General features: G+C 41.8%; 92 protein-coding genes, 4 tRNA genes and 1 riboswitch (2 of these 97 running past the window's edge). Of the genes, 43 read left to right on the forward strand and 53 right to left on the reverse strand.

The features are described from left to right. Positions 1–766, forward strand: partial view of a ligand-binding sensor domain-containing protein gene (locus tag BY457_RS08975; protein WP_106152997.1) — the 3' end only. The gene continues 2,579 nt to the left of window position 1, outside the view; the window shows 766 of its 3,345 coding nt (coding positions 2,580–3,345); its start codon lies beyond the left edge, outside the window; it ends in the stop codon at positions 764–766. Between the two features lie 47 nt (positions 767–813). Further along, positions 814–885 (forward strand) — tRNA-Gly (locus tag BY457_RS08980). 54 nt (positions 886–939) lie between these two features. Here the strand turns inward: BY457_RS08980 and thrA are convergent. Next, positions 940–3,375: a bifunctional aspartate kinase/homoserine dehydrogenase I gene (gene thrA, locus BY457_RS08985; RefSeq protein ID WP_106152998.1), complete on the reverse strand. Its 2,436-nt coding sequence runs from the start codon at positions 3,373–3,375 to the stop codon at positions 940–942. 124 nt (positions 3,376–3,499) lie between these two features. Then, on the reverse strand, positions 3,500–4,369 hold the full coding sequence (locus BY457_RS08990) for a histidinol-phosphatase (protein WP_106152999.1): 870 nt from the start codon (positions 4,367–4,369) through the stop codon (positions 3,500–3,502). Between the two features lie 287 nt (positions 4,370–4,656). Between BY457_RS08990 and BY457_RS08995 the strand changes: the two genes are divergently transcribed. After that, positions 4,657–6,231 (forward strand): peptide chain release factor 3, encoded by a 1,575-nt coding sequence (locus BY457_RS08995; RefSeq protein ID WP_106153000.1) that lies wholly within the window; start codon positions 4,657–4,659, stop codon positions 6,229–6,231. 8 nt (positions 6,232–6,239) lie between these two features. Then, complete coding sequence (locus BY457_RS09000; protein ID WP_258176679.1) at positions 6,240–6,821, forward strand: DUF2179 domain-containing protein; 582 nt, start codon at positions 6,240–6,242, stop codon at positions 6,819–6,821. A 207-nt stretch (positions 6,822–7,028) separates the two neighbouring features. Here the strand turns inward: BY457_RS09000 and BY457_RS09005 are convergent, their stop codons facing one another. The 3 genes from BY457_RS09005 to BY457_RS09015 all read right to left on the reverse strand — a co-directional run bounded on the left by BY457_RS09005 (position 7,029) and on the right by BY457_RS09015 (position 9,145). Then, on the reverse strand, positions 7,029–8,405 hold the full coding sequence (locus tag BY457_RS09005) for an exonuclease domain-containing protein (protein ID WP_106153002.1): 1,377 nt from the start codon (positions 8,403–8,405) through the stop codon (positions 7,029–7,031). Between the two features lie 521 nt (positions 8,406–8,926). Continuing rightward, positions 8,927–9,010 (reverse strand) — tRNA-Leu (locus tag BY457_RS09010). A 62-nt stretch (positions 9,011–9,072) separates the two neighbouring features. Beyond that, positions 9,073–9,145, reverse strand: a tRNA-Gly gene (locus tag BY457_RS09015). 462 nt (positions 9,146–9,607) lie between these two features. Between BY457_RS09015 and BY457_RS09020 the strand changes: the two genes are divergently transcribed. Beyond that, on the forward strand, positions 9,608–11,059 hold the full coding sequence (locus BY457_RS09020; protein ID WP_106153003.1) for a glycoside hydrolase family 16 protein: 1,452 nt from the start codon (positions 9,608–9,610) through the stop codon (positions 11,057–11,059). A gap of 5 nt (positions 11,060–11,064) precedes the next feature. Here BY457_RS09020 and BY457_RS09025 read toward each other — a convergent pair whose 3' ends face one another. Further along, a complete protein-coding gene (locus BY457_RS09025; protein ID WP_106153004.1) occupies positions 11,065–12,849 on the reverse strand; it encodes an SLC13 family permease in 1,785 nt (594 codons plus the stop codon). A gap of 295 nt (positions 12,850–13,144) precedes the next feature. Here BY457_RS09025 and mazG point away from each other — a divergent pair, with 295 nt between their 5' ends. Beyond that, complete coding sequence (mazG, locus tag BY457_RS09030) at positions 13,145–13,921, forward strand: nucleoside triphosphate pyrophosphohydrolase (protein ID WP_106153005.1); 777 nt, start codon at positions 13,145–13,147, stop codon at positions 13,919–13,921. A gap of 213 nt (positions 13,922–14,134) precedes the next feature. Here mazG and BY457_RS09035 read toward each other — a convergent pair whose 3' ends face one another. From BY457_RS09035 to BY457_RS09045, 3 genes are read right to left on the reverse strand one after another with little or no spacing between them, the layout of a single operon-like run. Beyond that, positions 14,135–14,731, reverse strand: coding sequence for a DNA-3-methyladenine glycosylase I (locus tag BY457_RS09035; RefSeq protein WP_106153006.1), 597 nt, complete (start codon positions 14,729–14,731; stop codon positions 14,135–14,137). A gap of 16 nt (positions 14,732–14,747) precedes the next feature. After that, complete coding sequence (locus BY457_RS09040; RefSeq protein ID WP_106153007.1) at positions 14,748–16,550, reverse strand: TrkH family potassium uptake protein; 1,803 nt, start codon at positions 16,548–16,550, stop codon at positions 14,748–14,750. After that, positions 16,551–17,243: a potassium channel family protein gene (locus BY457_RS09045; RefSeq protein WP_106153008.1), complete on the reverse strand. Its 693-nt coding sequence runs from the start codon at positions 17,241–17,243 to the stop codon at positions 16,551–16,553. A gap of 149 nt (positions 17,244–17,392) precedes the next feature. On the opposite strand from BY457_RS09045, the gene BY457_RS09050 reads away from it, so the two are divergent. Beyond that, on the forward strand, positions 17,393–19,642 hold the full coding sequence (locus BY457_RS09050) for an amino acid permease (protein ID WP_106153009.1): 2,250 nt from the start codon (positions 17,393–17,395) through the stop codon (positions 19,640–19,642). Positions 19,643–19,742: 100 nt separating this feature from the next. Here BY457_RS09050 and BY457_RS09055 read toward each other — a convergent pair whose 3' ends face one another. Together BY457_RS09055 and BY457_RS09060 are read right to left on the reverse strand one after the other, a co-directional pair. Continuing rightward, positions 19,743–20,744, reverse strand: a complete 1,002-nt coding sequence (locus BY457_RS09055; protein ID WP_106153010.1) for an ornithine carbamoyltransferase — start codon at positions 20,742–20,744, stop codon at positions 19,743–19,745. A 91-nt stretch (positions 20,745–20,835) separates the two neighbouring features. Then, entirely contained in the window at positions 20,836–21,813 is a 978-nt protein-coding gene (locus tag BY457_RS09060; protein ID WP_106153011.1) for a carbamate kinase, read from the reverse strand. Between the two features lie 208 nt (positions 21,814–22,021). On the opposite strand from BY457_RS09060, the gene BY457_RS09065 reads away from it, so the two are divergent. The 4 genes from BY457_RS09065 to BY457_RS09080 all read left to right on the forward strand — a co-directional run bounded on the left by BY457_RS09065 (position 22,022) and on the right by BY457_RS09080 (position 26,374). Continuing rightward, positions 22,022–22,738, forward strand: a complete 717-nt coding sequence (locus BY457_RS09065) for a hypothetical protein (RefSeq protein ID WP_258176680.1) — start codon at positions 22,022–22,024, stop codon at positions 22,736–22,738. Positions 22,739–22,869: 131 nt separating this feature from the next. After that, a complete protein-coding gene (locus BY457_RS09070; RefSeq protein ID WP_106153012.1) occupies positions 22,870–25,374 on the forward strand; it encodes a DNA translocase FtsK in 2,505 nt (834 codons plus the stop codon). 44 nt (positions 25,375–25,418) lie between these two features. Then, positions 25,419–26,075 carry a LolA family protein gene (locus BY457_RS09075; protein ID WP_106153013.1) on the forward strand — a complete coding sequence of 219 codons (657 nt, stop codon included), beginning with the start codon at positions 25,419–25,421 and terminating at the stop codon, positions 26,073–26,075. Positions 26,076–26,140: 65 nt separating this feature from the next. Then, entirely contained in the window at positions 26,141–26,374 is a 234-nt protein-coding gene (locus tag BY457_RS09080; protein ID WP_106153014.1) for a (2Fe-2S)-binding protein, read from the forward strand. A 256-nt stretch (positions 26,375–26,630) separates the two neighbouring features. Here BY457_RS09080 and BY457_RS09085 read toward each other — a convergent pair whose 3' ends face one another. The 6 genes from BY457_RS09085 to BY457_RS09110 form a co-directional block, all read right to left on the reverse strand. Next, the gene (locus tag BY457_RS09085) at positions 26,631–27,884 is read right to left on the reverse strand and encodes a sodium ion-translocating decarboxylase subunit beta (RefSeq protein ID WP_106153015.1); all 1,254 of its coding nucleotides are present in this window, start codon (positions 27,882–27,884) and stop codon (positions 26,631–26,633) included. A 66-nt stretch (positions 27,885–27,950) separates the two neighbouring features. Then, positions 27,951–28,376 (reverse strand): biotin/lipoyl-containing protein, encoded by a 426-nt coding sequence (locus tag BY457_RS09090; protein ID WP_106153016.1) that lies wholly within the window; start codon positions 28,374–28,376, stop codon positions 27,951–27,953. A 119-nt stretch (positions 28,377–28,495) separates the two neighbouring features. Beyond that, the gene (locus tag BY457_RS09095) at positions 28,496–28,864 is read right to left on the reverse strand and encodes an OadG family protein (protein ID WP_106153017.1); all 369 of its coding nucleotides are present in this window, start codon (positions 28,862–28,864) and stop codon (positions 28,496–28,498) included. Between the two features lie 12 nt (positions 28,865–28,876). Continuing rightward, positions 28,877–30,436 carry an acyl-CoA carboxylase subunit beta gene (locus BY457_RS09100; RefSeq protein WP_106153018.1) on the reverse strand — a complete coding sequence of 520 codons (1,560 nt, stop codon included), beginning with the start codon at positions 30,434–30,436 and terminating at the stop codon, positions 28,877–28,879. A 53-nt stretch (positions 30,437–30,489) separates the two neighbouring features. Then, a complete protein-coding gene (mce, locus tag BY457_RS09105) occupies positions 30,490–30,897 on the reverse strand; it encodes a methylmalonyl-CoA epimerase (protein WP_106153019.1) in 408 nt (135 codons plus the stop codon). 577 nt (positions 30,898–31,474) lie between these two features. Next, a complete protein-coding gene (locus BY457_RS09110; protein WP_106153020.1) occupies positions 31,475–32,251 on the reverse strand; it encodes a LytR/AlgR family response regulator transcription factor in 777 nt (258 codons plus the stop codon). Positions 32,252–32,525: 274 nt separating this feature from the next. On the opposite strand from BY457_RS09110, the gene BY457_RS09115 reads away from it, so the two are divergent. Then, positions 32,526–33,044 carry a nitroreductase family protein gene (locus tag BY457_RS09115; protein ID WP_106153021.1) on the forward strand — a complete coding sequence of 173 codons (519 nt, stop codon included), beginning with the start codon at positions 32,526–32,528 and terminating at the stop codon, positions 33,042–33,044. A 58-nt stretch (positions 33,045–33,102) separates the two neighbouring features. On the opposite strand, the gene BY457_RS09120 is transcribed toward BY457_RS09115, so the two are convergent. Next, entirely contained in the window at positions 33,103–33,438 is a 336-nt protein-coding gene (locus tag BY457_RS09120) for a hypothetical protein (protein WP_146130965.1), read from the reverse strand. A 568-nt stretch (positions 33,439–34,006) separates the two neighbouring features. On the opposite strand from BY457_RS09120, the gene BY457_RS09125 reads away from it, so the two are divergent. From BY457_RS09125 to thiL, 7 genes are all read left to right on the forward strand, one after another. Then, complete coding sequence (locus tag BY457_RS09125) at positions 34,007–37,258, forward strand: S41 family peptidase (protein WP_106153023.1); 3,252 nt, start codon at positions 34,007–34,009, stop codon at positions 37,256–37,258. Between the two features lie 216 nt (positions 37,259–37,474). Then, positions 37,475–37,548: transfer RNA gene (locus BY457_RS09130), tRNA-Arg, on the forward strand. Positions 37,549–38,240: 692 nt separating this feature from the next. After that, a complete protein-coding gene (locus tag BY457_RS09135; protein ID WP_106153024.1) occupies positions 38,241–39,128 on the forward strand; it encodes a LysR substrate-binding domain-containing protein in 888 nt (295 codons plus the stop codon). Between the two features lie 72 nt (positions 39,129–39,200). Beyond that, a complete protein-coding gene (locus BY457_RS09140) occupies positions 39,201–40,160 on the forward strand; it encodes a YeiH family protein (protein ID WP_106153096.1) in 960 nt (319 codons plus the stop codon). 3 nt (positions 40,161–40,163) lie between these two features. Continuing rightward, positions 40,164–40,886 (forward strand): sulfite exporter TauE/SafE family protein, encoded by a 723-nt coding sequence (locus BY457_RS09145; RefSeq protein WP_106153025.1) that lies wholly within the window; start codon positions 40,164–40,166, stop codon positions 40,884–40,886. 114 nt (positions 40,887–41,000) lie between these two features. Further along, complete coding sequence (locus BY457_RS09150) at positions 41,001–42,668, forward strand: dipeptidase (RefSeq protein WP_181256446.1); 1,668 nt, start codon at positions 41,001–41,003, stop codon at positions 42,666–42,668. Between the two features lie 171 nt (positions 42,669–42,839). Next, entirely contained in the window at positions 42,840–43,847 is a 1,008-nt protein-coding gene (thiL, locus tag BY457_RS09155) for a thiamine-phosphate kinase (RefSeq protein ID WP_106153026.1), read from the forward strand. A 6-nt stretch (positions 43,848–43,853) separates the two neighbouring features. On the opposite strand, the gene BY457_RS09160 is transcribed toward thiL, so the two are convergent. Beyond that, entirely contained in the window at positions 43,854–44,495 is a 642-nt protein-coding gene (locus BY457_RS09160; protein ID WP_106153027.1) for a LysE family translocator, read from the reverse strand. A gap of 254 nt (positions 44,496–44,749) precedes the next feature. Between BY457_RS09160 and BY457_RS09165 the strand changes: the two genes are divergently transcribed. The 3 genes from BY457_RS09165 to BY457_RS09175 all read left to right on the forward strand — a co-directional run bounded on the left by BY457_RS09165 (position 44,750) and on the right by BY457_RS09175 (position 49,614). Continuing rightward, a complete protein-coding gene (locus BY457_RS09165) occupies positions 44,750–47,008 on the forward strand; it encodes an inorganic phosphate transporter (protein WP_106153028.1) in 2,259 nt (752 codons plus the stop codon). A gap of 73 nt (positions 47,009–47,081) precedes the next feature. Next, positions 47,082–48,092, forward strand: coding sequence for a porin (locus BY457_RS09170; RefSeq protein WP_106153029.1), 1,011 nt, complete (start codon positions 47,082–47,084; stop codon positions 48,090–48,092). A gap of 169 nt (positions 48,093–48,261) precedes the next feature. Beyond that, entirely contained in the window at positions 48,262–49,614 is a 1,353-nt protein-coding gene (locus BY457_RS09175; RefSeq protein WP_106153030.1) for a hypothetical protein, read from the forward strand. A 238-nt stretch (positions 49,615–49,852) separates the two neighbouring features. Here BY457_RS09175 and BY457_RS09180 read toward each other — a convergent pair whose 3' ends face one another. The 5 genes from BY457_RS09180 to BY457_RS09200 form a co-directional block, all read right to left on the reverse strand. Beyond that, positions 49,853–50,566, reverse strand: coding sequence for a LytR/AlgR family response regulator transcription factor (locus BY457_RS09180; RefSeq protein ID WP_010662859.1), 714 nt, complete (start codon positions 50,564–50,566; stop codon positions 49,853–49,855). Between the two features lie 90 nt (positions 50,567–50,656). After that, positions 50,657–51,343 (reverse strand): TrmH family RNA methyltransferase, encoded by a 687-nt coding sequence (locus BY457_RS09185; protein ID WP_106153098.1) that lies wholly within the window; start codon positions 51,341–51,343, stop codon positions 50,657–50,659. A gap of 70 nt (positions 51,344–51,413) precedes the next feature. After that, on the reverse strand, positions 51,414–51,686 hold the full coding sequence (locus tag BY457_RS09190; protein ID WP_010662861.1) for an HU family DNA-binding protein: 273 nt from the start codon (positions 51,684–51,686) through the stop codon (positions 51,414–51,416). Positions 51,687–52,169: 483 nt separating this feature from the next. Then, positions 52,170–54,107 carry an LTA synthase family protein gene (locus BY457_RS09195; RefSeq protein WP_106153031.1) on the reverse strand — a complete coding sequence of 646 codons (1,938 nt, stop codon included), beginning with the start codon at positions 54,105–54,107 and terminating at the stop codon, positions 52,170–52,172. A 527-nt stretch (positions 54,108–54,634) separates the two neighbouring features. Continuing rightward, positions 54,635–54,934, reverse strand: a complete 300-nt coding sequence (locus BY457_RS09200; RefSeq protein ID WP_106153032.1) for a hypothetical protein — start codon at positions 54,932–54,934, stop codon at positions 54,635–54,637. A 476-nt stretch (positions 54,935–55,410) separates the two neighbouring features. On the opposite strand from BY457_RS09200, the gene BY457_RS09205 reads away from it, so the two are divergent. Continuing rightward, positions 55,411–56,715 (forward strand): M18 family aminopeptidase, encoded by a 1,305-nt coding sequence (locus BY457_RS09205; RefSeq protein ID WP_106153033.1) that lies wholly within the window; start codon positions 55,411–55,413, stop codon positions 56,713–56,715. Between the two features lie 367 nt (positions 56,716–57,082). Here BY457_RS09205 and BY457_RS09210 read toward each other — a convergent pair whose 3' ends face one another. After that, complete coding sequence (locus BY457_RS09210) at positions 57,083–58,534, reverse strand: MltF family protein (protein WP_106153034.1); 1,452 nt, start codon at positions 58,532–58,534, stop codon at positions 57,083–57,085. A gap of 82 nt (positions 58,535–58,616) precedes the next feature. Continuing rightward, positions 58,617–61,271 carry a serine hydrolase domain-containing protein gene (locus BY457_RS09215; protein WP_106153035.1) on the reverse strand — a complete coding sequence of 885 codons (2,655 nt, stop codon included), beginning with the start codon at positions 61,269–61,271 and terminating at the stop codon, positions 58,617–58,619. A 203-nt stretch (positions 61,272–61,474) separates the two neighbouring features. Between BY457_RS09215 and BY457_RS09220 the strand changes: the two genes are divergently transcribed. Then, the gene (locus tag BY457_RS09220) at positions 61,475–61,879 is read left to right on the forward strand and encodes a response regulator (RefSeq protein ID WP_106153036.1); all 405 of its coding nucleotides are present in this window, start codon (positions 61,475–61,477) and stop codon (positions 61,877–61,879) included. A gap of 64 nt (positions 61,880–61,943) precedes the next feature. On the opposite strand, the gene BY457_RS09225 is transcribed toward BY457_RS09220, so the two are convergent. The 3 genes from BY457_RS09225 to BY457_RS09235 are packed head-to-tail and all read right to left on the reverse strand — an operon-like array spanning position 61,944 to position 65,818. Continuing rightward, on the reverse strand, positions 61,944–62,975 hold the full coding sequence (locus BY457_RS09225; RefSeq protein ID WP_106153037.1) for a sensor histidine kinase: 1,032 nt from the start codon (positions 62,973–62,975) through the stop codon (positions 61,944–61,946). Between the two features lie 37 nt (positions 62,976–63,012). Continuing rightward, positions 63,013–63,645: a tetratricopeptide repeat protein gene (locus BY457_RS09230; protein ID WP_106153038.1), complete on the reverse strand. Its 633-nt coding sequence runs from the start codon at positions 63,643–63,645 to the stop codon at positions 63,013–63,015. A gap of 19 nt (positions 63,646–63,664) precedes the next feature. Next, positions 63,665–65,818, reverse strand: coding sequence for a TonB-dependent receptor (locus BY457_RS09235; protein WP_106153039.1), 2,154 nt, complete (start codon positions 65,816–65,818; stop codon positions 63,665–63,667). 444 nt (positions 65,819–66,262) lie between these two features. Between BY457_RS09235 and BY457_RS09245 the strand changes: the two genes are divergently transcribed. From BY457_RS09245 to BY457_RS09280, 8 genes are all read left to right on the forward strand, one after another. Then, positions 66,263–67,072, forward strand: a complete 810-nt coding sequence (locus tag BY457_RS09245; protein WP_106153040.1) for an SDR family oxidoreductase — start codon at positions 66,263–66,265, stop codon at positions 67,070–67,072. A 5-nt stretch (positions 67,073–67,077) separates the two neighbouring features. Then, the gene (locus BY457_RS09250; protein WP_106153041.1) at positions 67,078–67,482 is read left to right on the forward strand and encodes an acyl-CoA thioesterase; all 405 of its coding nucleotides are present in this window, start codon (positions 67,078–67,080) and stop codon (positions 67,480–67,482) included. A 41-nt stretch (positions 67,483–67,523) separates the two neighbouring features. Further along, a complete protein-coding gene (locus BY457_RS09255) occupies positions 67,524–69,497 on the forward strand; it encodes a dipeptidyl-peptidase 3 family protein (protein WP_106153042.1) in 1,974 nt (657 codons plus the stop codon). A gap of 39 nt (positions 69,498–69,536) precedes the next feature. Continuing rightward, positions 69,537–69,629, forward strand: a riboswitch (TPP riboswitch). Positions 69,630–69,824: 195 nt separating this feature from the next. Next, the gene (thiM, locus tag BY457_RS09260) at positions 69,825–70,619 is read left to right on the forward strand and encodes a hydroxyethylthiazole kinase (RefSeq protein ID WP_106153043.1); all 795 of its coding nucleotides are present in this window, start codon (positions 69,825–69,827) and stop codon (positions 70,617–70,619) included. Then, positions 70,616–71,260 carry a thiamine phosphate synthase gene (gene thiE, locus BY457_RS09265; protein WP_106153044.1) on the forward strand — a complete coding sequence of 215 codons (645 nt, stop codon included), beginning with the start codon at positions 70,616–70,618 and terminating at the stop codon, positions 71,258–71,260. The genes thiM and thiE overlap by 4 nt, the downstream gene beginning before the upstream one ends. A 2-nt stretch (positions 71,261–71,262) precedes the next feature. Next, complete coding sequence (thiD, locus tag BY457_RS09270; protein WP_106153045.1) at positions 71,263–72,072, forward strand: bifunctional hydroxymethylpyrimidine kinase/phosphomethylpyrimidine kinase; 810 nt, start codon at positions 71,263–71,265, stop codon at positions 72,070–72,072. A gap of 36 nt (positions 72,073–72,108) precedes the next feature. Next, positions 72,109–72,816 (forward strand): thiaminase II, encoded by a 708-nt coding sequence (tenA, locus tag BY457_RS09275; protein ID WP_106153046.1) that lies wholly within the window; start codon positions 72,109–72,111, stop codon positions 72,814–72,816. 73 nt (positions 72,817–72,889) lie between these two features. Next, the gene (locus BY457_RS09280) at positions 72,890–73,330 is read left to right on the forward strand and encodes a hypothetical protein (RefSeq protein WP_106153047.1); all 441 of its coding nucleotides are present in this window, start codon (positions 72,890–72,892) and stop codon (positions 73,328–73,330) included. A gap of 160 nt (positions 73,331–73,490) precedes the next feature. Here the strand turns inward: BY457_RS09280 and pyrI are convergent, their stop codons facing one another. Then, positions 73,491–73,955, reverse strand: a complete 465-nt coding sequence (pyrI, locus tag BY457_RS09285; protein ID WP_106153048.1) for an aspartate carbamoyltransferase regulatory subunit — start codon at positions 73,953–73,955, stop codon at positions 73,491–73,493. Positions 73,956–73,986: 31 nt separating this feature from the next. Then, positions 73,987–74,895 carry an aspartate carbamoyltransferase gene (gene pyrB, locus BY457_RS09290; RefSeq protein ID WP_181256447.1) on the reverse strand — a complete coding sequence of 303 codons (909 nt, stop codon included), beginning with the start codon at positions 74,893–74,895 and terminating at the stop codon, positions 73,987–73,989. Between the two features lie 497 nt (positions 74,896–75,392). Between pyrB and BY457_RS09300 the strand changes: the two genes are divergently transcribed. After that, a complete protein-coding gene (locus tag BY457_RS09300; RefSeq protein ID WP_106153051.1) occupies positions 75,393–76,100 on the forward strand; it encodes an SAM-dependent methyltransferase in 708 nt (235 codons plus the stop codon). A 12-nt stretch (positions 76,101–76,112) separates the two neighbouring features. Here BY457_RS09300 and truA read toward each other — a convergent pair whose 3' ends face one another. After that, a complete protein-coding gene (truA, locus tag BY457_RS09305; RefSeq protein WP_106153052.1) occupies positions 76,113–76,871 on the reverse strand; it encodes a tRNA pseudouridine(38-40) synthase TruA in 759 nt (252 codons plus the stop codon). Positions 76,872–77,064: 193 nt separating this feature from the next. Between truA and BY457_RS09310 the strand changes: the two genes are divergently transcribed. From BY457_RS09310 to BY457_RS09325, 4 genes are all read left to right on the forward strand, one after another. Then, positions 77,065–77,499 carry a nuclear transport factor 2 family protein gene (locus tag BY457_RS09310; RefSeq protein ID WP_106153053.1) on the forward strand — a complete coding sequence of 145 codons (435 nt, stop codon included), beginning with the start codon at positions 77,065–77,067 and terminating at the stop codon, positions 77,497–77,499. A gap of 90 nt (positions 77,500–77,589) precedes the next feature. Beyond that, positions 77,590–78,021 (forward strand): hypothetical protein, encoded by a 432-nt coding sequence (locus tag BY457_RS09315; protein ID WP_106153054.1) that lies wholly within the window; start codon positions 77,590–77,592, stop codon positions 78,019–78,021. 16 nt (positions 78,022–78,037) lie between these two features. Next, positions 78,038–78,787 carry a protein-L-isoaspartate(D-aspartate) O-methyltransferase gene (locus BY457_RS09320; RefSeq protein WP_106153099.1) on the forward strand — a complete coding sequence of 250 codons (750 nt, stop codon included), beginning with the start codon at positions 78,038–78,040 and terminating at the stop codon, positions 78,785–78,787. 3 nt (positions 78,788–78,790) lie between these two features. Further along, positions 78,791–79,300 carry a hypothetical protein gene (locus BY457_RS09325; protein WP_106153055.1) on the forward strand — a complete coding sequence of 170 codons (510 nt, stop codon included), beginning with the start codon at positions 78,791–78,793 and terminating at the stop codon, positions 79,298–79,300. Positions 79,301–79,627: 327 nt separating this feature from the next. Here BY457_RS09325 and msrA read toward each other — a convergent pair whose 3' ends face one another. Continuing rightward, positions 79,628–80,221, reverse strand: a complete 594-nt coding sequence (gene msrA / locus BY457_RS09330; protein WP_106153056.1) for a peptide-methionine (S)-S-oxide reductase MsrA — start codon at positions 80,219–80,221, stop codon at positions 79,628–79,630. Positions 80,222–80,704: 483 nt separating this feature from the next. On the opposite strand from msrA, the gene BY457_RS09335 reads away from it, so the two are divergent. Both BY457_RS09335 and BY457_RS09345 read left to right on the forward strand, forming a co-directional pair. Beyond that, a complete protein-coding gene (locus BY457_RS09335; protein ID WP_258176681.1) occupies positions 80,705–82,579 on the forward strand; it encodes a YgiQ family radical SAM protein in 1,875 nt (624 codons plus the stop codon). Between the two features lie 732 nt (positions 82,580–83,311). After that, a complete protein-coding gene (locus BY457_RS09345; protein WP_106153059.1) occupies positions 83,312–84,049 on the forward strand; it encodes a DUF4197 domain-containing protein in 738 nt (245 codons plus the stop codon). A gap of 153 nt (positions 84,050–84,202) precedes the next feature. Here BY457_RS09345 and BY457_RS09350 read toward each other — a convergent pair whose 3' ends face one another. From BY457_RS09350 to sucD, 10 genes are all read right to left on the reverse strand, one after another. After that, a complete protein-coding gene (locus tag BY457_RS09350; protein ID WP_106153060.1) occupies positions 84,203–85,156 on the reverse strand; it encodes a TIGR01212 family radical SAM protein in 954 nt (317 codons plus the stop codon). A 106-nt stretch (positions 85,157–85,262) separates the two neighbouring features. After that, entirely contained in the window at positions 85,263–87,188 is a 1,926-nt protein-coding gene (locus BY457_RS09355) for a hybrid sensor histidine kinase/response regulator (RefSeq protein WP_106153061.1), read from the reverse strand. Between the two features lie 140 nt (positions 87,189–87,328). Next, positions 87,329–88,096, reverse strand: coding sequence for an amidohydrolase (locus BY457_RS09360; protein WP_106153062.1), 768 nt, complete (start codon positions 88,094–88,096; stop codon positions 87,329–87,331). Positions 88,097–88,118: 22 nt separating this feature from the next. Further along, positions 88,119–89,549: a D-alanyl-D-alanine carboxypeptidase/D-alanyl-D-alanine endopeptidase gene (gene dacB / locus BY457_RS09365; RefSeq protein WP_106153063.1), complete on the reverse strand. Its 1,431-nt coding sequence runs from the start codon at positions 89,547–89,549 to the stop codon at positions 88,119–88,121. Then, entirely contained in the window at positions 89,542–90,594 is a 1,053-nt protein-coding gene (locus tag BY457_RS09370; protein ID WP_106153064.1) for a DUF6340 family protein, read from the reverse strand. Before BY457_RS09370 ends, dacB begins: the two co-directional genes overlap by 8 nt. A gap of 12 nt (positions 90,595–90,606) precedes the next feature. Then, positions 90,607–91,770: an iron-containing alcohol dehydrogenase gene (locus tag BY457_RS09375; RefSeq protein WP_106153065.1), complete on the reverse strand. Its 1,164-nt coding sequence runs from the start codon at positions 91,768–91,770 to the stop codon at positions 90,607–90,609. An 88-nt stretch (positions 91,771–91,858) separates the two neighbouring features. Continuing rightward, complete coding sequence (gene fabG / locus BY457_RS09380) at positions 91,859–92,605, reverse strand: 3-oxoacyl-[acyl-carrier-protein] reductase (protein ID WP_106153066.1); 747 nt, start codon at positions 92,603–92,605, stop codon at positions 91,859–91,861. 146 nt (positions 92,606–92,751) lie between these two features. After that, positions 92,752–93,819, reverse strand: a complete 1,068-nt coding sequence (locus BY457_RS09385) for a mechanosensitive ion channel family protein (RefSeq protein WP_106153067.1) — start codon at positions 93,817–93,819, stop codon at positions 92,752–92,754. Positions 93,820–93,832: 13 nt separating this feature from the next. Further along, complete coding sequence (locus BY457_RS09390) at positions 93,833–94,570, reverse strand: SIR2 family NAD-dependent protein deacylase (protein WP_106153068.1); 738 nt, start codon at positions 94,568–94,570, stop codon at positions 93,833–93,835. 5 nt (positions 94,571–94,575) lie between these two features. After that, positions 94,576–95,445: a succinate--CoA ligase subunit alpha gene (sucD, locus tag BY457_RS09395; protein ID WP_106153069.1), complete on the reverse strand. Its 870-nt coding sequence runs from the start codon at positions 95,443–95,445 to the stop codon at positions 94,576–94,578. Between the two features lie 151 nt (positions 95,446–95,596). On the opposite strand from sucD, the gene BY457_RS09400 reads away from it, so the two are divergent. Continuing rightward, positions 95,597–97,564 (forward strand): methyl-accepting chemotaxis protein, encoded by a 1,968-nt coding sequence (locus BY457_RS09400; RefSeq protein WP_106153070.1) that lies wholly within the window; start codon positions 95,597–95,599, stop codon positions 97,562–97,564. A gap of 6 nt (positions 97,565–97,570) precedes the next feature. Here the strand turns inward: BY457_RS09400 and hemH are convergent, their stop codons facing one another. Beyond that, entirely contained in the window at positions 97,571–98,581 is a 1,011-nt protein-coding gene (gene hemH / locus BY457_RS09405) for a ferrochelatase (RefSeq protein ID WP_106153100.1), read from the reverse strand. Positions 98,582–98,882: 301 nt separating this feature from the next. Between hemH and BY457_RS09410 the strand changes: the two genes are divergently transcribed. Next, complete coding sequence (locus BY457_RS09410) at positions 98,883–101,867, forward strand: insulinase family protein (protein WP_106153071.1); 2,985 nt, start codon at positions 98,883–98,885, stop codon at positions 101,865–101,867. A 170-nt stretch (positions 101,868–102,037) separates the two neighbouring features. Here the strand turns inward: BY457_RS09410 and BY457_RS09415 are convergent, their stop codons facing one another. The 4 genes from BY457_RS09415 to BY457_RS09430 form a co-directional block, all read right to left on the reverse strand. Further along, positions 102,038–102,337 carry a helix-turn-helix domain-containing protein gene (locus BY457_RS09415; RefSeq protein WP_106153072.1) on the reverse strand — a complete coding sequence of 100 codons (300 nt, stop codon included), beginning with the start codon at positions 102,335–102,337 and terminating at the stop codon, positions 102,038–102,040. Beyond that, positions 102,306–102,497: a type II toxin-antitoxin system RelE/ParE family toxin gene (locus BY457_RS19355; protein ID WP_219885152.1), complete on the reverse strand. Its 192-nt coding sequence runs from the start codon at positions 102,495–102,497 to the stop codon at positions 102,306–102,308. Before BY457_RS19355 ends, BY457_RS09415 begins: the two co-directional genes overlap by 32 nt. A gap of 369 nt (positions 102,498–102,866) precedes the next feature. Beyond that, positions 102,867–104,102 (reverse strand): M48 family metallopeptidase, encoded by a 1,236-nt coding sequence (locus tag BY457_RS09425; RefSeq protein WP_106153073.1) that lies wholly within the window; start codon positions 104,100–104,102, stop codon positions 102,867–102,869. A 495-nt stretch (positions 104,103–104,597) separates the two neighbouring features. Continuing rightward, positions 104,598–105,869, reverse strand: coding sequence for an LVIVD repeat-containing protein (locus BY457_RS09430; protein ID WP_258176682.1), 1,272 nt, complete (start codon positions 105,867–105,869; stop codon positions 104,598–104,600). A 453-nt stretch (positions 105,870–106,322) separates the two neighbouring features. On the opposite strand from BY457_RS09430, the gene BY457_RS09435 reads away from it, so the two are divergent. Then, positions 106,323–106,892 carry a hypothetical protein gene (locus BY457_RS09435; RefSeq protein ID WP_106153075.1) on the forward strand — a complete coding sequence of 190 codons (570 nt, stop codon included), beginning with the start codon at positions 106,323–106,325 and terminating at the stop codon, positions 106,890–106,892. Between the two features lie 215 nt (positions 106,893–107,107). Here the strand turns inward: BY457_RS09435 and lgt are convergent, their stop codons facing one another. The 5 genes from lgt to trhO all read right to left on the reverse strand — a co-directional run bounded on the left by lgt (position 107,108) and on the right by trhO (position 114,551). Next, entirely contained in the window at positions 107,108–107,923 is an 816-nt protein-coding gene (lgt, locus tag BY457_RS09440; protein ID WP_106153076.1) for a prolipoprotein diacylglyceryl transferase, read from the reverse strand. Between the two features lie 6 nt (positions 107,924–107,929). After that, positions 107,930–111,262 (reverse strand): preprotein translocase subunit SecA, encoded by a 3,333-nt coding sequence (gene secA / locus BY457_RS09445; protein ID WP_106153077.1) that lies wholly within the window; start codon positions 111,260–111,262, stop codon positions 107,930–107,932. Between the two features lie 115 nt (positions 111,263–111,377). Continuing rightward, complete coding sequence (locus BY457_RS09450) at positions 111,378–111,923, reverse strand: hypothetical protein (RefSeq protein WP_258176683.1); 546 nt, start codon at positions 111,921–111,923, stop codon at positions 111,378–111,380. Between the two features lie 402 nt (positions 111,924–112,325). Continuing rightward, entirely contained in the window at positions 112,326–113,339 is a 1,014-nt protein-coding gene (locus BY457_RS09455; RefSeq protein ID WP_106153078.1) for a tRNA dihydrouridine synthase, read from the reverse strand. Positions 113,340–113,537: 198 nt separating this feature from the next. Next, a complete protein-coding gene (gene trhO / locus BY457_RS09460; protein ID WP_106153079.1) occupies positions 113,538–114,551 on the reverse strand; it encodes an oxygen-dependent tRNA uridine(34) hydroxylase TrhO in 1,014 nt (337 codons plus the stop codon). 188 nt (positions 114,552–114,739) lie between these two features. Between trhO and BY457_RS09465 the strand changes: the two genes are divergently transcribed. Further along, positions 114,740–115,343: the 5' portion of a glycoside hydrolase family 43 protein gene (locus tag BY457_RS09465; protein WP_106153080.1), read on the forward strand. 398 nt of this gene lie beyond the right edge of the window; 604 of the gene's 1,002 nt are visible here — the first part of the coding sequence; its start codon is at positions 114,740–114,742; its stop codon lies off the right edge, out of view.

The raw sequence follows: 115,343 nt of genomic DNA on the forward strand, positions 1-115,343 counted from the left end.
ACAAGCTGATGAACTAAAAAAACAAGCGGGAGAATTGCGACAGAGTAATGATAACCTGCAAAAACTGAACAATACAAAAGACCGGCTTTTTTCCGTCATTGCCCACGATGTTCGCTCACCTTTTAACACCATCATTGGTTTTTCCAGTATTTTAAAAGAACTTTCCAATGAAGGGGGTAATAATCTTTCAAGAGAATATGCCGGATATATTTACGATTCGTCCAACCAGGTGCTGGCGCTGATGGAAAATTTGCTCTATTGGGCCCGCTCTCAAACCAATGAAATAAGTCTGAATACCGGGTCTGTATCTATTAGAGATATCTTCGAGGATAATCTCTCCCTTTTAAAGGAGAGTATGATAAAAAAAGGTATTCAACTGGACAGTTCCGGGCTTGATTTCTCCATAAACTTTGAAGCTGACACGGAGATGATGCGGATTGTTGTTCGGAATATTTTATCAAATGCCATTAAGTTTACTCCCTATAAGGGAACAATTACCTTAAAGACAGAAGTAAAAAAAGATCAGCTAATTGTTTCTATATCAGACTCCGGCCAGGGGTTAACACCTGAACAAATTGAAAAAATCAAACAACCGTCTCAAATATTTTCTACTCCCGGAACTCATGGAGAAAAAGGATCAGGCCTGGGGCTAACCGTTTGCAAGGAATTTGTAGAACGGCATAACGGACAGCTAATTGTTGAAGGTTCTCCCGGAAAAGGAAGTCGGTTTGGCTTTATATTTCCACTGGCAAAATATTTTTTTTAATCCATGATCCTTTCAATTCAAATAATTTATATTTTTGTAACCACTATGCGGAAGTAGCTCAGTGGTAGAGCATCAGCTTCCCAAGCTGAGGGTCGCGGGTTCGATCCCCGTTTTCCGCTCACAAATAAGCCCGGTGTCTGCCGGGCTTTTTTGTTTATTTGTTTCTTATGGCGCTATACATTAGCAACTTTGATAATATCAGCAAAGACGCCTGCTGCGGTAACATCTGCTCCTGCCCCATACCCTTTAATTTGCATGGGGTGCTCAAAGTAATGTTCCGACCAGATTAACACGATGTTGTTGCTTCCTTCCAGATCGTAAAACGGATGCGTCCTGTCCACTTCCATTAGTCCTACAACAGCTTTCCCTTCTGACGTAAGTCTGGCACCATAGCGAAGCCTTTTTCCCTCCTTGAGTGCCTTTTGTCTTCTCTCTTCAAAGGGAGCATCCAGTTCTTTTACTTTTCTCATAAACTCCTCAAGCGAAGGCAAATCCAGATACTCCTGCGGGACAAAAGGTTCAACCTGAACATCGGCCTCTTCAAGGTTGTAACCCGACTCACGGGCAAGAATCAATGATTTTCTAACTACATCGGTTCCACTCAGGTCAACACGCGGGTCGGGTTCACTGAACCCCTTTTCTTTGGCTTCTATAATAACCTCTGACAGAGGCTTATCTTCTGAAAGTGTGTTTACGATATAATTCAAAGTACCGGAAAGCACTGCCTCCAATCGTACGATTTTATCCCCACTTCGAACAAGATCATTGATGGGTGCAATGATTGGAAGTCCCGCTCCCACATTGGTTTCGAAAAAGAAGCGTATTCCCTTTTCACGAGCGGTATCTTTTAGTTTTTTATAAGTGGAATAGGAAGATGAACTGGCTATTTTATTGGCGGTAACCACCGAGACGTTGGCATCCAGCAGTGATTGATATATAGCAGCCACCTCTCCGCTGGCGCTGCAATCCACAAATACACTATTGGCCAGGTTCATATCAATAATCCTGTCTCTGAAATCTTCAACAGTTCCCGGAATGCTCTCTTTTTCAAGGTTCTCTATGGCTGTTGAAGCGTCCATGCCTTCATTGTTAAGAAGCATGCCTTTTCTGCCTGCAAGACCGATTAATCTGATCTTTAACCTGTTTTCGTTCATGAGTTTTTCGCTCTGGGCAGCAATTTTATTCAGCAGTTTGCTTCCCACGGTTCCTTTTCCCACCAGGAAGAGGTTCAATCGCGAATAATCAGAAAGGAAAAACGATTCATGGATAACATTCAGGGCTTTCTTTATATCCCGTTCTTTGATAACAAACGAAATATTCAGCTCGGAGGCACCCTGTGCTATTGCATAAACATTTACTCCGTTTTTGCCGACACTATTGAAAAGCAATCCGGACATTCCGGTGGTATGTTTCATATTCTCACCCACAATTGCCACCACCGCCATTTGGTCATCAATGACAATTCCGCTAATGTGCCGATCCTCCAGTTCTCTTTTAAACTCTTTTTCGATGGCTTTCCGGGCCTTTTCAGACTGATCACTTTCAATGACAATACTGATGCTGTTCTCCGAGGAAGCCTGTGAAATTAAAATCACATTTATCTCTTCTGCTGCCAGCGATGCAAATAAACGCATGGAGATACCTGACACACCCACCATGCCCATTCCGTGAACGGTGAGCAATGATACATTTTTAATGGAAGAAATTCCTTTAATCTGCCTGGGCTTAGGGGTTTCTTTTTGTCCGTCAATGAGTGTTCCGGGGGCTTCGGGGTTGAAAGTATTTTTTATGGTGATGGGAATCTTCTTCTGATAGGCCGGCAGGATGGTTGGGGGATATATCACTTTGGCTCCAAAATGCGACAGTTCCATTGCTTCGGCATAGCTCAGGTGTTCAATGCAATAAGCCCTGCTAATCACCTTAGGATCAGCGGTCATAAAACCATTCACATCGGTCCATATCTCCAGCATATCAGCATCAAAGGAAGCAGCCAGCAAAGAAGCGGTGTAATCCGATCCGCCGCGACCCAAAGTGGTGTTATCGCCCTTTTTATTGCTGCTTATAAATCCGGGAAACAAAGATATTTTGTCAAGTTCCGGAACAACTTCCAAAAGCAACTTATTGGTAGCCTCCAGATCAACCTGGCTCCTGCCGTATTCAACATAGGTTTTGATGTATTTACGACTGTCGAACCATTTGGCATTCAAAAAAGAAGCTATAATCTTTGAGGAAAGACGCTCTCCAATTCCTGAAATGCTTTCCAGACTTTTTCTGCTCAGTTCCCTAATCAAAAATACCCCTTTGGTAATGGAGTTGAGTTCATCGAATTCGGGCGCTACCATATCAAAAACTTCCTGCTGCTTTTGTTTATCCGAAAACAAACTTTTGATGGAGTCCTGATGTATCTCTACAATCTGTTTTACTTCCGAAGCATACTGGCCGTCTCCTTCTGCCGCCAGCGTGGCAGCTTTTATGAGCCGGTCGGTTATTCCGCCAAGTGCAGAAACCACTATTACAACCCGGTTGTTCTGGTTTTGGATAATATCTTTTACTCTTCGAATATTGTCGGCAGAACCAACAGATGTGCCGCCAAATTTCAATATCTTCATTCCTGATTTATTTTTCGATTAAAAGTAGTATGGGATTGGCAAATGTAGCAAAAAAGAGAGGAAATATGACAAATGTTATGAATTTCCCCGGTTTGACCAATAAAAAGTGTGTTGATCGCTGTATTTACCATTCAATACCGTCTTTCTCAAAGTTCTTTGGAACAAAATCTCCTGCCTGGTTATTGTACTGCCACAGATGCTTTATATTATTTTCCAGTAGTAACTCAGCCACCTCCATAAATCCTGAAAGCAGGTTTTCGGGCTTATGCGCGTCACTGTTCAGCGTTACCGGAATTTTGTTTTGAGCCATCCATTTAAAATGTGTGGAGGACGGAAAAGTGTATTCGGCTGCCTCGAAATACTTCGTGTTAATCTCCACAATCACCTCTTTTTCGGCGGCAAGTTTCAGGGTGCTTCTGACCTCTTCCAGATACCAATCGGCTGTTTCATCAAAAAAGAACCGGTTTCGGTTGTGCATTCTGATTTTATCCGGATGTCCGAGTATTTTTGGAGGATCTTTTTCCAGCATTTCTTTCTGGAGATCAAAATAGCGCTTAATTATTTTTCGGATGTCACCTCCAAAAATTTCATCCATTCCTTTTACAAACTTAGGTGTGGCATCGTCAATGGAGAATGGCGCGTCATCCTCAAATGCATCAACAAAATGGACAGAGCCCACTGTATAATCCAGGGAGGCATTCGGAATACGAGGATGATGTGGTCCGGCAACAGAAGGAATGTAATCAACTTCCATGGCCGAAAGGAGATTTATCTGATTCTTGTATTTGACTTTAAGATCAGCCAGATCTTTAATATAAACCGGGAGCTTTTCGGAAAGCATATTCCAATCGGTGGTAAATGGTACCGGAGCATGACTGGAAACACCAATGGTATTCATGCCAAGCTCAATGGCTTTCAGTACATAATCTTCCGGAACTCCCTGTCCGTCGCAGTAAAACGAATGTCCGTGGTAATTGGCCCAGCTTTTCTCCATACAAATTTTTTATTTCTGATTGCTATAGAAGTGTCTGTCTATAAACTAAGCAAATTCTGTTTTTAGAACTGTGTCTGTTCAGAAAGTGCCAGTTACAAGCGTAACGCAGTAGATGGTACTTTATGACAAACACTAATTACAAATAAAGGGATAAAAGGCTTAAACCGCAAAAGAAGCTTTCCCCTGCGTAAATACTTCAAGAGGAAATCTATAAAATAAAACACCTTAAAATAGTGGTATGGTTCGATTGCAATGACTAATTTTGCACCCCTAAAATTACATGGACAATGACATTTAAAGAAGAGATAAAACGCCGCCGCACATTTGGCATCGTTAGTCACCCTGATGCAGGAAAAACCACGCTGACCGAAAAGTTTCTGTTATTCGGAGGTGCCATTCACGTAGCCGGGGCGGTGAAATCCAACAAAATAAAAAAAACTGCTACTTCCGACTTCATGGAAATCGAGAAGCAACGGGGAATATCCGTGGCAACCTCGGTTATGGGTTTTGAATACAACGGATATAAAGTTAATATTCTTGATACACCGGGGCACCAGGACTTTGCCGAAGATACCTATCGGACGCTTACTGCAGTGGATAGTGTAATTATTGTTATTGATGCCGCAAAAGGTGTGGAGGCTCAGACCCGCAAACTTATGGAGGTGTGTCGGATGCGTCAAACACCGGTAATTGTCTTTGTTAACAAAATGGATCGTCCCTCCCGGGATCCGTTTGAAGTATTGGACGAGATTGAAGAGGAACTCAAAATAGAGGTCAGGCCATTGAGCTGGCCCATTGGCAACGGAACGGATTTCAAAGGTGTTTACAATCTGTTCGACAAGAGCTTGTATCTTTTTACACCCAATAAGCAAACCCTGGAAGAGGGGCTGAGCCTTGATGTCAACGACAATCAGCTATCGGAAGAGATCGGGCAAACTTCGGCCGATACCCTTCGCGAAGAGTTGGAACTGGTAGAGGGAGTTTATCCTGAATTTGATAAAAATCCGTATCTTGAAGGGAAACTGGCACCTGTTTTTTTCGGAAGTGCCTTAAATAATTTCGGAGTCAGGGAACTGTTGCACTGTTTCCTCGAAATAGCGCCTCCTCCCCGTCCGTCAAAAGCTGAAGAACGGGTTGTAGAACCCGACGAGGAAAAATTCAGTGGCTTTGTTTTTAAGATTCATGCCAATATGGATCCGAATCACCGAAACCGGTTGGCTTTTGTTAAGATTTGCAGTGGTCATTTTCAGCGCAACACAAACTATCAGCATGTACGACTGGGCAAGCAAATGAAGTTTAGCAGTCCGACGGCTTTTATGGCCGAGAAAAAATCCATTGTAGAAGAAGCTTTCCCGGGCGACATCATTGGCATTCCGGATTCAGGCAATTTTAAAATCGGCGACAGTTTGAGTGAGGGGGCTTCGCTTAATTTCAAAGGTTTGCCCAGCTTTTCACCGGAACTTTTCAGATACATTGAAAATGCCGACCCGATGAAATCCAAACAGCTTGCCAAAGGTATCGATCAGCTGATGGATGAGGGTGTAGCACAGCTGTTTGTTAGTCAGTTCAACGGAAGAAAGATCATTGGAACAGTAGGTGCCCTTCAGTTTGAGGTTATTCAGTACCGGTTGTTACACGAATACGGAGCATCCTGTCGTTATGAGCCTATTAATTTGTATAAAGCCTGCTGGCTGGAGGCTGATGATCAGGCAGAACTGCAGGATTTCAAGAAGCGAAAGAACCAGTATATGGCCACCGACAAATTTGGACGTGATGTTTTTCTGGCCGACTCATCCTATATGCTGGATATGGCCAGAGAGAATTTCAAGGGTATAAAGTTTCATTTTACTTCTGAATTTTAAAAGATAAAATGATGATTACAGAAGGCTTTTGGTACACGTGGGTTTTGATTCCGGCACTGATATTCATTGCCCGTGTTGCAGATGTAAGTATCGGGACCATACGTATTGTGTTTGTTTCCAAAGGATTGAAGCTACTGGCTCCATTGCTCGGATTTTTTGAAATTTTCATTTGGCTGTTGGCCATGACCAAGGTATTTGAGAATCTCGACAACTGGCTTTATTTCATTGCCTACTCTGCCGGTTTTGCCACCGGCAATTATATAGGATTGCTCATTGAAGAAAAACTGGCCCTTGGATATGCCAATCTGCAGATCATTACTCAGAAATCCGGTATTGACCTGGCGCGTAAGCTGTCGGATGAAGGGTTTGGTGTAACCTGGAACGATGCCAATGGCTCACGTGGTGAAGTAACCGTTATTTACTGCGTAATCAAACGTTCCAATTTTAAGCGTGTAACCGAAATTATCAAGAAGTATAATCCGCGGGCTTTTTACACAATAGAGGACATTCGCTTTGCCAATCAGGGCGTTTTTCCTATGCGCACCATTCAACGCTCAGTAGGCTATTTCCCCTGGCGAAAGGGAAAATAATATCAGCAAAGGAATCAATAGATTGTTAGATTTTAGAAGTTAGAGATTAGAATAAATCTTAAGATGTTGACATTCTGCATTTTATAAAAAACACTCCTTTGAACTTAAAGTTCTAATTTACAGAGCTTTGAAAAAGCTTAACGGACTATTGAGGAATTGAAGCATCAATAAAACCGGAGTTTTTATTTCTCTCTGATGTTCCTTTTTCTAATATTTCAGAATTTTAGTGCTTCTGTTGGCATTGTTTCGCAACCATGAACGTACAATCTGGCGGCTGTCCCGGTTATCTGTTCCTCCTGCCAGAAAATCTTCCAAATCATCGGGTTCCCGGATGAGATTTTCCTTTTGAATCCATCCATACCCTTTAACCGAGTTTCGGGCAATCCAAACAAATGACTGTTCGCCGGCCTCCCTGCCTGCGTCAAAGATGACAAAATTACGGGAGACAAAATTCAGGTGCTCCATCATTTTTTCAGCCCTTCGATTGTAGGATTCATGTGGCTCCTCTCCCACACAGGCACCCTGGCACAAGTGCACCGAATAATTAAAACATGCTCCCGATGGTTGTTCCAGCCCACAAAGTCTGCGGCATAATCCGAATTCATCAGCCCAACCCGACAAGGCAACTGCTGCTGCATCTTTTGTCGAAAAAGCATCCAGCGGCTGGTTGATGTTATCTTTTATTCTGTCAATAAAGAACCTCTGGTATCCATTGCGATCCTTGATGGAATAGATGCCCCAGTTAAAAAGAGTACGGCGTCCTGCTCTGTTGAAAAGAGGCTTCTGTTGTTTGATTTCATCCGATTCCATAAGCAGGGCCACCAATTCACTTCCGGTGAGTTCAAAGCTGACATCCACCAATTGTTCTTTTATTCTGAGGTTTCTTTTTCCTTTTGCTGAAAGGTGTGAAAGTACCCGTTTACGGATGTTTTTGCTCTTTCCCACATATATCACATCATTTTCGGCATTGTGAAAATAATAGATACCCGGAGCTTCCGGAAGTTGTCGGATTTTGGCCATCTCCAGATCGGGATGAATGCCTTTGATATCAAGGTCTTGCTCAGCAAGGATGTAGTCTCCCTGCTGTTCAATCAATCGATTCAGTAGCAATGCTGTTGCATGTGCATCTCCCCCGGCCCGGTGCCGGTCAGATAGAGGAATTCCCAAATCATGACAAATATTTCCAAGACTGTATGAGCGATGACCGGGAATGATTTTTCGGGATAACCGAACGGTACAGAGTACTTCGCGCTGATAATTGAATCCCAGAGACTCAAACTCCTTCCTGATAAAGTTGTAATCAAAAGGGGCATTGTGGGCAACGAAGATGGCATCGTCGGTTATTTCAACGATTTTCTTTGCGATTTCGAAGAAACGTGGTGCATCTTCGACCATCTGATTGGTGATGCCGGTCAATTGACTGATATAAGGTGGAATGTGGCATTCCGGATTAACCAGCGAGACAAACTCATCGACAATCTTCTTTCCCTGCATTACAAAAATGGCAATTTCCGTAATGCGGCCAATGCCCGCCTTGCCGCCGGTGGTTTCTACATCAATTACTGCATATTTTGGCAAATCCATGACGCAAATTTATGAAAATCCACTGAACCCTATAATCGGTTGTTTTATTATAAAAATCTTTAGTTTTTTTGCAACTGACCATCAGTTACATCCGAAAAATAGTAGGTTCTGAACCGTGAAAAATGCATTGATTGCTTGCATACAACAGCACTTTAGCCTACTTTTGTATAAAGAACATTGACATAAGAAATGCCACACCGGTATTATTGATTGTTAAACTCAACACTACAATTATACCGAGTAAAACTATCTGGGAAAAGGGCAGGCCTCAACCTTCGGGTTGTCTTCGGACACGGAGGATCCCCGCTTTTCAGGTGTACTCAAATCCTGTCGTCAGGAGTTTAAATAATCCAACCGGTGTGGCGCCTGATTATATGAAAGGTAATCCGTTTATTCGGGTTACCTTTTTTTATTTCAGAAATGTTTGTGATTGGAAATTCGGGATCAGTAATACGTATCGTAATACAATGAAAAAAAGGCTGCAATCAACTATCTTGTAGTTAATTACAGCCTTTAATTTGTGCCCAGAACAGGACTCGAACCTGCACGGCCTTAAGGCCACCAGCCCCTCAAGCTGGCGTGTCTACCGATTTCACCATCTGGGCAGCAGACAAAATAAAAACGAGATTTATCAAATTAAATGATACATACCTCGTTAATAATTCAGAGCGAAAAACGGGACTCGAACCCGCGACCCCGACCTTGGCAAGGTCGTGCTCTACCAACTGAGCTATTTTCGCATTTTTTATAATTACTCATTTTATTGAGCCTGCTGAATATTTTCGGAATCCTTTAATTCCAACAGCGAGTGCAAAGGTATAAAATTTTTGTTTCCACAAAATAGTTTTTCAAATAAAAATATGCTCTGAGATCAGGCAAATAGCCTAATAACCTCATTTTCTGACAAAAAAAATATTGAAAAAAATATTGGCGTCCGGTTAAAAAATTGAGAATGCTTTATCCTGCCCATACATACTTAAAAGACAATCGAGTTTTTTACCATAAAGGACTGTTTTTGTTGTTAACTGCAAAAATAACCTGCTTGTTTCGTTTTTTTAAAAGCATCAAAATGCTATATTCGTTGTAATTTTGTATGAAAAAGCTCTATACTCATGACATTGGGATGATTTTTAATCATAAAAATAAGCTCAAATGCTTTTTTTGGCGTAGAAACAAAAACGACTAATTTAATATACAGTAAAATGGCTGGCATATTTGGATCACTTTTTGGCGGAAAATTTCCGGATACAGTAAAGTATGAAACTCAACGAAATCAACTGCAGGACGATTTTCAACGTTTTAATGAAATAGAATCTTCGGCCTTGTTGCAGCGTTACAGGGAACTCGATCAGGAGATTCATTCCGGAGCGTTTGAAAAACGCGTCAATGACTTAAAGAACAAAAGGTTTAAAGATACGGAAGAATTTAAACATTTGACGCGGTATAAGCAGTTGAGCAAAAGCAATGATATCAAGACATATCTGAAGTTTAAAAGCTCCGGAAAAGCAAAGAAAATTGAAGAAATTCTTGCCTCCGAGCGCTACCAAAGGTTTCTTGAGTTGGAAAAGTTTGTCAACTCACCAGAATTCTTTAAAGAAAAATCAAGTCCCGACTTTAAAAAGTCTGATGCTCACCATAAGTATAAAGAGTATAAGCGACTCAAAAATGACAGTTCTGTTAAATGGACCGTTAAAACCGGGAAATCTTCACAATATCAGATTTATAAAAGGCTTCAGGATAGTGACAGAATCAATGAATACTATAACCTGCAAGCAGCTGTTGAATCATCCGAATTCAAGCAATTCAAGGCTGAAATGGAAGATAAACAACGGTTCAAAAAGTCTGATGAAGCTGCCCTTATTAAAGAATTCGAGGAATTAAAGAAACAACCGGATATTGTATGGTATCACAAGATAAAAGATAAAAACTCATTTGAAGAGCTCAAAAAATGGGAGCTTACCTTTGAAGATAACTTTGACAGTGCCTCTCTTGATACCGAAAAATGGATTACAGGTTACTATTGGGGTAAAGCACTAATGAATGACTCGTATGTTCTCGACGGTGAACACCAGATGTTTAAGGATGAAAACATTGATCTTCGGGACTCTTCGTTGCGCATAAGGGTGCAACAGGAAGCTTCCAAAGGTAAAGTTTGGAATCCAACCTGGGGATTCAGAGAAAAGGAATTTGAATACACTTCAGGAATGATTAGCACCGGTCAAAGTTTCAGGCAGCAATATGGTCGTTTTGAGGCCAAGGTGCGCTTTACGAATACCTTTCCCGTGCTGAATGCTTTCTGGATGGTCGGGGAACGAATGACGCCGCACATTGACATCTTTAAAACCATTTATCCGGGAGGACGGATGGTTGAAGCCGGTATTATCTCTGATGTGCAGGGAAAGGGGATTACAGAGTCAACCAAGAAAGTGAATGGTGCCAAATTTGCCAATAAATATTTTATCTACTCGTTCGACTGGTCCGAAAATGAAATGGTATGGAGTATAAATGGTGTTGAGATCTATCGTCAAACACACAATATTCCGCAGGAGCCAATGTATCTGACTTTCTCTTGTACTTTACCGGAAAATCCGGGTGACAAACACCTCCCCTCCGAAATGGAAGTCGATTGGGTAAAATGTTATCAACGGGTTTAACCGGGTTAGAAATACATAAGACTAAGAACCGTGATGGTAACGAGCATATAGATAATGGTCAGCGGGAAACCAATTTTAAAGAAATCTTTAAAGTTATAGTTTCCCGGGCCATAAACCATCAGGTTGGTTTGATAGCCGATGGGCGTAATAAAATTGGCCGCTGCAGCAAATGAAACCACCAAAGCAAATGGTTCCGGTTCCAGTCCGAGTGTTTTGGCAGCTGTCAGTGAAATTGGAAAAACAATGGCAACTGCTGCTTTATTTGTGATGTAAGCTGCCAGGACTGTAGTCATCAGATAAATTCCAAAAAGCAAGGTAACACGGCCAAATGGCAGAAAAACACTAATAATCAGGTCAGCTACCATATCGGCCACCCCGGTTTTGATCATGGCAGTACCCAAAGCCAGAGACATAGCAATAATAACGGCAAGGTTGTAATCAATACTTTTGGGCATGTCTTTGGGGCTTACAATCTTGAGTGTGGATACCACAATCAGCACCACAAACAAACCGATAAACAAGGGAACGAGCTTTATTGCGGCCAACAGAATGGCAAGCAATGTTCCTCCCAATAAAGTATAGATTTTATATTTTTCGGTACGATTAAACTCCCTGATTTTTGAGATCAGATAAAAATCCTGCTCACTCTCGGCCCGACTGATAAAAGCCTCACCTACCAGGAGCATCAATACGTCGCCGGCCTTAAGTTTGGCTTCATCTATTTTTCCGACTACACGTTCACCATTTCTATGCAGGGCAAGCAGGGCCGAGTCGAAACGTCCTCTGAAATTGACCTCCTTAACTGTTTTTGTAATAAGCGAAGAGTTATGCGAAACAACGACTTCCACCACCTGTGTTTTCTTCAGCTTGGACATCATCCCGACTGATGGCAGAGTCAATCCGCAATTTTCGGATAGCAAACGCACCACATTTTTGTTTTCTCCGGCAAAACGTAATAAATCTCCTTCCTGAAGTCTGAAATTATCCGAAAGCAGTTGGTATATCCTGTTTCCCCTGATGATTTCTATCAGCACCAACCCCTCCATATCGCGGATTTCTGAATCCTCCAGCGTCTTTCCAACCAAGTGACTGTTGCGGCGGACCTCGGCCTCAACCAGGTATTTTCTTTCTGCACTGGAATATTCTTCCATTACACTCTTTCTGTCGGGCAGCAACTTGTACGAATAGAAATAGAGATAAGCCATTCCAATAATCAACATGGGAAAACCAACCCAGAAGAAATCAAACATCCCCAGTGAGGGCATATCCGGAAAAATCTTCTGATCCACAACCATACCATTGACTATGAGGTTTGTGGATGTTCCAATCAGCGTAACACAGCCACCCAAAATTGCGGCATAAGAAAGCGGCATTAGCAATTTGGAGGGGGCGATGTTGTTTCGACGGCTCCATTGGTGCACGTATGGCATCATTACCGCCACCAAAGGTGTATTATTCAAAAAAGCAGAGAACCCTCCCACCCAGATCATCATCCTGGCGAGAAAACCTTTGTATTTCATGGATCGGGGAAATGCTTTTTCAAAAATGGCTTCGATAACAGATGTCTGCCGGATGGTATCGCCCAAAAGCAACAGCATAATTATTACTGCAATTTGTTCGTTGGCAAAACCGGCAAGAATTTCGGATGGTGTCAGGATTTTGAAAATCCCCAGCACCATAATGGCTATAAAGAAGGTAAAAGCTGCCCCCATCAGTTCCCGGTAGAGGGAAATCAGTATAAATGCAAGTACCAGAAATACAAGTATTACATCAAATGTGGGGACACTCATAAAGTCTTGTTTTCTCAGTTTTCAGGGGGTGCAAGTTAAAACTATTTTCGTAAAAATTAACAAATATGTTTTGAAAACCCTCCTCTTTCATGGTTTTGGTTATTAACAAAAACTCTACAACCGAAAAATTTCACATCACGTTCATAATTGCTACTTTTGGTCATTGAATGGTGATGGCAAGCATCACAGATTGAGTTTTTATTTGTTTTGAGCAACGTCCGGCAAAAGGAAACAGAATGTTTTAATAGCTTGTTTGTCATGATTTTACCGGACAACATCTAAATGTAAGGAACCAATGCAGGAAAAGAAAGAAGCCTTTGGCCGATTGCTTGAAGTAATGGACGAATTGCGTGAAAAATGTCCATGGGATAGAAAACAGACCAACGAATCGTTGCGGACACTGACTATTGAGGAGACTTATGAATTGGCAGACGCCTTATTGGATGGCTCTCAGGATGCCATACGCAAAGAACTTGGTGATTTGTTGCTTCATATAGTTTTTTATTCAAAAATTGGTGAGGAAAAGGAGGCCTTTTCAATCAAAGAGGTGATTGATTCACTTATTGAAAAATTGATTTACCGCCATCCGCACATTTTCGGAGAAACAAAGGTAAAAGATGCCCGTGAAGTTGAACAAAACTGGGAGGCACTTAAGCTAAAGGAAAAAGACGGGAATCGTTCCGTATTGGCAGGAGTACCCAAATCGTTGCCTGCCATGGTAAAAGCCAACCGCATTCAGGATAAAGCCAGAGGCATGGGGTTTGACTGGGAAAAACGTGAACAGGTATGGGAGAAAGTCCAGGAAGAACTGGAGGAACTGAAGGTCGAAATGCTTAAAAACGATCAGGATGCCATAGAGGATGAGTTTGGAGATCTGTTCTTTTCATTGATCAATGCCGCCAGGCTCTACGGAGTGAATCCAGAAAACGCACTTGAACGCACCAATCAGAAATTTATTAAACGTTTTAATTATCTGGAACGAAAAACCATAAAACAGGGCATTGACCTGAAAGGACTTTCGCTGGCCGAAATGGATGAAATCTGGAACGAGGCGAAGCGGGAAGAGTTTTGAGGTTTGGGTTCTGAGCTTTGAGACTTATAACAGACTAATGGTAAGCGATGGTTTGTCAAACACTTTCTTACACCCAAATAAGTTACTGAAAGTCAACTTTTATACCCTCTAACCAGGAGGACTTATTTCGTGAAAAGAGTTAATTCAAGTTGCTGCCATTGACAATTGAATACAAAAATTTTGTGTCAGGCTTTCCCTGCTTTGATCATGACGTCAGCAGCGTCTTGCCCCATGCTCAAGGCTCTCTGCTCTAACAAAACACCCTGTCACATGGTCATTTACCATTCCAGTGGCTTGCATATGGGCATATACAATGGTACTTCCAACAAATTTAAAACCTCTTCTTTTAAGATCTTTACTAATCTTATCTGATAGCGGTGTTGAAGCAGGAATCTCCTCCATGGCTTTAAAATGGTTTACAACAGGTGTACCATCAACAAATCCCCAAATATACTTGCTGAAGGAGCCGAACTCTTCCCGCACTCGCAGAAATGCCTGTGCATTGGTCACGGCTGCTCTTATTTTTAACCGATTACGAATAATTCCTTCATTCTCCATGAGCCGGTTAAAATCATCTTCATTGTATCGGGCAATTTTATGAAAATCAAACTGATCAAAAGCTCTTCTGAAATTTTCGCGTTTGCGAAGTATGGTAATCCAACTCAATCCGGCCTGAAACCCTTCCAAAATAAGAAACTCAAAAAGTGTTTCATCATCAAACACCGGCCTGCCCCATTCTTCATCATGGTATTTCACATAAAGCGGATCGTCTCCGCACCATTGACAACGTTTAAGATTTTTTTCAGACATACTACTAAATTGTTATTTATCCTATCATCAATCGGGCATTGGGATATCGGTAGGCTCCGGAAACAATTCTCCGGCTAAAAATCACCACCATGGTCAATGAGCCTATTCGACCGACAAACATAGACGTAACCAGAATAATTTTGCCTGCCACAGATAATTCTCCCGTAATTCCCAGTGAAAGCCCAACTGTCCCCATTGCCGATATCTGTTCAAATAGAAGTGCCCGAAATGAGAACTCCGGATTGGTAATTGCCAGTAAAATGGTAAAGATAAAAAGAAAGGTAAGAGCAACTGCAATAATTGCGTACGTTTTATTGACCGAGGCCCACTGAATGTTTCTTTTATAGACTTCAACATGCTCACGGCCTCTGATATTGGCCCATGCAGCTTTCAGAGCTACTGCAAATGTGGTGGTTTTTATGCCGCCCCCTGTGGAACCAGGGCTGGCGCCAACAAACATAAAAAGCATGAAAAACAGAAGTGTCGGAGTTGTCAGAAGAGAGGTATCAACCGTATTAAAACCAGCAGTTCGCGTAGTGGCTGACTGAAAAAAAGAGGCTACAACCTTACCCGCAAATGAATGATCTTTTAATGTGTTGTCGTATTCAAAGATAAAGAACAATGCTGCTCCCAAAGCCAGCATCCAGCAGGTAATGGTTAAGACAACCCGGGAGTTAACCGTTAGTTTTCGCCAATATCCTTTGGGGCTTCTGCGATGAGTGGGATTTGTAAATACATCCTGAAGTACAATAAATCCAAGTCCTCCAACCACAATTAAAATCATAATTACAAGTTGTGCACCGTACTGAAAGCGAATGGGCGCCTCAAATAAACCGTTGGTAAAAAGTGAGAATCCCGCATTGTTAAAGGCAGAGACGGAATGGAAAACAGAATAAAAAATGCGATCAACAGTATCCTGGAAACCAAATTGATTGCCCCATAAGAAGTACAACAAAACTGCTCCTGCAATTTCAAAACTTAAACTGTAAAATATTACCTTTCGCAAAATTCCCGTCAAACTTCCAATATGTTCTGTATCCAGTACATCCTTCAGCAAGCTTGATGTGTATAAGCTACCGCTTTTTCGGTAAAAAGAACCAATAAAAGTGGCAATGGTAAGCATATTGAGACCGCCAAGTTGAAAAAGCAGCATAATAATTAACTGTCCCCTGAAAGTAAAAAAAGTAGCAGTATCCTGAACAATCAGACCGGTAACACAGCTAGCGCTGGCAGAGGTAAACAGTGCATCAACCCAGGATATGGTTCCGTATGTCATTTCAGGCATTTTGAGTAACACAGTTCCCAACAGAATAAGTATGAGAAAAGAGAGTGCCAGAAATGCCCCGGGACTAATATGAAGTTTGCGCATATTGATTGATGCACGACCTGTTTCGCGGAGAACTACAATCCAGAAAACACCCTGAACCAGTATGAAATACCCGTGAGGCGACAACCCGGCCAACAGGGATAAGTGAAACAACCAGGCTTTGCCAAAAATAAAGAATACCAATGATTCACTAAGAATCAGAAGCATAATAAAGCTTTCCCATATGTTTTTTTTCAAAAACTTTTGGGGATTAAAATCAAAAAATACCCGAAAGCAGAACTGTAAAAGAAAGAAATCCAGAACTCTGTGAAGTTGAAATATAAGATCTTCAGTAATTGTATCGTCGGGCGAAAATCCAAAGAAGCGAATGATGAAATAAAGGCCTGTCAAAGCGGCAATTACAGACAAGACATTCATGACGCGGAAAAAATTTGTCCTGATATCGAACAGGAAAATATTTATTCGCTCGCGCAGATTTCTTAACTGCCCCATTTACTTATTTATTTCAATGAATCGTTCCACATGAACTCTTTTGCCAAAAAGAACCAGAGAATCGTTTTCCCTTATCAGACTTTCTCCTCTAGGTATCCCATAAATGTGTTGTTCACGCACCATTTCGCCATCTCTTTCCACTTCCACGCTTCTTTTCATGGTAATGAGATTGAGATGATAGCGCCGTCGAAGCGCAATGTCTATGAGTGATCGCCCAATTACATCGGGTGGCGCAGCCACTTCCATGATGCAAAATTCGTCCGGCAGATCCAAATATGAAACAATAGAGGGATTTATAAGTCTTTCTGCAACGTTTATTCCAACTTCATCTTCGGGTGAAAGAATCTCTTTAACACCGATTTTTTCGAGAATAACCCTCTGATTCTTTCCTCTGGCGCGAGCCATTATTCTTTTTACACCGATGTCCATCAATAGTGTAGTGCAGAGCAATAGTTGTTCAAAGTCCTCGCCAATGGCTACAACCACCGCATCAAAATCAAGAATACCTTGTGATAGTAAGGTTCTTTTATCTGTGGCATCCATTGCCACCGCGAGCGCTACACGATTGCTCATTTCTTCAATAATATGCTCACTGCGATCGATGGCCATAACTTCGGCCCCTTTTTTTGTCAGTGACTTAGCAATGGCCATCCCAAACTGGCCCATTCCTATAACGGCTATTTTCTGCGCCATATATGATTTAGATTAGAGGAACGAAAGTATCAAAAAATACTACAAAGTGCAATTGGGAATCTATCTTGAAGAATGATTTTTCTTCCTTGTTGTAACTAAAATTGAAGATTTGTTCTATATTTCCGAAATAAACCTCAATTAAAAAACTTATGGGATCGGACATTACCACCAATACTGCCCGGCGCTTTGGAACCGCCCCGGTTTTCATCACTGCCATATCAACTATTTTAGGGGCCATATTATTTCTTCGTTTTGGTTATGCCGTTGGAACCATCGGTTTTACCGGCAGTTTGTTATTGGTCATTCTCGGACATTTAATAACCATTCCTACTGCTTTGGCGATTTCTGAGTTATCGACCAATACCCGGGTGGAAGGAGGTGGAGAATATTATATTATTTCCCGTTCCTTCGGACTTAACATTGGGGCAACCATCGGCATCGCGCTGTTTTTGTCGCAGGCAATCAGTATTGCTTTCTATATTATTGCGTTTACCGAAACTTTTGAAATGCTTTTTCAGTGGTGGGCTACACAGTATGGCTGGGAATTGCCACGTCAGGTAATTAGTCTTCCTGTATTACTGATTCTTGCCATTCTGATCATCCGCAAAGGCGCCAATATGGGGATTGGACTTTTGTATGGAGTGGCAGGCATATTGTTTTTGTCACTCATAATGTTTTTTCTGGGAGCCGGAGAACCGGAGCTTGTAACCGGGGATCATTTCAGTTCCAATTTCAGTTTTTCAAACAGTCAGGAGTTTTTCACGGTGTTTGCCATTTGTTTTCCTGCTTTTACAGGGATGACCGCCGGTGTTGGTCTCAGCGGAGATCTTAAAAATCCCGGGAAATCGCTCCCTATAGGTACGATGACGGCAACCATTTCAGGAATGTTGGTTTATATACTGGTAATATGGAAAATGTCTGCCTCGGTATCCACGGAAGCATTACTTTCCAATCAGTTAATCATGTCACAAATCGCGGTTGGAGGAAGTATTTTTGTACTCATGGGGCTTGCAGCTTCTACCCTTTCATCGGCATTAGGTTCAGTATTGGTAGCTCCCCGTACTTTGCAGGCTCTGGCAGGTGATAAAAGTTTCCCGCTGCCTGGAATCAATAGAAAACTGGCAAAAGGGAAAGGTGTTACCAATGAGCCCCGCAATGCTTCAGTGGTGGCATTTCTCATTGCATTTGTGTTTGTGGGAATGGGAAATGTAGATGCTGTTGCAGAAGTGATATCCATGTTTTTTCTTATTACCTACGGATCGCTCTGTCTCATCAGCTTTCTGAACCATTGGGGCTCTAGTCCTTCTTACCGACCCAGATTCAGATCGAAATGGTATTTTTCATTGATTGGCTTTCTTTTATCAGTGTGGGTCATGTTTATGATTAATCCGCTCTATACAATTGTTGCTTACTCCCTGATTACCTTAATCTACCTGCTTATTGAGCATTACAATAAAGACAGAAAAGGACTTGTTAATCTGTTTAAAGGAGCTTTATTTCAGTTAAACCGCAAACTTCAGGTTTATATGCAGAAAAATCAAAGTCCTGTTGAAAGTGAAGAGTGGCGTCCGGCAGCAGTATGTATCTCCGCAAATTCATTTGAGCGCGAAAAGATTTTCGACTTGATGAACTGGATCTCTTATCGCCATGGTTTTGGGACTTACTTTCATTTTATAGAAGATTATTTCAGTCGTCAGAGCTTTTTGGCCTCCAGAGAAATCATGCATCAGTTGGTTGAAATACAAAAGGAAGAAGAAAGCACCTTATACATCGACACCATGATTTCTCCATCTTATACTTCAGCCATCGCCCAGATTATTCAGGCTCCCAGCATTTCGGGAATGGAAAACAATATGGTTGTATTTGAGTATGATAAAAACGAACCTGAAGAGGTGGAACGCATCATCACCAATATAGCCCTTACCAAAGCTGGTAATTTCGATGTCTGCGTCTATGGAATGGGACAATCGGCAACCCGGTTCCGAAATGGCATTCATGTGTGGATTAGACCGGTGGACTATCTCAACGCCAACCTGATGATTCTGCTTGGTTACATTATACTTGCACATCCCGACTGGCAGAAAAGTAAAATAAAGATTTTCAGTATTTGTGCACCGGAGCAGGTAGAGCAAACCAGAGCACAGCTGAATCACCTTGTTGAAGAAGGACGCTTACCTATTACTCTCTCAAATATTGAGATAGTACCGGCTACAGAAAACAGAGCAGTTCACGAAATTGTGGAAGAGAAATCAAAACGAGCGGGCCTGACAATAATCGGATTTAGAGAAGAACACATTAAACGCCGGGGAGCAGAATATTTCAACGATTTTTCCAATTTGGATGATGTATTATTTGTAAATGCCTCACAGGCCAGGACTATTGTGGAAAAAGAGGATTAAAAGGGCCGATATCTAATTAACAAAGGATTACCCCCCCCGGGTATAGCACCCGGGGGGGTAAACTCCCTCCTGCTGGGAGGCTCAAATTGCTATATCCGCATCAGGCTCCAAGCGTTGCCACCATCACGGCCTTGATGGTATGCATGCGATTTTCAGCCTGATCAAAGACAATAGATGCCGGAGATTCAAAAACTTCTTCGGTTACTTCCAGTCCGTCCAGTCCGAATTTCTGGAAGATCTCCTCTCCTACCTTTGTTTCCCGGTTGTGAAATGCCGGAAGACAATGCAAAAACCTGCAGGAAGGATTACCTGTTAGTTCCATTGTTTTGGCGTTGATCTGATAAGGTTTCAACAGATCTATCCGTTCTTTCCAGGCATCATCGCCCTCTCCCATTGACACCCAGACATCCGTATAGAGAAAATCACATCCTGAAACTCCTTCTTCCACTTTATCGGTAATGGTAATTTGGGCTCCGGTTTCTTCAGCAATCTGCCGGCATTGAGCCACCAGTTCTGCATCGGGCTGCAGAGATTCAGGGCCTACAATACGTACATCCATGCCCATTTTAGCTCCTCCAACAAGGAGCGAGTTGGCCATATTATTACGCGCATCTCCCAGATAAGCAAAGGAAACCTGATTTAAGGGTACATTCGAATGCTCTTTCATGGTCAAAAAATCCGCAAGAATCTGAGTTGGATGGAATTCATCGGTAAGACCATTCCAGACAGGCACACCGGAATATTCAGCCAGTTCTTCCACTATTTGTTGTCCAAATCCGCGGTATTCGATACCATCATACATTCGTCCAAGAACACGAGCAGTATCTTTCATGGATTCCTTATGCCCGATCTGCGAACCGGAAGGTCCGAGATAAGTAACATGGGCTCCCTGGTCATGTGCTGCCACTTCAAAAGCACAGCGGGTCCGCGTGGAGGATTTTTCGAAAATCAGAGCGATATTTTTTCCTGAAAGCCGTTGCTGTTCGGTGCCGGAATATTTGGCAGCCTTGAGTTGTTCAGCCAAATCAAGCAAAAAATGTATCTCCTTTGGTGAAAAATCCAGTAATTTTAAAAATGATCGGTTTTTTAAATTAAAAGCCATTGTATTTATTTTAAGTGTTCATTTTTCCGTTATCCCCTACCCCTCTACCTTAATCTTAACCTCTACCTTAGTCTTAACCTCAGCCTTAGCCTCAATCATACTTATGTAAATCCTTCACATCGTATTCCATGGTAATTTTAGTACCAAAGGATTTGTCTTCCAATTTTTTTGACTCTGTAATAATACTTTGACGCCCTCCTTTTTCAATAAAAGACAAAGCAGCCCTGATTTTAGGAGCCATATTACCTTCACCGAAGGTTCCTGCCTCAAGATATTTCAACGTATCCGTATGATTCAAAAATTCCAGTTTTTGTTCATTGGTTTCTCCATAATTAAGATAGACAAACGGTACATCCGTAAGAACATAAAATTCATCCGCTTTAATTTGTGTAGCCAGGATAGAACTTGCCAAATCTTTATCCACAACAGCTTCGGATGGGCGTACAAGTCCTTCGTCATCGGTATAAACGGGGATTCCGCCTCCCCCAACTGCAATAACAATAGTCCCCGCGCGGGCGTTACTCTCCACCACTTCACAATTCATTATGGATTTGGGTTCTGGAGAAGGAACAACTCTGCGATACCCGTCCTTGTTCTTCTTTTCCTCTTTAAAGATCCACCCTTTCTCTTTATTAAGCCGGTCTGCTTCTTCCTTTGTCATCATCTTTCCAATCCGTTTGGTCGGATTGTTAAATGCTGAATCGTTCGGATCCACCTCCGTCAGGGTCATTAATGTTAAAACATTTCTTTTAAGATTGTGTTTACGCAAAACATTCATCAGGCAACGTTCAATCATATACCCAATCCCTCCCTGACTGTCAGCAACACATATATCCAGGGGCATTTGCGGAACTCCGTACTGATTTTCTCCTGCATCGTTGCGCAACAGAATATTTCCCACCTGGGGGCCGTTTCCATGAGTAAAAACCAGATTATATCCCTCTTTAACAAGAAAAATAAGATTCTCAAGTGTTTCGGTGGTGTTGGCTTCCTGCTCTTCAATCGTCCCGGACTGATTGTTTCTCAGCAGTGCATTGCCACCCAGGGCAATTACAGCAAGTTTGGTCATAGTTTAGATTTTGTCTTATTTAGAACACTATTTTCGCTAAAAAAAGAAGGTTTAACAATGACCTTTATCAATAAATCCGGATAGTTCTATGCCTGCTCCTTTTTGACGAGTTACCGGAATGGAAAGACAAGCGCTTGTTGATTTTCTGATTTTTGCGTTATTTTTGAAAAGTACTAGCTATTTATACCATACATAGATAATCCATTTTATGAAGCAACGTCCACGTTTTATTTTAGAATCCCTTTCTCTCTGTGCTCTGTTCGTGTTTCTGATTATTGCAGGATGTAAGCAACAACCAAAACAAAAAACACCTGTGGTTTCACAAGGTGTGGTAAATTATTCCATTTCTTATTCGCCCGAAATAAAAGCAAAGAGCTATTCTTTTTTGCTCCCCGAAGAGATGCAATATTTTTTCCGAACCGGGCAGGAACGGATTTCATTTGCCGGAGATTTAGGGATTTACACATTGGACTTTATATCCAATCATCAAACCGACAGCAGTGCAACCCTGTTAAAGATCATCAACAAAAAAATGTATGTCCCGGCATCTGAGAGCAATGAACTTTTCATTTTTCAGCAGCTAAAAGAAGGGAAAGTGGTGTTTGAAAAAGATACCACTCGTAATATCTTAGGTTATCGGGCACAAAAAGCTATAATTAAATTACCCAAAGAAAACAACGAAATCATTGTTTGGTACACACCTGAAATAGCCACCCCTACCACCAATAAAAACACTCCTTTTGCAAAAATTCCGGGTGTTATGCTTGAATATGCCATTTATTTTAATGATGTGTTATTTACACTGACCCCCATTTCTGTGATCGGTGATACACTTCCTGAGTCTATATTTGAAGTTCCGGGAGATTATCAGACATCAACAATTCAGGAAATTGAACAAACCATCTCAACAATAATCAAAAAATAAAACAATTAATAATGCTTTTAGCCGTTGAATTTTCGCCCACCTTTATGCATCAGGTTAAACTTTATTTCTCGTAATAGCTTAAAAGGCCCGTTCAATTATTATTTTTGCAGGAGGAAAACCAATTTTACATCATGAGTAACGGCAAAAAGACAACAAAAAGGAAAAGAAGTCAAAAATCAGGTCTCTCCAAATGGGAAACCAATCTGAAGAATTTCAAATTTAGATTTATCTCAGGTCTGTTGCTGGTAGCACTTTCGTTTTACCTGGCCCTGGCCTTTATGTCGTTCTTCTTTACCGGTTTTGCAGACAGAAGTAAATTTGATATTGCCTTTTGGGATTTCATTAAAAACGCTGAAATAACTGTAGAGAACTGGACCGGTAAATTCGGAGCCTGGCTGGCAGACACTTTTATTAACGACTGGTTTGGGGTTGCTTCCACATCGGTAGTTGTTTTGTTGTTTATGACAGGTATCAAACTGGTGGGAGCAAAAATCATGAAACTCTCCACTGCTTTTGCTAATGCAGCACTTATTACCATTTGGATTTCACTGACCCTCGGTTTCTTTTTCATCGATTCGGTAAATGACCGATATTTGCTGCTGGGGGGTGCACATGGATATTTCCTGAGCACCTGGTTACAGGCCGCAATCGGATGGGCAGGAACCTTTATTCTTATTGTGGTTTCTCTTTTTGCTTATTTATCATTTAGTTTCGATTGGTTTATTGGCTTTGTCTCCCGCCCCTTTCACAAAAAGGAAGCAACCAAGGAGACCCAGATGGAACCTGAGAATCAAAAAGATGAGGAGATACCTAAAGACTCAGTTTCGGCTGCAGAGACAGAAAAACATCAATCCGACAAACCTTTGGATGAAGATTTATCTCTCGAGCGGGCGGTTAGTGGTCTTTCAGATGTTTCAACCCCGGTGAAACAAAATCCGGAAGCAACCGGCAATGCCTCTGATCATCAGGCTAAAGAAGTTCATGATGAGGAAATACTGGAAATGGACTTTAAGCCCGAGAATACCGATAAATCACTGGAACATGACGGAGATGAAGATCTGGAGCTGAAAATTGAAAAAGCGGCCCGGGAAGAGATGATGGAGCACAATGAAGATCAGCCATTGGGTGATTATGATCCGACGCTGGATTTGTCCTCTTATAAACTGCCCACTTTTGATTTGCTGGATGACCATGAAGCCGGTTCTGGCCAGGTGGGTGAAGAGGAGCTGATCTCTAATAAAAACAAGATTGTTAAAACACTGGAAGATTACAAAATACAAATTAAGAGTATTAAAGCAACAGTCGGTCCGACTATTACCTTATATGAAATAGTTCCTGCACCCGGAGTTCGCATTTCAAAAATAAAAAACCTGGAGGACGACATCGCACTTTCACTCGCAGCACTCGGAATCCGGATTATTGCCCCAATTCCCGGACGGGGAACCATCGGTATTGAAGTGCCTAATTCAGAACCGGAGATCGTATCCATGCGGTCAATAATTACCTCCCGTAAATTCCAGAACAGTAAGTTTGAACTACCCATTGCCTTTGGTAAGACCATCAGCAACGAGACTTACATGATTGACCTGACCAAAGCTCCCCACATGTTGGTGGCCGGAGCAACAGGTCAGGGTAAATCGGTGGGGCTAAATGCGATTATCACCTCCTTGCTGTACAAGAAACATCCTTCGCAGCTTAAATTTGTATTGGTTGACCCCAAAAAGGTGGAATTGAACATCTACAGTAAAATTGAGAAACATTTCCTGGCCAAGTTGCCCGATGAGGAGGAATCGATTATTACCGATGTGCAACGCGTTGTAGCAACCCTTCACTCCCTTACCATAGAGATGGATCAACGCTATGACCTGCTGAAAAAGGCTCATGCCCGAAATATGAAAGAGTACAACCACAAATTTGTGAAACGTCAGCTCAATCCTGAAAAAGGGCATCGTTTCCTCCCCTATATTGTGGTAATTATTGATGAGTTTGCAGATCTGATTATGACAGCCGGTAAGGATGTAGAGATGCCTATCGCCCGTATAGCCCAGCTTGCCAGAGCTGTGGGGATACATATGATTATTGCCACGCAGCGTCCTTCCACCAATATTATTACCGGGGTTATTAAGGCCAACTTCCCTACCCGGGTAGCCTTTAAGGTAGCTTCGATGATCGATAGTCGCACAATTCTGGATTCTCCGGGAGCCAATCAGCTGATTGGTCGCGGAGATATGCTCATTACCCAGGGAAGTGACCTGATTCGTGTGCAATGTGCCTTTGTGGACACCCCTGAGGTGGAGAAAATTAATGATTATGTAGGTGCTCAACAAGGATATCCTTCTGCCATGATATTACCCGAATACACCGGTGGAGACAGCGAAGGAGCCGAGCCCGGAGAGGTTGATTTATCCAAGCGTGATTCGATGTTTGAAGAGGCTGCAAAAGTAGTGGTAGCCAATCAATCCGGTTCCACCTCTCTTATCCAGCGACGATTTTCCATTGGATACAACCGGGCAGGACGTATCATTGATCAGTTGGAGGCTGCCGGTGTGGTCGGTCCTTTCGAAGGAAGCAAGGCCCGCCAGGTTCTGATTCCCGATGAATACCAATTGGAGAAACTTTTTGATAATATAAAGTAGTTTGGAACGGAAATTGAATGTCAGACAGAAAAAGACAATATACAATGAAGAAGTTTATTAAATTGCTAAGCATTACCCTGTTATTTACGAGTGCAACCCTCCAGGCGCAAAGCCCTGAGGTATTGAAAGCCAAAGAGATTCTGGACAAGGTCTCGGAAGTGACCAAATCTTACAGTTCCATCAAAGCTGATTTTACTTTTACACTTGAGAACAAACAAGCCGACATAGAGGATAGTTACGATGGAACTATTTTGATTTCGGGAAATAAGTATAAGGCCGATGTCATGAATGCCGAAAGTTATTTTGACGGGGAAACACTTTGGACCTATCTTACCGAAGTTGGAGAAGTGAATATATCAACTCCTGATCCCAACGATGAAATGTCTTTAAGTCCTTCCAATATTTTCAGTATTCATGAGGATGGTTTCAGGTATATTTTTGCAGGAGAAGAGGTAAGTGACGGAAAACAAATTCAGATTGTGGATCTGTTTCCTGAAGACAGAAACAAGCCTTTTTCGCGCATCAAATTGTATGTAAACAAGGCCAACAATCACATATCCAAAATCATGCAGATTGGCAAGGACGGAAACAATTATATTATTGAAATAAACAAAATGGAAACCAATGTTCCGGCTGAGGAGTCACAATTTGTTTTCAATACTGAAGAGCACCCAGATGTGGATGTAATAGATCTGCGATAAAATATTTCAGAATTTGCGATATAAGGCTGTTGTGTTAATTTTGCCATTTCACAACAGCCTTTTTTATGTCAAAACTTATATGTCTTTGCAACAGAGTGAGCGAAGAAACCATTAAAAAGATAATTGTCCGGCACCCGGAGGCAACCCTTCAGGATGTGATAAATAAAACAGGAGCATCCACTTCATGTGGTCGTTGCAGAACGGAATTGGAAGCAGTTTTTCAAAAACTGACTGAAAATTCTTCGGACAAAAATAAAAGTGCTCAACTAACGCTTCCGTTTGACTTCCCGGGTAATTAAAAAAAGCTTATATAGTGTTAAGGATATTCTACCGTCAAAAAAAGAGACCTCCGGAAGTCCGAAAGTCTCTTTATCAATCAACCAATTACTAAAAAGGATATTTATTACATAGTGCTTACCCGAAAAGTCCAATTTCTGCGTTACGTCCTTTCTGAAAACAGTTATTTACGAAAGTAAACGCCTTGATTTTCAAAAAGGACAAGCCTTGAACTTTTCGCATCAAGCACTTAAAAAAAACTCAGTTTTCTTGCTGGCACTACATCAGGAAACTAAGCATAATACCTGCCGCAACTGCAGAGCCAATCACTCCGGATACGTTGGGAGCCATGGCATGCATCAACAGGTGGTTGGAAGGATCACTTTTCAGTCCTTCATGCTGAACAACCCTAGCACTGTCGGGAACTGCAGAAACGCCTGCTGCTCCAATCAAAGGATTGATCTTGTTCTCCTTTTTCAGGAATAAATTCATGATTTTTGCAAAAAGCAACCCTCCTGCGGTGGCTACAATAAATGAAGCAGCACCCAGCACAAAAATCATCATCGACTCTTTTGTCAGAAATACGCTTGCCTGAGTTGAAGCACCAACGGTCAATCCCAGCAAAATGGTCACGATATCAATCAGTTTAGTACGGGCAGTTTCGGCCAAACGATCTGTAACACCACACTCTTTCATCAGGTTTCCAAAAAAGAGCATTCCCAGCAAAGGCAATGCAGTAGGGGAAATAAAGAGCGTCAAGATCATTCCAATGAGCGGGAACAAAATCTTTTCAGTCTTAGAAACAGCTCTGGGAGGTTTCATTTTTATCAGTCGTTCTTTTTTGGTGATCATCAATTTCATAATAGGAGGCTGAATAACCGGCACCAAAGCCATATATGAGTAGGCAGCAATGGCAATACTACCAATCAGTTCGGGAGCAAGTTTGGAAGATGCAAAAATTGCTGTGGGTCCGTCGGCGCCACCAATAATGGAAATAGCACCAGCCTGATGAATTTCAAATCCAAGCGCCATCGCACCGATAAAAGTTCCGAAAACACCAATTTGGGCAGCAGCCCCGAGAAGCATCAGTCGCGGATTAGAAATAAGAGAGGAAAAATCGGTCATTGCCCCAATCCCAAGAAATATCAGAGGCGGATATATTCCCTTTACCACTCCGAAATAAAGGTAATTGAGCACTGAACCATCTTCGTAGATACCAATCTGAAACCCTTCAATAAAGGGGATATTACCAAGAATAATACCTGTGCCAATAGGGACAAGCAACAGAGGTTCGTAGTTGAATTGAATAGCCAGGAAAATAAAAAACAATCCGACAAGAAGCATAACGATATTTCCAATGGTAATATTGGAAAAACCGGTATATTGCCAAAAAGTACTCATTCCCCTTGACAACGCACTGCCACTATCTGTACCACCTTGTATTACATCTTGGGCAGATGCATCTCCTCCGGTAAGCACTGAAACCATGAATAGCAGTCCGAGAACGGTAAATATTGTAACAAATTTTCTCACTTTAAGAATATTTGAAGGAAGCCGTTAAAAAAAGCTCCGGTGATTAAACAATAGAGATAAAAAACACTATTCAAGAACGATTAAAACGTCGCTTTGCAGCACCGAATCCCCTTCTTTCACTTTTACCTCTTTCACTGTTCCATCCTTATCGGCCATTACATTGTTTTCCATTTTCATAGCTTCCATAATTAACAATGTATCGCCTTTTTTTACCTCGTCGCCCACTTTTGTAAGCATCTTGAAAATACTTCCGGGCAGCGGAGCCAAAACCTGATGATCTCCGGTTGAGGGCTTTTTCACGATGTGCCCCTCTCCCGGCTTTGGCTTGACTTCCTGTCTCACCAATTTTGGTGTTTTTACTTTTCTCACCTCCTGCTCCAACTCAACAGAATAAGGTGTTCCGTTCACTTCCACAGAGGCGATATTGTCATCAATGTCTTTGATGTGAACGTGATATTTATTTCCATTAATGGAAAAATCAAACTTTTTCATGTTACACTAGTTTATTAAAAGGTCAGGTGGAATAATATCTGTAAGCATCAGTGTGTTGTATTTCTGATGCTTACAGATTTATATCCTTTTGATTAATTGATTAGCCGAGTGCAATCATCCTACCTGTGGGTAGTTGGTAACACATTGTTGATGTTGTAAATTTTTGAACTCCAGGGAGAATATCTTCTTTCCACCCGCTTGATGGTAATGATTTTACTCTCATCGTCATGAAGATCCGAAAAATACAAACTTAATGCTGTACCAATTGCAGCATTTACCTCGCCGGCAATAAAAGGCTCATCACCTTCAGTGCGCTCTACGTATTTGCCTTCTTTCTTCAATCTGCGCTTCAGTTGCATATTCAGCATCTTAGGCATAAATTTGAAAACAAAAATGAGTAGAATCAAGGCTGTAAAAACGACTGAATATCCAACTGCGGTGATTACCCAAATTTGCGGCCAGTTTACTGCATCTAATAAATAGGACATAATTTAGTCTTTTTACAAAGGAATATTACTGTGTTTTTTAGGAGGATTTGTCAGCTTTTTAGTCTGCAAACTCTGGAATCCCCTGATTACACGAAAACGTGTATTTCGTGGCTCGATAACATCGTCGATGTATCCGTATGAGGCAGCCTGATAGGGGTTGGCAAACTTCTCCTTGTATTCTTCTTCTTTTTTGGCAACGAATTTTTTCTTTTCCTCAGGATCGGTAATGTCTTTCATTGCACGTCCTTCCAGTACTTCAATAGCTCCGGAAGCTCCCATTACTGCAATCTCGGCTGTAGGCCATGCATAGTTCAGGTCACCCCGCAACTGCTTACAACTCATCACGTCATGAGCTCCACCATAAGATTTACGAAGCGTAATGGTTACTTTTGGAACAGTTGCCTCTCCATAAGCAAACATTAGTTTTGCTCCATGGGTGATAATTCCTGCATATTCCTGACCGCTGCCGGGAAGGAATCCGGGAACATCAACCAAAGTAAGAACAGGAATGTTGAAAGCATCACAGAAGCGAACAAAACGAGCTGCTTTGCGCGATGCATCAGTGTCAAGCACACCTGCCAGAAAGTTGGGCTGATTGGCTACCACACCTACCGAAGCACCTCCCATACGACAGAAACCAACAATGATATTCTTGGCATAATTGCGGTGCACTTCAAGAAATTCTCCGTCATCCACAATAGTGTAAATCACCTCTTTCATATCATAAGGCTGGTTGGGGTTGTCGGGAATAATTTCGTTCAGAGAATCATCCAGACGATCGATGGGATCAGTACATTCAGCCAAAGGAGGCTCTTCCAGGTTGTTTTGCGGAAGGTAAGAAAGCAATTTACGCATCAGCATAATTCCCTCTTCCTCATTCTCCAATTCGAAGTGTGAAACACCTGATTTGGTGGAGTGAACACGGGCACCACCAAGATCCTCAACAGAAATATCTTCACCGGTAACAGTTTTCACAACCTTTGGACCGGTTACAAACATATAGCTGGACTCCTCAGTCATCATGATAAAGTCGGTAAGTGCAGGAGAATAAACGGCTCCACCGGCACATGGGCCGAAAATGGCAGATATCTGAGGAATCACACCTGAGGCAAGAATGTTGCGCTCAAAAATCTCAGCGTATCCGGCTAGGGAGGTAACACCTTCCTGAATACGAGCACCACCACTATCGTTGATGCCAATAACGGGCGCACCAACTTTCATGGCCTGATCCATCACTTTGCAAATTTTCTGAGCAAAAGTTTCGGATAAGGAACCACCAAAAACGGTAAAATCCTGTGCAAAAACATAAACCACGCGGCCATCAATGGTACCATGACCGGTTACCACGCCATCACCCATGATTTTGTTTTTTTCCATTCCGAAGTTGGTACAACGGTGCGTTACAAACATATCGAATTCCTCGAAACTACCATCATCCAAAAGCATTTCAATGCGCTCACGAGCAGTAAACTTACCTTTGGCATGCTGCGCTTCAATACGCTTCTCTCCACCACCCAGTCGCGCCTTATTGCGCAACTCAATTAATTGCTTGACTTTATCCTGATTTGACATATTAAATATTGTTTTAAAGTTTCGTCTATTATATTTCCCTGATCCCAAAGTTGCTATTTAGGAGCTTCGCAAAGTTCAGTCAATACCCCAAAAGTCGATTTTGGATGTAGAAAAGCAATGTTCAGGCCCTCAGCTCCTTTTCTGGATTGTTTGTCAATCAATCTGACACCGGCCTCTTCTGCTGCTTTCAATTTATCATTCAGTCCGTCCACGGCAAATGCCATGTGGTGAATACCTTCACCTTTTTTCTCAATAAACTTACCAATAGGCCCTTCAGCATCAGTGGATTCCAATAATTCAATCTTGGTGTCACCAACCTTGAAAAAAGCGGTTTTTACTTTCTGATCGGTAACCTCTTCAACGGCATAGCACTCAAGACCAAATACCTTTTCGTAAAAAGGAATGGCATCGTCCAGGCTCTTTACTGCAATTCCAATGTGTTCAATATGTGTTGGTTTCATGTAACAATTATTTATTTGGTGATATAAAAATTTGCTTGATTATAAATGTAAAGTTCAATTGTAAGCAACAAATTTCCCCATCTCATTGAACCTTTCTTTGTGAGCAAAGGTTAATATAGGTTTAAAGAAATTTTTCCGCAAAAGTAGCAGAAATAAACAACTAACACCACAAAATGAGAAAGAAAAAATGAGTGTTTTACAACATGCTTTTTTCGGTTTTTGCTGTTGGTCACAAAATTATCTTTAAAAATATGAATCCTGTAAATATTTGTTCAATAAATTCTTAGCAAATCGATCCTGATTAACCGGAAATTATCTTTTTCGTTGCTCAACTACCAGCAAAACTCAAGCGTTCTTTGCAAATTTGATTAGAATACGGATCCCTGGTTTCTTCCTTAAACTCGTCTTGAGTTTTTTGTATTTCCAAGTGTTTGAGCATCTCATGAAAAAAATTCATGAATCTACGATGGACAAAGTCTTTTATTCAAACTGAAAGCATTCGGCCCATTTTACTTACAGTTTCACAGATCGTGAGTCAGTGTCAGCACTACCTTTTATCGTTAATGGTCCTTTAACATTAGGAAGATTGTTCCAACCAATCCCGGAAAGTCTTTACCCGTTCTTTACTGACAACAATCTCTCGTTTCTCACCCGGGACATCAATGGTGATTTTTAGGCGGTTTCGTCCGTAATTGATAATAGCTCCCATAAATCTGAAATTTAATATCTCTTTACGACTGGTACGAAAAAATATTTTTGGATCGAGCTCTTCTTCTATCTGATTGAGAGATTGGTGCAGGTAATAAGTCCGTCCTTCATTGGTTAAGATAAACGTACTCTTCTCTTCACTGTAAAAGCAAACAATATCAGAAATATAAACAAGTTTTAAGTGCTGTCCCACTGTAATGACAAAACGCTCTCGATAGCTGTTCTCCGGCTTCAGGGCACGAACAACAGATTCAACTGTCTGTTTCATCCCCATCGCATTTATCCGGGAGTAATGAATGCTTTTAAATTTTTCCAAAGCTGCTGTCAGGTCTTCATTTTCAAAGGGTTTAAGCAAATAATCAACGCTGTTTACTTTGAATGCTTTGATGGCAAAACGGTCATAAGCTGTGGTAAATATCACCGGGAAGTTAACATTTACCTTTTCGAAGATATCAAAGCTTGTTCCGTCTCCCAGCTGAATGTCAAAGAATCCCAGATCGGGATCTTCGTTCAGACTGAACCATCTTAGAGCCGATTCAACGGAGGAACACACATCCAGAATAGAGATGTCCTTATCGTATGTTTTCAACATGCTGATAAGCTTTTCAGCTGCCAAAGGTTCATCTTCAATTATCAAAACATTCATAAATAATCTCTTAAAAGTTAAAAGAGTGCTCTCTTTTTTGATACTCCCAAAAATAATGCATTAATTTAACCTGATTTATTCATAAAGTACTGTAATGAGATGTTCAAATATCAAGAAATAAAATCAACCACAAACAAAATGGGTGCAGGAAATAATCAATTATTTTCAAATCCTTTTTGTTAAGGATGATTGTATTTCGCAAATAGTTGGGCATCGGAATAAATTATTTGTGAATAAAGCAGGTTAAGAGCAAAATAAAAAAACACCAGATAAGATGCTTGAATTAATCCAAAAGAGACGAAGTTGCCGAAACTTTACGGATAAAAAACTTACTCATGATCAAACAGAGCAGTTGCTAAAGTCAGCTCTTTGGTCGCCAACTTCTAAAAACAACCGTCCCTGGGAATTTGTGGTTGTTGAAAAAACTGAAACCCTCGATGCTCTTTCTCAATGCAAACCCCATGGTGCGGCATTCCTTTCAGGGGCTCCACTGGGGATTGTTGTTCTGGGTGATCCGGCAAAAAGTGATGTCTGGGTAGAAGATTGTTCCATTGCTGCCATTATGATGCAAATGACCGCCGAGTCAATGGGGCTGGGTTCCACCTGGATTCAGGTTCGTCTGAGATTGGATGAGGAGGGAAATATGGCCGGGGAAAATGTAAAAAAGATCATTCATGCTCCTGATGAGCTTGAGGTTCTGGGTATCATGGCTTTTGGACACAAAGCCAAAGAGCGTGAACCTTATACCGAACATGTTTTACTGTGGGACAGGATTCATTTTGAAAAATTTTGAGCTGTATGAGATTTCCTGGTCCCGACGCGACCAGGAAATCTCTCACGCCTCATACCTGTTATTCTTCAAACAAACCCGACTCCAGGAGACCTGAAATAAGCGCTTTAGTATCATCCGAAACTTTGATGGGGATGCTTTTTTGAGTTGTTCCGAGATTGATGCTTCCCTTTTCGAGACCAACCTCATAGTTGAGTTTTGATGAAATCTCGGCATCCAAATCCTGATCTGCAAGAATCTGATTAAAAATATACAAAACTGCTGTTTTGTGTGTTCCCAAACTTATTGCGCTGTTACTTGAGATATTCAAGGTTTCATTTTTGGGTACTTCAAATGCAGGAGTTTCAAGCTGAACGGGTGCATCTGTTATGTTATTGAGTACAATGTCCTGTATCATGCCCGAAAACATGGCATCTGAAGCATTTTCCCTGGTATTGTCGGCAGTGTAATGCGCCTGAATCCTGACTGAATAATTTGATGGATCACTGTACAGTTTCCGATTGTTTTCTAAAAGCTCCTGGAAAGTTTTTCCACTAAGGCTGCCTTCCGGAAACTCCAGTCCGGTACTTACACTGTCATACGAAAATTCGACATTGCGCAGGGCTATCGTTTTTTGAACATCAGAGACAACCTCTTAAGCTTGCTCACAACTATTCAACATAATCAGGGACAGAGAAAAAATAAAAATGGTCTTGAAAAATAAATTCATTGTAATGCTTTTTTGTGATTTTTACGAGCGCAAAGATGCCCAAATTTTTAAGACTTCTTTTAATAACCAATTCAAAAGACGAAAAAACAAGATGGAATGAACATATGCTTTCTTGATGAGTTTTAAACTAAATGAAGAAATAATAATCAAACCATGACCGGTGTTAAGACGCGTAATTTCCCAAACAAATCTTGGTCTGCTTTTTCGGCGTTAAACTTTTAACTTTGATTGATTCTTAAAAATAAACTTACTTATTATGAACCTGAAACAACTGTTCCTTTCATTAATGATGGTGTTCTTTTTGTCTGCCTTTATGGTGGCCGAAGAAGCACGACTGATGCGTTTTCCGGGCATCAGTAACGATAAAATTGTGTTTACCTATGCGGGTGATCTTTACACGGTAGATATTGAGGGCGGAATTGCCCGAAAAATCACCTCCCACAACGGAATGGAGATGTTTGCCCGTTTTTCTCCGGATGGTTCTAAAATTGCCTTTACCGGGCAATACGACGGAAACACCGAGGTATTTGTGGTACCTGCTGAAGGGGGTGTTCCTAAAAGGTTAACCTTTACGGCAACATTGGGTCGTGATGATGTTGCAGATCGTATGGGACCCAATAATATTGTAATTGCGTGGACTCCGGACAGCAAAAATATTGTCTTCCGTACCCGCAAAAATACGTTTAATTCTTTCAAGGGACAGCTTTACAAAGTATCTGTTGAGGGAGGAATGCCGGAACAACTTCCCTTTCCTGAAGGAGGTTTTTCGTCTTTTAATGCTGATGGAGGTAAATTGGCTTACAACAGGGTTTTCCGGGAATTTAGAACCTGGAAGTATTACCGGGGAGGCATGGCCGACGAAGTGTGGATTCATGACTTTGATACGCATGAAACCGAGGCTATTACCCAAAATGATGCTCAGGATATCTTTCCCATGTGGATCGAAGATGAAGTGTTTTTCATTTCTGACCGGGACAGAACCATGAATCTTTTTGTTTACAACACCAAAACGGAAACGACAGAAAAACTGACTGATTTTACCGACTTTGATATTAAGTTTCCATCTCACCATGGAAGTACCATTGTCTTCGAAAAAGGCGGTCAGCTCTTTAGCTATGATACCCGGGCCAAAGCTTTAAACAGGATTCCAGTCATCATAAATAATGACATGAATGAATCCAGGGAAGAACTTAAAGAGGTTTCCGGTTCCATTGCCTCAGCCAGTCTTTCTCCACAAGGTGAAAGAATACTCTTTTCGGCCAGAGGAGACCTTTTTTCTGTTCCTGCAGAAGACGGAATTACTTACAATCACACCCAGACATCCGGAGTTCATGACCGAAACGCTCAATACTCACCCGATGGTAATTGGATGGGGTGGCTTTCGGACCGGAGCGGAGAATACGAAGTTTGGATAAAGCCCGCAAATGGTGAAGGCGATGCCCGTCAGCTGACGACAGGTGCAGATACCTATAAATTCAGTATGCAATGGAGTCCTGACAGCAAATTCATCGTCTGGAATGACCAAAATTACCGGTTGATGCTGACCAATGTATCGTCCGGCAATACACATACCCTGGCAGAGAGCAATTACTCGCGATTGGGTGATTTTTCCTGGAGCCCCGACAGCAAGTGGATTGCATTTACCGATGGACTCCCCAACCAGATGGATGTCATAAAAATAGTGAACATAGAGACTAAAACAACGGAGGCCATTACCGAAAAATGGTATGACTCAGGTTATCCATCCTTTTCGGCCGACGGGAAATACCTTTTGTTTACTTCTCAACGGGATTTCAGTCCCGTTTACAGCCGCACAGAATGGAATCATGCATACATCAATACCTACAGGGTTTACATGACTATGTTGGACAAAGCAACCCCCTCTCCTTTTGCCCCTGAAAATCAAGATGTGAAGCCTTTGGATAAAAAGGAAGATGAGAATGATGAGAATGAGGAGAATGATGAAAAAACAGGTAAAGAGGCAATTGTTGACATCGATTTTGACGGGATAAGAAGCAGAATTGTAGCTTTGCCAATCGATCCGGCCAATTATTACAACATCAATTGTGTGGATGGAAAAGTCTATTACATACGCAGATATCAGAATAAAGAAGAGGGAGCAGGATTGTTTGTTTTTGACCTTGATAAAGAGAAGGAAACCCTTTTAGGAGATTACAACTATACCCTTTCGGCTGATAACAAAAAAATGCTCGTGGGTAAAAACAGCACCTGGGATGTCATTGATCTGCCATCTTTTGCTGTCAATATCGAAGAGGCCGTTGACTTGTCAAATATGAAGATGCACATTGATTACAAGGCTGAATGGCAACAGATCTTTGATGAAGCATGGCGTCAGATGCGTGATTTCTTTTATGTGGAAAATATGCACGGACAGGATTGGAAGGGCATCTACGATAAATACAGTTCCCTTGTCCCCTATGTCAACCACAGAAATGATCTTAATTACATCATTGGAGAAATGATTGGTGAGTTGAATGCCGGGCATGCTTATGTTAACACCGGAGATAAAACACAACCCAAACGCATTCAGACAGGTTTGCTGGGAGCTAACATCGAAGCCCATGAATCAGGCTATTTCAGAATTGCTGAGATTCTGGATGGAGCGCCCTGGAGTGAAAAAATGAACTCGCCCCTCCAATCCCCGGGTGTTGATGTATCTGAAGGAGACTATATTCTTGAAATAGACCGAAAATCAACCAAAGAGGTGGATAACATTTATCAACTACTGGTTGGCAAAGCCGATAAGACTGTTGAATTGCTGGTAAATGAAACACCGGGGACAGAAGGTGCAGAAAAAATCCTGGTAAAACCCATTTCAGACGAGAGTGAATTGAATTATTTTAAGTGGGTAAACGAAAATATCCGGAAAGTGGAAGAAGCAACCGATGGTAAAATCGGATACATCCACATACCTGATATGGGGCCCAACGGTCTGAATAAGTTCGTGCGCTTTTTTTATCCGCAACTTGACAAGCAAGGCCTGATTATCGATGACCGTGGAAACGGAGGCGGAAATGTTTCTCCTATGATTCTGGAGCGTCTTGCCAGGGAAGCCTATCGTGCCAATATGCGACGAAACTCAACTGCAGTTACTCCCATTCCTGCACAAACATTAATTGGCCCTAAAGTTGCACTGATAGACAAATATTCAGCCTCAGATGGTGATTTGTTTGCACACGGATTCAAAGCTCTGGGCATTGGCACAACCATTGGAACCAGAACATGGGGGGGCATCGTGGGCATTACAGGTTCACTGCCTTTTGTGGATGGCACGGATCTTCGGATTCCACAGTTTACCTCCATTTCAATGAATGGAGATTGGATGATTGAAGGTGTTGGTGTAGAGCCTGACATTATTATAGAAAACGACCCGTGGAAAGAGTTTAATGGAGAGGACGAGCAGTTAAATAAAGCTGTTGAGCTAATTCTGCAGAAATTAAAAGAGCGGAAACCACTACCGGAAATTCCGGAAGCACCTGTGAAGTGATTTTTTCTGGAGGGGGTTTTAGTTAGCCCCCTCTTTTAAAAAAAAATCACAGAAAAATTCAACCCTTAATCTTTTGTAAATCTTAAAATTGCCCGTTTTTCGGGTGTTTGAGTCGGATAAATAACCATTTTTTTTGCTGTGACAATTTGCACAGGAAACAATATTTTCCCTATATTTGCACCGCGTTTGAGAGAAACAACTACTCAAAACAGCAACGATTCCGTAGCTTAATTGGATAGAGCACCTGGTTACGGCCCAGGAGGTTGGGGGTTCGAGTCCCTTCGGGATCACAGAGTAAAGCCGCAATTCTGAATAAGAGTTGCGGTTTTGTTATTTATAATAAGTTTGCCAGATAATCATTGGTGTCCGATTAATAAATCGAGATTGCGACCGAAAGGAATGCGGAGGGAAACAATTTTAAAACAGTACTATTTCAGGATAATATAGTGTGAAAAAATATGATTTTTATCAGAATGACAATTTTCATAAGTAAAAAGATATCTTAAAAAACATTGATTTTTAGACATTTAACTGTAAAACAAAAAGCTTCTGCATCGACAAAAATAAAATGGAATAATATTTCTATTGACAAATAAAATCCTTTGTATTAATTTAGTCGTGGGTTAGGGTTAAGGTTTGAAAGGTCTGTCGGAATGCCGACAGGCCTTTCTCTTTTTAAGAATCAGCCATTTATCTGAAGCTCATCCACGGTTTCTTATTGGCTCGATTGTTTGCAAGCTATAACGATTATATTGGTTAGGTTGCTTGTAAGCTTTATGAGATCTGCAAAAAAACGATGCAGAGAGCCACATACCGGTTTATTTTTACAGTAACAAGATCTTTTTTATGTGCCTGATGCGGGTTAAAAATATCTTCAACGACGGTCACTTTTATTAAAAATCCAACATCAATAGCATTTCCATAAAAGTTCGAACTTCTTTATTCTTATTTTTGCTTTGAAAGAATCAAGAAAAACACAAAGATGGATTTTAGAGACACAGTCTTCATATCAGTTGCCGAGCACCTCAGTTTTTCCAAAGCAGCAGGAGATCTGAACATCAGTCAACCTGCCGTCACCCGCCATATTAAAGAATTGGAGGAACGCTACCACACCAATCTGTTTGAACGTAAAGGCAATAAAATATACCTTACAAAAGCCGGCGAAAGCGTTTACAATGCCTTTAAGCAGATTGCCGCTCAGTACCGTGAACTGGACTTTGACATTGGACAAATGCAAAATTCCATAATTGGGGAATTTAATATAGGCGCAAGTTCCACCATTTCCCAATATGTTATTCCACGTATTATTGCTTCCTTCCATAAAAGATACCCCAAAATTCAGATCTTTCTCAGAAATGGAAATTCTTTTGAAATGGAACAGGCCTTGCAGGAAAATCAAGTGGATATGGCTTTGGTGGAAAACTGTTCTTCACAGCCGGGGATTCGATACAAAAATTTCATGGATGATGAGTTGATTGTTGTAACCGGTGCCAACAGTGTTTATGCAAAACGTGAAGAGCTTAGAAAAGATGAGTTGATTAAAACACCCATTGTTTTGCGCGAACAAGGGTCGGGAACACTTGAAGTTATTAAAGAAGCGCTGAAACGACAGAAAATTGAATTTGAAAGGTTGAATACTTTGATTCATCTTGGAAGTACTGAATCTATAAAAAATTTTCTTTCCGATTTTGACGGGCTGGCCATCGTGTCTGAAAAAACTGTTACCACCGAATTATATCTTAAGACGCTTGTTAAGCTAAAAGTTACAGGCTTTACCATTCCACGGAAATTCAGGATGGCATTCAGGTATGGTCACAAAAGCCGACAGGTTGAATTATTCGAAAACTTCCTGCAAGGCTATAATTTTTAGTTATCAAGAATAAACAATTAGTATTTGCTATTGCTATTAAACGCCACTATTTTTGTAATCAAAAACATGGGTATGCAACCAGCAAATGCAATTACTGATTTTGATTATGAGAATGTAAAGGAAAAAATTTCTGCCAAACTATACCCGGCATTAATTGGTCTTTGTCTTCTGCCATTTGTATCTCCGGCAGTGGCACTTTCCACCGGAATTATTCTTTCCCTGGCCGGATTCAGACATCAGAACAGCAGCAAATATACTTCTTTAATTCTTCAGACGTCTATCGTACTGCTGGGATTCGGGATGGAACTTGATGAAGTGATTGCTGTATCAAAAAGTGGGTTTTCATTAACCATGATATCTGTTACTATCGTTATGATTACAGGTATTTTATTAGGAAAACTTTTTAAAGCAAATAAAAACACAGCTCTGTTGATTGCCACAGGAACAGCAATTTGCGGAGGGAGTGCCATTGCAGCTGTTGCGCCCATCATAAAAAGTAAAGATCATGAGAATTCCTTCGCCCTAATCGTGGTTTTTGTGCTCAATGCTGCCGCGTTGCTGATATTCCCCTTTATCGGACATCAGTTGCACCTCAGTCAGGAAGTTTTTGGAAATTGGGCAGCCATAGCCATACATGACACAAGCTCGGTTGTGGGGGCAGGTGCGCTTTACGGGCCGGAAGCATTAAAAACAGCTACCACGGTAAAACTCATCAGAGCTTTATGGATCATACCCCTGTCCCTTGTAATGGCACTGTTTATCAAGGGGAATAACAAAAAGTCCATCCGATTTCCGTGGTTTATTCTCTTATTTGTACTGAGCATCCTTTTTGCCAATTTATTTCCTCAGTTACAAACCAGTTATGCTCACTTTAGCTGGCTTGGACAAAGAGGCCTGGTGGTGGCTTTATTTCTGATTGGATCAAACATCACCTTCGCCCAAATAAAACAATCCGGATTAAAGAGTTTTTCATTGGGAATAACCCTTTGGGCTATTACTGCCGTTGGTTCATTAATCTTTTTAATGCAATAAGTTATGCCTGATATTTGGATTTTTCTGGTTATTATTTTTTCAAGTCTTATCAAAGGAATCACAGGGTTTGGGTTTGCTTTATTTTCTTTCCCGCTGCTGTTAATATGGTATTCCCCCAAGGAGATTATTCCTGTCCTGATGATCTGTAATCTGATAGCCTCCGTATTAATTGTCATTCAGAAGAAAGAACAAAAGTTGTTGGACAGAAATGCCTATTCTCTGATTGGAGCCGGAGGACTGTTTACCGTTGCAGGTGTTATAGCCCTGAGTGCCTCTACCGGACATTTGTTGGTAAAATTATCCGGAGCCCTTTTTATTGCGCTAACCATCTACTCTATGGTTAGCCGAAAAAAGGCCACTACCCTGCCCTCCCGTCACTATCTTTTTGCCGGTGCTTTTATCGGATTCTTAACCGGGGCAGTATCGGTAAGCGGGCCTCCTCTGGCACTCTTTCTTAACAGAGCAAAAACGGGCAACCGAAAATTCAGAGAGATATTTGCTGCGTTTAGTGTGGTAACTGCTGTTATTGCCATCATCGGATATTATCAGGCAGGAATGATAACTGCAGAGACCGTTAGAACCTCATTGCTGTTTACTCCCATTTTACTTACGGGTACTGTGGTGGGAAAAAAGTTGAATACCAAAATGTCTTTCAGGAGCTTTCAAAGCACAAACATTATTCTTACCCTAATAGCGAGCCTTTTGTTGGTGGCAAATCCTGCATAAATTGAATATTCCAGGCTTCTTTGATAGCTGAATAAAGAAACAATTTCCACAGAGTCCCTGTTTTTATTATTTTTGTAATCCCTGCCTGAAAAAACCGTAAAAAAATACAATCATATGAGAAAAGCACTGAATTCTGTGGGAGCAATGGCTCTTATAGCATTAATGGTATTGGGTGTAAATAGAGCCAATGCCTGTACCAATGTTTTAGTTACAAAAAATGCTTCGGCGGATGGGTCAACGATGATCTCCTATGCTGCCGACTCGCATGTTTTATTCGGAGAATTGTACTTCTGGCCGGCCGAAAATCATCCGGACAACGCCATGTTGGACATTTACGAATGGGACACAGGCAAATATCTTGGTGAAATAAAACAGGCTCCCCACACCTACAGGGTTGTCGGAAATATGAACGAGAATCAGGTTTCCATAGCCGAAACAACATTTGGCGGTCGCTCGGAATTACGTGACACAACCGGAATAATGGATTACGGAAGTTTGATTTATGTTGCATTGCAAAGAGCTGAAACAGCCCGTGATGCCATCAATATCATGACCTCTCTGGTGGAAGAATATGGATATTACAGTTCAGGAGAAAGTTTTTCAATTGCAGATCCTGATGAAGTATGGATTATGGAGATGATCAGCAAAGGGCCCAATAATAAAGGAGCCGTTTGGGTAGCACGCAAGGTACCTGACGGGTACATTTCAGCTCATGCCAACCAGGCGCGCATTACCACCTTCCCCCTCAATGATGAGGAAAACTGCATCTACTCAAAAGATGTTATTTCTTTTGCCCGTGAAAAAGGATATTTCGATGGTAAAAACAAAGATTTTAGTTTTGCAGATACCTATGCCCCACTTGATTACAGTGCCATTCGTTTCTGTGAGGCAAGGGTATGGAGTGCTTTCCGCCAGGTAAATCAGGAAGATGCAGACAAATATGAGGACTTTATCATGGGTGAATCAGATGAGCGCATGCCATTGTTTTTTAAGCCCCAAAATAAAGTCAGTGCCCGTGATGTGATGAATATTATGCGTGATCATTTTGAAGGAACGGCTCTGGATATGACCAAGGATGCAGGAGCCGGTGCATACAAAGTTCCTTATCGCTGGCGTCCGCTTACCTGGGAGGTTGATGGAGAGGAATACCTGAATGAGCGTGCCATTGCTACACAGCAAACAGGATTTTCTTTTGTTGCCCAGATGCGTAACTGGCTACACGACCCTGTTGGCGGAATTCTTTGGTTTGGTGTGGATGATGCTGATGCATCTGTTTATGTTCCCATGTATGCAGGAATTCAAAGTGCCCCCCACGAATTTGCCGTAGGTAATGGCAATATGCTCGAGTTTTCCTGGGATGCTGCCTTTTGGGTGTTCAACTGGGTCTCTAACATGTCGTACAGCCGATATAGCTACATGATTGAGGACATCAGAAAAGTCCAAAAAGAACTGGAAGACAAATTTGAACAAATGCAACCGGCGATCGACAACACTGCCAGCACTCTTTATGAGCAGAATCCGAAACTTGCAGAACAATTCCTGACCGACTACACCCACAATCAGGCCCGTATCACCGTTGAAAAATGGCAGAAACTGGGGCAATTTTTGATGATAAAATATCTGGATGGTAATATTCATCCCGAAAAGGATGGTGAGTTTTTGAAAAACGAATATGGAAACCCCCACTCCCCCGAATATCCCGGGTATGATAAAGAATACTACCGAAATGTAGTGAAAGATACCGGCGATAAACTCAAAATGAAAGAGATGCCGCAGGATTAATCAACCGTTTTTCAGCTTACCCCCAAGGTCAGCGCCAACAACCCCTACAGCTCTGTTAAAATATTGCTCTGAACGGGGTAAATACTTTATTAGAAGAGGCAATGTTCGAAAGCATTGCCTTTTTCTTTATCAAAAAAGTTATATTCACGGTCGCGAAAGAAAAAGAAAGTTATGAAGCTATCAGAAATAGGAGAATTTGGATTTATAGACAGATTTTCAGGAAAGTTTTCCGCCCTCAACAAAAATGAAGAATACGGGATTGGAGATGATTGTGCCATTATGCCATTGGATGATCAGTACAACCAGATTGTTACTACGGACCTGCTAATTGAGGACATCCACTTTTTGCGCTCTGCCATTACTCCTTTTGATTTGGGGTACAAAGCCCTTGCAGTAAATCTTAGTGATATTGCGGCAATGGGAGGCACTCCCTCAGCTTCTTTTCTTTCCATTGCCCTGCCTGCAGACACTGAGGTGGAATATATGGATCAGGTTATGGAAGGGTACCGAAGTCTCAGTGAAAAATACCGGGTTCCGCTATTGGGGGGCGACACTACCAAATCGCCGGACAAGATCGTTATTAATGTTTGTGTTACCGGAAAAGTTCTTAAAGGAAAAGCAAAACTTCGCTCTTCAGCAATGACGGGTGATTATATTTGTGTTAGCGGCCCTTTGGGCGACTCTGCAGCAGGATTGAATATGTTGCTTAACAACATAAATCCTGATAATCAGACAAAAAATCTTATTTCATGGCACAACCGACCCGAACCTGCCATCACGGAAGGACTTTGGCTGGGTCGCCAGGAAGGCGTAAATGCCATGATGGACATTTCTGATGGCATTGCCTCCGACTTGAAGCACATTCTGACCAGATCCGGAAAAGGAGCCGTCATTCATCTGGAGAACATTCCACTTAGCGAAGCACTCAGGGCAACTTCAAGAAACAATACCATTGATGTTCTAAAATTTGCCCTTTCGGGAGGAGAAGATTATCGCCTGCTTTTTACCGTCCAAAGTCAGGATTTCGAGAAAATAAAGAAAGATTACAATAAGCATTTTCAGACTCCGCTCACATGCATTGGTAAAATAACAGAAGAAAACCCTGGAGAAATCATGTGGATGCAGGAAAACCGGCCATTTGTTTTTCAAAAGGGAGGATTCAATCATTTTTCACAATAGGGCAACTCAAACATAAAAATATTCCCGAATCACCCAGAAGAGAAAAGCAGCCACTACAAGTACAATAATTGCCAATCCGGCAATTTTGTTAATCCAAAAGAGTCGTCTCAGGTTTATTTTACTCCTGAAAAGGCCAACCACCGAAGTAAGGAGTGTCCACCAAACAGCAGCTCCCATAAACACCCCTGAAATAATTATCAGGTGACCAATCAGTCCATATTCTGATTTGAGCACCCTGAATCCGGCAAAAAAAGCAATAAAAAGAAATATCGCCAATGGATTGCTTAGCGTCAGCAAAAAAGTAGATACAAAATCACTAACAAGGCTGTGCTTACCTGCCTTTTGCTTCCTTAACTGTGTCACAGGATTAGTCCTGAAGATTTTAACACCAAGTCCGGTTAAAACAATAACGCCCCCAAGTTGAATCCACAAAATCTGAGCTTCAATAAAAGTAACGATATACGATAAACTAAATCCGGCTATTATGGCATAAATGGTATCCGACATTGCGGCACCAAAACCAGACAAAAGCCCTGAGGTTCTTCCATTTTGCAAGGTTCGTTGAACAATTAAAACTCCTATCGGCCCCAGGGGTAAAGAAGCAGAAAAACCAACCAGCATTCCGTCCAAAAGTGTGCTCCAATACATTAATTAGCATTTTTTGTGGCTACAAAGATTGAAAAATACTGTAAAACAAGCTGTATTTTTCCTCATGTTTTTATTATCAATTCCTTAACTTTGATTGAACAATGACACCCGACTATATAATCAGTGAATTGATACTCTGGCAAATAAGTTGTTTTGTTAACACAAATTTAACATAGACTTAACGAGGGCAAAACATCGCCGGAAATATTAGCAATTATGTTTGCACCCGTAAAAAATAAACTATTCTTCAACAAATGGAAACAATTTATTTAGTACTCGTAGGCGTTTTATTTTTGCTTGCTATCTCCGACCTTGTGGTGGGTGTCAGCAACGACGCCGTAAACTTCCTGAACTCGGCAATAGGAGCTAAAGTTGCCTCTTTCAGAACAATCATGATTATCGCTGCACTCGGTGTTTTTATTGGTGCCAGTTTTTCAGGAGGGATGATGGAAGTTGCCCGGAAAGGAATTTTCAATCCCCAGTACTTCACATTCGAGAACATCATGATCATTTTCATGGCTGTTATGATTACGGATGTTATTTTGCTGGATTTGTTCAACACTTTCGGCCTTCCCACTTCCACTACCGTTTCAATTGTATTTGAACTACTTGGAGCTGCCATTGGTGTTGCACTCATCAAATCGATGAACAATCCGGAGATGATGCTGAGTGAATACATCAATTCAGCCAAGGCATTGGCCATTATTTCCGGAATCTTGCTGTCGGTGGTGGTATCATTCACTGTCGGAATGGTAGTTCAATACATTGCCCGGATATTATTCTCTTTCAATTTTAAAAAGAGAATTAAGTATTTTGGTGGTATCTGGGGTGGAATAGCCATTACTGCTATCACCTACTTTTTGATTATCAAAGGAGCCAAAGGCGCCGCCTTTATGTCAGAAAATGTCCAGACATGGATTGCTGAGAATGACAAGCTCATTATTGTATATAGTCTTATTTTCTGGACTGTAATTCTTCAGGGCTTCTATTGGTTGTTCAAGGTAAACATTCTCAAATTTACTGTGCTGGCCGGAACATTTGCCCTTGCAATGGCTTTTGCCGGCAACGATCTTGTAAATTTCATCGGTGTACCTCTGGCCGGATTTGAAGCTTTTAAAAACTTTATGGCAGACGGAGGAACCAATCAGGATATGTTAATGACCTCTTTGGCAGGTAAGGTTAAAACAGACTCTTATCTGTTGGTTATTGCAGGTCTGATAATGGTTGTTACACTCTGGACTTCCAAAAAGGCCAAAAAAGTTGTAAAGACCTCTTTGGATCTGGGACGTCAGTCTGAAGGAGAAGAACGGTTTGGTTCATCGTTTTTTGCCCGTTCTATTGTTCGCGGAAGTATTGCAGTTTCGAACTCAGTCAATAAGTTGATTCCTGCCAGGGTAAATAATTTCCTGAATAGGCAATTCGACAGCTCAATCTATGAGGAGGAACGTCAAAAAGTCAAAAAAGACGAAGCTGCATCCTTCGATATGATCAGAGCCTCTGTCAACCTGGTTGTTGCCAGTATTCTTATTGCTTTTGCCACATCATTAAAACTGCCGTTATCCACCACCTATGTAACTTTTATGGTGGCAATGGGTAGTTCACTGTCCGATCGGGCATGGGGACGTGAAAGTGCGGTATATAGAATCACCGGTGTGGTTTCGGTTATTGGCGGATGGTTCTTTACTGCATTTTCTGCAGCTACTGTAGCCTTCATTTTTGCCAACCTGATGATGTTTGGCGGTATCTACGCCATTGTTGCTCTTGTTGGACTGGCTGCATTTATGGTTTATCGGACACACGTTATTTCGAAAAAGCAGGAGACTGAATCCAAAACTTACGGGGAACTTGAAATAGAAGAGGTAGATGGTGAGATACTTTCCGAAAAGGTACTGGAGAAATGCCGCACAAGTGTTTCCAAGGTGTTGAGGGAAATTTCAGGAAACTATGGCGATACGCTTCACTATTTTGAGGCTGAAGACCGTAAACATTTAAAGGAAACAACTAAAGAAGTTTCTTCACTCAATAAGAAAATAAAGAAACTCAAATCAAACATATACAATACTGTTCGCAAATTGCAGGAAGAATCCATCGATTCGGGCTTATATTACGTACAGGTAATAGATTATCTGAGAGAAACTACTCACACGCTTACCTTTATTACCAATCCCTGTTTTGAGCATCTGGATAACAATCATAAGGTCTTTACTGAGACTCAGTTAGAGGAAATCAACATCATGGAGAGTAAGGTACGTTCATTGCTTACCAAATCTATCAACATGATTGACCAGTCTGATTTCACTCACCTTCAGGATCTTATTGAAGAACAGGGAAAACTGATTGAGCTCATCAAAAATTTCCGAAAAAAGCAGTTGAAGCGCATAAAGAAGGAAAAAGCAGGTACAAAGATCAGTATGCTCTATCTTTCTGTATTACATGAAACACAAAATATGCTTCTTCATCTGATTAATTTGTTGAAAGCACAGCGAGATTTTGTGGCTTCTCATAAAAAATAGTCTGATTCATTACAAAAGGAGCATATTTACACAGGGTATGCTCCTTTTTCACTTATCTTAAATTGTTGGAAGAATGTTCTCATTAAAACGAATGGTCTTTTTCCTTTTTGTGAGTATTGGCACGGTGTCTCCCGTCCTTGCTCAGGAAGGGGAAGCCAAAGACTTTGAACCCTCGGGAGAGGTTTTCGGAAAGATATTTACCAATTTCAATACTTCGCTGTCAGGGCCCGATCAGCAAACAGCTTTTGAAGTCAGACGTGCCTACCTTGGGTATGAATATCAGATTTCAAAAGAGTTCTCGGCTGAAGTAAAAATAGACATCGGTTCCCCAAATGATGCTTCACAGTACTCATTATTGCGTCGTTTTGGTTATTTTAAGACGGCCATGGTGCAATACACCCCTTTCGATTTCCTTCAGGTTACCTTCGGCCTTCAGGATGCCACCCAGTTTAAACTTCAGGACAAATTCTGGAAACGCCGCTACATCAATGAATCACTGATGGGAGCATACAAATATGGTTCCAGTGCAGACATCGGAGCAAAAGTTGCCTACCTCACCGATTTGGTGGATGTTGATTTTGCTTTGTTTAATGGCGAAGGTTACTCCAGTTTGCAGAACGACAATACATTTAAAGCGGCACTTGGGGCAACATTCAGGCCTTTGGACGGACTTATTACCCGTTTATACGGTGATTTCTCAAGTAAGCAGGTCAATCAGGGAACCGGCTCTTTATTTGCCGGTTACCGTCACGATCTTTTTTCGATAGGTGGTGAATATGCACTGCATTTTAATCGCAGTTTTCAGGATGATCATAACATCGACGGTTTCTCCATACTTGGCGATGTTAAAATACTTCCCAAAACATGGGTTTTTGGACGGTTTGATAAAATTGAGTCCAACATCCCTGATGGTGAAACAGTGCCCTGGAATTTGTCGAAGGACGAAACCGCTGTAACTGCAGGTATTGAATATATTCCTATTAAAGCCATAAAGATTGCAGCCAACTATCAGGATCATTATCCTGCAGCCAGTAACCTGGATGCAGTCTCTGCTTTTTACCTCAACATTGAAGCATCTTTTTAAAAGAAAACAGTATGAAGCGAGCATGCAAAAAAGGATTGCGAGTTCCATCCGACCCCAATAATTAAATTTTATACTAATGAAACGAGCATGGCAACGATTGCCTCAAAAGAACATGTGTAAATTCTTGCAGGCGAGTTCCATCCGACCTTAATTACTAAATTTTATACGGATGAAAAAAAATAATTTTCTGGCAGTTTTCATCGGAATTGTTTTTCTGACAGGCATTCATTCCTGTCGGGAGTCAGAGTATATCCTTCCCGGTGAATTTACTGTCATTTCAGATAACGGAGGTGGTACCGGCACAACAACCTGGAAAGCGGATCAAAAATATTTATTGGATGGCATTGTTTATGTAAATGAAGGCCAGACATTGACCATTGAGCCCGGGACGGTCATCAGAGCCAAAACAGGCCAGGAAGAAAACGCCAGTGCATTGGTTGTAGCCCGCGGAGCCGAAATTATTGCCGAAGGAACCCCTGATGCACCCATCGTCTTCACAGTTGAAGGAGACGATTTGCAAGGATCTGTCCCGGCTGAAGCCAATGGCCTTTGGGGAGGTGTTATTGTTCTGGGAGATGCACCGGTAAACACTGTCTCCGGTGAACAGATGATGGAAGGAATACCTTTTGAGGATCCCCGGGGAATGTATGGCGGCACCAATGCCAATGACAATTCCGGAGTGCTCAAATACGTCTCCATTCGTCATGGCGGCACTCAATTAAGTCAAGGCAACGAAATCAACGGGCTCACACTTGGAGGTGTTGGTGATCAAACTACCCTTGAATATGTTGAAGTCATCTCCAACCGCGATGATGGATTTGAGTTTTTCGGCGGAACAGTAAACGGACGATATCTGCTTGCTGGGTTTTGTGGAGATGATGCCTTTGATTTCGACCTGGGATATACCGGGAGTTGTCAGTTTATTGTGGGACTTCAGGCCGGATCTGCAGGTGATTTACTGGTGGAGTTAAGCGATAATGAAGGAACCCCTGCCACCCGCCCCCATATCACAAACGGAACATTTATCGGTCGCGGAATGGATGAAAACGGACAAGCAGCAAGCTTTGACAACAGTTCGGCAGGGATCATCTCCAATTCGCTTTTCCTGCATCAGAAACAGGGTATCTTTATTGAATATTCAGGCGACCAACTGGATAGCTATCAACAGTTTCTTGATGGAAAGATAAAAATTCTTAATAATGCCTTTTACATGACCGGAAACAATTCGGCATTAAATATCCTGAGCGTTTATTCCCTGAATTTTGAAGACGTTACCGAACAGGATGAACTTGTTTCGCAACATTTTGAAGCAGGAAACAATTTGTTAGAAAATCCACAAATTGATTACAACCCCCAGGAGATAAGTCGGATGAATCTGATTCCTGAAAACCTTATACCCGGTGAATTGTATGTCACTACCAACCCATGGTTTCAGAATGCTAATTTTAAAGGTGCCCTGGGACAGATAAACTGGTTGAAACGATGGAGCTTTCTTGACCTGGAAGGTCTTTTAAAAGAGTAAAAGTTTTGGGCAAAAAAAAGCACCGACAGAAAATATTTTGTCGGTGCTTTTTATATTTTTGGGGTTTTGTCTATTTGGTGTCCTTCTATGAATTAAGCAAAATTTGTTAATAGTCAAGTGTTTATCAAGAAAGTGCCAGTTTCAAGGCTTGCGAAGCCCGAAAATACGCAGTTTACTTAAGTAAATGAGAAATTTTCAGGCAAGCGTAACGCAGAAAATGGTACTTTATGGACAAACACTATTTGGATATCAGATTGATATCATTCATCAGCTTATCACGATATGACTTTCCGATTGGAATCACTTTGGTACCACTATCTGTTTTAATCACAACAGAATTATCTTCAATAACTTTTATTTTGCTGAAATTTACAATGAATGATCGGTGAATCCGCATGAATTTATCTGCCGGCATTTTGTCGGCAATTGATTTCATGGTGAAATGGATGGTATATTTATCATTGAAAGTGTTCAGAACCACATAATTCTCAAGAGCTTCAATCCACAAAATATCATCATATTTGATACGCACCAGAGAACCATTGTTTTTAATGAAAATCTCGGTACTCTCCTTTACAGGACTTTCTTTCTTGTCAAAACGTTCACGGGCCCTATTCACGGCCTTAATAAAACGGCCAAACTGAACCGGCTTCAGCAAATAATCCGTAACGTCATACTCATACGACTCTAAAGCGTACTTTTCCTGGGAAGAGTAAATAACTACCTGAGGAATAATATCCAGAGATTCCAAAAACTCGATACCTGACATTTCAGGCATTTCAATATCCAGAAATATCAGATCTACTTTCTCAGCATCCGGTTGGTTCAACGAATTTATTGCCTCAACTGCACTGGAATATGAGCCGGTAAGATGTAATCCTTCGGTACGGCCAACAAATTCCTCAATTATTTTTATTGACAGCTTGTCGTCATCAATAATGATACAATTCATAGATAGAGATTTTGGTCAAAAATACAAAAATATACTCAAATTATGCCACTGCAACGCGATGAAATTAATGAATAAATGGTAGAATAATTTTTATTCAACATCACGACTTAATCTTGTCAAAAAATCTTTTTCAATGATATCCACACGTTTAACAGACTTTCTGATCCAATCGAGTAAAATTCGGTTATACTTATCTTCACTTAGTTTTCGGTTAACAATATTCTTACGGATTTGCTCTGTAAAATGTTGCAACATAATTGCAGCTGCAACGGATATATTTAAACTTTCTGTAAATCCCACCATAGGAATGGTCACAAAATGGTCGGCCATTTTTCTGACTTCCCCGGAAACACCGGTCTTTTCGCCTCCGAATACTAGTGAAAACGGGCCATTATGGACATCAAAAGAATGAAGTGACTCCGCTTTCCTGTCCGGAACAGTAGCAACAATTCTGTATCCCTGATTTTTTAAATCTAACAAAGCACGGGTGGTATTGTTTTTCCCCACTTCGTGATATCGGTGCAGGGTTAGCCACTTGGACGCCCCGAGAGCAACATCGGGGTTGACATTATAGGTGTGTCGGTTCTCTAAAATGTGAACATCCTGAACACCAAAACAGTCACAACTCCGTAATACAGCACTGGCATTGTGCGGATGAAAAATATCTTCCAGTACAACGGTGATATAATCGGTGCGTTCTTCCAATACACTTTTGAAAAGTTCCAGTCTGGAGGAAGTCACAAATTGAGAAAGAAATTCTATTAATACCTTTTCCATCATACCACATAAAAAAGGGGTATCTCACAATATGAAACACCCCCTTCTTTTTCGTTTGACCAAAAAAGAATTAGTTTACAGCATCAGTCAATTCACTTCCAGCTTTAAACTTAACAACTTTCTTGGCAGGAATTTGAATTTCCTTACCGGTTTGAGGATTACGTCCTGTACGGGCACTTCTTTCAGAGATAGAGAAAGAACCAAATCCAACAAGTGCAATCCGGTCACCTTTTTTCAATGCATCACCGGTTACTTTAATAAAACCATCGAGTGCTTTTTTAGCATCTGCTTTAGTCAATCCTGATTCACCAGCGATTGCTTCAATTAATTGAGCTTTGTTCATAATAAAATTTAATTTTTAGGGTTAAAAACTAAGTTTCCCATTCTTCTTTCCACAAATATAGACGGTTTTTGGTGTTTACCAAATTCCAGCGACTAAAAAATGCTTGAAAATGCGTTTTTTTTTGAACAAAGTTAAATTTTCGTACTTGAATGACTCTTTTTTCGCAAATCAGTGGTGGTGCTCCATGAGCGAATATCACCTCTAAATTTTTATTATCTAAAATATAATTATGATTACAATTTATGGTTAATTTTTGTTTAAAACAATATTAAGCGTAACGGAAAAATATCGAGAACTAAACACAATCCCAGTTCGCAAAACTCGTAACTCATTCATTTACTGCCCATTTACCCAGCCTTATGCAACAACACACAACCACAAAATCTCATAAAGCAGTGCATTTAGTTACTGTAGAAGGAAGCAATAAACCTTACGGCAGTTGGGCTCACATAAAATATGAACTGGTATTTGGGGATTGCACTTCTATTTTAAGGACATCTCATCATTGATCATTCTGGAGATGTATTGCTGAAGATATGCTTTAAAAAGTCTTTTGGCATTTTTCAGATCAGCACCCTGTTTAATATTAATTTCCTGCAACGGATCACTCTTCAGGTCATAAACTTCAGTAACCTCCTCACCATCAAAATAGATGGCATAATTGTTATACAAAAACTGGTAGCGATCATTAATGTAATTTACCACAAAACGCTCTTCCCTGCTTTTGGAAAGCAAATCGTTACCAAATGCTACATATGGATAGGGATAATCAATATACGACAAAACAGTAGGCATTATATCGGTTTGCTGGGCAAGACCAGAATCCATTCGGGGAGAAATATCACCGGGTTTATAAAAAACAAGAGGTATGGCAAAACTCTCCACCGGTGTTTTATATTCCTCATGAAAAGGAATGGTACAATGATCTGCAGTTATAATAAACAGGGTATTCTCAAACCAGTCAGCCCGGGAAGCTGTTTCAAAAAACCTGCGAAGGGCCATATCGGAATATCCCATTACTTCATGCAAAGGAAGCGGGCCTTTAGGAAAAGTGTCAACATATTGTTCGGGAACAGCAAACGGATGGTGCGAAGAAACAGAAAAAAGGGTTGTAAAAAACGGTTCTTTCAGCTGCCCCATATCTTCAGCAAAAAACTGAAAAAAGGGCTCATCCCATATGCCCCACATTCCATCGAAATCTTCATCATTGTTGTATTCTGTTTTTCCCTTATAGGCATCGTATCCGGCCATTTTTGTAAATGCATGGAAACCCATTGAACCATTAGGCGCTCCGTGGTAAAAGGCAGTTTCATAACCCACACGCGACAACAGACCTGCCAGTCCGTTGATTTTATTGGTAGAATACTCCGAAACAATATAAGGTTGAACCAGAGAAGGAACAGAGGCAATTACCGATGGCAATGCATCGATGGATTTTCTACCGTTTGCGTAAGCTTTGTCGAAAGCCCACGATTGTGTAATAAGACTGTCGAGAAAGGGTGTGAAACCTTCATAGTTCCCGTTTTCAAGATTCTGATTCAAAGCACCGATATGCTCCCGTCCGAAACTTTCCAGAATAATTAAAACGACATTGGGATACTTTTCCCCCACCCGACTTCCGGAAGCTGACTGTTCGGGCTGAAAAACCGGGGTATAGATCTTAGACAATTCTTCTTCTTCAAAAAAACGAACCGGTTTAAAAACAGTTTTGCCGAAAGTTCTGAAAATGGAAAAGGGTGTATTCAACACAATGGAAACCTGCTCCGGCCGCTCCACATATTTAGCGGCATTACTTATGTTGATAGGACGTGTACTATGCCGGAAACCTCCCCGCATTCCCCCTATGGAAAGCCCTCCAACCACGGTCATTACCACAACTGTGATCCCCAGGTATTTCCAACCAAATGTCTTTAAGGCGGGTTGTGGTTTCACCCGATTGTACAAATATCCAAGCAGAAACATAAATGCCACCCAGATCAAGGTTGCATACCAGTAATCAAAGATAAATCGTAACCACAGTGCCCCCATATTCTCCTCATTTGAGAATTGTTCAAACACACCGGCGGTGGTTCTTTTTAACGTAAATCGATAGTATATTGTATCGGCCACATTTCCTGCCAAAGCAATACCATTGGTAACCAAAAAAAGAATTTTCAACCCCTTCTGATACCAGTTACTGAATTTGAACTTAAACGGCAACAGGGAAAGAAGTAAAAACAAAGAATTGACATACAACAAGGCGCTGATGTCAAAGCGAAGCCCCCCGACCAACAAATTCAGGAACCCATTGAATGATATTTCCCTGAACAAATCAGCATTAAACCAGAAAAAAGTCAAACGACTGATGGAAAACAATGTCAATATGAAAAGAAAACGTATGATTAATACCAGAAACTCATTGAGTGACCAACTTCTATGCATTCGATTAAAATTTTGTAATTATCAGTTCAAAAAAACATGAATTTTTGAGCACTGAATTCTCAAAAGAACATGACTAAAAACAAGAGTGCAAACAACAAGGTATTACAGGAGTTTAACAAGATTGGCAGGAGTAATTTAGGGCAAAGCTAAGAACCAATCCCTGTCAAACACCCATATCCTGCAAAGATCCGTCATTGCACTCACGCTGAACGAAGCGGGAAGCCATCTTAACTTATTAACCGGCCCCCAATGTTTCAGGATGCAAATTTACAAGAAAAAACCACCTCTGAAACAAAAAACCTCTCCGAAACATTTCATAAATGCTCCAAAGAGGTTATTAACAACGCGAATTAAGAAATTACTTAGTGTCTGTCCATAAAGTACCATTTACTGCGTTACGCTTGTCCGAAAAGTACTCATTTAGGAAAAGTAAACTCCGTATTTTCGGACTTCGCAAGCCTTGTAACAGGCACTTTCTGAACAGACACAACCCAAGCCAGAACCTTTCCTGACTTTTTAGACAAACACTATTTACTTTTTCTGGATTGATCTCTCATCTGATCAATTCGTGCCAGCACCTCACGCAAACTTTCAGCTGATGAACTCTTTGCTTCATCTCCCACAGATTTCGTACGTCCTTTGCTTTTAGTCGGAGTTGATCGAGGTTCCATCGCTTTTGTTTTTTGAGATCTAAGTTCAAAATTGGTATAAATCCGGGGTTCGGAAAAACTCTCGACCTGTTCATAATCAAGAAAATCCAGATACCTCAATAGCTCTTCAAAAAACACAGCTTTATCGTCTCTCACTTTTATTCTGTAATGTTTCATCTCTATATCTTTTAGGTTTAAGGAATATGCAACTCAAAAATGAATTCTCTTCCCTGTAGGGTCAGGAGTTTTTCTTCAAATAAATAAAAGGTCTTATAGTAAATTTAAAACAAATAAACAGGAACATCAAGACCTATCATAATTTTATTTTAATTTTTAATTCCATCTTCTATTCCAGATACAAATAAAATTTATCGTAACCATTTATCAAGGTGACCAGCCACAATTATGCCCCGGGTCAGGTGGGTGCAGACTGAACGCATGAGGAGAAATGCCCATCCTTCCAGTGGCTTAAAAGCCCTGTTTTGGTTGGTCAAATTGCTACCAATAAAGAGCGAAAAGGTTGAATTATAACTTGTATAAAATCATTTCATTCAAACCCATGGTGCTTTATCTTTGTTATTCTGAATATTTCATGAAGTAAAGTTGGAATAATCCAGGATAGATAAAACAAATGCTTACTTAAAAATCAGGATATGAACAATACACAAAAAACAGCTCTTGAATTAATCGATTTCATTCATGATGGAGCCAGTCCCTATCACGTAGTAGAAACAATTTCCAGAGAGTTAAACAAAGCAGGATTTGAGCCACTCAACCTTCAGGACAGGTGGAATTTGGAACCTGGCAAAAAATATTATACCACCAAGAACGGATCTTCTGTTTATGCCTTTATTACCGGCACCAAAGCTCCTTCCCAGGAAGGAACCCGGCTGATCTGCGCTCACAGTGATTCTCCCTCATTCAAGATAAAGCCATCGCCAGAAATGGTGGAGGACGATCATTATGTAAAGTTCAATACAGAAGTTTATGGTGGTCCGATTTTAATGAGCTGGCTGGATCGACCCTTATCGATGGCAGGACGAATCATTACAGAAGGTGAAGATGTTTTGCATCCGGAATCCCGTCTGGTAAACTTCAATCGCCCCATGCTAACCATCCCCAATCTGGCTATTCATCTGAACAGATCGGTGAATGATGGAGTGGAGTTGAACAAGCAAAAAGATATGCTCCCACTATGTGGTATTATCGGAGATAAAGGAGAGAAAGGCTTCTTTAAGGAATTGCTGTCGCGCGAAGCAGGTGTGGATGCAGAGAAAATTATTGATTACGACATCACCCTCAATGAATATCACCGGGGATGCTTGCTCGGTCCCGATAGTGAGTTTATTTCCAGTCCTAAACTTGATGATCTTGCTATGGTTCATGCAGGATTAAAGGCTATTGTAAACGCAGAACCACAAGAGGCAACCAATTTCCTTTGTATCTTCGACAATGAGGAAGTCGGGAGTCAAACCAAGCAAGGGGCAGGATCTCCGGTTTTCAAAAACATTTTTGAAAGAGTGTTGAAGCAACTTGGAGAAGATGACGAGGGAATTCAGCAAACCCAGCACAAATCATTTATGATTTCAGCAGACATGGCTCATTCCGTCCACCCCAACCATCCGGAAAAGCACGATCCGGTACTCCACCCTCTGATCAATAAAGGACCTGTAATAAAGATTCACGCCAACCAGAAATATACCACCGACGGAGACAGCGGAGCCGTTTTTGAAACCCTTTGCCGTTTGGCCGGAGTGCCCTGCCAGAAATTTGTGAACCGAAGTGATATGGCAGGAGGTTCAACGCTCGGAAATGTTCTGACAACTCAGATGGACATCCGTTCTGTCGATGTTGGCAATCCTATGCTGGGGATGCACTCCGTAAGAGAGCTTGGAGGAATCCACGATCATGAGTACATCATCAGGGTGTTTAAAAAATTCTTTGAGCCGAAACGCTGATCGGGCAAAAACGCATTTCCCCATTTAATACATGATGTGGGTTGATATTGGTGTCTTACTCCTAATTTTAGTGTTTTTGCCAGAATATTTTCCAATTATTAACGCAAAATGGCTACGCCATTTTTTTAGGGGGATCCACGAATTTTACGAATTATACGAATTAAAAAGCTGTAATACAGCTTTTTAATTCGTAAACTTCGAGGACAAAAAACAAAAGTATAGCAATTATTAATCAAAGTAAGTTTGACTTATTTTTTTAAAACTTATTGGTCCTGGCTTATCCAGGTTAAAATTCACCAAAAGTCAACCCTGTTTTTTGTTCACTCGTTTTTGGGGAGGACTGATTTACCAATAAATCAGGTAAAGTTTAATTCGATTCAGGAATCAATCTTGAGTAATGCTCGAAACGGTTTAATATCTGTCTCACATAATTAACCGGCTCCTCTCCCATTACGTAACCGTATCTGACTACTTCATCATTATAATACTCAGGATACATCAGGTTTAGCACATATTGTTCCACATTGTCATCCCATATAAAAGGATTGGCATCGTATTTTTCTGCCAGCCTGCGGGCATCCTCCACATGAGAGTAGCCACAGTTGTACGAAGCCATTGTAAATTTCAATCGATCCACCGAGTCGGGTATCTCCGCCCATCTTTCCCATAAATGTTTGAGGTAAGTGGTTCCTCCTTCCAGATTTTGTGACGGATCAGAAATATCGGACACCCCAAGTTCTCTGGCAGTTGCCGGCATCAGTTGCATTAATCCCCCGGCTCCGGCCCAGGACTTCTCCCCCGGATCAAAACCTGACTCCTGATAAATCAATGAACTCAGCAACCGCCAGTCCCAGCCGATACGATTCGCATGAAGCTTCACAATACTATCAAAGCGACTGATGTTGGCTCCGTTTTCACTGTAAAATTCTGAAGAAATTCGTTTGCTAAAAGATCGGGTGTTCTTGAAATACTTATTATAGATAACGTAATAATCCACATCATCTTTCATCTGCTTTACCCAAAAATTGAGCGTGTCCAGCAATTCAGGACTATTTTTGCGCACTGCCCAGGAAATTCGCTGCGAAAAACTCACAGGGGTTTCCACGTCAAGTATGGGATAAAAAGAAGCATTAAGACGAGCTATGTTGTTGTCTGCAACAGTATAGTCAATCTCTCCGTCAACAACCATCTTTATGATTTTTTGGGTAGAGCATTCTCCTTCAATGGTATCAACATCAATCTGCCCCCCTATTTCCTGTTGAAGATTGGTTAAACGACTGTAATAGGCTGAGTTTCGTCTCACATAAACCGGAAGGCCAATCAGTTCAATTGGGTCAGAAATGAGCTCTTTTTCAATTTCATGCAGCTTCATTTGCCGCCAGTTTTCAGGTTTCCTTTGAACCAGCACCTGGCGAGTTAGGTAGAGATAATCCATAAAATTGACATACTTACGGCGATGCTGAGTAACCGTCATGCCATGCGCCAGAATATCTCCCTGCCCACGATTCAGCATATTAATGAGCTCATCAATATCTTTGGCCAATACCACTTCCAACTCCACATCCAGATGCTTTGCCAGTCGTTGTAACAACTCATATTCATATCCCATGGGTTGTCCTCTGTACAAAAAATAGGAGGTGCTGCTATATACCATAATGGCTTTCAGAACGCCATCATCTACTATATCCTGTAAATCTCTGCTGACCTGTGGCTCGGTAACACGAACATTTTCGGTCGCTTCAATTTCTATGGGATCATTTTGATTACAGGAAATAAGGGAAAGGGATAAAACAAAAGAAAGAAAGTAGAATTTCCACATAAAAAATGGTTTGGTTATCCTCAAATATATCAATATCGAAGATATAATCCAAAACTCCTTCATTCCTTAGCATGTTGGTCAATCAATACTGTAAACCCTCATCCTCCCTTTTTATTATTGCCTTGTAGGCTGCATCCTGTATTCGGGTTCTAATGTTTTCCTTAATCAATGTTTTGTTGTATTGATGGGGGTAAATTCTGTTGGAAAGGAAAACATATACCAATCCGGATTCAGGATCGGCCCAGACCAGAGTACCTGTAAATCCACTGTGTCCGAAAGACGACAAAGATGCAAATTCTGATGCGGGGCTTACTTTGGCAGTATCCGGTTCCGGTTTGTCAAACCCCAATCCACGTCGGTTCTCCTCATTATGGCAGCTGGTAAATAACTCAATGGTGCTCTCCTCCAAATAGCGCATGCCTCCATAGGTACCTTTGTTGAGATACATCTGCATCATCCGGGCCATATCAAGGGCATTGGAAAACAATCCGGCATGACCGGCCACCCCGCCCATCATGGCTGCTCCGGGATCATGCACCCACCCATGTATCAGTTGCTTACGAAAAGCTTTGTCCTGCTCGGTGGGAACGATCTCTTTATCCGGAAACCTGCCTGCAGGCAAAAATGCTGTTCGAGTCATCCCCAAGGGCTTATAAAAAGCAGAATCCATAAACAGATCCATTGTTTTGCCGGATAATCTATCAACCATCTGTCCGAGAAAAAAGAACCCCAAATCGCTGTAAAGGTAACGGTGACGCCGACGCATGGGAGACTCAAGAACCTGAAGTTTCATTGAATCCAGATATTGCCGGTTCATAAAAAAGTTCCGGGCCACCGGAATGCTAAAAAGATCATCTCTCTTTTTTTGAAAAATATCTTTACGATAATACACTGTTCGGTTTAGATAGATATAATCATCCAGCTTAATATTGTACAACCAGCTGTAACGTCGTCCAAAGAGCCCCCCTTTTAATCGCTCCCGGTCAATTGTTTGCTGATAAAAGGGAATATAAGAGGTCAGACCGCTCTCATGCAGGAGCAGCTCTTTCATGGTTATTCCTGATTTTTCCGTGGTATCTGCTTCTGGAAAGTACATCCCCAAGGTATCCTCCAGTTGCCACATTCCTCTTTCATACATACTCATCAGCGCCGGGATGGTGGCTGTTATCTTGGTTACCGATGCCACATCGTAGAGATGATCAGAAGCAACCTTTTGCTTTTTTTCATAAGTATGATGCCCGTAATTTTTGTTCCAGACAACAACCCCGTCGCGGGCAATCAAAACCTGGGCCCCCGGCGTAGCCTCCATCTTTATCGCTTCAGCCATAACTGAATCGATCCGAAAGAGAGAATCCCGACTCATGGCAACCTCTTCAGGAATGCCAAATTTCAACCGCGTAGCAGGGACTGCCCGTGAAAAGTGTTTCACATTTGCCAGCCATTCTTCATGCGGTCTCGTATTTCCCATATTCAATCCTCCGGCCACAGCTTGGGCTAGTAAATCCCAAACAGGCAGTTGATCGGAAGTAGCGGTAAACAATGCCTCTACCCCATCGGGCAAAGAATGAGCTTTAAAACAGTGACCGCTGTTTGCCATAACAAGAGCAATATGAACATCAGGAAATGCCCTTCGGATTTCAGAAACTCTGGTCCTGAAAAGCGAATCATTGATTTCTTTTTCCTCAGTTAGCCATAAAACATAGTCGAGACTTGTATCCTCCTCATCTTGAATGGGAAAATGATTCTCTGCCATTCTTAGAAATGCCTGAGTTGCTTTCTCTCCAACATCACTAATAAGACCAACTTTTACATTTGATAACCGGGCGGGTAAAAAAGGGCCTTCTTTCCTGTGAAAAAAACGAATGCCCTGCTCTAACACCTGTCTGCGAGCCAGGTGTGCTATAGATTCAGGAACGGAGTCCGCAGGAAAGAAATCGCATTGAACCTGTTGTAATACCTCCAGGATTTTATTGCATCCCTGATCCAACTCCTCCTCAACCAGTAGTTTGTTTTCATAAGCTCTTGCCAGCTTTTCAATATCCTTCATCGGATTTTCTGAAAGAAAGAAAACGCCCTGTGAAACCGCTTTTTCAAAAGATGTCGGCAATTCAGAATGCCCTTCTCCTTTCCATGAGCTGAATACTCCTCTATGATTCGGATTGCTTATATACTCAAGCGCCTGACTTCTTTCAAGCAGGCGATCAGGCATTTGCATGGCAGGAATGGCAATGCCCTCTCCACTATTGCCGGCAATTACCCAAAGTGCAAACGGGAAATGACTCAATGTGGATTTGCCCCATGAATAATTCACTTCATGAAAAAGATATTGGTGATCGGCAAGAACAAACTTTTTTTGGGAATGGTAAAGGTGAGTCAATAAATCCACTCTCAGGATTTGTTTCATTTGTTTGTCATCTACCGATCTAATTGCCCTGATATCCGGAAATGGAAATACCTGGTGCTCTCCGAAAAAACCGTCAATTACATTCAGCATACTTCCTGACGTAACCAATGGATTCTGAAAGGTACCCTCTTCAGAAGTACTATTGCCGGAGGCGGTTGTTGTTGCCGGCAGAAGAATTAATGCAATCTTTTCCCTGACAGACAGACTGTCAACCGAAGTTTCACGAAATTTTCGTGCAAGTGAAAAATCAACAGAATATTGAGCTTCTGAAAAATTATTCCCTCCAAAAAACAACAACAAGAAAAATATATAGTGCAGTAATTTCCTCTTCATTTTACAATGCCGATATTGGCCCGTTTAACATTGTGACTCACCTAAAGTCACTCAAAAGAACAAAAAAAAGAACGTTTCAGCAATCCTTCATCACAAAAAAGAAACAACCAATTATTTTTTGTTAAAAATTCAGGGATATTAAAAAATAAAGTGTTATTTTGGACAATCCAAATTCATTAAATCTATTTTAAGTACAATATATTATGTCGGATTCGAATTTAAGCGATGCACTAAACCAGGACTGGGGAGACAAGGTTATTTTGGTAGTGGAAGATGTAGATACCAATAAAATATTCTTTGATGCAGCCCTGCGCCGAACCAGTGCAAAAATTCTTTGGGCCAAAGACGGACAACAAGCCATTGACTTGTTTAAGGATAATGAGGTTGATTTGGTTTTAATGGATTTGCAGTTACCCGTAATGGATGGCTATACTGCAACCCGTGAAATCAAGAAAATCAACCCGAATATACCGGTTATTGCTCAGACAGCTCATGTGATGTCCGGTGAAAGAGAAAAATGTATGGAAGCCGGTTGTGATGACTACCTGGCCAAACCTATCAGATTGCAGATTTTAATTGAAACTTTGTCTAAATTTCTGAATGGTTAACAGTGATTTTATTTTAAAGAAAAAGCGGATTTTCCATAATGGAGCATCCGCTTTTTTTTTATTCTCAATTTATATTTATCAGTGGAATATGAACCTCAAAAACCCCGCGGGAATGAATTACTTCAATATCCTGACCGGTAAGGTACTGATACCTGCCCCGGAGGTTCTCAAGCCCCAGTTTCAGGGAATCGGCATCTGAGTTTAGTTCATTGCGGCTGTTTCTAACCACCAAATACCCATTCTTTATCAATACATCAATCTTCATGGGGTTTTCGGCAGAAAAACGGTTGTGCTTAAAAGCATTTTCCATTAACAACTGCACCGAAAGAGGTACAATTTTATAGCTCTTTAATCCGTCTGTGGGAAGGTTGTAATGAAAAGAGCTCCCAAAACGCATCTCCTGCAGATACAGATAACGTGAAGCCAGCTTTAACTCCCGTTCCAAAGAAACCAGGTCATCATCCTGTAATTCAAGAATATCCCTATACATTCCTGACAATCTGGAAAGAAAGTGTTTAGCTCTGTCAGGACTTTTATCTATCAGGGAGGTAGCCACATTCAGGCTGTTAAAAAGAAAATGCGGATTCACCTGACTTTTGAGTACATCGTATTTGGCACTCAATGCCTCCCTCTTTAGCATCTCCTGTTGTTTTATCTCTTTTTTCCAGTCGAGAAAGAATGTCCGGGCATAGAACCACAGTGAAATGAAGTAAAGTATGACAAATTCGGTAACCCAAATACCGGGAAAATCGCGAAGAAAAACGCCAAATGGCATTCCCTGAACGGCGGAAAACCACAACCAGTTGGTAACAAAAATGACAAGTCCGGAATAGAGGGTGGTCACTCCCAAAGAAATAAAAACAGCCCGTATCGGTTTATCTATCCAGGAGGTATATGGCCCTATTGCCAGTCCATATAAAAATTTATTGAAAAACAACCCCAACCCAAGCATCAATGAATATCCGATGTTTTGCAGGATTAAATCAGGTTGCGTCATACAATAGGGACAATTGATCCATTGAAAAAACACACCTATTGCTACAGAGATGCCACCATAGAGAAGAATTTCAAAAAAAATCCCGGGACGCCTTGTCATTATTTATCTTTTAAATCTACAATTGGTTATCGATGAGTTACTCTTCCCCAATAGATGCAAGCTGGCTTTCGGTCAGCTCCCTTCCCCATTGCGGCCATATTTCACTCTGTGGATCAAAGGTATCAAATAATTCTGCAGCTTTTTCATAAAGAGGCCGGGCTTTTGCTGCTCCACCACCAAACATTGCAGGGGTATAAAATACATTCTGAGCCTTACAAAACCATATACGTGGATTCTCCGGGTTCAGTTTTTCCGCCTTTTCAAGCGCTTCATTCGAAAGGGCCGAATATTTCATTCCACGCATGGGGTTGGTAATACGCATAGAATGGATGAGTCCCTGAAGAACATGGTTTTCAGACTCATTCGGATTGAGTGCCATAGCTTTATCAAGCATTGATTGGGCTTTATCCAGAGTTTTGTCAATCACCTCCCCATCTTCAAGATGATAGGTAATGCTCACATATGAATAAGCAGAATAATAATAAGGAAGCCACCGATCTTTTTCTGTTTCACCAATCCTGAAAAATCTGGCAGCAATACTTTCAAGTTTATCCGCCTCCTGTGACTGATACATCTCTTCAATGGTCTGTTTCATTGCGGATTCATAGTCTGCTGCCTTTGTTGCAAAAGAAATTAAAAAAGACAAAATCAAAATTGCTAAAGTTTTCATAATCAAAATATTTAAAAGGTTAATTTATGGATATAAAGACGCCAAGAAAAATAAATTGCTTCACATCCGGTTTAATGGTAATTAGTGAACTGTTTTCAGCATCTCCGGAAAGAGAGACTCTGCGATACCCCAGAACATTTTCACGTCCCAGTACATTTGATACGCTCAGGTGAACAATGGTAAACTGACCGAACAAGCTTGTCAGGTAACTCAGATTTGCCCCCAGATCGCTGTAATTGGGTGATGTGTGTGTCATGAAAGTATCATCACCGGGAATGTGATAAGGTCTGCCGGAATTCCACATCCAGGTAAGACCGATTTGTGATCTTATGGGAGAAACAAATTGTTTAGCTACCAGGCTGAAAGTGTGAGGTGCAATAAATTCAGGAGTTACCTTTTCAGGATAGTCCATAAATTTTCTTTCCGAATCAACATAAGAATAGGATATCCAAAAATCCAGATTGTCAATCAGCGATTTGTCACGATAGAAAAAATCAATTCCTTTGGCATAACCATTTCCTTCGTTTCCCGTTGGTGCAAACTCTCCAAAATCATTGTATATACCGGTAATCAGATCGGAATAGTTTTTATGATAAGCCTCAGCCCGAAAAAGTCGTGTTGCCAGACTTCCGGTTTGCAAACCCATAATGAAATGCTCTGCTTTTTGCATTTTCACCCCACGGTTATACTTTAGGAAATCGCTCTGTGCTGTCTGAAAAAAATGCCCCCAGGCCAGAGAGAACGTAGTGCTTTCTCCGGCGGCAAAAGCCATTGCGGCACGCGGAGAAAAGACTTTTTCATCCGACTGGGTGGAATATTCAAACCGCAAACCGGGTCTGAAAGCAATGTCAGGATGAAGGCGCCATTCAGCCTCTGAAAAAGCAGAATACAGATCATCTGAAAAGGTGGCATTTACTGAAAAACCACTTTCCGTTTGCCGGTAAGTTTCATCGAAACTTGTTTTCTGCCAGGCTCCCCCGTAAGTAAGTTTCAGTCTGCTATTCAATTGAGAAATCAGCTTTACCTTTGCCTCTGAGGCCCATTCTCCTGTTTTTTGATTGTGTATTCCGGCTTGAAAATCCTGATTGTCATAAGTATAGGAAGCGCCCCCTTTCATTAATGTTTTATCGGTCAAGGAGCGATGGTAAGTGCTGTTAACATAAACATTGCCTCCCGTTTCATCAATCATCAATTCCTGTCCTGAACCATCAGGAACAAAGAAAGATTGCCCACCATAATCTCCGGAGACAAAAAACTTAAACAAACTTCCCTTTTCCCCTTTTTGGCGATAACTTACATTTCCATTGAATGCCTCCACATGATCTTCCCAATCCATGTGGTTCTTCACCAAAGAGTTGTAAGGGCCAAAATTAAAATAGCCTCCTGTGGCCGAAAAGGACCGGTTGTTCCCCACCCATGTGTTGGCCAGCTCTCCTCCAATGCTCATCAGCGATACACTGGTAAGTTCCTCGATAGCCACATCCTGAGATTCGAGTACCAAAACCGATGAGAGTGCCTGCCCAAACTCTGCAGAATAGCCGCCAGTACTGAAAAAGGTGCCTTCGAACAATGAAGGCGAAAAACGCCCACGGGTTGGCAGGTCCGGAACCTTGGAATAATAGGGTTTGGCAGCGAGGACACCATCCATTAAGACACGTGTTTCGGAAGCATCACCCCCTCTTACCAGTAACCGCCCGTCATCGGCTGCGACCTGAGTTCCGGGCAGCGTTTTTAAAGCAGTACCTATGTCCCCCAGTGACCCGGCAGTGGTATAGATGTCCATCGGATCCATCACGGCAGCTCTTTTTTTATCGCCTGCTTCAAAACTGCCGGCGGTAATGGTAACCGCATTAAGGCTGGTAATACTTTCACTTAACTGAACATCGATGGGTACATTTTCCGCCCCGGCTAAACTTTTTTCAACGCTCTGATATCCCACAAAACTGAAAATGAGCGTCAATTCTCCGGAATCAGGAATTTCCAGTTTATACAATCCTGCCTTATCGGTAATGGTGCCATCGTAACTGTCCTTAACATAGACATTGGCTCCGGGGAGTCCCTCGCCTGTCCGCTTGTCAGTAACATGCCCACTTACTACAACCTGGGCCAGCAAAGATGGTAGAAAAGTGAAAAATGAAAAGACAAGAATAATAGATTTAAGTTTCAGGTTCATTGTGCAATGATTTGTAGGTTGAACTTTACCATGCAAATTATGACAAACCCAAAGCCTTTAGCAATATTTAAGTGATGAGTGGTAAAATAAATCCGATGAGCAGGAAAAAGGTCCGATAAACAACAATCGTTACAAGCAAAAATGTCACACAATCTCGGTTGTTTCCTGAAAAAAGTCCATTTTTGTATAATTAATGAACTTAACCTGCCTTATAAGAACAAGGCAGGCAAGTACTGTCCGGAAAAACTATTATAATGAAACGAGCATGGCAACGGTTGCCTCAAAAGAGAATGTAAACAATCAACCATGCGAGTTCCATCAGACCAATAACTTAGATAAATTATTTACGGATGAAACGAGCATGGCAAGGGGTGTCACAAAAGACAATGTATAAATTCCTTGCATGCGAGTTCCATCCGGCCTTGAAAAATTAATTTTATACGGATGAAAGACAAAGTAATAATCATCACAGGAGCTTCTTCAGGTATAGGCCTTGCCTGTGCAAGGGATTTCGCCTCCAGAGGTGCAAAAATATCACTGGCAGCCCGAAGTGCTGACAAACTATCCAAAATTGAGGAAGAGCTTACCGCATCGGGTCATGAAGTTTTGGTAACGCCCACGGATGTTAGCAGAGAGGAAGATTGTAAGGTGCTTATTGAGCAAACAGTCAAAAGGTTTGGGAAGATAGATGTGCTGGTCAATAATGCAGGAATCTCTATGAGGGCTCTCTTTAAAGACCTGGATCTCTCTGTACTCAGGCAACTGATGGATGTAAATTTCTGGGGAACGGTATATTGCACAAAACATGCACTTCCTCATCTTTTAGAGACCAAAGGTTCGGTAGTCGGGGTTTCTTCTATCGCTGGATTTATTGGGCTGCCCGGACGAACAGGTTATTCGGCATCTAAATTTGCCATGCACGGATTTTTACAAACGCTGCGTACCGAAAACCTGAAAACCGGTCTTCATGTCCTTATTGCTGCCCCAGGCTTTACAGCGTCCAATGTACGTAAAGCTGCACTAACTGCCGATGGATCCAACCAGGGCGAGACACCTCGTGCAGAAGACAAAATGATGAGTGCAGAAGAGGTCGCCCGTCACCTTGCCAAAGCAATCCTGAAGAGAAAAAGAACATTGATCCTGACTTTCAAGGAAGGAAAATTGACCGTTTTTCTGAGTAAGTGGTGGCCCTCGCTGGTTGAAAAACTATCATACAGTCACATGGCCAAAGAACCTGATTCACCATTCAAATAAGCACCATGCTAAAACATACCACCAAAATTCGTGTTCGTTACGGCGAAACAGATCAAATGGGAATCGTAAACAATGCCGTTTATCCATCTTATTTTGAAGTTGGACGAACCGAAATGTTTCGCGATCTGGGTGTGCCCTACAGCAAAATAGAGGAAGAGGGAATAATGCTTCCGCTCTCCGAATTGCATGTAAAATACCATCACCCCGCCGTTTACGATGAAGAAATTACCATTGAGACCTATATTGAGGATTTTCCAACATCCCGGATTCGCTTCAAATACAACATTTATAATGAATCGCAGAAGTTGTTGGTCTCCGGAGAGACAGTCCTTGCGTTTTTGAATGCGGAAACCCGACGCCCCACCAGAATTCCGAAATATCTGGCAGACCTGATCGGACCCTATTTTTAATCATTTTAGCCGGAGATTGCACTAAATAGAAAAAAAGCAACATGAATCATACAACATTTTCCTTTGTAGTAGAGCAATTTGCCGATTTACGAATTCTTCGATATCCGGTGAGCGGTTTTGAGGAGTTGTCGATAAAGCAAAAGGAACTCATCTACTATTTGTCACAGGCAGCAGTAGAAGGGCGGGATATACTCTTCGATCAGAACTACAAACATAATCTGACCATCAGAAGAACCCTTGAAGCTGTTTATGAACATTACAATGGTAACAGAGAAAGCAGCGAATTTTCAAGGTTTGAGATATTTCTTAAAAGAGTATGGTTTTCCAATGGCATTCATCACCACTACTCTACCGCAAAAATCACTCCCGGATTTAATGCGGATTTCTTCAAACAAGCAGTTCAAAGCATTGATGACAAGCATCTTCCCCTGAGGACTAACGAATCCAAACAGGATTTAATCAATCGTCTGACTCTGATATTGTTTAATCCTGAAGTTGCGGCACGTCGGGTGAATCAAAATGAAAATGAGGATCTGATTGCCACTTCAGCCAACCATTACTACGACAATGTTTCCCAACAGGAAGCTGAGTCTTTCTATGCCTCCAGAAAAGATCCTGAAGACAAAACACCGGTTTCGCATGGAATGAACAGCCTGCTGACCAATGAGAACGGTCAAATAGTTGAAAAAGCATGGAAAATTGGGGGCATCTACTCCCCTGCCATTGAAAAAATAGTGTACTGGCTAAAAAAAGCACATCAGGTCGCTGAAAATGATCAGCAAAAAAAAGTTATTTCCCTACTGACAGATTTTTATGAAACAGGAGATCTGAGCACCTTCGACCAATACAATATTGAATGGCTTCAGGATCAGGATTCACGTGTTGACTTTATCAATGGTTTTATCGAAACGTACGGAGATCCGCTGGGATTGAAGGCCAGCTGGGAAAGTGTGGTAAATTTCAAAAACACAGAAGCAACCCGGCGAACTGAAACAATCAGCAAAAATGCCCAATGGTTCAAAGATCATTCCCCCATTGATGAGCGATTCAAAAAACAGGAAGTACGGGGCGTTTCTGCAAAAGTGATCAATGTGGCCATGTTGGGAGGCGATTGCTATCCTCATACTCCTATTGGCATCAATTTGCCCAATGCCGACTGGTTACGAAAGGAATATGGCTCCAAATCGGTAACCATCGAAAACATTACCTATGCCTATGATCAGGCAGCCAAAGGAACAGGATTTCTTGAAGAATTCTGCTCTTCCGAAGAGGAGATTGCCCGTCATAAAAAGTACGGATTCCAGGCGGGTAATTTGCACACTGACCTTCATGAATGCCTGGGACATGGTTCCGGTCAGTTACTCGATGGCATCAACGGGGATGAGCTGAAAGCCTATGGAGCAGTAATAGAAGAAGCCAGAGCCGACCTTTTTGCCCTCTATTATATGGGGGACAAAAAACTCATAGAACTGGAATTACTTCCTGACGAGGAAGCATTCAAGGCAGAATATGACAATTATATCCGCAATGGATTGCTTACGCAGATAACCCGTATTGCATTGGGAGACAATATTGAACAGGCACATATGCGCAACCGGCAGTTGATTGCTTCCTGGGCATTTGAATACGGAAAGGCATCTAATGTGATTGAAAAGGTCATCCGCGATGGGAAGACTTTCTTTACCATTAATGATTACAAAGGACTGAGGGAACTGTTTGCAACCCTTTTGGCCGAAATTCAGCGCATTAAATCAGAAGGTGATTTTGAATCGGCCAAAAATCTGGTGGAGAGATACGCAGTAAAAATTGACAAAGAGCTGCATGCTGAAGTACTGGAAAGATACAAAAAACTGAATCTGGCACCTTACAGTGGATTTGTTAATCCGGTTTATCGTCTGCAGAAAGATGAAAAGGACAACATTACCGATGTAGTTCCTGATTACACCGAAGGGTATGCAGAACAAATGATGCGTTACAGTCGTGAGCATTCGTGGCTGCCTGATTATAATTCCTGATATTGCTAAGGATAGAAAATTTTGATTAAATTTGTTGATACAAACTGTTAGGGGTGCTCCATTGGGGGCTGAGAATAAACCCTTTCACCTGATATGTATAATAACAGCGTAGGGAAACAGTAGCTCAATGACCATTGTTTTTACAATAATACACTCCATTGAAAAGCTGTTTTGCCTGTGCAGAACAGCTTTTTTTATTGTTGATTTCCCGGAATTATCAGGGGTGCAGAAAAACATCTGTATCACCTCATATTTTAAGAAATCCGGTTATTTCCTGTCAGGTGGTGAAAAGTGCACAGTTTGTTTAACCTTCAAAAAACAAACACTATGATTACAGCACAAGGTGTAAGCAAAAACCTTCAAAATTTGCGAAACCAGACCCCTTTGGTTCACAATATTACCAATTATGTGGTCATGAACAACACAGCCAATGCGCTTCTGTCGGTAGGTGCCAGTCCGGTTATGGCTCATGCCCCGGAAGAGATGGAAGCAATGGCAGGAATTGCCTCTTCACTGGTCATCAATATTGGCACTCTGAGCAAAGAATGGATTGAGGGTATGATGACAGCCGGGAAAACAGCACACAAGAGAGGTATTCCGCTAATTCTGGACCCTGTAGGTGCCGGAGCGACCGGCTTTCGCACCCAAACCTGCCACCAGATCATCAAAGAATGCAAACCCGATGTCATTCGGGGAAATGCCTCTGAAATAATGGCACTCATCAGCAGTGATGTCAAAACCAAAGGAGTGGACAGCACCGAATCATCTGAAAATGCAATAGAACTGGCTAAAACCTTGGCCAAAGAGACCGGAGCAGTCGTAAGCATCAGTGGCCCGGTCGATTACATCACCGATGGAGCAAGTATCTTCACCATAAAAAATGACATTCCTTTGATGCCAAAAGTTACAGGAATGGGATGTACGGCCAGTGCGCTTACCGGTGCTGTGGCTGCTGTATGTACCGATTCGCTTGAAGCCGCTGCAACAGCTATGGCTATAATGGCTGTTGCCGGAGAAATGACCTTGCCTCTGGCCAAAGGCCCCGGAACATTTCAGGCTCATTTTCTCGACGCGCTTTATAGCATGGGCGATAAAGAAATATTACAATATCTGAAATTATGAGACCATCTTTTTCATTAGATCTGTACCTGGTTACCGACCGGGATCTTTCTTTGGGACGATCACTGACTGAAATTGTTGAAAAAGCTGTTAAAGGAGGTATTACAATGGTTCAACTCAGGGAGAAAAATGCTTCCACCCGACAGTTTGTACATGAAGCACTTCAAATCAGGCCCATCCTAAAAAAGAATGGGATTCCTCTGATTATTAATGATCGTGTGGATGTGGCAATGGCCATTGATGCCGATGGAGTTCACCTGGGACAAAATGATATGCAGTGGCAGATGGCAAGAACTCTCTTGGGTCCTGAAAAAATCATCGGCCTTTCTATTGAAAATGTGGATCAATTAACCGATGCCAATGAGGCAAATATCGATTACATTGGTATCAGCCCCGTTTTCACCACGCCCACAAAAAAGGAGCTATTCAAAGGCTTAGGATTATCCGAAACCGGTAAAATTGCAACACTTTCAAAGCATCCATCCGTGGCCATTGGAGGTATTAATAAATCCAATGCGGCAGGTGTTTTAAGCACAGGTACCAATGGTATTTCCGTAGTTTCAGCGATTTGTTCTGCAGAAGACCCGGAAGCTGCTGCCAAAGAACTGTCCGACATTATTCAACAAGAAAAAAAACAATCCTGACTATGAAGCAATACAATACGGTTTTGACCATTGCCGGAAGTGATAGTGGCGGAGGAGCCGGCATTCAGGCAGACCTGAAAACCATATCAGCGTGTGGATGCTATGGAATGTCTGTGATTACGGCTATCACAGCACAAAACACCCGGGGAGTTTCTGATATCTTCCAGGTTCAGTTGTCAACCATCGAAAAACAAATTGATGCTGTCATGTCCGACATTGGTGCTAAGGCAGTAAAGATAGGCATGTTACACTCTACGGAAGTCATTGAATTGATCGCTCGTAAAATGGAGGATTACAATGTCAAAAACCTTGTAATTGACCCGGTAATGGTTGCCACTTCAGGAGATAAGTTACTGCGTGATGAAGCGATACATGCACTTAACGAAATATTATTGCCCAAAGCCAGGGTCATTACACCCAACATTCCTGAAGCAGAAATTCTTTTGGGAGGAAAACTGGAGCAGCAATGCAAGTTGCCGGAAGCCGCCCAAAAACTCTCTTCCGGAAGTAGTGCATCCGTATTGCTAAAAGCCGGACATCTCAGTGACAAGGAGTTGATTGATGTATTTTACAATGCGGAGAGCAGCGAAATGATCTATCTGAAATCTCATCGAATCACCACTCCCAATACGCATGGCACGGGATGTACACTTTCATCGGCCATAGCTTCATTTTTGGCGGCAGATGAATCTTTAAACAAAGCCGTTCGCAAAGGAAAAGATTATATTGAGGGGGCCATCAAAAAAGGCAGGAATTATAAAATTGGTCATGGACATGGGCCCGTTCATCATTTTCACAAATGGTGGAAGTAACCGGGAAATCATGCCTAAAATCATAAGCACCGTACCATGAATACATTTTTAGCGCTGAATACCCCACCTGCCGGACCGTTTACAGGCGAATTGTGGGAAAGCAACAGATCTTTTACAGATGAGATTATTTACCATCCTTTTTGTAAGGGAATGTCGGATGGTACGCTTCCCGCTGATGCTTTTAGACATTATCTGGCTCAAGACCTGTTATATATTGAACAGGACGCCCGGGCATTTGCAATTACAGCCGGTAGGGCCACTACTTACGAGGCATTCTCGTTTTTTATGGATATGGCACGGGATGGCCTGGAAATTGAACGGAATCTTCACCGCGATTTACTGCCGTTTTTCGGGGTTGAACGACCGGATAAAATGTCACGAATTTGTCGGGGTTACACCACTTTTTTGCTGGATACCGCGCTAAAAACTTCGTATCCGGAATCAGTTGCTGCTCTGTTGCCCTGTTTTTGGGTTTACCGGGAAACAGGCCTGAAAATTCGCAAAGATGCTGTTAAAAAGAACCCATTTCAAAAATGGCTGGAGACCTATTCAGATGAAGCATATGGCAGGTATGTTGAACAATTTATACAAATTGCAGAAGAACTACTATTCGGTGCAACTCTCACAATGCGTAAAAAGATGCATTATGCTTTCAGACGAAGCTGTGAATTTGAGAAAGCATTTTTCAGCGAAGCTCTGAACATCAAAAAAGATAAGGAAAAGAAAACTGGACAGCTGTTTTAAAAATTCCTATTTTTGCTCAACAAATAATGCATCCTGTAAATGGATGTGCACAAACCTTTAAACTTAATTTACCATGAAGAAATTATTCCTTGCGCTTTTTATCAGCATCCCGATGGTTGCAGCAGCCCAAAGCAACACCGAAACCATTACTACATTTTTGGAAGGAATCATCAACTTTCAGGAAGTAGAAGTTAACGACCACAATCCCATCATTTCTATTGGTGAACTGGCTGCTCAACAAGCAGACACCACCATCGTATTAACCGGAGAAAACGTCAGTGAAACTTTCGATAAAGCGATGAATTACAATCATTCTTTAATTGTTGTGGGCATCCACACAGCCGTATTGGTTAGTAGCTGGGAAGATTGTACCCCCTCCGGTGCATGGGATGCATGTATGCCCATGGGAGAAGGATTTGTTAAACGGACTGCCCTGGAAAAAGAGACCGGATATATCAATAACATTATTGGTATTCCCGACAATCAGGAAAGAAAAGTTTATCTCTTCAATTAAAAAGCCTAATTTGCAAAAAAGAGAGCTGCCCAATAAAAAATGGACAGCCCTTCTTTTTTTCATTTTGTCATTCCCAGATTCGCATAACCCCCAAATCCACCTTGATAAATCTTTATCCACAGGATAACAATCTGAGGAGTAACAATGCAGGACAAATAATCTAAGACGCTTCAAAGCGTAGTTCTTCCTGCGTAGTTATTTTCTCACAATAATGGCATCTGAGGGCCACTTCCTTCTTGTTAATGACACTAAAGTGCGTGGTTACCGCCTCATTGTTGGTCACACATTTGGGATTAAAACACTTGACAATCCCCACAATGGTATCCGGAATGGTCACATCACTCTTCTCCACCACTTCAAAATTTTTAATCACATTCAATCTGGCATGAGGTGCCACCAGAGAGATCTTATTGATTTCATGATCCTGAAAGAACACCTCTGAAACTTTGATAATTGCTTTTCGGCCCTGTTTTTTGCTGTCCAGATTGGCACCAAATGTTATCTGAGTACTGATTTTATCGAGTCCCAGTATGGTAATTACTTTAAACAGGTTCTCTGACGGAATGTGATCAATCACCGTTCCGTTTTCTATTGCACTAACTTTTAATTCTTTACTATTGGCCATTTTTTTCTGTCTTCAAAAGATTAAACTACGATTATTTAAGTCCCATTACGGCAGCTATCAAAGCCATACGGGCAAAAACCCCGTTTCTGGCCTGATCAAAATAGTAGGCTTTGGGACTGGCATCCACATCTGTATGAATCTCATTAACTCTGGGAAGTGGATGCAATACCCGCATATTATCTTTTGTTCCCTTGAGCATATTCCGCTTAAGCACATAAGCATTTTTCACTCTTTCGTACTCCATTGGATCGGAAAAGCGCTCCTTCTGAACACGGGTCATGTAGATAATATCGGCTTCATCAATAATTTCAGATAATTCTCCGTGTTCATAATAGGGAATGCCATGTTCCTCAAGAAAAAGTTTGTATTCGCGTGGCATACGCAACTCTTCCGGAGAAACAAAATGAAAGGTTGGATTAAAATCAGACAAGGCCATCAGGAGTGAATGAACAGTCCGCCCGTACTTCAGATCACCGACCAAAAAGATATTCAGATCATCCAGTTTTCCCTGGGTTTTTCGGATAGAATACAAATCAAGCATGGTCTGTGTAGGGTGTTGATTGGCTCCATCTCCGGCATTGATTACCGGAACCAAAGATTGCTCGGAAGCATATCTGGCACTACCCTCAAGCGGATGTCTCATCACAATAAGATCGGCATAGCGGCTTACCATCTGAATGGTATCTTTCAGACTCTCTCCTTTTGTGGCAGACGAGGACGCAGAATCAGAAAATCCCACTACCCGACCTCCCAGCCGGTTGATGGCAGTTTCAAAACTCAGTCTTGTACGGGTTGACGGCTCAAAAAAGAGACTTCCAACGACTTTCCCTTCCAGTAACTTTTGGTTGGGGTTGGCTTCGAATTCTTCAGCAAGGTCAAGAATGTGCAGAATCTCTTCTTTGCTGAAATCATTGATGGAGACCAGGCTCCGGTTCTTCATCTGAGGCATATTGTTCTTTATCTAATGGTTTAAAATATGGTGTTTCAGAAATTTGGGCACAAAAAAAGACCCGGTCAATAAATAACCAGGTCCTTCGACAAATATTTTAAAGAAAAAATGAAAGAGATGTTGATGTAAAAAAACAACATTTTTGCATTTGAGATGCCTGATTTTCAGGCCACTTTCTATTTTATTTTGATTTGACATATCAAAAAACAAAACTATCTATTTTTTTCCGGATTGTAAAGGAAAAATTTTGTTTTGATTGAAGAAAATTAATAATCCGAATCATTCAACAGTCATTTATAATAACACATGAATTTATATCCCCATCAACCCTGTCAAAACCCTTAAAACAGCGTATTTGTTAATCAAAATTTTCTGAAGGATGGTGAAGCCTCTATTTTTGTGTTTTGCCGTAATGAGTCAGGGTTTCACTCAAAGTGAAGCCCAGACTTTTTTAATAAAATGCTACTTTTGCAAAAATTCATTGAACTATGCAGGGAAAACTATATATGGTTCCCAACCATTTGGGAAACGAACAAACCGGATTTACGATACCAACAGAAGTGGCGACTTTAGCATGCAAGCTTCGTTTTTTCATAGTAGAAAATATCCGTACGGCCCGTCGTTATCTCAGATTGTTGGATGCACATATGGACATCGACAACTCTACCTTTTTTTTGCTTGATAAACACACAGGCCCCAAAGAATATTCAACCTTCTTAAAGCCCATCCGGCATGGACATGACATCGGGGTAATATCCGAAGCCGGTTGTCCCGGCGTTGCCGATCCGGGAGCAGAAATTGTAAAGATTGCTCACCAGAAAAATATTCAGGTAGTTCCATTGGTCGGTCCCTCCTCCATACTTATGGCACTGATGGCATCAGGCATGAACGGGCAAAGCTTCGCTTTCAATGGTTATTTGCCCATAGATAAATCAGAACGCCCTAAAGCAATTAAACAATTGGAAGCCAGAAGTTCCAAAGAGCAGCAGACCCAGTTATTTATTGAAGCACCCTACCGTAACAACGCCATGGCACAGGATCTTTTAAAACACTGTCGCCCTGATACCAGGTTATGCATTGCCTGTAATATCTCTATGCCTGATGAGTTTGTGGTTACCCGAACCATTTCACAATGGAAAGGGAATCTCCCCGAATTGCACAAAAAACCTACGATGTTCCTGATTCAGGGAATTTAATGAATACCATATTCAAACTTTTCGCTGAAACATCGTTTCGGGATATTCTATATGCGTCAGGAAAAGGGCCTGAGGAGGAGCTGATGTTCCTGCTCTTCCCCTGTCTTTAGATTCAATTATTTCACAAAAATCATCTACGGATAATTTCTTTCGACCGACTTCCAACAAGGTTCCTACCACTGCACGCACCATATTTCTTAAAAAGCGATCGGCAGAAATGGTAAAAACATACCGATCATCTCTTTTCTCCCAAAAAGCTTCAGTGATATGGCAAAAGTTGGTTTTATTTCCTCCATGTAACCGGGCAAAACTGGTGAAATCATCATAATCCTTAAGTTTTTCTGCCGCCAGGTTCATATAATCAAAATCAGGAATAAACCAGGGACGGTGTGTCAGGCCATCCAAAAATGGGTTTTTGCGGAGTACAAGATGGTATTCATAAGTTCTGGATATTGCATCGTAACGTGAATGAGCATCATCTGACACGGGAGTAGCAGAATAGAGTGCAATGCCGGGAGGCAACAAACTATTTGCTTTTTTCAACAATACCACTTCATCGAACGGAAATGGACTGGCATCAAAATGAGCTACGAAGTAAGAGGCATGAACTCCGGTATCTGTCCTGCCCGCCCCTGTAATTCGAATATCCTCCTGCAGAAGAGTTGTCAGCACTTGTTCCAGCTTCTGCTGAACAGTCACAGCATTCGGTTGCTTTTGCCATCCGTGAAAATTGGCCCCATTGTATGCCAACTCTATAAAGTACCGTCCCATTTTTTTGCTAATTGTTAGAATTCATCCACAAAGAAAAGATTTTCCATTGAAACCGGGGCAGTCAGATTAATTCATATATCATTTGACACAAAAAAAGCGCCTGTACATTGACAGATTATTCAGGTTTTTGTAACTTTTAAAACCGGGAAAGAAAAACCTGCCGGGTCCGATAAAACCATAAAAACTAAACATTATGGACAATACCAAGCCCGTTGACAAGACCTCGAAATCAATTCAGGAAATTGAGAAAATTCTCCTAATGCTTCTTCTTTCTCAGGAAAAAGGAGATATTGAAAGTTTTACCGATTGTTTTCTTCACGATTCTTCAGTGGTTCATATCGGGACAGATGTGGATGAATACTTTACCACCTGGCGAGATTATCTGCACCAGATTGATGAGTTTCTTATTTCACGGAAGGGGCATGAAATTAACGCCCAGGAAACCAGGATCAGACTCAATAAGGAACAAAACACCGCCTGGTATTCACAACTCATCGATACCTGCTATGAAACAAAGGGTGAGATTACCCGCATAGAAGGCTTCAGACACACGGGTGTTTTGGTAAAAACAGAAAATGGCTGGAAAATTGTACAAAGTCATGTTTCAGCACCACTGATTAATGATTAGCAATAACCATTGCGGACTTATCTGAGAATATCCATTGCCAGTGATGCAATGGCTTTTTGTTGTAATTCAATTAAAACAAAACAGAGTAGTATGAAAAAACAAGTTGGAATTTGGATGAACACTGACAAAGCAGTGTTGGTGAGTTTAATGAACGGAAAGGAAGAAAAAATTCAAACTATTGAATCGGACGTAGAGACACGTTCTCACAATCCCCGGGAAATGAAGCCCGGTTCACGAACCGGCTCCATACTTATTGATGTGGATAAAAAAATGACTCAACGCAAGACTCATCAATTGCACAATTATTTTGAAAAAGTTATTCATTCAATAGCCTCTGATACAGGGGAAATTTTTATATTCGGACCAGCAAACACCAAAAAGCATTTTGAAAAAGAGCTGAAAAAACATGCTCCGTTTCAGACCATGAAGCTGGAACTTGAATCAGCAGATAAAATGACCCAACCACAAATGATTGCCAGAATTAAAAATCACTTTGTGAAGAACGGGAACCATAAAAGTTAATTTGGCAATAATGATTATGCAAAAAAGAATATTTGATATGAAGATGAGTGCCTGCCTTTTCAGGGCAGGCATTCTTCTGTTTTTTCTTCTCCTTCCGATAAATTCGGTTTTTATGCAGGGTTATGAAAATCATCCATATCAGGAACAACAGAAAGCAATGGTTCGAAACCAAATCGTTGCAAGAGGGATTAAATCCAAAGCGGTAATTGATGCCATGGGAAAAGTTCCCCGGCATATGTTTGTTCCTTACAACACCCGAACCTTTGCTTACAATGATCAGCCTCTCCCCATCGGGCATAATCAAACCATTTCTCAACCTTACATCGTTGCATATATGACAGAAGCCCTGGGAGCCAAAGCAGGTGACAAAGTTCTGGAAATTGGCACAGGCTCGGGATACCAGGCTGCAATATTGGCTGAAATGGGTATTGAGGTTTTTACCATAGAAATTATTCCTGATCTGGCAGAAACAGCCCGGAGAAACCTGAAGAGAACCGGATACAATAAGGTCAACACCCGACTGGGCGACGGCTATGCCGGATGGCCCGAGGAAGCCCCCTTTGATGCAATCATCATTACTGCAGCACCTGAAGCCATTCCTCAGGCACTGGTAGAACAGTTAAAAACAGGAGGAACCATGATTTTGCCGGTGGGTCCCAGGGAAAGTACCCAATCGTTGAAGAAAGTGGTAAAAAGATCAAAAGGAATCAGGCAAACCACCCTTTTACCGGTTCGTTTTGTGCCTATGATCCGATCTTACAATTAGGATATGAATTGGGAAAAAGAATTGAACATTCTGCTGGAAGAACGAAAAATATCGCAGGTTGTTGACTATTTGTTCAGTTCACCAGAGGAGATACCGCAACTTATCGGATTAACAAAGCACAGAAAGAAAAAAACTGCATGGCGTGCTGCATGGGTAATTGACCATTTGAATATGCAGAAACCCGGTGTTGTTGCTCCTTTTTACCCGGAAATAATTCAAATTCTTAAATCAACATCCTTTGACGGGGTTCGCCGATCTTTACTAAAAGTCATGCTGGGTGCCCCGGTCGAAAAGAGAGATGACGGTGAATTACTGGATCTATGTTTCAGGTGGATTGTCTCACCTGATATCCCAATTGCTGTCAGAGTATATTCCATGCAATATGTTCACGATTTACTTCCCGAATATCCGGAACTAAAAAATGAATTCAGACACAGTCTCCTGTTAGCACTTGATGACCAAAGTAAAGGAGTAAAAGCCAGGGCAGGAAGGATATTGTCCAGTTTGCCTTAGTTTCTGTCCATAAAGTACCACTTGCGTCGTTACGCTTGCCGCCCAAATACTCATTTACGATTAGGAAATTCCGTTTTTGGGGGCTTCGCAAACTTAGAAATTGGGGATTTCTGACCAGAAACAGCTCTATAAAATAAGAAAAATTTCTCAAGTTCGCTGTCTCTGTTCAGAAGGTTCCGCTAATGGCGTAACGCAGTAAACGGGACTTTATGGACAGATATTAAATATAATACCGGGGAGGTTTAAACAGGCTGAAAGCACGAAAAATCCTCCCCTTCTCATTATTGTTTAAAGACTTTAGGCCTTTTAAAAACGCATCATTGACGGTTATTTTAGTTTCTGCTCAAATTTCTCCCTGAACTTTTTAAGCTTCGGATTAATAACCACCTGACAATAAGGCTGATTAGGATTGTTCTCAAAATAATTCTGATGATAGTTTTCGGCGACAAAGAAGTCACCGGCCGGACTTATTTCCGTAACCACAGGTTTGTTATATACTTCCTGACGCTTCAACTCCTCAATAACCTCTTCAGCTTCTTGTCTTTGTTGTTCGGAATTATAAAATATTACCGACCGGTATTGTGTCCCCACATCGGCCCCCTGTCTGTTCAATGTTGTCGGGTCATGCACAGAAAAAAATACGGAAAGTATCTCTTTGTAGGTAATTCTGGCTGAATCAAAAAAGACCCGGATCACTTCGGCGTGACCGGTAAGTCCGGAACAAACCTCCCGATAAGTGGGATTTGCAATCTTTCCGCCGCTATATCCCGATTCCACTTTAGTAACTCCTTGTAGTTCTTCAAAAACAGCTTCAATGCACCAGAAGCATCCGCCGCCTAAAATCGCAGTCTCTTCTTTACTATTTGCTTGTATCATAATACTTGTCTGGATTATCAATGTTAATAAAAATAATTTCTTCATTCGTTTTCAATTTTGGATTATCACAAACCTGATGATTAAACCGTACCTCATTACTTCGTGTCTGTCCATAAAGTACCATTTACTGCGTTTCGCCATCAGCGGAAATTGCTCATTTACTCAAGTAAACTCCGCATTTCCGCTGATGGCAAGCCTTGTAAACGGAACCCTCTGAACAGACACAGCGAACTTGAGAAACTTTACTTAGTTTATAGACAGACTCTACTTAGTCTCTGTCCATAAACTAAGCGTTTTTCAAGTGTTTGAACTATAAAGTTCAAATTCAAGGCGTGTGAAAAATATAAACCGCAGAATACTACTGTATTTGAGGATTTAGATTTTGAGCAACAACGCAGAAGTTGGACTTTATAGACAAACATTACTTAAACTAAAAAAGATAGCACTTGGTTCAAAGTAATAAACCAGATCAAAACCTCTATCTTTGCAAAAAAAAGTTTGCAAAACAAGTTCCACATAACAAATTGGTTGCCTACAACGGCAAAAGAGGTAAAAGAACACGGATGGGATGAACTGGATGTTATCCTTTTTTCAGGCGATGCCTATGTTGACCATCCCTCATTTGGAGCTGCAGTAATCGGTCGCGTACTTTATGACCTGGGACTCAGGGTAGCCATCGTTCCACAGCCCAACTGGCGTGATGATCTCAGGGATTTCAAAAAACTGGGGATTCCACGGTTATTTTTCGGTGTTACCGCCGGAAATATGGATTCCATGGTTAATCACTACACCGCCGGCAAGCGTTTGCGATCGAATGATGCATATACACCCGGCGGCAAATCAGGGTTTCGCCCGGATTATGCTACTGTTGTATATACCAGGATTCTTAAAGAGCTCTTTCCGGATGTTCCGGTAATTGTTGGAGGCATAGAAGCCTCTTTGAGACGATTCACCCACTATGATTATTGGAAAAACGAACTAAAACCTAACATTCTCAGCTGGAGTGGCGCAGACCTGCTGGTTTACGGAATGGGTGAACACCCCTTGAAAGAATTGGTTCGGTTACTGCGGAAAGGAGTTCCTGTGGAAAGCCTGAACACCATTCCTCAAACTGCCATCTTGCAAGATAAAGAGGCTCCTTTACCAAAAAATAAAAACTGGGAAGAGATCGAACTTTTCCCGCATGAAGAATGCCTGGAGGACCAAACAAAATTTGCCCAAAACTTCAGACACATAGAAGAAGAATCCAACAGGATGCATCCGGCACGACTTCATCAGATATGTGGAGATCAAAGAATTGTGGTAAATCCTGCCCTGCCTCCGTTAAAGGAAAAGGAGGTGGACTATTCATTCAGCCTTCCCTACACCAGACTACCACATCCACGCTATCATAACAAAGGTGCCATTCCGGCTTTTGACATGATAAAGGATTCTGTGAATCTTCACCGGGGATGTTTTGGGGGATGTAGCTTTTGTACCATATCAGCCCATCAGGGCAAGTTTATAAGTTCAAGATCGGAAGAGTCAATTCTCCGGGAGATTCAACAAGTTGCAGACAGTGAAGATTTTAAAGGAAGCATTTCTGATTTGGGCGGCCCCAGCGCAAATATGTATAAAATGCAGGGTAAAGGCCTGAGTATTTGCGAAAAATGCAAAAGACCTTCCTGTATCTTCCCATCAGTCTGCAAAAACCTGAATACATCGCACCAACCACTCACCGAAATATACCGAAAAGCAGATCAAATTTCCGGAATCAGAAAAACTTTCATTGGAAGCGGAGTACGTTACGATATGCTGCTCAATGAAAATGCGCCTGAAGAAGAAAGAAAAACGCATCAGGAGTATCTGAAAGAGCTGTTGATAAAACATGTTTCCGGCCGTTTAAAGGTAGCTCCGGAACATACATCCGACAAGGTATTGAAGACTATGCGCAAACCATCATTTGGCCTTTTCAAACGTTTTACGCATAAGTTTCAAAAGATCAATGAGGAAGCCGGCCTTAACCAGCAAATTATTCCATACTTCATTTCCAGTCATCCCGCCTGTGAAGAAAGGGATATGGCACTTCTTGCAGCAGAGACCAAATCGCTGAATTTTAACCTGGAACAAGTTCAGGATTTCACCCCTACTCCAATGACACTGGCCACTGTAATGTATTACACCGGATTGGATCCCTATACCATGAAAAAAGTTTATGTGGCCCGTGACAAGGAAGAAAAAACAGGCCAAAGACAATATTTCTTCTGGTATAAACCACAAATGCGTCAACAACTGGAACGAAAAATCAGAAACTCCGGATGGTTTGATGTTTTGAAAGTACTGTTTCCCGATAAACAACCGGGTAACACCACAACCAGAAAACAAAATTATTCAAAAAAGAAAAGAATTTCCCGCAAGAGGTAAAGCCCTTAAAATAAGTATGTTTTATAGTTGCGCATGGATGTTTGGAGATTGCTTCGGGCGCTGCCCTTCCAATGACGGATTTTTGTAATAAACAAGAAATCAGCAAAATAATAGTTGGCCCCCTTTCGGGGACCCGTTCCCATTTGTTCAGCTTACCCCGGGTCGTTAACCCGGGGTAAGTCAAATTTGCCCCTTCGGGGACGGGCCAGTTCTGTCATTAACGCATTATGCCACAATTATTTGAGGTGATCACTCGCAATGGCGGATTTTCACAACAAGCAGAAAGTCAGGATTGTAATTATTGGCCCCCATTCGGGAACCTGACCCCGCTTGTTCAGTCTTACCCCGGGTTTTCGACCCGGGGTTATTCAAATTTGCCCCTTTCAGGGACCTGCCAGGTCTGTCGTAACCCCCTTTTTCCCTCCGCACTAGTAGTGCGTTCGAGAAATAGTATTTCAAATATTTTGCTTTCATTTTTTCTATCTGCAAGGCCAAATTTTGAAGCATAGCCATAGCTACGTTGAAAAATTTTAACGATGCAGAATGGGAAAAGGGATGTAAAATATGAGATAGTATTTTGTGATCGCACTACTAGTTCAAACACGTGAAAAACGCTTAGTTTATAGACAGACTTGAAGTAGTGTCTGGACAGAAACTAAGTAGATGAATCTCTGACAATGGCATGGGCTTTTTTACTATATTTGTTAAAACAATTATAAAATCCATTTTATTATGAAACGAATTCTACTCCCCATATTCTTAGTTGTATTCACAGGTTGTGCAGAACTGGCTCAAATTGCCAAAGAAATAGATACTAATCGGCCACTTACACAAACTGAGGTAATCAGCGGACTAAAGCAAGCATTGACTATTGGCGCAGATTCCGCTGCATCAGAACTGTCTGCAACCAACGGTTATTATCTGGATCAACTGGTAAAAATCACATTGCCCCCTGAAGCATCAGTTGTGACAGAAAACATTTCCAAACTTCCCGGTGGCGAAAAACTGGTGGAAGATGTAATTCTGCGCATTAACCGTTCTGCGGAAGATGCTGCCAAAGAAGCAGCACCGGTTTTTGCCCGGGCAGTTACCGGCATGACTATCCAGGATGGATTTAACATTCTTAGAGGAGAAAAAGATGCTGCTACTCAATATCTCAAATCCCAGACCTACCGGGAACTATACAATCTGTATCAACCAAAAATAAAAAAGAGTCTGGACAAAGAAATTGTGGGCAACCTCTCCACCAACGAGTCATGGGATACACTTACCGGTCAATGGAACAGAGTAGCTGGTTCAATTGTGGGAAAAATGGCCAATCTTGAAACTGTAGATACTGATTTGGATAAATATCTGACCGAAAAAGCATTGGACGGCCTGTTTTTGAAGCTGGCTTTGGAGGAAGAAAAAATCAGGGAAGACCCAAAGGCCAGGGTAACGGCCCTGCTTAAAAGAGTATTTGGCCAGTAACCTTTAAATAGTGTCTGCCCATAAAGTACCATTTGCGTCGTTACCCTTGCCGCCAAAATACTCATTCACCCAAGTAAACCCCGTTTTTGGCGGCTTCCCAAGCCTAGCAACTGGCACTTTCTGAACAGACACAGCGAACTTGAGAAACTTTACTTAGTTTATAGACGGGCTATATAATCGCCCTTGCCAGGTATTTTGGGCCAGCATTCGTTTGCGTACCATCTCTACGATCTGAAAATTTTTCAGACCCCAGCGGGGGGCCAGCAGCAATTCATAGGGTGCCTGACTGGCCAATCGTTCCACCACAATGGAGGGATTCAAACGTTCAAGAAAATCAATAACTATTTCAATGTATTCATCCGGATCAAGGACTCTGTACTGATCCGGATCTGCTTGATATTTTCGTCCCAAATCAGATCCTTTAACATACTGAAGCTGATGAAGTTTCAGGTAATTCAGTGGGAGCTCAGATAAAATATCCGCATGCGATAACATCACTTCATTGGATTCTCCGGGGAGTCCCATTATTAAATGGCCGCCCACAGGTAATCCCACTTTATTCAGCTTTAGAATGGCCTCGCGGGTCTCCTCAAAGGTATGCCCCCTGTTTACATGCTTCAGGGTTTCTTCGTTAGTCGATTCAATACCCAGTTCCACCACCACATAATAATCCTTCTGCAATTGGGCAAAGTACTCAATCAACTCATCAGGAAGACAATCGGGGCGGGTGCCAACAACCAGTCCGACAATCCCCGGATGGTTTAATGCTTCTTCATACATCTGTTTCAGTTGATCCAAAGGCCCGTAAGTATTGGTATAGGCCTGAAAATAGGCAAGGTACAATTGGTCGGGGTATCTGGCACGGAAAAAGGACATCCCGGTTTCCAGCTGGTTGGCAATACTCATTCCCGGTTCACAATAATCCGGATTAAATGTTTTATTGTTACAGAATGTACATCCACCTGTGCCTCTGCTACCATCCCGGTTGGGGCAGGTAAATCCTACATTCAGAGAAAGTTTCTGAACGCGGTTGTTAAATTTGTTACGCAGAAAGTTACTGTAATCGTTGAAAGGATTATGGTGGCCCCAGGGGTATTTATAAGACATGAAGTGCTTTTTGCAGCAAAGATAAAGAAAAAAATCACCTATTTCTTAAGTACCAATCATCCAACAAATAGGAAATATCAAGAGAATCCAGCCTCTATAGAAAGCATCAATGGCTTATAATCAAGGATTTATTAATACAACTAACCAGTATTTCACGGGAAATTGGCTTACTCACAACATCATTAAGTCCGTTTTCGGCAATTTTCTTATTCTCTTTTTGTTTTGTTTTGTCTGCTAATCCAAGAATCACAACATTCGGATTCATACTTTTGAGTTGTCGTCCTACCCTTTCTCCCTCATTATCACGCATATTCAAATCCAGCAGAATTAAATCAATATTACCATGCTCACGACAGGTTTTAATTGCCTTAACAGCTGTGGGTGCTTTAAAAATACGCATATTGTCTCCGAAGTCACGCAAAATAATTTCACGGATAAAAATATACTCCATTTCATCAACTCCTGCAATGAGCAAATTGTATTGATCTAAATTTGAAGAACTACCGCCAATATATTTTTTTTCGGACGAACCAGATGAAGCATCTTTTCTCAGCCATAGATCAAAATAAAAAACAGAACCTTTTCCGGGGGTGGAATCAACCATTATCCGGCTTCCCATTTTATCGATTATTCTTGAGGCAATAGTCAGACCAAGTCCATTGCCACCGAAAGCTCTTGTTGCTCCACTATCGGTTTGATAAAAAGGCTGAAAAACAAGGCTCTGCATATCAGGAGCAATTCCTACGCCCGTATCTTCAACATAAAACCTGATTTTATCACCACTTTTTAAACAACCAAAATAAATATTTCCCTCTTTTGTGAATTTAACGGCATTAGACAAAAGATTTTCCATTACTTGTCTCAACCGTGCGGAGTCAAGATAAACGGTTGCATTCTCAAATTCAGCCTCAACCATGGGTTTATTCATTTTAACACGGCTTCCGGTATTGTCAGAAAATGATTTAAACAGGGACATCATAAAACCGGGTAACCGAATCGGGCTTTTTTTCAAAACCACATTGTCCGTTTCCATTTTACTGATGTCCATTATATCATCCACAATCCCTAACAACCGGTGGGTTGACTCAATAACAATCTGAAGATATGAATTGCGCTTATCATCAGGGGTATCGGACATCTTTGCCAACTCTGAAAACCCGAGAATTGCATTCATGGGCGTCCTGATTTCGTGGGACATATTTTGCAAAAATGCAGCCTTTAACACTTCACTCTCCCGTGCTTTCTGCCTTATATCAATAAGCTCTTGATAGCACTTCTTTTTCTCTGTAATGTCTTCTTTTAGGGCTATAAAATGAGTGTTTATTCCTTCAGGATCAAATACCGGAACAATAGTTGCTTTTTCAAAAAATAATTCTCCATTACTCCTTTTATTAATAAACTCCCCTCTCCAAACTGCCCCCATTTTAATAGTCTTCCATAACTGTTCATAATCATCAGGTGGAACCAGACCGGATTTTAGTAATCCCGGCTTTTCCCCTATGACTTGGTCAGCAGAATAACCCGAAACTTCTATAAAAGCATCATTCACATACTCAATGGTTCCCTCATTATCTGTAATCATAACAGAAACAGGGCTAAGTTTCAGTGCTTCTGAAAATATGCTGAAATCACCTTCACTTCCATGAGATAGAAAGTTACCTTCAAAAGACTTTTCTTTCTTATTTGGCTGAACTGATTCTTCGGCCCTTAAAGTCGTTATGGTAGTGATGATTATGGAATCATTAAGAATTTTACTTTCAAACTTTAAATTTCTTTGTGAATCAAACAAAGTACTAATCCCAACATTCTGTTTTTGCCATAACTTAGCCAGAATGGAAAAGAAATCAGATTTTTCTGAATTGGATTGATTTTTTTGGAAAGAATCGAATAAATTCGGATACAGTCTCCGAAATTCCTTGTTGGTACCAGTTAAATCAAATTTCAAAACCTGATCATCCCCATCAGTTATAACCTTATGGCACACTGATGCAACCGGTAAATTGTCAAATATTTCCTGATACAAGTTGTCCATAAATCAACACTGATAAGCTCCTTTCAATAATAGTTGTTCATCGAATCATATCTATTCCCAAATCATAGAGGTATTCAAAACATAACGAAATTTTGGAACAATTAGTTACTATAAAAAAGCACAAAATTTACTTATCCAATTCAGTCAACAATCTCAAAATAATCCCCATCTTTCCAGGCAGGAAACTTTTCTCTGAAAGCATTCATTTCATCTCTGTCCAGGTCTGCATAAAGAATATTGGGATTTTCCGAAGATTTCCGGGAGATTATTGCACCTTTGGGTGATAGTACTACAGACCCTCCTTGATAGTCAATGCCGGGAGCCTTTCCGGTTCTGTTTACCCCCAACACATAACATTGATTTTCGATAGCCCGTGCTTTCAACAAGGTGTTCCACACATCCTGCCTTACCGCGGGCCAGTTGGCCACATAAATCAGGATATCATAATCATTTCGGTTACGACTCCAAACCGGGAAGCGAAGGTCGTAACAAACCTGTGGGAGTATCCGCCATTCGCCCAAAGAAAAAATTTTTCTCTCTTTCCCGGCACTATAGTGGTTTTGCTCTTCACTCATTCTAAACAAATGGCGCTTATCATAATACTTCACTTTTACTGCAGGAGATGCAAAATAGAAACGATTGTAAAAGTTGTTCTCTTCCGAAGCGATGGAGCTTCCTGCTAAGGAGAATTGATATTTTTCAGCCATTAACTGCAACCACCGGGGAGTCTCTGTTAACGCAGAAGAGGCTATTTTTTCCGGATTCATGGTAAAGCCTGTTGTAAACATTTCAGGCAAAACAACCAGGGAACAATTATTTTCCAGACGCTCAAAAAGGTTTTCAAACATTTTGAGATTTCTGTCAATATTTTCCCAATATAACTCGGGTTGCAATAAGGCTACTTTCATAAACCTTCGGTTTTATAATATTTCATTCAATCAGTGTGTTCAAAAACAAATCTGTCATATAATCCTCCAACACCTCCCTAGCCTCCTTTGTTTCAAGATCATGATGATTAATAATTATAGAAAAAGCAAATGGTTCTTCGCCTGATGGAAAAAAATATCCTGCATAGCCCAAAACATCCTGCATTGAACCACTTTTACCATAAATTTTTCCCTGTAAAGAAGGATGACGCCACATATATTTTAAAGTTCCGTAATGCCCGTTTCGGGAGAGAGAATTCTTAAATTCGGAAAATAACGGACTCTCCTGATAAAGATGCTCCAACATTCCGACCATAAAAGTGGATGAAAGTTTATTAAGGGGTGAAAGCCCGCTACCATCAGCAATTCCAAGATAAGCATTTGCGGTTTTATCTTTCCAGAACCGGTCAACCTCCGACAACCCTCTATCCCAGACAGAGAGAAGAGAATCATCCTTCATAAGCCCCAATGAGAGCAATAAATGATCCGCAAAAAGATTGATACTTCGCTGGTTGGTTTCTGCAATTATTTCTGACAAAAGAGGAGATTTTATTTCTCCAATCAGTCTGCTCTGTTTCTTCCAACTGTCATGAAGTATGCGCTCTACAGGGATTTTAGTTTCCCTGCGAAAGAGATCCTGTACCTCATTGCCAAAAGTAATACCCGGATGTGGAAGCGCTCCTTTAATGGTAAATGATTTACGTGCAGCAGGCATAGAACCTCTTATTTGCCACTCTTCCTGCCCGGGAACTCCGTAGATGTATGCACTGTCCTTATTATGTGCAGCCGACCGCACAAAGCTTGTGAAAGTAATATTGTTTTGAGGAGGGTTAACCGCAGTTACTTTACAGATCTCTCCCACCCGGGCCGGAGATTGCAGCATCAATTCGAAAGTATTATCCCGCCACGAAAGTCCCGCCGGGGGTGCTCCGTAATAATTCCCCATATCTTCCCACAGTCTCTTTGAAGGGTACCTGAATGGATCAAAACAATTTTCATCAATCAGAATTTTACCTGTGATGCCAGTGATGCCCTCCTTTCTTAAAAATCCTGCCACCTGCTGAATAACAATATCGGGGTGGTTATCTTCAAAATATTTTGAGCCAAGAGTGGGATCACCTGAACCTTCAATAATCAGGTTGCCCTGAAGGATTCCGTTTTCAACAGGTCCCGAAACATAAAAACGTGTGGAATATTGAAAACCTGGCCCCAATTGCTCCAACGCCGTGGCTGTAGTTACCAGTTTCATCAGACTGGCAGAAATCATTGCTTTTTCGCCATTCTGGGAGGTTAGCGTTTCTCCGGTTTTTAAATTTCTGACAACAATGGAATATGAAGAATGCGCCGGAAGCCTGCTCATCAAATCCTGAGATTTCACAGGAGTCGAAACAAGAATCAGCAATAAAATCAATATACCTGCGAAAGGTTTATTCATAAATCCCGTATTGTTTGTCCAGTTTTTTCTTCTCCTGGAGTCTGGCTGAAAGTTCAATATAGTAGTCCTTAGCCATTTTGTGCTCGTAGCTGTTCATACCTAAGCCTCCGGCTTCCTGAAAATGCTCGAGGGCTCTGTAAGCCCAGGATGTGGCCTCCAGAAAATTCCCTTTTATTTCCTGTGACAAAGCCAGATTGTATGCAGCCCGGGCTTTTTGTTTTTTTTTCCCGTTTTCATAAATGTAATACCAAACTTTTCCTGCCTCATCCCAGTCGCCCCTATTCATATGAATTTGGGCCTCATAAAACAGCGGATGACCTTTTTTAAAGAAAAACCGGGTTTCACTTTGCCATGTGGGAGATACATAATCGGAATACTGAAAACCGGCATACAAAGCTGCTTCTTTCAATGCATTTCGTATGGCTGGCAGTTTTTCCACTGCATTCCCTACGGTAAGTCCTGCCCCATCCCAAAAAATTGTATCTCTCTGTAAGTGCACATCAAGAATATCGTTGGAAAGATTATTGTGGATTTTCCAATAAGCAGTAGTTCTTGCATCCAAGGTAGCATAATACTGACCTTCAATGTCAATCACATTAATTACCGTTCCATATTCATAATGTCCAAGTTCAATTACAGCCTGTGCATTGTATTTTGCACAAAGAGAGTCCACAACAATGGGTGAAAGTTGAGCCATCGGCTCTCCTTTCTCTGGAGAATTCAAAGGTTGATTTACTATATAAACCGAATCAAAAAAAGCCTTTGACTGTAAAGATTCAACAAGCGACTGGTTGATCTGCATTCCAAAATCTTCCACAAAAATAGAATCAATGGTATATTCCATTCTAGGGACCTTTATTTTGTGGATTCCTTTGTCTTCAGGTCTAAAAGGATAAGCATTGTCCACCACAACAACAGAGGCAATCTCAACCGGTAAAGCCACGTCGGCGGGTTTAAGCACATCCAGTTCAATGGTTGAATACGAAACACACCCCGGCAATAAAAATACCAAACCGGGTAAGATCCATTTTTTGATTCGGTTCATAGAATAGAAGTATTACAAAGCTCTTTTCAGAATGGCAACCACATCCTCAGCATCCAATCGTCTGAAAGAGCCGATTTTACCAAATATACAAGCTTTTTTACCCATTTCGTCGAAATGATCACCGGGAATTTGTGCCTCTGAAAGAGTTGCAGGCATTCCCAAAGAATTGAAAAATGCCCGGACAGCATTGATTCCTTTTTCTGCGGCTTTCCGATCATCCGGCTCTTCCACTTTCCACACATTTCGTGCCATTTGAGCAAATTTGGGTGCTGTTTCTTCATTTAGCACATATTGCATCCACACCGGATGAATAATGGCCAGTCCGGCACCGTGTGTAAGATCATAAATGGCGCTGACCTCATGCTCAATGCCATGCGTAGCCCAATCGCCCGTTTTCTTACCGGTAAGGGTAAGTCCGTTTAATGCCAGACTACCGGCCCACAGCAAATTGGCACGTGCCTCATAGTTTTCGGGCTCTTCAAGAGCAATAGGCCCGTATTTGATACAAGTTTTCAAGATAGATTCGGCAATCGTATCCTGAACAAATGTACCCTCTCCCGGAGCAAAATAGTTCTCAAAAATATGACTCATAATATCCACCGTCCCTGCAGCTGTGTGGTACTGATTCACCGAAAAAGTATAGGTGGGATCCAAAACTGAGAATTTAGGAACCAAAAGCGGACTTCCCATGCCTCTTTTTTCCTGTGTCTCTTCATTGGTAATCACGGCATTTCCGTTCATTTCTGAACCAGTGGCGGCAAGTGTTAAAACGGTTCCCAAAGGAAGGGGATTTTCCACCCGGGCCTTTTGCATGGGGAAATCCCAGGCATCACCCTCATAATTAACCGCTGCCGCAATGGCTTTCGATGCATCAATGACACTTCCGCCTCCAATGGCCAGAATAAAATCAATATTATTCTCGCGACATAGTTTCACACCATCTCTTACTGATGTGACACGGGGATTTGGCTGAATACCAGGCAACTCAACAAAAAACAGATCATTCTCCTTTAGCTGTTTCACTACCTGATCATACAAACCGATTCGTTTCACAGATCCCCCTCCATAGGTCAGCAATACCCTGGAACCATGTGCCTTGATCTCTTTAGCTGTATCAGCAACTTTGTCTTTCCCAAACAATATTTTCGTTGGGACATGATAATTGAAATTTTGCATATCTATTCGTTTAGTGTACGTAATTTAAACAATAAAAGGCACCTTCAGTTTGAAAGTACCTTTTAATATTTTTAATCGAGGAAATGAATCATGTATTCATTCCACCACAAACATTAATTACCTGGCCGGACACATAAGAAGATAGGTCCGATCCCAAATAAACACATGTATTGGCTACATCTTCGGGAGTTCCGCCACGTTTCAACGGAATTTGGTTTTCCCAGGCCTTCCGAACATCATCTGGCAGAGCACCGGTCATCTCAGTAATGATAAATCCGGGTGCAATTGCGTTACTGCGAATTCCGCGTGATCCCAGCTCCTTTGCAATGGATTTGGTAAACCCAATCAAGCCGGCTTTCGATGCACTGTAATTGGACTGTCCTGCATTCCCTGATACACCCACAACCGAACTCATATTGATGATGGATCCGGAACGTTGCTTAAGCATTGTTTTCTGAACAGCTTTGGTAAAGTTAAAAGCAGACTTCAGATTCACGGTAATTACTGCATCCCACTGATCTTCGGTCATTCTCATCAGCAGCGTATCCTTGGTGATTCCGGCATTGTTGACCAGGATATCAACCTGACCAAATTCTTTTACAATTTCATCAACAACCTGCTGAGTTTCCTCAAATTTTGCAGCATTAGAAGCATATCCTTTGGCTTTAACACCCATTGCTTCAATCTCTTTCTCAGTAGCCTGAGCAGCTTCGTTGTATTCCAAATCGGTAAACGCAACATTGCATCCTTCGGCAGCAAATCGAAGAGCGATAGCCTTACCTATTCCCCGGGCTGCGCCGGTCACAATTGCGGTTTTTCCTTCTAGTAATTTCATTTCAAAATCTGGTTTAAGTTTCTGATTCTAACTCTACAAAAACAAACTTTAATTTTATTTCGAACTGTAAAGATGTTAAAACTTTTGTAATTAGCGGAGTATTTAAAACTATTTTAACAGCTTAGAACCACCATTAACGCTGTAAATCAGCTGTTTTTGTTATCGTCCTCAAGAGTAATTCTGGCTTTGGGCAGATATTGCGGATATTCCCGTTGCAAAAAGGCAATTAGTTCCTCTCTTAGCCGGACCCGCAAATCCCAGGCTCGGGGAGAATTGGAGGCGCTTACCAGGGCTCTCAGTTCCATGGTCTTTTCGGTACAATTGGTTACCTGCAAAACATTGACATTACCATCCCACTCCGGAATTTCCGGCAAAATGCGTTTCATCTCCTCGCGCATTGCTTCAACCGGAAAGCCATAGTCCACATAAATAAATACTGTGCCCATAATCTCAGCTGAATGCCTGGTCCAGTTCTGAAACGGTTTCTCTATAAAATAGTTGATGGGTACCACCAAACGTCGCTTATCCCATATTCGGATAACAACATAAGTCAGGGTAATTTCTTCTATCCATCCCCACTCCCCTTCTACTATTACCGCATCCTCAAGCCTGATGGGTTGTGTAATGGCAATCTGGAAACCTGCCAATAACAGGGATAAACTCTTTTGAGCTGCAAAACCAAGAATCAATCCGGCAATACCGGCGGAAGCCAATAAGCTGAGACCGATTTCCCGGATTTTCTCAAAACTAAGCAATGCCACCGCCAGGGAAATAAAAACAATCAGAAAAATCATAATTCGCTCAAAAACCCGCATCTGGGTGTGCATTTTCCGGGCCTTAAGATTGTTTTCATTTTCCATATCATACCCTGCCAGCACAAAATGTTTAATGCTCTTGATGATAGCAATGCCCAGCCAGGTAATAATAAACACCAACAATAGAAAAACCAGCTGATTGGTTTCCATATTCCAGTAATTCTGAAAATAGTGATTCAAAACACTGACAGCAATACTTACCAATAACAGCTTTAAGGGTGTCTTAACCAGATTAAACACATTGTCAATGCCGGTCTTCAATTGACGTCGCATGATACGTCTAAGAGTTCGGGTAACCCATACGCCTACCACCCAGGCAGCGACCAGCACTATAACGGAAACCAAAATGGGAATCCACAAGGATTCTGGTTCTCTGTTATTTGAAAATATCTCTACCATATATCAACTGAAATTACAATCGTTGTTCAAGAGCAAGAAGAACCTCAGAAGCTTTACCTACAAGGTGAATATCGGTCAATGGGCCTGTGAAATTACTGGGTTTGGGATTGATTTCAATGATGGTAGCACCATTTCGTTTAGCTTCCCAGGGCACCATTGCCGCGGGCATTACCTCCCCAAGACTTCCAATAATCAAACACACTTCGGAATTACGAGCGGCTTCAAGACTTCCCGCATATGCTTCAGTCGGAATTGACTCGCCAAAAAAGGTAAAATCCGGTTTGACAAGTCCGCTGCATTTTGGGCAGGTAACCGGTAATTTTTGAAAATTTACATCCTGTGAGGGAAAATAATGACCGCACTGAGTACATACCATCCGCTGGGAATTACCATGAAATTCATATACCACCGAACTGCCTCCGGCCTGATGCAGGTTATCGATATTCTGGGTAATGACACATTTCAACAACCCTTGCTGCTCCATTCTTCCCAGCACTTTATGCGCATCATTGGGTTGGGCAACGCCAAAATAATCATAAAAGATCTCTCTGATTACGCTCCACGATTCCTTTGGATTCTCATGAAAATAGTCCAGATCCAGCACCTGAGAATCATATTTCGCCCAGATTCCATTCTCTCCCCTGAAAGGTGGAATGCCACTTTCTACAGATATGCCTGCACCCGTAAAGGCAATGGTGTATTTAGAATTGCGTAAAGCATTTACAGCTTTCTCCAATTGCTGTTCTCTCATAGGTTTTATTTCAAGGCGTTCTTCATGGTAACTCCCAGATCGGCCGGGGATTCCACCACATGAATGCCACACTCCTCCATTACCTTCATCTTGGCAGCTGCGGTATCATCCTTTCCTCCGATAATGGCCCCTGCATGTCCCATGCGGCGTCCTTTGGGGGCTGTCTGTCCGGCAATAAAACCAACGACGGGTTTTGTTCCATGATCTTTGATCCATCGTGCGGCCTCCGTTTCCATGCTTCCACCTATTTCACCTATGATCACAATGCCTTCAGTATTGTCATCCTCCATGAGCAATTTTACCGCATCCAAAGTTGAAGTCCCGATAACCGGATCACCCCCAATACCGATACAAGTGCTTTGCCCCAGACCAAGCTTGGTAAGCTGATCCACCGCCTCATAGGTCAACGTTCCCGAACGGCTGATAACTCCAATACCCCCCTCTTTATGGATAAAGCCGGGCATAATTCCAACTTTAGCTTTTCCCGGACTAATGATTCCGGGACAGTTGGGCCCGATTAACCGGCTGTTTCTGGATGAAAGATAATCCTTTACTTTGATCATATCAGAAGTGGGAATTCCTTCACTGATGGCAACAATCAGTTTGATTCCGGCATCGGCAGCCTCCATTATGGCATCAGCAGCAAAGGCAGGTGGAACAAAAATCACCGAGGTATCGGCTCCGGTTTCTGCAACGGCATCTGACACTGTATTAAAAACAGGCAGTCCAAGATGGGTTGTCCCTGCTTTGCCTGGGGTAACACCTCCCACAACATTGGTTCCATAATCTATCATTTGTTCAGCATGAAAAGTTCCCTCTTTTCCTGTAAAACCCTGAACAATCACCCTGGATTGCTGATCAATTAATACGCTCATAAATAAAACAAATTCTAATGGTTAGCAAAAAAATGAAATTTCGTAGATAATCGTCAAAAATAAAATTAAAACAATTTCATAATATCTATTTAACATCCAATGGGGCCAAAGAGTTTATTTTTGATGTCAAACCATTAAACTCAAAACACTTATGAACTGGCAATCAATGACAATCCGCCACAAGCTATTTTTAGGTTTCGGACTTATACTTTTAGTCACGGTTCTGTTTGGAGCACTACTGCTTTCAGGACTTTTCTCCATCAACACCTCCTCCCGATCGCTTTACAACGAAAAGATACCGGCACTCAGTCATACTTACCAATTACAAAATCATTGGCAACAAGCGATCTTCAATCTTCGAAGCTTTTCCAACTCTAAGGAGGATAAATATTACATTCTGGCCAATCATCATCTTTCTCAAGCCGAAAAAACACTCTCCCGGCTACAGGAGGCATCCGATAATCTCCAAAGCAATAAGTGGCAGCACATCGAAAAAGAACTTTCCGGTTTCAGAAAACAAAGTGCAAAAGCTTATGTAGCGGCTGGAAAAGTAGAAAAATCTTATGCCCAACTGGATTCAGCACAAATTAAGCTTCAGAAGCTATCTGATAATTATTTGCATTTGCAATACAACAAGCTGAAAAAGGATGTGGACAAAAAATCGGCGGACTACATCATTAAGCGCCGTGTGGATAAGATCAATCTAATGAATGAGATAGTAAGTGCTGCGGAAAACCTTAAAATAACCATCGGAGAAACCAATTATAGAAATGACCCCACTCTGTTGAACGATCTGTCCGGTGCCTTTGATATCATCAGCAACAATGTACAAACCATTTTGCCTATGACAACCAAACAATACGACTTGGATGCACTAAACGAAATTCTGATCCAAAATGAGATCTGCAAAGAATCACTCTCCACACTTAAGGATAACTGGCAGATTTACAGTCAACTTAATAACCATGATTTTCTCGAAAGAGGGCTGTCACTTACCATGGAGATGGCTAACAAACAAGAAGACACCCTCAAACGCAGTGCGCAGTTAAATCTCGAACACGCATCCAATGCTACCCATGTATGGTGGTGGAGCATTTCTCTGGCACTCCTGATTGGCATTCTTTTAGCCTGGCGCATCAGTCGCTCACTATCCGATCCGTTGCTTGAACTTACGCATCTGTCCGAATTACAATCAGATGGAATTCTGGTATCCATCCCGGAATCGGAGCGCAATGATGAAATCGGAAAACTTACCAGATCCATGAAGGCACACCAGGATCAGGCCACCAGAATGGTGCAGGCATTAACCAACATCGGGAAATCTCTCAACGACCTGACACAACGCCTGAAGAGCAGATCAAATGAGTTAAATGAAACCACAACGTCGCAAGCTTCCTCGGCTGAAGAAATATCTGCCTCGGTGGAAGAGATGCTGTCACTGACAGAAAACAGCAGTACGGAAGCCGGCACAGCAGCGTCTGAACTGGAAAAGGCAAGAAAAGATATGGACACTTATATCTCACAAAACCGGCAGGCCATCGATATTATGCAATCTCTTATTTCCAGGTCATCCTCCATCTCTGAATTGGCGTCACAGACCTACATTTTATCATTGAATGCCTCTATTGAAGCTAAACGAGGTGATGGAACTAATAACGGTTTTGCCGCCATTGCCAATGCGATGCGGGAACTTGCAGCAAAAGTCAAAGAGGTGGCAGGGCAACTTAATTCCATCAGTGAGCAGGGACAATCATCTTCGGATGAAGCCATTAAAAACCTGGATAACATCAATACGATTATTTCTCACAACCAGAAAATAATGTATAATATGGCATCCACCTCTTTACAACAGAATACAGAAACATCTCATATTGCTGCAGCTATACAGCAACTTAATCTGCAAACCCAAAATACCGCCCAAATGGTTGAATTTCTGACTTCTGAAGCAGACCACATTGAAAGTCACACCAATGAGTTACAGGATATTCTATCTTTTTACAAAAAGGACAATGAGGAAGCATCGAATCTGCCACAGATCAATCAGTGGGAATGGGCAGAGCTGCTGGCTAATGACGAAAACGACCAACCGGAAGAAGTCAGAGTAACGGTACTAAACTGAGAAATACTACCGAACCAACTCAACGATTGTTTCCACCCATTCATCATTCAAATTGAGACAGGGAATGGCCGTAAAAGACTCCCCTCCTGCTTCCAGAAATGTTTCCCGGCCTTCTATCTTTATCTCTTCCAGTGTTTCGAGACAATCGCTCACAAAAGCCGGCGTAATAACCAACAACTTCGTTATGCCTTGCGTTGGAAAAACTTCCAACACATCCGCTGTGGCGGGCCCCAGCCATCTATCACTGCCCAAACGGGATTGAAAGGACACACTGTATTTTTCTGAAGGTATTTGAAGATACTCTGCAACAAGACGGGTTGTCTCAAAAACCTGATGACGGTAACATTTCTGATGAGCGGGTGATTCCTTCTGACAGCAGTCGTCACTCTTCAGACAATGGTTACCAGTGATATCTCCTTTCAGAATATGCCGCTCGGGAACCCCATGATAACTAAAAAGCAAATGGTCGTAATCCGCTTCGACGTGAGGCTTGATGGTTTCAGCCAGTGCTTTCACATATCCCGGATAGTTGTAGTAGGGAGCAATCACTTTTAGTTGAAATTTCCAAGGCCCTTTTTCCCAGGAATTTTTTACATGTTCCACGGCTGTTTCATAGCTACTCATGGCATAATGAGGATATAACGGGAATAAGACCACTTCTTCCACATCCGGATGTTCTTCAGCGATCTGAGAGAGAGCAGCTTCAGGAGTCGGATTGCCATAACGCATACACATATATGTGGGCATACCTGAGTGCTCCTGAACTTTACGGGTCAGTTTTTCCGTCAGTACAATCAACGGGGATCCTTCATCAGTCCAGATACTTTTGTACTTTGCCCCGCTTTTGGGTGCTCTGAATGGGGCTATAATTCCATTAACCAACAACCATCGGGGGACTTTGGGAATATCGATAACCCGTTCATCCATCAGGAATTCTCTTAAATATTTTCGTACATCGGAGGTTTGAGTGGAATCCGGGGATCCCAGATTGGCTAAAAGAATGACTTTTTTTGACATAGAACTAACTGAATAAATCACTTACCACAGGAAAGAACAAACTTGTTTTACTCCGGTAATCGTGATAGATATTTAACTTACGAAAATAGCATATTTAGGAAGAAACAATCATTTTTAAGATAGGTTCTCACAAATAAAAAATCCTCACTTTTCAATGAACACACTCAAATAATAAGAAAAATGCGTACTTTTAATAATTGAATTCAATCTAAATTTCTAATTAAAAACCGTAAACGAATGAAACGAGTCCCGAATAATCGGGACGAGTTCCATTAAACCTTTACAATTAAATTTTACAGTAATGAAACACATGATTTATTTGGTGGCAATCACCATGATGATTTCAATGTGGTCATGTTCAGATGGCCCTGCCCACAAAGAAGGTGAAGTCTATCACGGCTTCAGACTAATCGAGAATCGATTTGTCGAAGAAGTCAATGCCAATTGTCTTTATTTCGAACACGAGAAAAGCGGTGCGCGATTGATGAAAATTGCAGCTGATGATGCCAACAAGGTATTTGCTGTTTCTTTTAAGACATTGCCTCAGAACGACTATGGAACACCTCATATCATTGAGCATTCCGTTCTCAATGGCTCTGAGAATTTTCCGGCCAAAAGTCCTTTTGACATTCTCCGGAAAGGATCATTGAATACTTTTTTGAATGCCATGACCTGGCCGGATTACACGGCTTACCCCATCGCCAGTATGAACAACAAGGATTATTTCAATCTGATGCATGTCTATATGGATGCGGTATTCAATCCGTTACTGCATTCCGATCCACGCATCCTCAAACAGGAAGGCTGGCACTACGAACTTGACGACATGGATGGAGAAATCACCTATAAAGGGGTCGTTTACAATGAAATGAAAGGAGCTTTTTCTGATCCCGAACGTCAGATGGGTTATCACACCTATAAAGTTTTGTTTCCCGATAATACGTATGGTGTTTCCTCTGGAGGACATCCCGAAGCCATTCCCGAGTTGACTTATGATTATTTTAAAAACTTTCATAAAACCTATTATCATCCTTCCAACAGTTTTATTTTTCTTTACGGAGATGCCGATCTGGACAAGGAACTGGAGTTCCTGAACAGTGAATATCTCTCCAATTACGAAAAGCAGGAGGAAAAACTGGAAATTCCCCTCCAGGAGCCTTTTAGTGAAAAGAAAACACTGGAGGAGTCTTACAGTGTTCCTGAAGGAAGTGACACGCGCGACAAAACATTTCTGGGATACTATTATGTAGCAGGACTCACTACAGACCAAGACCTTACAATGGCGCTTGACATTATCTCTGAGGCACTGGTAAACCACGAATCAGCTCCACTGCGTCTTGCGCTTCAGGAAGCCGGCATCGGGAAAGACATTTATGCTTATGTGGATGACAGCAAGCAGAATATCTTCCAGTTCATTGTTCAGAATGCGAATCCCGAGGATGGGGAAAAATTTCAGGAGGTGGTATCTGAAACACTCCGGAAAGTTGCGCAGGAAGGTTTTGAAGAAGAGATGATTGAAGGAATCGTCAACCGGATGGAGTTCAGACTCAGAGAGGGCGATAGTCCCTACAAAGGATTGATTTACCTTTTCTCATTGAAAAACAGTTTTCTTTTCGCTGATGATATCTACGACGGTATTGAGTTCGAAAAACCGCTGGCCGCAGTAAAAGAAGGCATCAAAAATGGTATGCTTCAGCAAATTGTACAAGACTATTTCATCGACAATCCACATGCCCTGATGATGGTATTCAAGCCTGAGCCCGGATTGGAAAAGGAGATGTCAGAACAGACAAAAGCAAAGCTCGCTGAGTATAAAGCAAGCCTTTCTGAAGAAGAGCTGCAAAAACTTGTTGAGGAAACCAAAGCGCTGAAAGAGTATCAGCAGGCTGAAGATTCCCCCGAAGCAGTAGCGTCTATCCCCATGTTGTCACGATCAGACATCAGCACAGATGTTCAGTGGTATGAAGTGGCTGAAAAAAGCATAGGTGACATCCCTGTGTTGCATTATGAGGACTTCACCAACGATATTGTCTATGCCAATTTCTTTTTCGATTTACGACCACTTCCACAGGAACTCATCCCCTATGCAAACCTGCTGAGTCAGTTGCTGGGAAAAATGAATACTGAAAACTACAGCTTTGGTGAGCTCGATAATGCACTGAACATTCATACCGGGGGCTTTTATACTTATCTGAATTCTTATTTGGAAAATGATTCAGATGATAAACTTATTCCAAAACTCCGAATCACTGCAAAAGCTACGGTGGACAAAACAGATAAGCTCTTTGAATTATTGGATGAGATTCTCAATCACACAAAAATAGATGATACAGAACGTTTAAAAGAGCTACTGATTCGTCATCAATCACAGGTGGAATCTCAAGCCAAAAATTACGGTGTGGGCGTAGCAATGAACCGGCTTACCTCCTATTTTAAGAATGCAGGTATGTTCAATGAAATGATTAATGGTCTGACATATTATGATTTTGTCACAGATTTGACGGAGAATTTTGATTCCAGGAATGAAGAAATCATTGCCAATCTGCAAAAAGTGGCCTCATTGCTCATCAAAAAGCAAAATCTTATTGCCGGTATCACTTGTTCGGGAGAAAATTTCACTACCTACCAGGAAGCTTTCAATAATTTTGTTCCTGAACTGGCGGAAGGTGAAGTATCTCTGAACCAATGGAAATTCAACCTTGAACCTAAAAATGAGGGACTCATGTCTTCTTCATTGGTGCAGTATGTGACCAAAGGCTATGACTACAAAAAGCTGGGATATGAATGGGACGGAAAAATGGAAGTTCTTAACCAGATTCTTTCCACGGATTACCTTCAAACCCAAATTCGAGTAATGGGTGGTGCTTATGGCGGATGGGCACAAGTTTCGCCTACAGGAACATTGATGTTCGCTTCCTACCGGGATCCCAACCTCACTGAAACACTTGACAATTATGATGCAGGTGCAGAATACCTGCAGAATTTTGACGCCGACAGTACAGAAATGACCCGATACATCATTGGTACCATTTCCAACATCGATTATCCTTCAACTGCGTCTCAAAGAGGCACCATTGCCATGAGCAATTATTTTAAGAAAGAGACCAAAGAAAAGATGCAGAAGGAGCGCAACGCCATACTAAACACGACTGCCGAAGATATTTCCGGTTACGCGCAGTTAATTTCAGATGTAATGAGTCAGGACATTTATTGTGTATATGGTAACGATCAAAAGATCAATGCGCATGAAGAGTTGTTCGAGTCTGTACGTCAGGTTGTACAGTAAGTGCATAGGGCTCCGGGTCTTTTGAAAAAACAGAAAACCCACATTGCAGGGAGATTAAAATCCTGCAATGTGGGTTGTTTTTTTCCGGCTTTATTCTCTTTGATTTCAATATATTTGCCCAAAAGGGATTTCATCCTTTAAACCCTGATCCCATTTATGGTTTTGGAAGGTTAAAGTTCCACACTTACATGAAGCTTCCCTCCTAATCCTTTTTCAATAATTTTTCGCAAAGTTGAAATTCTTATATCACTAGAAGCCCTCTCTATTTTTGAGATGTATGTTCTTTTTACATTCAGTTTATCTGCCAGTTCTTGTTGCGTTAAATTGGCCTTTTTGCGAGATTCTTTTATCAACTCTGCAACCATAAAAGCCTCTGCTTTTTGTTTGAATTCTTCACGACGCGGTGTACCTTCTTCGCCGTACTTTTGGTCAAAGAGTTCATTTATTGTTTTGGGATTCTTTGTTGTCATAATACATCCTTCTTAATTTTTTTGCCTGAGCAATTTCTTTTCTTGGTGTTTTTTGTGTTTTCTTTTGAAAACCATGCAATAGAATCACCAATTTATTGTCATCAAAAAAAGAAAAAATGCGGTAGATATTGCTTCCTGCCTCAATTCTGATTTCATAAATGCCATCATCAAGGTGTTAAAAAAACTTTGTAGAGATTCGTTCTACTGATATTACAATTTGCAACACATAATCAACTTTTTCTTTTGCAGAAAGTGAGTTGTAAAAATGCCAAAAGTAGTCTTCATAGGGTTCAAGGGTTCTCATAATTCACCTGTAAATGTAACTAATTAGTTTCTATTTTAATATTCTCATGGATAATATTTTAAAACTAACACACCACAAGACACCGCAAAACCGCATGTATTGCAAAGTAAATGAAGCAATTATTATATTCTAACTGATAAATATTTTCAATAAAGGGAAAAATGTCAGATATATTTTGTCGTTTTATTTTTTATCATTGAAATCCATAGTCCCTTATCTCAGGATCTACTTATCCAGTGCTTCAAGACGTTTCAGCAATGGCGGATGCGAATAATTAAAGAAAACATACCAGGGATGTGGTGTGGGATTACTAAGGGCATTGGCTGAAATCTTTTTCAGGGCGGTTTGCAAGGCTTCCGGTTCTGCATATTTTGCTGCAAAAGCATCGGCCTGGTATTCATTGCGGCGAGAAAAAATGGTCATTCCCAATCCTGACAAACTGCTCACCGGGCTATACAAAATACCAAAACCTATCAGGCCAATATGAAAAACAGGTTTTGATGCACCTAAAGCTTCTGACAGGGCCGGCTCATTGACAAACCATCCCAGTAGAAACAGCATAACCCCGGTTTGTAAAAGCCCCAAAACAGTACTCCAAACAATATGCTTCAAACGAAAATGGCCGATCTCATGAGCCAGAACGGCAACGATTTCATCTGTATCCAAATCATTAATCAGGGTATCGAAAAGAACAATCCTTTTATTTTTTCCAAATCCGCTGAAAAAGGCGTTGGCTTTGGTTGAACGTTTCGAACCATCCATCACAAATACATTCTCCAGGGTAAAACCGGCCTTTTGACTCATTTTTTCTATGGCACTGCGCAATTCGCCTTCCTCCAAAGGTGTCTGTTTGTTGAAAAGCGGCAAAATAAGGGTGGTATAAAACTTACTGAAGAAAATCATAAACGCCGAAAGTCCTATCCAGGCATAAAGCCAGAACCAACGTCCGGCAAACTCATAAAACCAGATTACAAGCCCCAACAATATGCCACCCATGATGGCCCCTATAACAATGCCTTTTATCTGATCAAGCACAAAGATTTTGGGCGTGGTTTTGTTGAATCCGAACTTTTCCTCAATTACAAAGGTCTGATAAAGAGAAAAAGGGATCCCTATCACCATAGAGGCCAATCCGATAGCTCCAAAAAAGAACAAAGGACGCCACAACCAATGTGTTGTCAACTGTTGCACCAATTCATCTACCCGGGCAAATCCATGAAACCACAAAAAAACCAGCAACACTAACAAACTAAAAGTGGAGCTTATCTTTCCGAACCGGTGATTCACTTTCCGGTATTGCTTCTGTTTTTCAAATTTCTCCTGGGGATAGACGTCTGATAATCGCTCAGGAACCTTATCCGTCCAGCTTTTGCGGTTCAATTCTTCCAGGATCCAACCCCACACGGCATCCAGAAGAAGAATAGCAATAATAATAAAGAACAGCAGTGTATGTGTTTGCATCGGTTTATTTTTAAGAAGCTGCAAACTTAGTTTTTACAGGGCTTAAAAACAAACCGGGAAACTGGTCAATATTCCGTTAAAAAAAACACAAACGCAATGACGTAAAGTTTTATTATGAGATTCTTGCACTTAATGCCGTCGCTTATACAAACAATTAATTATCAAATATCTCAAAAAGCATTATAGGGTTTTGGCCGGTGTTCAATAAGAAAAAGTATTTCGTATTTTACATTCGACACCTTCAGCGTCGGTCATTTTCAAATTGAAAACAGTCATAAATATGTGAGCCCTTCAGGCTCCTTCTGTCCATAAGGAGTAAGACGTAGAGTCATAAAAGAAGAATAGAAAAGCAATAACTTCACAAATAAAAAGCTGTGAACCTTTGACCGAAAAACGAGACAATCCGGTCGCAACTCCACAGCCTATTCTTCATCAAAATTCCTCTCTTTAACTTTCAGTCTCCGCTCTGCAACATAAACTCAGGCCCTCTCACAACTAATTATCATAAACAGGTAAATAACTCAGTCTTTGAATATCTTCCAGCGAAGAGTAATCGTACTGATACAGTCCATCCTTACCTATCACCAAAAGAACTTCCCCCAGGGGAATCACGTCATAGGCATCAATATCCTTGTAATGGGCAATCAAATTCTCATCAATGGCATAAGGATCATTGGCATGATAAATTTTGAGGCCCGCTTTTCCGTCACAAACAAATAGCACCTCATTTTCAATCCCCAGCCCATAAGGTTCTGTCATTGGGTAAGTCTCCAGTAACTCAGGATATTCAATGACGGAAATATCGATGACCTCCAGTTGACTTTCGATGGCTCCGCAGAGATTTCCTCCCCGAAGCGTAACATACGCATAATCCCCCTCTACTACTACCGGATCACAGGCTGAGGCATGTCTAAATTGGGAAATAAACTGAGGACTGGAGGGATCCTGAAGACTGTAAACAAACATCCCCGAACGTGCTCCGATAAACAGCATCTGATTGTATGGAAACAGGGTCTCTATTTCCCAGCTTACAGGAATCCGCTTACTGTATTCAGGATTGGCGGCATCCGACACATCAAACAAATTCAAAGAGGCCTTATCGATGGCATACAAGTAATCACCATATACCGTAAAACGGGCCATGGAGCCTCCCTGCCCTGTTCCGGTATTACTGACGTTGCTTGCCAGTGCACCATCCATCAGAAAAAATGAAGACTCCCAGCGGGGAAAATGTCGATATTCATCACTATCACCGGACACATCTTCTGTTTTCTCGGTCACTTTATACCCGGTAACCACTCCCCGGGCTTGATCTATGTCGTCAAGTATCCCCACTTCATATTCAGGAATGATGTATGGAAAAACATTAGTATCGCGATCCACCTCCATAATATTGTTCATATCGCTAATGTCAATGGTCAGCAGATCAATGTAACTGTCGGCATAAAGTTTATCTCCTTTAATTGCCATATCCACATTCCCCGGTATCTCAATAAACGATAAAACTTCAGGATTGGAGGGATCGGCATTGTTAACCACGTGGATGCCTTTCTGGTATTCGTTGATAAAGATAAAATCGTCTTTAAAATAAAATTTTCCGGGTTGACGGATGGCTTCCGCACTTTTTAGCGCAAAAGAAGAGCGCAAATCCTCATAACTGAGGTACTCAGGGGTATTCACCGTGTAGGTTTCTTCAATCCGGTCACTACAGGAAGAGAAGCCGGCTATAAGAACCAATGTCAGTAGAAGAATGGAAACTTTTTTCATGTTGTTTGATTTTTGGGTTTTTAGTATAAGAATAGATTTTTCGTAAATACCATTGTTTATCAGATGCATATATGCGTAAAAGGTTGCGTTCAATAATTTTACTTACGTGACAATAGTGTACTAAATATTTCCCAAAAGGGATTTCATCCCTTAGACCCTGACCTACTTTCTTGTCTTGATACAAGAAAGTAGGCAAAGAAGATCAAGACTGTGCCAGCTTTCGCTCTAAAAACTACAGTTCTTTTATCGTAATCGTCAAAACTCATCTCGCTTGCTACGCGCTCGAGATTCAAACAGAGACGATTTTACGATAAAAAAACCTTGTTTTTAGGCTTACCTGTCAAGGTCAGTCCTTTCAAGCAAGCCAGCATATTCAAAATGTTAATTCATTAGAACTAATTCACCTACGCAACTAAAAAGAAAAAAACCCATCTTTACTGAAAACCCAAAGAAATGAAAACAACAATTACCATTTTGCTGCTGATATCGACTTTTTGCAGTCAGGCTCAGGAAAAAGAAATAACAGTTAATGAAGATCAGAAAGAATATGCCATTTTCACCTCTTTCGGTCAGTTTATTGGCTCATCCGGGGATGAAAAAGGAAGTATAAGTTCATTTCGGATTGCACCGGCACTTAAACTGGGTAATCACTGGGCGGTTGGATTAACCACGGGAGTAGAATGGTTTGATGTAACTCTTTTGCCCGTTGGCCCTGATATCAAATACTTTCTCTCATCAAAAAACAATGGCGGATTTTTCCTGCAGGGCGCATTGGGGCATTCATTTCCTCTTGAAGATGCAAGCCTGGAATACGCAGAAATTTTGGAAACCAACGGTGGATTTTTCACAAATTCTCATTTGGGATATGTATTCCCTATGAAAGGAAACAGCAAACTGTTTATCTCTGCGGGCTATCATTATCAGGTATCCGGGCATGTGCAGGAGCACTGGATATACAGAGAGCTGGAAAGAAAAATAAAATACAACCGGTTTTCGGTGAGAATCGGAATGGCAATTTTCTAAAACAACAATGGCGACTGAAAATCAGCCGCCATCGTTGTTTTTAATGATATATAGCGTTTGCAAGAAAACTAAGGTTATTCAGTCTTTGATAAGAAAGCGCCAAATACGAGGCTTTCGAAGTTTTTGAAAACAAGGAGTTTACTTTTCGTAAATGACTGTTTCAAAAACGAGAATAACGAAGTAGTTGGTGTTATCTTGCAAAGACGATGTACGAATCATTGTTTCTGCACCGGTCCTCGTTTGATGGCTTTTTGCACATAGTACAAGCCGGCAATCACAAAGGGAATACTCAGAATTTGTCCCATATTGATGGCCATTCCTGCTTCAAAAGCCTCCTGATCAGCCTTCACAAATTCAATGATAAAACGTGAAGCAAAAACACCTATCAGAAAAACGCCGAAGAGAAGCCCCTGACGTAGTCTTGCATTGGTTTTCCAATACAAGAACATCAAATAGACAAATGTACCAAGATACGCAAGAGCTTCATATATTTGAGTTGGATGCCTAAGCGTAACTATTTCCTGGCCGTCAACTCGCTGGAACCAAAAAGCCCAGGGTACATCAGTAACCCGACCCACAATTTCGGAATTCATAAGATTGCCCAGTCTGATAAAGACTGCCGCCAAAGCAACCGGTACCACCAGACGATCAAGAATCCAAAGCATCGGTTTTTTGGAAACTTTTTTGGAATAGTAATAGATGGCTACCAATATTCCGATGGCCCCGCCGTGACTTGCCAGCCCGCCATGCCAGATGGCCAGAATCTCTCCCGGATGCTGCGAGTAATAATCCCATCCGTAGAAAAAGACATGCCCCAGGCGGGCTCCGATAACGGTGGCTACCACCACATAAATAAAGAGTTTATCGAGCCATTTTTCGGGAAGTTCTTCCCGTTTAAACATCCGCTCAATGATGTAGTAACCCGATAAAAAAGCCAGGGCAAAAAGCAGTCCGTAATAACGAACGGTCAACGGCCCCAGAGAGAAAATCTCCGGATCGGGGTTCCAGCTAATATAATTCAGTAAAAACATAAATCGTTATTTTCCGTGACATTGTTTGTATTTCTTACCACTTCCGCAAGGACAGGGATCGTTACGTCCAACCTTCTTTTCCACACGTACAGGCTCTGCCTTGGGCTTTTCTTTTGGTGCTTCTCCGGGCTGCCCGCCTCTCGACGCCACACCGGGTGCTCCCACTCCCGGCATTTCATCTTTCTGCATTTTCAAACGCCCCAGATCGCTGCGTTTGCGCTCTTCGGCCTGTTTCACCTGACTGGCATCCCTGATGGGAATGTGGGCCTTGGCCAGTGAAGCAACCACCTTGCGGTTATTCTCCCCAATCATGGTCTTGAAAAGGTTAAACGACTCAAACTTATAAATCAACAGCGGATCTTTTTGTTCATACGAAGCATTTTGTACCGCCTGCTTCAGGTCGTCAAGCTCCCGAAGGTGCTCTTTCCAGGCTTCGTCGATGGTAAGCAGCAACATGGCCTTGGAGAATGATTTGGCCAAATCGGCACCCTCTGTCTCGTAAGCTTTTTTGAGATTGGTGGTAATCTGGAACACCCGCTGACCGTCAGAAATGGGAACCACAATATTTTCATAAACTTCCCCCTTATTCTCAAAGACATCTTTGACTACAGGATAAGCCTGACGGGCAATGGTCTCCATCTTACGCTGATAATTGTCCCATACCTTAGTATGTAACTTATCTGCAAGCTCTTCCACCTTGGTTTTCATAAACTCCTCCTGTTTGAAGGGAGAATCGGTAGAGAAAGTACGTATCAACTCGGTTTTGAATCCTTCAAAATCATTGGTTCCCTGATATTCGGTTACCAATTCCTCACAGGTATCCAGCATCATATTGGAGATATCCACCTGAATACGCTCACCATACAGAGCATGCTTACGTTTGGTATAAATCACCTCACGCTGTGAGTTCATCACATCATCATATTCCAGCAGACGCTTACGAATACCAAAGTTGTTCTCTTCCACTTTCTTCTGCGCCCGCTCAATACTCTTGGTAATCATACTGTGCTGAATCACTTCCCCGTCCTGGATTCCCATACGGTCCATATATTTCACAATACGATCGGAACCAAACAGACGCATCAGATTGTCTTCGAGCGAAACAAAGAACTGAGAAGAACCCGGGTCCCCCTGACGACCGGCACGACCACGTAACTGACGGTCCACACGACGCGACTCGTGACGCTCGGTACCCACAATGGCCAAACCGCCGGCCTCTTTTACCTCTTTGGACAGCTTGATATCGGTACCACGACCTGCCATGTTGGTAGCAATGGTCACCACACCTTCCTTACCGGCATCGGCAACAATCTCGGCTTCCCGCTGGTGTTGCTTGGCATTCAATACATTGTGCTTGATACCACGAATTTTAAGCATCCGGCTGAGCAACTCCGAGACTTCCACTGAGGTAGTACCCACAAGTACCGGTCTGCCGGCTTTTACAAGTCCGGAGATCTCCTCGATAACAGCGTTGTATTTCTCCCGGGTGGTTTTATATACCAGGTCTTCATGGTCTTTCCGGGTAATCGGGCGATTGGTGGGAATCACCACCACATCCAGTTCGTAAATGTCCCAGAATTCTCCTGCTTCCGTCTCGGCAGTACCGGTCATACCAGCGAGCTTATTATACATCCTGAAATAATTCTGGAGGGTAATGGTAGCATAGGTCTGTGTGGACGCTTCCACTTTAACCCTTTCTTTAGCTTCAATAGCCTGGTGCAAACCGTCGGAGTAGCGACGCCCCTCCATGATACGGCCGGTCTGCTCATCCACAATTTTCACCTTGTTGTCCATCACCACATATTCCACATCCTTCTCGAACATGGCATACGCCTTAAGCAACTGATTTACCGTGTGAACACGCTCCGATTTAACAGCATAATTCTGAAGCAGCTCATCCTTTTTAGCCACTCTGTCTTCTTCACTCAGGCTGTCATCCTTGTCAAGTGTCGCCACTTCGGAACCAATATCCGGAAGCACGAAGAAGCTGGCATCATCACTGGTTCCTGTTATCAAATCGATTCCCTGATCGGTCATCTCCACCGAATTGGTTTTCTCATCAATCACAAAATAAAGGGGATCGGTCACCACATGCATATTCTTGTTGTTCTCCTGCATGTAGAAGTTCTCTGTTTTGAGCATACGGGCCTTCATGCCCTGCTCACTCAGAAACTTAATGATGGCCTTATTTTTAGGAAGTCCTTTGTAGGCACGAAGCAACAGCAGCGCGCCTTCGTCCTGCTCTTTAGAATTCTCAGATTTGAGTTTCTGCTTAGCTTCGGCAAGTATTTTGGTCACCAAAGCACGCTGTGTCTCAAAGAGTTTCTCTACTTTGGGGCGATACTCCATGAAGAGCTCGTCAGTCCCTTTGTTGGGTACAGGACCGGAGATAATCAATGGCGTACGTGCATCGTCAATCAATACGGAGTCCACCTCATCCACGATGGCATAGTTGTGCTTGCGCTGCACCAGGTCTTTGGGCGAAACAGCCATATTGTCACGCAGATAGTCAAAACCAAACTCATTGTTGGTTCCGTAGGTAATGTCTGCTTTGTAAGCAGCCCTGCGAGCCTCGGAGTTGGGCTGGTGTTTATCGATACAATCCACGCTCAGTCCATGGAACATGAAAATGGGCCCCATCCATTCAGAGTCACGTTTGGCCAGGTAATCGTTCACCGTTACCAGGTGTACGCCTCTTCCGGTCAGTGCATTCAAAAACACCGGCAGGGTTGCCACAAGGGTTTTACCTTCCCCTGTAGCCATCTCGGCAATTTTACCCTGATGAAGGACCACACCACCAAAGAGCTGCACGTCGTAATGCACCATATCCCAGGTGATTTCGTTACCTCCCGCCTGCCAGGTATTGTGATAAATGGCATTTTCACCCTCTATCTCTACAAAATCGTATTTCGCAGCCAGGTCGCGGTCGAAATCAGAAGCATTAACCGTTACTGTTTCGTTTTCTTTGAAGCGCCGGGCAGTCTCTTTAACTACAGCAAATGCTTCGGGAAGAATTTCATCCAGCGTACCTTTGAGTTTTTCGGTAATTTCGTCCTCCAGCTTATCAATCTGGTCATAAATATCCTCACGCTCATTGATGCCCATTTTTTGGGTATCCGCTTTCTCTTTAAGCTCATCAATTTGCTTTTGCTCCTCACTTACTTTATCGTTCAGGCGGGCTTTAAGATCTAACGTGCGTTGACGCAGCTCATCATTGGAGAGCTTCTCTATCTCAGGAGAAACTGCTTTTATTTGTTCGACAACAGGCATCACCAGCTTCTGGTCACGCGTAAACTTACTGCCAAACAACTTGGTCATTATCTGATTAAATGCAGACATATATTTCTAACAATTAATATTTTACAAAATGAAAATTCACTTGCGGTTATCTGCAGAATTGGTGCCAAAAAAATCAGGCAATAAAACTGATACCGAAAGTGTCGGGAATGAACAATCAGGCCACAGAAGGTCCAGCCCGTATTTCAAGAGAAGGAAAAGTAGCAGAATTCCGGGTTTCCGGCTTCTGCCTAAGGTACCTTTTATCCTGCAAATCTGTCAGCCACACCTCCGAACCACATCGCTGGGGTAATGTAAACAAAACCGCATCGGGTAAAATCTCCGGTAGCACGGAAATGCCTGACAAAGCAGAAATATTTACAGTAGAAAAAACAGGCAAAGCTTCTTTGGAATCGCCTGATAAAACAGAGGACTTGGAAATTTTCACAAAATAGTGTTTCCCATTACCTTCCCTGAGGGCTTTGACGACCTCTTCGGCGGAGATGTTTTTCTCCGGACTATCGGGCCATCCTTCATGGGGCTGACACGCACCTACAGCTACATAAACCGTAAGTGTTACCCCAAGCAGGGTCAAACATCCTATTTCAGAATAGTTTCGCACAAATATCTTTTTCTCCGTTTCGGCCTGTAAAGATGTTAAAAGTTTTGCAATTTTCGTGGGTTTTCGGGGGAATTTAACATTGAAGGTTGAGTTGAACCACATAAGACACATAAGGATTTGAAGAATATGTGGTTTTCATCGGAGTTGAAAAAGTGAACAAGGTTTTAAGGCAGAAGTTGGTGGGATTTCAAACCGATCACCGAACAGCGGATTCCGATTCACCATTGACAGGTATGGCGGCCTCCAATCCGCCATTCAAGACTCGCAGAAACCCATACGCCATTAGAAGGCTGATTGCCTCGATCCTGCCGCTTTACTTGTCGAAAATCGGCCACATTATGGAAACGGCGGATCGGCTTCGGCTGTGCCGCTTTCCTTAGAAAGAATCCGCCGCACCTGATTTCCACATATATAACCTCCAACGGATTGGCCTCTGCTCTGCCGCTCTCAACAGAAAAAATCGGCCGAACCAAGAGACCTGCATTTGACGGTCTGCTCCATGCTCTATGCCCCGCACTCCATGCGCTTTGCAAACTCCACCACTCTCCGGGCCTCCTCAAAACTATTGGTTTCCATCAACTCCTTGCGCAGTTCGGCTGCACCCCTGAAATCGGAGATGTATATTTTAAAAAAGCGTTTAAGAATCGGAAAAGGTCGTGTTTTGCCCCATGCTGCCTCATAAAGTTGAAGATGTTTTAGGAGGGTATCGAGTCTTTGATCGGTGTCAATGTTTGACAAGTCCGACTGAAACATCCAGGGATTTCTGAAGATGCCGCGACCGATCATGACGCCATCAGTTTTGTATCTTTTGCAACGGTCATGGAGATCATCCAGCGAAAAGACATCGCCGTTACCAATGAGCGGAACATCAGGTGCCAAATCATCGCGTATGGCTGAGGCTTTGGCAATTTCATTCCAGTCGGCTTCCCCTTCCGACATTTGTTTCTGGATGCGGCCATGCAATATAACACCATCCAGAGGCTGACGAAACAAAAAATCCATCCAGCGTTCGGTATCTACCTTTTTGAGGCCTGTACGCGTTTTGACACTTACCGGAAGAGAGGTGCTTTCACTGGTGGCCTGTATTATTTCTGCAGCCAGGGATTCGTTGTCGATTAGCGCTGAACAGCTGCCGTGGGCAACAACGTTTCGCACGGGGCAACCCATATTAATATCAATCCCGTCGAAATCGTAATTCTCATCAATGTATTTTACTGCTTCGAGGTATTTTTCGGGTTTATTTCCCCATATCTGTGCAACTATCTTCACCCCTTTCTCTTTGAGCAGTTGACGTTCTGTTTCTGACACGACCAATCGCTGTGCCACATTTTCTCGCCCCTGGGGGTGACATAATCCATCGGTAGAGGTAAACTCGGTAAATACCACATCCAGATGGCCGGGGAGCGTGTTGTGCAGCACCAATTCCCGAAAGGCTGTGTCAGTGACATCTTCCATGGGAGCCAGCATCACCAGCGGGCGTTTGGCAGTTTTCCAGAAATTATTTTTTGTATTCGGCATGTTGTTTAAAACACATAAGGAAAATTAAAACTTATGCCATATCAGGCATATAAGGAGAAGACTCTGTCCTTCCATATCAACTCCGGAGCGAGCGTAGAACATTGGGGTTTCATTTTTCTCTTCCGGCACAGCCACTTGTTCCGCTTATTTCACTAATTCTATGTTACCGCTATAGCACAGTCCTGCAACTTTAATAACCTATATCTCAACCTTAGCCTCAACCTTAGCCTCAGCCTCAGCCTCACTCATACTCTGCCCTAAAGAATCCCTCTGACTCAATTGGCTAAATTCCCGGAAACACTCCTCGCTGCAGCATCCTGCATATTTCTCAGCACATTCATCGCACTGAATAACCAGTTTGTGACAAGGGTCGTAAGCACAATTCACGTGGGTATCGCACGATTTACCACACTGATGACAATGGCTGATAACATCTTCCGTAATCCGCTCTCCCAGCCTGTCGTCAAAGACAAAATTCTTCCCGATAAATTGTGAGGGTAATCCGGCCCTTTTAATCTCATGGGTGTAAGCAATTACCCCGCCATGCAATTGGTTGACATCCGAAAAGCCATGATGACGCATCCAGGCACTGGCCTTTTCGCAGCGTACACCCCCGGTGCAGTAGAGCAGTATTTTCTTATCTTTCTGTTCCTGAAGTTGCTCAACGACCAACTCCACTTCTTCACGGAAAGTTCTTACTTCAGGACAGATGGCCCTCTCGAAATGCCCGACCTCGCTTTCATAGCTGTTGCGCATATCCACCACAATCACACCTTCCTGTTGGGCCAGATTGTGAAATTCTATGGGAGAAAGTCGTGTTCCCACATTGGTCACATCGAATACTTCATCCTTAAGCCCGTCAGCCACAATTTTAGGGCGAACTTTAACAACCAGCTTCAGAAAGGACTTTCCATCATCCTCCACAGCCCATTTGAGAGGTACATTCTTCAACGCCGGAACAATCTCAAGGTATGCGATAAAAGCATCAATAAAATGCTCCGGCACACTCATCTGGGCGTTAATGCCTTCATGAGCCACATACACCCGTCCATAGCATTGCAACTGATCCCAGGCAATATAGAGTTCATCGCGAAACTCCTGAGGGTTTTCAATATTAACATACTTGTAAAATGAAACGGTGCGACGATGAAATTTTTCCGCCTGCAATCTTGCTTTCAACGCCGAAGGCCCTAATCGATTATATAATAACATTTTCTATCCATTTTTGAAGCTTAAACGAGGGGCAAAGATAGAAACTTTTACCATTTCGGACAAAACAGTCTTATTTCAAATTCTCTCCCACACTCCACCAGCAATAACCAATAATCCTCCTGTTTTATTTGAGAAAGCCGTTATTTCGTTATTAGAAAAAATTGAAACTAATTCTCAAAAAAAACAATATGAAAAAACTATTTCCGCTTTTGCTGTTGATTTTGGTATTCAGCAGTTGCCAAACCAAATCAGGAAACTCCAGCCCAATGAATTCAGAAAACGAAGAAGTCAAATACAGTGGGAATCCCCTCTTTGAGGAACCTTTCACTGCCGATCCGTCGGTGCTCGTTCACAACGATACCTTGTATCTGTTTACCGGCAGCGATGAGCAAGTAGAAGGAGTTGATGGATTTCTGATGAACAAATGGTACATATTCTCCACTACTGACATGGTAAACTGGACCAATCACGGTTCCAAGCTATCGGTAGATGATTTTGAATGGGGTTCACACAATGCCTTTGCCGGAGACATCGTAGAAAACCATGGCAGATTTTGGTGGTATGTACCCATCGTGCATAAAGATCCTGCAACCCGGGTGAATGAAGGTTTTGCCATGGGCGTTGCGGTGGCCGATCATCCCACAGGTCCTTATCACGACCCGGTAGGCGAAGCACTGATCATGGACACCACCACCAACTCCATTCCGCTGAATATTGATCCGATCGTTTTTGTTGATGACGACGGTGAAGTCTATTTTTATTGGGGATCGTGGAACGAAGTGCGTATGGTTA

The sequence above is a fragment of the Marinilabilia salmonicolor genome (genome assembly GCF_003003035.1).
GTDB lineage: Bacteria > Bacteroidota > Bacteroidia > Bacteroidales > Marinilabiliaceae > Marinilabilia > Marinilabilia salmonicolor_A.

Coding starts and splice junctions, on each gene's coding strand:
- thrA (WP_106152998.1), bottom strand. CDS start 3,375: ATGAAGATATTGAAATTTGGCGGCACATCTGTTGGTTCTGCCGACAAT.
- BY457_RS08990 (WP_106152999.1), bottom strand. CDS start 4,369: ATGGAGAAAAGCTGGGCCAATTACCACGGACATTCGTTTTACTGCGAC.
- BY457_RS08995 (WP_106153000.1), top strand. CDS start 4,657: ATGACATTTAAAGAAGAGATAAAACGCCGCCGCACATTTGGCATCGTT.
- BY457_RS09000 (WP_258176679.1), top strand. CDS start 6,240: ATGATGATTACAGAAGGCTTTTGGTACACGTGGGTTTTGATTCCGGCA.
- BY457_RS09005 (WP_106153002.1), bottom strand. CDS start 8,405: ATGGATTTGCCAAAATATGCAGTAATTGATGTAGAAACCACCGGCGGC.
- BY457_RS09020 (WP_106153003.1), top strand. CDS start 9,608: ATGGCTGGCATATTTGGATCACTTTTTGGCGGAAAATTTCCGGATACA.
- BY457_RS09025 (WP_106153004.1), bottom strand. CDS start 12,849: ATGAGTGTCCCCACATTTGATGTAATACTTGTATTTCTGGTACTTGCA.
- mazG (WP_106153005.1), top strand. CDS start 13,145: ATGCAGGAAAAGAAAGAAGCCTTTGGCCGATTGCTTGAAGTAATGGAC.
- BY457_RS09035 (WP_106153006.1), bottom strand. CDS start 14,731: ATGTCTGAAAAAAATCTTAAACGTTGTCAATGGTGCGGAGACGATCCG.
- BY457_RS09040 (WP_106153007.1), bottom strand. CDS start 16,550: ATGGGGCAGTTAAGAAATCTGCGCGAGCGAATAAATATTTTCCTGTTC.
- BY457_RS09045 (WP_106153008.1), bottom strand. CDS start 17,243: ATGGCGCAGAAAATAGCCGTTATAGGAATGGGCCAGTTTGGGATGGCC.
- BY457_RS09050 (WP_106153009.1), top strand. CDS start 17,393: ATGGGATCGGACATTACCACCAATACTGCCCGGCGCTTTGGAACCGCC.
- BY457_RS09055 (WP_106153010.1), bottom strand. CDS start 20,744: ATGGCTTTTAATTTAAAAAACCGATCATTTTTAAAATTACTGGATTTT.
- BY457_RS09060 (WP_106153011.1), bottom strand. CDS start 21,813: ATGACCAAACTTGCTGTAATTGCCCTGGGTGGCAATGCACTGCTGAGA.
- BY457_RS09065 (WP_258176680.1), top strand. CDS start 22,022: ATGAAGCAACGTCCACGTTTTATTTTAGAATCCCTTTCTCTCTGTGCT.
- BY457_RS09070 (WP_106153012.1), top strand. CDS start 22,870: ATGAGTAACGGCAAAAAGACAACAAAAAGGAAAAGAAGTCAAAAATCA.
- BY457_RS09075 (WP_106153013.1), top strand. CDS start 25,419: ATGAAGAAGTTTATTAAATTGCTAAGCATTACCCTGTTATTTACGAGT.
- BY457_RS09080 (WP_106153014.1), top strand. CDS start 26,141: ATGTCAAAACTTATATGTCTTTGCAACAGAGTGAGCGAAGAAACCATT.
- BY457_RS09090 (WP_106153016.1), bottom strand. CDS start 28,376: ATGAAAAAGTTTGATTTTTCCATTAATGGAAATAAATATCACGTTCAC.
- BY457_RS09095 (WP_106153017.1), bottom strand. CDS start 28,864: ATGTCCTATTTATTAGATGCAGTAAACTGGCCGCAAATTTGGGTAATC.
- BY457_RS09100 (WP_106153018.1), bottom strand. CDS start 30,436: ATGTCAAATCAGGATAAAGTCAAGCAATTAATTGAGTTGCGCAATAAG.
- mce (WP_106153019.1), bottom strand. CDS start 30,897: ATGAAACCAACACATATTGAACACATTGGAATTGCAGTAAAGAGCCTG.
- BY457_RS09110 (WP_106153020.1), bottom strand. CDS start 32,251: ATGAATGTTTTGATAATTGAAGATGAACCTTTGGCAGCTGAAAAGCTT.
- BY457_RS09115 (WP_106153021.1), top strand. CDS start 32,526: ATGCTTGAATTAATCCAAAAGAGACGAAGTTGCCGAAACTTTACGGAT.
- BY457_RS09120 (WP_146130965.1), bottom strand. CDS start 33,438: ATGATACAGGACATTGTACTCAATAACATAACAGATGCACCCGTTCAG.
- BY457_RS09125 (WP_106153023.1), top strand. CDS start 34,007: ATGAACCTGAAACAACTGTTCCTTTCATTAATGATGGTGTTCTTTTTG.
- BY457_RS09135 (WP_106153024.1), top strand. CDS start 38,241: ATGGATTTTAGAGACACAGTCTTCATATCAGTTGCCGAGCACCTCAGT.
- BY457_RS09140 (WP_106153096.1), top strand. CDS start 39,201: ATGCAACCAGCAAATGCAATTACTGATTTTGATTATGAGAATGTAAAG.
- BY457_RS09145 (WP_106153025.1), top strand. CDS start 40,164: ATGCCTGATATTTGGATTTTTCTGGTTATTATTTTTTCAAGTCTTATC.
- BY457_RS09150 (WP_181256446.1), top strand. CDS start 41,001: ATGAGAAAAGCACTGAATTCTGTGGGAGCAATGGCTCTTATAGCATTA.
- thiL (WP_106153026.1), top strand. CDS start 42,840: ATGAAGCTATCAGAAATAGGAGAATTTGGATTTATAGACAGATTTTCA.
- BY457_RS09160 (WP_106153027.1), bottom strand. CDS start 44,495: ATGTATTGGAGCACACTTTTGGACGGAATGCTGGTTGGTTTTTCTGCT.
- BY457_RS09165 (WP_106153028.1), top strand. CDS start 44,750: ATGGAAACAATTTATTTAGTACTCGTAGGCGTTTTATTTTTGCTTGCT.
- BY457_RS09170 (WP_106153029.1), top strand. CDS start 47,082: ATGTTCTCATTAAAACGAATGGTCTTTTTCCTTTTTGTGAGTATTGGC.
- BY457_RS09175 (WP_106153030.1), top strand. CDS start 48,262: ATGAAAAAAAATAATTTTCTGGCAGTTTTCATCGGAATTGTTTTTCTG.
- BY457_RS09180 (WP_010662859.1), bottom strand. CDS start 50,566: ATGAATTGTATCATTATTGATGACGACAAGCTGTCAATAAAAATAATT.
- BY457_RS09185 (WP_106153098.1), bottom strand. CDS start 51,343: ATGGAAAAGGTATTAATAGAATTTCTTTCTCAATTTGTGACTTCCTCC.
- BY457_RS09190 (WP_010662861.1), bottom strand. CDS start 51,686: ATGAACAAAGCTCAATTAATTGAAGCAATCGCTGGTGAATCAGGATTG.
- BY457_RS09195 (WP_106153031.1), bottom strand. CDS start 54,107: ATGCATAGAAGTTGGTCACTCAATGAGTTTCTGGTATTAATCATACGT.
- BY457_RS09200 (WP_106153032.1), bottom strand. CDS start 54,934: ATGAAACATTACAGAATAAAAGTGAGAGACGATAAAGCTGTGTTTTTT.
- BY457_RS09205 (WP_106153033.1), top strand. CDS start 55,411: ATGAACAATACACAAAAAACAGCTCTTGAATTAATCGATTTCATTCAT.
- BY457_RS09210 (WP_106153034.1), bottom strand. CDS start 58,534: ATGTGGAAATTCTACTTTCTTTCTTTTGTTTTATCCCTTTCCCTTATT.
- BY457_RS09215 (WP_106153035.1), bottom strand. CDS start 61,271: ATGAAGAGGAAATTACTGCACTATATATTTTTCTTGTTGTTGTTTTTT.
- BY457_RS09220 (WP_106153036.1), top strand. CDS start 61,475: ATGTCGGATTCGAATTTAAGCGATGCACTAAACCAGGACTGGGGAGAC.
- BY457_RS09225 (WP_106153037.1), bottom strand. CDS start 62,975: ATGACAAGGCGTCCCGGGATTTTTTTTGAAATTCTTCTCTATGGTGGC.
- BY457_RS09230 (WP_106153038.1), bottom strand. CDS start 63,645: ATGAAAACTTTAGCAATTTTGATTTTGTCTTTTTTAATTTCTTTTGCA.
- BY457_RS09235 (WP_106153039.1), bottom strand. CDS start 65,818: ATGAACCTGAAACTTAAATCTATTATTCTTGTCTTTTCATTTTTCACT.
- BY457_RS09245 (WP_106153040.1), top strand. CDS start 66,263: ATGAAAGACAAAGTAATAATCATCACAGGAGCTTCTTCAGGTATAGGC.
- BY457_RS09250 (WP_106153041.1), top strand. CDS start 67,078: ATGCTAAAACATACCACCAAAATTCGTGTTCGTTACGGCGAAACAGAT.
- BY457_RS09255 (WP_106153042.1), top strand. CDS start 67,524: ATGAATCATACAACATTTTCCTTTGTAGTAGAGCAATTTGCCGATTTA.
- thiM (WP_106153043.1), top strand. CDS start 69,825: ATGATTACAGCACAAGGTGTAAGCAAAAACCTTCAAAATTTGCGAAAC.
- thiE (WP_106153044.1), top strand. CDS start 70,616: ATGAGACCATCTTTTTCATTAGATCTGTACCTGGTTACCGACCGGGAT.
- thiD (WP_106153045.1), top strand. CDS start 71,263: ATGAAGCAATACAATACGGTTTTGACCATTGCCGGAAGTGATAGTGGC.
- tenA (WP_106153046.1), top strand. CDS start 72,109: ATGAATACATTTTTAGCGCTGAATACCCCACCTGCCGGACCGTTTACA.
- BY457_RS09280 (WP_106153047.1), top strand. CDS start 72,890: ATGAAGAAATTATTCCTTGCGCTTTTTATCAGCATCCCGATGGTTGCA.
- pyrI (WP_106153048.1), bottom strand. CDS start 73,955: ATGGCCAATAGTAAAGAATTAAAAGTTAGTGCAATAGAAAACGGAACG.
- pyrB (WP_181256447.1), bottom strand. CDS start 74,895: ATGAAGAACCGGAGCCTGGTCTCCATCAATGATTTCAGCAAAGAAGAG.
- BY457_RS09300 (WP_106153051.1), top strand. CDS start 75,393: ATGCAGGGAAAACTATATATGGTTCCCAACCATTTGGGAAACGAACAA.
- truA (WP_106153052.1), bottom strand. CDS start 76,871: ATGGGACGGTACTTTATAGAGTTGGCATACAATGGGGCCAATTTTCAC.
- BY457_RS09310 (WP_106153053.1), top strand. CDS start 77,065: ATGGACAATACCAAGCCCGTTGACAAGACCTCGAAATCAATTCAGGAA.
- BY457_RS09315 (WP_106153054.1), top strand. CDS start 77,590: ATGAAAAAACAAGTTGGAATTTGGATGAACACTGACAAAGCAGTGTTG.
- BY457_RS09320 (WP_106153099.1), top strand. CDS start 78,038: ATGCAAAAAAGAATATTTGATATGAAGATGAGTGCCTGCCTTTTCAGG.
- BY457_RS09325 (WP_106153055.1), top strand. CDS start 78,791: ATGAATTGGGAAAAAGAATTGAACATTCTGCTGGAAGAACGAAAAATA.
- msrA (WP_106153056.1), bottom strand. CDS start 80,221: ATGAAGAAATTATTTTTATTAACATTGATAATCCAGACAAGTATTATG.
- BY457_RS09345 (WP_106153059.1), top strand. CDS start 83,312: ATGAAACGAATTCTACTCCCCATATTCTTAGTTGTATTCACAGGTTGT.
- BY457_RS09350 (WP_106153060.1), bottom strand. CDS start 85,156: ATGTCTTATAAATACCCCTGGGGCCACCATAATCCTTTCAACGATTAC.
- BY457_RS09355 (WP_106153061.1), bottom strand. CDS start 87,188: ATGGACAACTTGTATCAGGAAATATTTGACAATTTACCGGTTGCATCA.
- BY457_RS09360 (WP_106153062.1), bottom strand. CDS start 88,096: ATGAAAGTAGCCTTATTGCAACCCGAGTTATATTGGGAAAATATTGAC.
- dacB (WP_106153063.1), bottom strand. CDS start 89,549: ATGAATAAACCTTTCGCAGGTATATTGATTTTATTGCTGATTCTTGTT.
- BY457_RS09370 (WP_106153064.1), bottom strand. CDS start 90,594: ATGAACCGAATCAAAAAATGGATCTTACCCGGTTTGGTATTTTTATTG.
- BY457_RS09375 (WP_106153065.1), bottom strand. CDS start 91,770: ATGCAAAATTTCAATTATCATGTCCCAACGAAAATATTGTTTGGGAAA.
- fabG (WP_106153066.1), bottom strand. CDS start 92,605: ATGAAATTACTAGAAGGAAAAACCGCAATTGTGACCGGCGCAGCCCGG.
- BY457_RS09385 (WP_106153067.1), bottom strand. CDS start 93,819: ATGGTAGAGATATTTTCAAATAACAGAGAACCAGAATCCTTGTGGATT.
- BY457_RS09390 (WP_106153068.1), bottom strand. CDS start 94,570: ATGAGAGAACAGCAATTGGAGAAAGCTGTAAATGCTTTACGCAATTCT.
- sucD (WP_106153069.1), bottom strand. CDS start 95,445: ATGAGCGTATTAATTGATCAGCAATCCAGGGTGATTGTTCAGGGTTTT.
- BY457_RS09400 (WP_106153070.1), top strand. CDS start 95,597: ATGAACTGGCAATCAATGACAATCCGCCACAAGCTATTTTTAGGTTTC.
- hemH (WP_106153100.1), bottom strand. CDS start 98,581: ATGTCAAAAAAAGTCATTCTTTTAGCCAATCTGGGATCCCCGGATTCC.
- BY457_RS09410 (WP_106153071.1), top strand. CDS start 98,883: ATGAAACACATGATTTATTTGGTGGCAATCACCATGATGATTTCAATG.
- BY457_RS09415 (WP_106153072.1), bottom strand. CDS start 102,337: ATGACAACAAAGAATCCCAAAACAATAAATGAACTCTTTGACCAAAAG.
- BY457_RS09425 (WP_106153073.1), bottom strand. CDS start 104,102: ATGCAAACACATACACTGCTGTTCTTTATTATTATTGCTATTCTTCTT.
- BY457_RS09430 (WP_258176682.1), bottom strand. CDS start 105,869: ATGAAAAAAGTTTCCATTCTTCTACTGACATTGGTTCTTATAGCCGGC.
- BY457_RS09435 (WP_106153075.1), top strand. CDS start 106,323: ATGAAAACAACAATTACCATTTTGCTGCTGATATCGACTTTTTGCAGT.
- lgt (WP_106153076.1), bottom strand. CDS start 107,923: ATGTTTTTACTGAATTATATTAGCTGGAACCCCGATCCGGAGATTTTC.
- secA (WP_106153077.1), bottom strand. CDS start 111,262: ATGTCTGCATTTAATCAGATAATGACCAAGTTGTTTGGCAGTAAGTTT.
- BY457_RS09450 (WP_258176683.1), bottom strand. CDS start 111,923: ATGTGGTTCAACTCAACCTTCAATGTTAAATTCCCCCGAAAACCCACG.
- BY457_RS09455 (WP_106153078.1), bottom strand. CDS start 113,339: ATGCCGAATACAAAAAATAATTTCTGGAAAACTGCCAAACGCCCGCTG.
- trhO (WP_106153079.1), bottom strand. CDS start 114,551: ATGTTATTATATAATCGATTAGGGCCTTCGGCGTTGAAAGCAAGATTG.